Annotated in this window: 112 protein-coding genes, 1 tRNA gene and 3 pseudogenes; 55 read left to right on the forward strand and 61 right to left on the reverse strand. The window is 72.6% G+C overall.

The genetic code is table 11. The annotated features are described in order from the left end of the window. Window position 1: 1 nt before the first annotated feature. Window positions 2-943 carry a 1-phosphofructokinase family hexose kinase gene (locus tag ABZ454_RS22635; RefSeq protein WP_359540251.1) on the forward strand — a complete coding sequence of 314 codons (942 nt, stop codon included), beginning with the start codon at window positions 2-4 and terminating at the stop codon, window positions 941-943. A gap of 56 nt (window positions 944-999) precedes the next feature. Beyond that, window positions 1,000-1,851: a class II fructose-bisphosphate aldolase gene (locus tag ABZ454_RS22640; protein WP_359540253.1), complete on the forward strand. Its 852-nt coding sequence runs from the start codon at window positions 1,000-1,002 to the stop codon at window positions 1,849-1,851. 95 nt (window positions 1,852-1,946) lie between these two features. On the opposite strand, the gene ABZ454_RS22645 is transcribed toward ABZ454_RS22640, so the two are convergent. Further along, entirely contained in the window at window positions 1,947-2,954 is a 1,008-nt protein-coding gene (locus tag ABZ454_RS22645; protein ID WP_359540255.1) for a carbohydrate-binding protein, read from the reverse strand. Between the two features lie 153 nt (window positions 2,955-3,107). After that, the gene (gene cdgB, locus ABZ454_RS22650) at window positions 3,108-4,757 is read right to left on the reverse strand and encodes a diguanylate cyclase CdgB (RefSeq protein ID WP_359540257.1); all 1,650 of its coding nucleotides are present in this window, start codon (window positions 4,755-4,757) and stop codon (window positions 3,108-3,110) included. 374 nt (window positions 4,758-5,131) lie between these two features. Between cdgB and ABZ454_RS22655 the strand changes: the two genes are divergently transcribed. Further along, on the forward strand, window positions 5,132-5,638 hold the full coding sequence (locus tag ABZ454_RS22655) for a flavin reductase family protein (RefSeq protein WP_356319018.1): 507 nt from the start codon (window positions 5,132-5,134) through the stop codon (window positions 5,636-5,638). 196 nt (window positions 5,639-5,834) lie between these two features. On the opposite strand, the gene arfB is transcribed toward ABZ454_RS22655, so the two are convergent. Then, entirely contained in the window at window positions 5,835-6,260 is a 426-nt protein-coding gene (gene arfB, locus ABZ454_RS22660) for an alternative ribosome rescue aminoacyl-tRNA hydrolase ArfB (protein WP_326737765.1), read from the reverse strand. A gap of 202 nt (window positions 6,261-6,462) precedes the next feature. Here arfB and ABZ454_RS22665 point away from each other — a divergent pair, with 202 nt between their 5' ends. Then, window positions 6,463-7,038: a TerD family protein gene (locus tag ABZ454_RS22665; RefSeq protein ID WP_359540261.1), complete on the forward strand. Its 576-nt coding sequence runs from the start codon at window positions 6,463-6,465 to the stop codon at window positions 7,036-7,038. Between the two features lie 276 nt (window positions 7,039-7,314). Then, on the forward strand, window positions 7,315-8,898 hold the full coding sequence (locus tag ABZ454_RS22670; RefSeq protein WP_359540263.1) for a M4 family metallopeptidase: 1,584 nt from the start codon (window positions 7,315-7,317) through the stop codon (window positions 8,896-8,898). Window positions 8,899-9,109: 211 nt separating this feature from the next. Here the strand turns inward: ABZ454_RS22670 and ABZ454_RS22675 are convergent, their stop codons facing one another. From ABZ454_RS22675 to ABZ454_RS22685, 3 genes are all read right to left on the reverse strand, one after another. Continuing rightward, complete coding sequence (locus tag ABZ454_RS22675) at window positions 9,110-10,549, reverse strand: M1 family metallopeptidase (protein WP_359540264.1); 1,440 nt, start codon at window positions 10,547-10,549, stop codon at window positions 9,110-9,112. Between the two features lie 78 nt (window positions 10,550-10,627). After that, window positions 10,628-11,224, reverse strand: coding sequence for an ankyrin repeat domain-containing protein (locus tag ABZ454_RS22680; protein WP_359540265.1), 597 nt, complete (start codon window positions 11,222-11,224; stop codon window positions 10,628-10,630). A gap of 34 nt (window positions 11,225-11,258) precedes the next feature. After that, the gene (locus ABZ454_RS22685; RefSeq protein ID WP_359540267.1) at window positions 11,259-11,813 is read right to left on the reverse strand and encodes a heme-binding protein; all 555 of its coding nucleotides are present in this window, start codon (window positions 11,811-11,813) and stop codon (window positions 11,259-11,261) included. Between the two features lie 235 nt (window positions 11,814-12,048). Here ABZ454_RS22685 and ABZ454_RS22690 point away from each other — a divergent pair, with 235 nt between their 5' ends. From ABZ454_RS22690 to ABZ454_RS22700, 3 genes are all read left to right on the forward strand, one after another. Beyond that, window positions 12,049-13,308, forward strand: coding sequence for a sensor histidine kinase (locus ABZ454_RS22690; RefSeq protein WP_359540503.1), 1,260 nt, complete (start codon window positions 12,049-12,051; stop codon window positions 13,306-13,308). Then, entirely contained in the window at window positions 13,305-13,943 is a 639-nt protein-coding gene (locus ABZ454_RS22695; RefSeq protein WP_359540269.1) for a response regulator transcription factor, read from the forward strand. The genes ABZ454_RS22690 and ABZ454_RS22695 overlap by 4 nt, the downstream gene beginning before the upstream one ends. 69 nt (window positions 13,944-14,012) lie before the next feature. Further along, window positions 14,013-14,510 carry a hypothetical protein gene (locus ABZ454_RS22700; RefSeq protein WP_359540272.1) on the forward strand — a complete coding sequence of 166 codons (498 nt, stop codon included), beginning with the start codon at window positions 14,013-14,015 and terminating at the stop codon, window positions 14,508-14,510. Window positions 14,511-14,534: 24 nt separating this feature from the next. Here the strand turns inward: ABZ454_RS22700 and ABZ454_RS22705 are convergent, their stop codons facing one another. Then, the gene (locus ABZ454_RS22705) at window positions 14,535-15,233 is read right to left on the reverse strand and encodes a pentapeptide repeat-containing protein (protein WP_359540273.1); all 699 of its coding nucleotides are present in this window, start codon (window positions 15,231-15,233) and stop codon (window positions 14,535-14,537) included. A 109-nt stretch (window positions 15,234-15,342) separates the two neighbouring features. Here ABZ454_RS22705 and ABZ454_RS22710 point away from each other — a divergent pair, with 109 nt between their 5' ends. Together ABZ454_RS22710 and ABZ454_RS22715 are read left to right on the forward strand one after the other, a co-directional pair. Next, a complete protein-coding gene (locus tag ABZ454_RS22710; RefSeq protein ID WP_359540275.1) occupies window positions 15,343-16,539 on the forward strand; it encodes an NAD(P)-binding protein in 1,197 nt (398 codons plus the stop codon). Window positions 16,540-16,587: 48 nt separating this feature from the next. Continuing rightward, on the forward strand, window positions 16,588-17,589 hold the full coding sequence (locus ABZ454_RS22715) for a zinc-binding dehydrogenase (protein ID WP_359540276.1): 1,002 nt from the start codon (window positions 16,588-16,590) through the stop codon (window positions 17,587-17,589). Between the two features lie 9 nt (window positions 17,590-17,598). Here the strand turns inward: ABZ454_RS22715 and ABZ454_RS22720 are convergent, their stop codons facing one another. Both ABZ454_RS22720 and ABZ454_RS22725 read right to left on the reverse strand, forming a co-directional pair. Then, on the reverse strand, window positions 17,599-18,072 hold the full coding sequence (locus tag ABZ454_RS22720; RefSeq protein WP_356319006.1) for a GNAT family N-acetyltransferase: 474 nt from the start codon (window positions 18,070-18,072) through the stop codon (window positions 17,599-17,601). Window positions 18,073-18,143: 71 nt separating this feature from the next. After that, on the reverse strand, window positions 18,144-19,046 hold the full coding sequence (locus ABZ454_RS22725) for an aminoglycoside phosphotransferase family protein (RefSeq protein WP_359540279.1): 903 nt from the start codon (window positions 19,044-19,046) through the stop codon (window positions 18,144-18,146). Between the two features lie 33 nt (window positions 19,047-19,079). On the opposite strand from ABZ454_RS22725, the gene ABZ454_RS22730 reads away from it, so the two are divergent. Continuing rightward, window positions 19,080-19,760, forward strand: a complete 681-nt coding sequence (locus ABZ454_RS22730) for a rhomboid-like protein (RefSeq protein WP_359540505.1) — start codon at window positions 19,080-19,082, stop codon at window positions 19,758-19,760. A gap of 53 nt (window positions 19,761-19,813) precedes the next feature. Next, complete coding sequence (locus ABZ454_RS22735) at window positions 19,814-21,214, forward strand: FAD-dependent oxidoreductase (protein WP_359540281.1); 1,401 nt, start codon at window positions 19,814-19,816, stop codon at window positions 21,212-21,214. A gap of 66 nt (window positions 21,215-21,280) precedes the next feature. On the opposite strand, the gene ABZ454_RS22740 is transcribed toward ABZ454_RS22735, so the two are convergent. Then, window positions 21,281-21,357: transfer RNA gene (locus ABZ454_RS22740), tRNA-Thr, on the reverse strand. 264 nt (window positions 21,358-21,621) lie between these two features. Here ABZ454_RS22740 and ugpC point away from each other — a divergent pair. The 3 genes from ugpC to ABZ454_RS22755 all read left to right on the forward strand — a co-directional run bounded on the left by ugpC (window position 21,622) and on the right by ABZ454_RS22755 (window position 24,156). Beyond that, complete coding sequence (gene ugpC, locus ABZ454_RS22745; RefSeq protein ID WP_351392242.1) at window positions 21,622-22,758, forward strand: sn-glycerol-3-phosphate ABC transporter ATP-binding protein UgpC; 1,137 nt, start codon at window positions 21,622-21,624, stop codon at window positions 22,756-22,758. 238 nt (window positions 22,759-22,996) lie between these two features. Continuing rightward, window positions 22,997-23,410 (forward strand): hypothetical protein, encoded by a 414-nt coding sequence (locus tag ABZ454_RS22750; protein ID WP_359540283.1) that lies wholly within the window; start codon window positions 22,997-22,999, stop codon window positions 23,408-23,410. Between the two features lie 35 nt (window positions 23,411-23,445). Continuing rightward, window positions 23,446-24,156, forward strand: a complete 711-nt coding sequence (locus ABZ454_RS22755) for a nucleotidyltransferase family protein (protein WP_356319002.1) — start codon at window positions 23,446-23,448, stop codon at window positions 24,154-24,156. Window positions 24,157-24,254: 98 nt separating this feature from the next. Here the strand turns inward: ABZ454_RS22755 and ABZ454_RS22760 are convergent, their stop codons facing one another. The 10 genes from ABZ454_RS22760 to ABZ454_RS22805 form a co-directional block, all read right to left on the reverse strand. After that, window positions 24,255-25,919 carry a DoxX family membrane protein gene (locus ABZ454_RS22760; RefSeq protein ID WP_359540286.1) on the reverse strand — a complete coding sequence of 555 codons (1,665 nt, stop codon included), beginning with the start codon at window positions 25,917-25,919 and terminating at the stop codon, window positions 24,255-24,257. A gap of 221 nt (window positions 25,920-26,140) precedes the next feature. Further along, entirely contained in the window at window positions 26,141-27,097 is a 957-nt protein-coding gene (gene rlmB, locus ABZ454_RS22765; RefSeq protein ID WP_356319000.1) for a 23S rRNA (guanosine(2251)-2'-O)-methyltransferase RlmB, read from the reverse strand. 82 nt (window positions 27,098-27,179) lie between these two features. After that, complete coding sequence (gene cysS, locus ABZ454_RS22770) at window positions 27,180-28,583, reverse strand: cysteine--tRNA ligase (RefSeq protein WP_359540290.1); 1,404 nt, start codon at window positions 28,581-28,583, stop codon at window positions 27,180-27,182. A 114-nt stretch (window positions 28,584-28,697) separates the two neighbouring features. Next, window positions 28,698-29,102: a PPOX class F420-dependent oxidoreductase gene (locus tag ABZ454_RS22775; RefSeq protein WP_359540291.1), complete on the reverse strand. Its 405-nt coding sequence runs from the start codon at window positions 29,100-29,102 to the stop codon at window positions 28,698-28,700. Window positions 29,103-29,196: 94 nt separating this feature from the next. Continuing rightward, on the reverse strand, window positions 29,197-30,924 hold the full coding sequence (locus ABZ454_RS22780) for an ABC transporter permease subunit (protein ID WP_359540293.1): 1,728 nt from the start codon (window positions 30,922-30,924) through the stop codon (window positions 29,197-29,199). A 4-nt stretch (window positions 30,925-30,928) separates the two neighbouring features. Next, complete coding sequence (locus ABZ454_RS22785; RefSeq protein ID WP_359540294.1) at window positions 30,929-32,452, reverse strand: ABC transporter substrate-binding protein; 1,524 nt, start codon at window positions 32,450-32,452, stop codon at window positions 30,929-30,931. Window positions 32,453-32,482: 30 nt separating this feature from the next. Beyond that, the gene (locus tag ABZ454_RS22790) at window positions 32,483-33,088 is read right to left on the reverse strand and encodes a GNAT family N-acetyltransferase (protein ID WP_359540297.1); all 606 of its coding nucleotides are present in this window, start codon (window positions 33,086-33,088) and stop codon (window positions 32,483-32,485) included. Window positions 33,089-33,355: 267 nt separating this feature from the next. Further along, window positions 33,356-33,868 carry a 2-C-methyl-D-erythritol 2,4-cyclodiphosphate synthase gene (gene ispF, locus ABZ454_RS22795; protein WP_356318994.1) on the reverse strand — a complete coding sequence of 171 codons (513 nt, stop codon included), beginning with the start codon at window positions 33,866-33,868 and terminating at the stop codon, window positions 33,356-33,358. Continuing rightward, the gene (gene ispD / locus ABZ454_RS22800; protein WP_359540300.1) at window positions 33,858-34,604 is read right to left on the reverse strand and encodes a 2-C-methyl-D-erythritol 4-phosphate cytidylyltransferase; all 747 of its coding nucleotides are present in this window, start codon (window positions 34,602-34,604) and stop codon (window positions 33,858-33,860) included. Before ispD ends, ispF begins: the two co-directional genes overlap by 11 nt. 468 nt (window positions 34,605-35,072) lie before the next feature. Then, window positions 35,073-35,555: a CarD family transcriptional regulator gene (locus ABZ454_RS22805; RefSeq protein ID WP_006380568.1), complete on the reverse strand. Its 483-nt coding sequence runs from the start codon at window positions 35,553-35,555 to the stop codon at window positions 35,073-35,075. A gap of 620 nt (window positions 35,556-36,175) precedes the next feature. Between ABZ454_RS22805 and ABZ454_RS22810 the strand changes: the two genes are divergently transcribed. Further along, window positions 36,176-36,853, forward strand: a complete 678-nt coding sequence (locus ABZ454_RS22810; protein WP_359540302.1) for a DUF461 domain-containing protein — start codon at window positions 36,176-36,178, stop codon at window positions 36,851-36,853. 104 nt (window positions 36,854-36,957) lie between these two features. Here the strand turns inward: ABZ454_RS22810 and ABZ454_RS22815 are convergent, their stop codons facing one another. Both ABZ454_RS22815 and ABZ454_RS22820 read right to left on the reverse strand, forming a co-directional pair. Further along, window positions 36,958-37,638, reverse strand: coding sequence for a response regulator transcription factor (locus ABZ454_RS22815; protein ID WP_336673861.1), 681 nt, complete (start codon window positions 37,636-37,638; stop codon window positions 36,958-36,960). After that, window positions 37,635-38,909, reverse strand: coding sequence for an ATP-binding protein (locus tag ABZ454_RS22820; protein WP_356318991.1), 1,275 nt, complete (start codon window positions 38,907-38,909; stop codon window positions 37,635-37,637). Before ABZ454_RS22820 ends, ABZ454_RS22815 begins: the two co-directional genes overlap by 4 nt. Window positions 38,910-39,107: 198 nt before the next feature. Here ABZ454_RS22820 and phoU point away from each other — a divergent pair, with 198 nt between their 5' ends. Both phoU and ABZ454_RS22830 read left to right on the forward strand, forming a co-directional pair. Further along, complete coding sequence (gene phoU, locus ABZ454_RS22825; RefSeq protein ID WP_356318990.1) at window positions 39,108-39,785, forward strand: phosphate signaling complex protein PhoU; 678 nt, start codon at window positions 39,108-39,110, stop codon at window positions 39,783-39,785. A gap of 158 nt (window positions 39,786-39,943) precedes the next feature. Then, window positions 39,944-40,093: a hypothetical protein gene (locus tag ABZ454_RS22830; RefSeq protein ID WP_356318989.1), complete on the forward strand. Its 150-nt coding sequence runs from the start codon at window positions 39,944-39,946 to the stop codon at window positions 40,091-40,093. 73 nt (window positions 40,094-40,166) lie between these two features. On the opposite strand, the gene ABZ454_RS22835 is transcribed toward ABZ454_RS22830, so the two are convergent. Then, window positions 40,167-41,489, reverse strand: coding sequence for an MFS transporter (locus tag ABZ454_RS22835; protein ID WP_356318988.1), 1,323 nt, complete (start codon window positions 41,487-41,489; stop codon window positions 40,167-40,169). A 208-nt stretch (window positions 41,490-41,697) separates the two neighbouring features. Between ABZ454_RS22835 and ABZ454_RS22840 the strand changes: the two genes are divergently transcribed. Further along, complete coding sequence (locus ABZ454_RS22840) at window positions 41,698-42,459, forward strand: phosphoglyceromutase (protein ID WP_359540306.1); 762 nt, start codon at window positions 41,698-41,700, stop codon at window positions 42,457-42,459. A gap of 133 nt (window positions 42,460-42,592) precedes the next feature. Here the strand turns inward: ABZ454_RS22840 and ABZ454_RS22845 are convergent. Then, window positions 42,593-42,747 (reverse strand): annotated as a pseudogene (locus ABZ454_RS22845) (site-specific integrase); the annotation flags it as partial. 123 nt (window positions 42,748-42,870) lie between these two features. Between ABZ454_RS22845 and ABZ454_RS22850 the strand changes: the two are divergent. The 4 genes from ABZ454_RS22850 (at window position 42,871) to ABZ454_RS22865 (ending at window position 45,022) form a co-directional block, all read left to right on the forward strand. Then, the gene (locus tag ABZ454_RS22850; protein ID WP_359540308.1) at window positions 42,871-43,272 is read left to right on the forward strand and encodes a hypothetical protein; all 402 of its coding nucleotides are present in this window, start codon (window positions 42,871-42,873) and stop codon (window positions 43,270-43,272) included. A gap of 434 nt (window positions 43,273-43,706) precedes the next feature. Then, window positions 43,707-43,955: a type II toxin-antitoxin system CcdA family antitoxin gene (locus ABZ454_RS22855; protein WP_359540310.1), complete on the forward strand. Its 249-nt coding sequence runs from the start codon at window positions 43,707-43,709 to the stop codon at window positions 43,953-43,955. Continuing rightward, complete coding sequence (locus ABZ454_RS22860) at window positions 43,952-44,353, forward strand: PIN domain-containing protein (RefSeq protein WP_359540311.1); 402 nt, start codon at window positions 43,952-43,954, stop codon at window positions 44,351-44,353. Before ABZ454_RS22855 ends, ABZ454_RS22860 begins: the two co-directional genes overlap by 4 nt. A gap of 195 nt (window positions 44,354-44,548) precedes the next feature. Further along, window positions 44,549-45,022: a hypothetical protein gene (locus ABZ454_RS22865; protein ID WP_359540314.1), complete on the forward strand. Its 474-nt coding sequence runs from the start codon at window positions 44,549-44,551 to the stop codon at window positions 45,020-45,022. 109 nt (window positions 45,023-45,131) lie between these two features. Here ABZ454_RS22865 and ABZ454_RS22870 read toward each other — a convergent pair whose 3' ends face one another. Together ABZ454_RS22870 and ABZ454_RS22875 are read right to left on the reverse strand one after the other, a co-directional pair. Next, window positions 45,132-45,818, reverse strand: a complete 687-nt coding sequence (locus ABZ454_RS22870; RefSeq protein WP_359540316.1) for a hypothetical protein — start codon at window positions 45,816-45,818, stop codon at window positions 45,132-45,134. A gap of 303 nt (window positions 45,819-46,121) precedes the next feature. After that, entirely contained in the window at window positions 46,122-46,733 is a 612-nt protein-coding gene (locus tag ABZ454_RS22875) for a helix-turn-helix domain-containing protein (RefSeq protein ID WP_359540319.1), read from the reverse strand. Between the two features lie 178 nt (window positions 46,734-46,911). Here ABZ454_RS22875 and ABZ454_RS22880 point away from each other — a divergent pair, with 178 nt between their 5' ends. The 4 genes from ABZ454_RS22880 to ABZ454_RS22895 all read left to right on the forward strand — a co-directional run bounded on the left by ABZ454_RS22880 (window position 46,912) and on the right by ABZ454_RS22895 (window position 49,576). Further along, the gene (locus ABZ454_RS22880) at window positions 46,912-48,111 is read left to right on the forward strand and encodes an NAD(P)/FAD-dependent oxidoreductase (protein WP_359540321.1); all 1,200 of its coding nucleotides are present in this window, start codon (window positions 46,912-46,914) and stop codon (window positions 48,109-48,111) included. Between the two features lie 104 nt (window positions 48,112-48,215). Continuing rightward, window positions 48,216-49,031 carry a hypothetical protein gene (locus ABZ454_RS22885; protein ID WP_359540323.1) on the forward strand — a complete coding sequence of 272 codons (816 nt, stop codon included), beginning with the start codon at window positions 48,216-48,218 and terminating at the stop codon, window positions 49,029-49,031. 57 nt (window positions 49,032-49,088) lie between these two features. Beyond that, entirely contained in the window at window positions 49,089-49,337 is a 249-nt protein-coding gene (locus ABZ454_RS22890; protein WP_356318979.1) for a hypothetical protein, read from the forward strand. After that, entirely contained in the window at window positions 49,334-49,576 is a 243-nt protein-coding gene (locus ABZ454_RS22895; RefSeq protein WP_356318978.1) for a hypothetical protein, read from the forward strand. The genes ABZ454_RS22890 and ABZ454_RS22895 overlap by 4 nt, the downstream gene beginning before the upstream one ends. A gap of 31 nt (window positions 49,577-49,607) precedes the next feature. Here the strand turns inward: ABZ454_RS22895 and ABZ454_RS22900 are convergent, their stop codons facing one another. Further along, complete coding sequence (locus ABZ454_RS22900) at window positions 49,608-50,408, reverse strand: hypothetical protein (protein WP_359540326.1); 801 nt, start codon at window positions 50,406-50,408, stop codon at window positions 49,608-49,610. A gap of 284 nt (window positions 50,409-50,692) precedes the next feature. On the opposite strand from ABZ454_RS22900, the gene ABZ454_RS22905 reads away from it, so the two are divergent. Continuing rightward, window positions 50,693-51,751: an aminoglycoside phosphotransferase family protein gene (locus ABZ454_RS22905; protein ID WP_359540329.1), complete on the forward strand. Its 1,059-nt coding sequence runs from the start codon at window positions 50,693-50,695 to the stop codon at window positions 51,749-51,751. A 46-nt stretch (window positions 51,752-51,797) separates the two neighbouring features. Here ABZ454_RS22905 and ABZ454_RS22910 read toward each other — a convergent pair whose 3' ends face one another. The 3 genes from ABZ454_RS22910 to mshA form a co-directional block, all read right to left on the reverse strand. Beyond that, window positions 51,798-53,591, reverse strand: coding sequence for a glycosyl hydrolase family 28-related protein (locus ABZ454_RS22910; RefSeq protein WP_359540332.1), 1,794 nt, complete (start codon window positions 53,589-53,591; stop codon window positions 51,798-51,800). 218 nt (window positions 53,592-53,809) lie between these two features. After that, entirely contained in the window at window positions 53,810-54,340 is a 531-nt protein-coding gene (locus tag ABZ454_RS22915; RefSeq protein ID WP_359540335.1) for a YbjN domain-containing protein, read from the reverse strand. A 335-nt stretch (window positions 54,341-54,675) separates the two neighbouring features. Further along, on the reverse strand, window positions 54,676-56,040 hold the full coding sequence (gene mshA, locus ABZ454_RS22920; RefSeq protein ID WP_359540337.1) for a D-inositol-3-phosphate glycosyltransferase: 1,365 nt from the start codon (window positions 56,038-56,040) through the stop codon (window positions 54,676-54,678). 206 nt (window positions 56,041-56,246) lie between these two features. Here mshA and ABZ454_RS22925 point away from each other — a divergent pair, with 206 nt between their 5' ends. The 3 genes from ABZ454_RS22925 (at window position 56,247) to ABZ454_RS22935 (ending at window position 60,059) form a co-directional block, all read left to right on the forward strand. Next, entirely contained in the window at window positions 56,247-57,026 is a 780-nt protein-coding gene (locus ABZ454_RS22925) for a class I SAM-dependent methyltransferase (protein ID WP_359540340.1), read from the forward strand. Between the two features lie 347 nt (window positions 57,027-57,373). After that, a complete protein-coding gene (locus ABZ454_RS22930; RefSeq protein WP_359540343.1) occupies window positions 57,374-58,432 on the forward strand; it encodes an NlpC/P60 family protein in 1,059 nt (352 codons plus the stop codon). A gap of 280 nt (window positions 58,433-58,712) precedes the next feature. Continuing rightward, a complete protein-coding gene (locus ABZ454_RS22935) occupies window positions 58,713-60,059 on the forward strand; it encodes a SpoIIE family protein phosphatase (RefSeq protein ID WP_359540345.1) in 1,347 nt (448 codons plus the stop codon). Here the strand turns inward: ABZ454_RS22935 and ABZ454_RS22940 are convergent. The 3 genes from ABZ454_RS22940 to ABZ454_RS22950 all read right to left on the reverse strand — a co-directional run bounded on the left by ABZ454_RS22940 (window position 60,041) and on the right by ABZ454_RS22950 (window position 61,640). After that, complete coding sequence (locus tag ABZ454_RS22940) at window positions 60,041-60,376, reverse strand: DUF2516 family protein (RefSeq protein WP_356318969.1); 336 nt, start codon at window positions 60,374-60,376, stop codon at window positions 60,041-60,043. The two genes, ABZ454_RS22935 and ABZ454_RS22940, sit on opposite strands and share 19 nt — an antisense overlap. A 118-nt stretch (window positions 60,377-60,494) precedes the next feature. Beyond that, the gene (locus ABZ454_RS22945) at window positions 60,495-61,148 is read right to left on the reverse strand and encodes a hypothetical protein (protein ID WP_356318968.1); all 654 of its coding nucleotides are present in this window, start codon (window positions 61,146-61,148) and stop codon (window positions 60,495-60,497) included. 27 nt (window positions 61,149-61,175) lie between these two features. Continuing rightward, a complete protein-coding gene (locus ABZ454_RS22950; protein ID WP_359540349.1) occupies window positions 61,176-61,640 on the reverse strand; it encodes a helix-turn-helix transcriptional regulator in 465 nt (154 codons plus the stop codon). A gap of 221 nt (window positions 61,641-61,861) precedes the next feature. Here ABZ454_RS22950 and ABZ454_RS22955 point away from each other — a divergent pair. Further along, window positions 61,862-62,034 (forward strand): annotated as a pseudogene (locus ABZ454_RS22955) (NTP pyrophosphohydrolase); the annotation flags it as partial. A 27-nt stretch (window positions 62,035-62,061) separates the two neighbouring features. Here ABZ454_RS22955 and ABZ454_RS22960 read toward each other — a convergent pair. Continuing rightward, window positions 62,062-62,847, reverse strand: a complete 786-nt coding sequence (locus tag ABZ454_RS22960; protein WP_359540351.1) for an AraC family transcriptional regulator — start codon at window positions 62,845-62,847, stop codon at window positions 62,062-62,064. Window positions 62,848-62,938: 91 nt separating this feature from the next. On the opposite strand from ABZ454_RS22960, the gene ABZ454_RS22965 reads away from it, so the two are divergent. Further along, window positions 62,939-63,868, forward strand: coding sequence for an NmrA/HSCARG family protein (locus ABZ454_RS22965; RefSeq protein ID WP_359540353.1), 930 nt, complete (start codon window positions 62,939-62,941; stop codon window positions 63,866-63,868). A gap of 115 nt (window positions 63,869-63,983) precedes the next feature. Further along, window positions 63,984-64,883, forward strand: coding sequence for an NADP-dependent oxidoreductase (locus ABZ454_RS22970; protein ID WP_359540354.1), 900 nt, complete (start codon window positions 63,984-63,986; stop codon window positions 64,881-64,883). A 1-nt stretch (window position 64,884) separates the two neighbouring features. On the opposite strand, the gene ABZ454_RS22975 is transcribed toward ABZ454_RS22970, so the two are convergent. Beyond that, window positions 64,885-65,193 (reverse strand): hypothetical protein, encoded by a 309-nt coding sequence (locus ABZ454_RS22975; RefSeq protein WP_359540356.1) that lies wholly within the window; start codon window positions 65,191-65,193, stop codon window positions 64,885-64,887. A 14-nt stretch (window positions 65,194-65,207) separates the two neighbouring features. On the opposite strand from ABZ454_RS22975, the pseudogene ABZ454_RS22980 reads away from it, so the two are divergent. The 3 genes and pseudogenes from ABZ454_RS22980 to ABZ454_RS22990 all read left to right on the forward strand — a co-directional run. Beyond that, a pseudogene (locus ABZ454_RS22980) lies at window positions 65,208-65,594 on the forward strand (TetR/AcrR family transcriptional regulator); the annotation flags it as partial. 191 nt (window positions 65,595-65,785) lie between these two features. Next, entirely contained in the window at window positions 65,786-66,703 is a 918-nt protein-coding gene (locus ABZ454_RS22985; RefSeq protein WP_359540359.1) for an alpha/beta hydrolase, read from the forward strand. A 166-nt stretch (window positions 66,704-66,869) separates the two neighbouring features. Next, window positions 66,870-67,571 carry a class I SAM-dependent methyltransferase gene (locus ABZ454_RS22990; RefSeq protein ID WP_359540361.1) on the forward strand — a complete coding sequence of 234 codons (702 nt, stop codon included), beginning with the start codon at window positions 66,870-66,872 and terminating at the stop codon, window positions 67,569-67,571. A gap of 50 nt (window positions 67,572-67,621) precedes the next feature. Here ABZ454_RS22990 and ABZ454_RS22995 read toward each other — a convergent pair whose 3' ends face one another. Beyond that, complete coding sequence (locus ABZ454_RS22995; protein ID WP_359540363.1) at window positions 67,622-68,569, reverse strand: helix-turn-helix domain-containing protein; 948 nt, start codon at window positions 68,567-68,569, stop codon at window positions 67,622-67,624. Between the two features lie 109 nt (window positions 68,570-68,678). On the opposite strand from ABZ454_RS22995, the gene ABZ454_RS23000 reads away from it, so the two are divergent. Continuing rightward, window positions 68,679-69,710: a saccharopine dehydrogenase NADP-binding domain-containing protein gene (locus ABZ454_RS23000; protein WP_359540364.1), complete on the forward strand. Its 1,032-nt coding sequence runs from the start codon at window positions 68,679-68,681 to the stop codon at window positions 69,708-69,710. A gap of 88 nt (window positions 69,711-69,798) precedes the next feature. Next, window positions 69,799-70,617, forward strand: coding sequence for an aminoglycoside phosphotransferase family protein (locus ABZ454_RS23005; RefSeq protein WP_359540365.1), 819 nt, complete (start codon window positions 69,799-69,801; stop codon window positions 70,615-70,617). A gap of 30 nt (window positions 70,618-70,647) precedes the next feature. Here ABZ454_RS23005 and ABZ454_RS23010 read toward each other — a convergent pair whose 3' ends face one another. Then, entirely contained in the window at window positions 70,648-71,475 is an 828-nt protein-coding gene (locus tag ABZ454_RS23010; RefSeq protein WP_359540367.1) for an alpha/beta hydrolase, read from the reverse strand. Between the two features lie 86 nt (window positions 71,476-71,561). On the opposite strand from ABZ454_RS23010, the gene ABZ454_RS23015 reads away from it, so the two are divergent. The 6 genes from ABZ454_RS23015 (at window position 71,562) to ABZ454_RS23040 (ending at window position 75,983) form a co-directional block, all read left to right on the forward strand. Continuing rightward, window positions 71,562-72,194: a sigma-70 family RNA polymerase sigma factor gene (locus ABZ454_RS23015; protein WP_359540369.1), complete on the forward strand. Its 633-nt coding sequence runs from the start codon at window positions 71,562-71,564 to the stop codon at window positions 72,192-72,194. Window positions 72,195-72,327: 133 nt separating this feature from the next. Continuing rightward, complete coding sequence (locus tag ABZ454_RS23020) at window positions 72,328-72,675, forward strand: hypothetical protein (protein WP_359540371.1); 348 nt, start codon at window positions 72,328-72,330, stop codon at window positions 72,673-72,675. A gap of 97 nt (window positions 72,676-72,772) precedes the next feature. Beyond that, window positions 72,773-73,261 (forward strand): MarR family winged helix-turn-helix transcriptional regulator, encoded by a 489-nt coding sequence (locus ABZ454_RS23025; protein WP_359540374.1) that lies wholly within the window; start codon window positions 72,773-72,775, stop codon window positions 73,259-73,261. Window positions 73,262-73,379: 118 nt separating this feature from the next. Beyond that, window positions 73,380-74,843 carry a DHA2 family efflux MFS transporter permease subunit gene (locus ABZ454_RS23030; RefSeq protein ID WP_359540376.1) on the forward strand — a complete coding sequence of 488 codons (1,464 nt, stop codon included), beginning with the start codon at window positions 73,380-73,382 and terminating at the stop codon, window positions 74,841-74,843. Between the two features lie 49 nt (window positions 74,844-74,892). Next, window positions 74,893-75,402 (forward strand): TIGR03618 family F420-dependent PPOX class oxidoreductase, encoded by a 510-nt coding sequence (locus tag ABZ454_RS23035; RefSeq protein ID WP_359540378.1) that lies wholly within the window; start codon window positions 74,893-74,895, stop codon window positions 75,400-75,402. A gap of 122 nt (window positions 75,403-75,524) precedes the next feature. After that, window positions 75,525-75,983: a DUF2199 domain-containing protein gene (locus tag ABZ454_RS23040; RefSeq protein ID WP_356319043.1), complete on the forward strand. Its 459-nt coding sequence runs from the start codon at window positions 75,525-75,527 to the stop codon at window positions 75,981-75,983. A 48-nt stretch (window positions 75,984-76,031) separates the two neighbouring features. Here ABZ454_RS23040 and ABZ454_RS23045 read toward each other — a convergent pair whose 3' ends face one another. From ABZ454_RS23045 to ABZ454_RS23060, 4 genes are all read right to left on the reverse strand, one after another. After that, complete coding sequence (locus ABZ454_RS23045) at window positions 76,032-76,721, reverse strand: TetR family transcriptional regulator (RefSeq protein ID WP_359540381.1); 690 nt, start codon at window positions 76,719-76,721, stop codon at window positions 76,032-76,034. A gap of 133 nt (window positions 76,722-76,854) precedes the next feature. Then, window positions 76,855-78,108, reverse strand: a complete 1,254-nt coding sequence (locus ABZ454_RS23050; protein ID WP_359540383.1) for a GNAT family N-acetyltransferase — start codon at window positions 78,106-78,108, stop codon at window positions 76,855-76,857. 64 nt (window positions 78,109-78,172) lie between these two features. Beyond that, window positions 78,173-79,156, reverse strand: coding sequence for an asparaginase (locus ABZ454_RS23055; protein WP_359540385.1), 984 nt, complete (start codon window positions 79,154-79,156; stop codon window positions 78,173-78,175). Between the two features lie 46 nt (window positions 79,157-79,202). Then, window positions 79,203-79,835: an ABC transporter substrate-binding protein gene (locus tag ABZ454_RS23060; RefSeq protein WP_359540386.1), complete on the reverse strand. Its 633-nt coding sequence runs from the start codon at window positions 79,833-79,835 to the stop codon at window positions 79,203-79,205. Between the two features lie 116 nt (window positions 79,836-79,951). Between ABZ454_RS23060 and dtd the strand changes: the two genes are divergently transcribed. Then, a complete protein-coding gene (dtd, locus tag ABZ454_RS23065) occupies window positions 79,952-80,401 on the forward strand; it encodes a D-aminoacyl-tRNA deacylase (RefSeq protein WP_356318947.1) in 450 nt (149 codons plus the stop codon). 25 nt (window positions 80,402-80,426) lie between these two features. On the opposite strand, the gene ABZ454_RS23070 is transcribed toward dtd, so the two are convergent. The 6 genes from ABZ454_RS23070 to ABZ454_RS23095 all read right to left on the reverse strand — a co-directional run bounded on the left by ABZ454_RS23070 (window position 80,427) and on the right by ABZ454_RS23095 (window position 85,403). Beyond that, window positions 80,427-81,392, reverse strand: a complete 966-nt coding sequence (locus tag ABZ454_RS23070; protein ID WP_356318946.1) for a folate-binding protein — start codon at window positions 81,390-81,392, stop codon at window positions 80,427-80,429. A gap of 27 nt (window positions 81,393-81,419) precedes the next feature. Then, the gene (locus ABZ454_RS23075; RefSeq protein ID WP_359540390.1) at window positions 81,420-81,884 is read right to left on the reverse strand and encodes a Fur family transcriptional regulator; all 465 of its coding nucleotides are present in this window, start codon (window positions 81,882-81,884) and stop codon (window positions 81,420-81,422) included. A 61-nt stretch (window positions 81,885-81,945) separates the two neighbouring features. Continuing rightward, the gene (locus tag ABZ454_RS23080; RefSeq protein WP_359540392.1) at window positions 81,946-82,518 is read right to left on the reverse strand and encodes an FABP family protein; all 573 of its coding nucleotides are present in this window, start codon (window positions 82,516-82,518) and stop codon (window positions 81,946-81,948) included. Between the two features lie 265 nt (window positions 82,519-82,783). Continuing rightward, the gene (locus tag ABZ454_RS23085) at window positions 82,784-83,728 is read right to left on the reverse strand and encodes a hypothetical protein (protein ID WP_359540394.1); all 945 of its coding nucleotides are present in this window, start codon (window positions 83,726-83,728) and stop codon (window positions 82,784-82,786) included. Continuing rightward, on the reverse strand, window positions 83,725-84,600 hold the full coding sequence (locus tag ABZ454_RS23090) for a hypothetical protein (protein ID WP_359540396.1): 876 nt from the start codon (window positions 84,598-84,600) through the stop codon (window positions 83,725-83,727). Before ABZ454_RS23090 ends, ABZ454_RS23085 begins: the two co-directional genes overlap by 4 nt. Beyond that, on the reverse strand, window positions 84,597-85,403 hold the full coding sequence (locus ABZ454_RS23095) for a hypothetical protein (protein ID WP_359540398.1): 807 nt from the start codon (window positions 85,401-85,403) through the stop codon (window positions 84,597-84,599). Before ABZ454_RS23095 ends, ABZ454_RS23090 begins: the two co-directional genes overlap by 4 nt. 232 nt (window positions 85,404-85,635) lie before the next feature. Here ABZ454_RS23095 and ABZ454_RS23100 point away from each other — a divergent pair, with 232 nt between their 5' ends. Beyond that, window positions 85,636-85,998 carry a DsrE family protein gene (locus ABZ454_RS23100; RefSeq protein WP_359540400.1) on the forward strand — a complete coding sequence of 121 codons (363 nt, stop codon included), beginning with the start codon at window positions 85,636-85,638 and terminating at the stop codon, window positions 85,996-85,998. Between the two features lie 32 nt (window positions 85,999-86,030). On the opposite strand, the gene ABZ454_RS23105 is transcribed toward ABZ454_RS23100, so the two are convergent. The 8 genes from ABZ454_RS23105 to ABZ454_RS23140 form a co-directional block, all read right to left on the reverse strand. Continuing rightward, a complete protein-coding gene (locus ABZ454_RS23105) occupies window positions 86,031-86,363 on the reverse strand; it encodes a DUF3099 domain-containing protein (RefSeq protein WP_359540402.1) in 333 nt (110 codons plus the stop codon). A 155-nt stretch (window positions 86,364-86,518) separates the two neighbouring features. After that, window positions 86,519-86,806 (reverse strand): DUF1416 domain-containing protein, encoded by a 288-nt coding sequence (locus ABZ454_RS23110; protein WP_018490348.1) that lies wholly within the window; start codon window positions 86,804-86,806, stop codon window positions 86,519-86,521. A gap of 66 nt (window positions 86,807-86,872) precedes the next feature. Next, window positions 86,873-87,718, reverse strand: a complete 846-nt coding sequence (locus ABZ454_RS23115; protein WP_356324850.1) for a sulfurtransferase — start codon at window positions 87,716-87,718, stop codon at window positions 86,873-86,875. A gap of 147 nt (window positions 87,719-87,865) precedes the next feature. Continuing rightward, window positions 87,866-87,973, reverse strand: a complete 108-nt coding sequence (locus ABZ454_RS23120; protein WP_351392369.1) for a putative leader peptide — start codon at window positions 87,971-87,973, stop codon at window positions 87,866-87,868. Between the two features lie 252 nt (window positions 87,974-88,225). Continuing rightward, entirely contained in the window at window positions 88,226-88,915 is a 690-nt protein-coding gene (locus ABZ454_RS23125; RefSeq protein ID WP_356324848.1) for a DUF2993 domain-containing protein, read from the reverse strand. Window positions 88,916-89,065: 150 nt separating this feature from the next. Continuing rightward, the gene (locus ABZ454_RS23130) at window positions 89,066-90,556 is read right to left on the reverse strand and encodes a hypothetical protein (protein ID WP_359540405.1); all 1,491 of its coding nucleotides are present in this window, start codon (window positions 90,554-90,556) and stop codon (window positions 89,066-89,068) included. Window positions 90,557-90,566: 10 nt separating this feature from the next. Next, a complete protein-coding gene (locus tag ABZ454_RS23135; RefSeq protein WP_352125639.1) occupies window positions 90,567-90,821 on the reverse strand; it encodes a MoaD/ThiS family protein in 255 nt (84 codons plus the stop codon). 53 nt (window positions 90,822-90,874) lie between these two features. Next, window positions 90,875-91,759, reverse strand: coding sequence for an alpha/beta fold hydrolase (locus ABZ454_RS23140; protein ID WP_359540406.1), 885 nt, complete (start codon window positions 91,757-91,759; stop codon window positions 90,875-90,877). 292 nt (window positions 91,760-92,051) lie between these two features. Between ABZ454_RS23140 and ABZ454_RS23145 the strand changes: the two genes are divergently transcribed. The 6 genes from ABZ454_RS23145 to ABZ454_RS23170 all read left to right on the forward strand — a co-directional run bounded on the left by ABZ454_RS23145 (window position 92,052) and on the right by ABZ454_RS23170 (window position 97,609). Further along, window positions 92,052-92,855 carry a response regulator transcription factor gene (locus ABZ454_RS23145; protein ID WP_359540407.1) on the forward strand — a complete coding sequence of 268 codons (804 nt, stop codon included), beginning with the start codon at window positions 92,052-92,054 and terminating at the stop codon, window positions 92,853-92,855. A gap of 24 nt (window positions 92,856-92,879) precedes the next feature. Further along, window positions 92,880-93,929: a LacI family DNA-binding transcriptional regulator gene (locus ABZ454_RS23150; protein WP_356324838.1), complete on the forward strand. Its 1,050-nt coding sequence runs from the start codon at window positions 92,880-92,882 to the stop codon at window positions 93,927-93,929. Between the two features lie 130 nt (window positions 93,930-94,059). Beyond that, on the forward strand, window positions 94,060-95,193 hold the full coding sequence (locus tag ABZ454_RS23155; RefSeq protein WP_359540409.1) for a trypsin-like peptidase domain-containing protein: 1,134 nt from the start codon (window positions 94,060-94,062) through the stop codon (window positions 95,191-95,193). A gap of 25 nt (window positions 95,194-95,218) precedes the next feature. Then, entirely contained in the window at window positions 95,219-95,395 is a 177-nt protein-coding gene (locus ABZ454_RS23160) for a hypothetical protein (protein ID WP_359540410.1), read from the forward strand. A 79-nt stretch (window positions 95,396-95,474) separates the two neighbouring features. Next, a complete protein-coding gene (locus tag ABZ454_RS23165; RefSeq protein WP_356324832.1) occupies window positions 95,475-96,206 on the forward strand; it encodes a response regulator transcription factor in 732 nt (243 codons plus the stop codon). Continuing rightward, window positions 96,203-97,609, forward strand: coding sequence for a HAMP domain-containing sensor histidine kinase (locus tag ABZ454_RS23170; RefSeq protein WP_359540412.1), 1,407 nt, complete (start codon window positions 96,203-96,205; stop codon window positions 97,607-97,609). Before ABZ454_RS23165 ends, ABZ454_RS23170 begins: the two co-directional genes overlap by 4 nt. Before the next feature lie 8 nt (window positions 97,610-97,617). Here ABZ454_RS23170 and ABZ454_RS23175 read toward each other — a convergent pair whose 3' ends face one another. After that, window positions 97,618-98,205 (reverse strand): helix-turn-helix domain-containing protein, encoded by a 588-nt coding sequence (locus ABZ454_RS23175; RefSeq protein WP_359540414.1) that lies wholly within the window; start codon window positions 98,203-98,205, stop codon window positions 97,618-97,620. Between the two features lie 87 nt (window positions 98,206-98,292). Here ABZ454_RS23175 and ABZ454_RS23180 point away from each other — a divergent pair, with 87 nt between their 5' ends. Next, a complete protein-coding gene (locus ABZ454_RS23180; protein ID WP_359540415.1) occupies window positions 98,293-99,090 on the forward strand; it encodes an alpha/beta hydrolase in 798 nt (265 codons plus the stop codon). Window positions 99,091-99,274: 184 nt separating this feature from the next. After that, a complete protein-coding gene (locus ABZ454_RS23185; protein WP_356324824.1) occupies window positions 99,275-99,880 on the forward strand; it encodes a response regulator transcription factor in 606 nt (201 codons plus the stop codon). A 97-nt stretch (window positions 99,881-99,977) separates the two neighbouring features. On the opposite strand, the gene ABZ454_RS23190 is transcribed toward ABZ454_RS23185, so the two are convergent. The 5 genes from ABZ454_RS23190 to ABZ454_RS23210 form a co-directional block, all read right to left on the reverse strand. Further along, on the reverse strand, window positions 99,978-101,960 hold the full coding sequence (locus ABZ454_RS23190) for an ABC transporter ATP-binding protein (protein WP_359540416.1): 1,983 nt from the start codon (window positions 101,958-101,960) through the stop codon (window positions 99,978-99,980). Next, window positions 101,957-103,720 (reverse strand): ABC transporter ATP-binding protein, encoded by a 1,764-nt coding sequence (locus ABZ454_RS23195; RefSeq protein WP_359540508.1) that lies wholly within the window; start codon window positions 103,718-103,720, stop codon window positions 101,957-101,959. The genes ABZ454_RS23190 and ABZ454_RS23195 overlap by 4 nt, the downstream gene beginning before the upstream one ends. A 225-nt stretch (window positions 103,721-103,945) precedes the next feature. Beyond that, window positions 103,946-104,077 (reverse strand): SapB/AmfS family lanthipeptide, encoded by a 132-nt coding sequence (locus tag ABZ454_RS23200; RefSeq protein ID WP_356324820.1) that lies wholly within the window; start codon window positions 104,075-104,077, stop codon window positions 103,946-103,948. A 30-nt stretch (window positions 104,078-104,107) separates the two neighbouring features. Beyond that, entirely contained in the window at window positions 104,108-106,777 is a 2,670-nt protein-coding gene (lanKC, locus tag ABZ454_RS23205) for a class III lanthionine synthetase LanKC (protein WP_359540417.1), read from the reverse strand. Between the two features lie 256 nt (window positions 106,778-107,033). Next, window positions 107,034-108,893 (reverse strand): 5'-nucleotidase C-terminal domain-containing protein, encoded by a 1,860-nt coding sequence (locus tag ABZ454_RS23210; RefSeq protein WP_359540419.1) that lies wholly within the window; start codon window positions 108,891-108,893, stop codon window positions 107,034-107,036. Window positions 108,894-109,277 lie beyond the last annotated feature (384 nt).

The raw sequence follows: 109,277 nt of genomic DNA on the forward strand, positions 1-109,277 counted from the left end.
GGTGATCCTCACGGTCACGCTGAACACGGCACTCGACCTGACGTACGGCGTACCGGCACTCGTCCCGCACTCCAGCCACCGCGTCACCGACCTGACCGAGCGCCCCGGCGGCAAAGGCGTCAACGTCGCCCGGGTCCTCGCCGCCCTCGGCCACGACACCGTCGTCACCGGCTTCGCCGGAGGCGCCAACGGAGCCGTACTGCGCCGGCTGCTCTCTGCCCTGCCCAGCGGTCCCGCCTCCGTCACCGACGCGCTCGTGCCCGTGGCCGGCGACACCCGGCGCACCCTGGCCGTCGTCGACCGGGCCACCGGGGACACCACCCAGTTCAACGAACCCGGACCGCACGTCACCGCCGGCGAGTGGACCGCGTTCCTCGGCTCGTACGGCGAACTCCTCGGCGCCGCCGACGCGGTCGCCCTGTGCGGCAGCCTGCCGCCCGGCATCCACGTGGGCGCCTACGCCGACCTGGTGCGGCTCGCCCGCACCGCCGGCGTCCCCGTCCTCCTGGACACCAGCGGCGAACCGCTGCGCCGCGGCATCGCCGCCCGCCCCGACCTGATCAAGCCGAACGCCGACGAGCTCGCCCAGCTCACCGGCTCCCGCGAACCCCGGCGCGGCGCCCGCGACGCCCGCCGCCGCGGGGCCCACGGGGTGATCGCCTCGCTGGGCCCGGACGGCATGCTGGCGGTCACGTCCGAGGGCAGCTGGCAAGCGTCCCCGCCCGCGCCCGTGAAGGGCAACCCGACCGGGGCCGGCGACTCCGCGGTGGCCGGGCTGCTCTCCGCGCACGTGGAGGGCCTGGACTGGCCGGACCGGCTGCGGCGGGCGGTGGCACTGTCGACGGCGACCGTGCTCTCCCCCACGGCCGGCGACTTCGACCGTGCGGCGTACGAGGAGCTGCTGCCGCGCGTCGCCATCGAGGAACACGCAGACGCGGCCTGAACGCCGCGCCCCCACCGGGCCCGTCCGCCGGGCCCGAGGAAACCACAGAGGTCAGCATGCCGCTCGTCAGCACCGGTGAACTCGTCTCCGCCGCCCAGGCCCGGGGACGCGGGATCGCCGCCTTCAACGTCATCACGCTGGAGCACGCCGAGGCCATCGCCGCCGGGGCCGAACGCGCCGGCGCGCCCGCCATCCTCCAGATCTCCGAGAACGCCGTGAAGTTCCACGGCGGCCGGCTCGCCCCGGTCGCGGCAGCGGCGGCGGCCGTCGCCCGCACCTCCTCCGCCCCGCTCGCCCTGCACCTCGACCACGTCGAGTCCGTCGCACTGCTGCACCAGGCCCACGACGCGGGCTTCGGCTCGGTGATGTTCGACGCCTCGAAGCTCTCCTACGAGGAGAACGTGCGGGCCACCGCCGAAGCGGTCGCCTGGGGCCACGAGCGCGGCATCTGGATCGAGGCCGAGCTCGGCAAGGTGGGCGGCAAGGAGGGCGAGGCACCGCTCGACGCCCACGCCCCCGGCGTCCGCACCGACCCGGCCGAGGCGGCCGCGTACGTCCGCGCCACCGGCGTCGACGCGCTGGCCGTCGCCGTCGGCTCCTCGCACGCCATGACCGAGCGCACCGCCGCCCTGGACCACGAGCTGATCGGCCGGCTGCGCGACGCCGTCCCCGTCCCGCTCGTGCTGCACGGCTCCAGCGGCGTCCCCGACGAGGAGATCCGCCAGGCCGTCGCCGCCTCCGGCATGGTCAAGATCAACGTGGGGACGGCGCTGAACACCGCGTTCACCGGGGCCGTGCGCGCCTACCTGGCCGAGCACACCACGGGCGTGGACCCGCGCAAGTACATCGCCCCCGGCCGGGAGGCGATGGCCGCGACGGTCGCCGGCTTCCTGGCCCTCATGGGCTGAGCGCCGGGACGCCACCCCGGGGAACGGGCCGGCCCCCCTCGCCCGGAGGCGAGGGGGGCCGGAACACTCGGGCGCGGGCCGGAAGGCCGGGCGGATCAGCGCGTCTGGTGACCGGCCTTCAGCGACAGCTGGTCCAGATTGGCATCGCACTGGTCGCCGTCGTTGCAGGAGATCATCAGGGTGTTCGCACCCTTGGTGAGGTTGACGTAGGCGTACGTCGTCGTCCAGCCCTTCTCCAGGTCGCCCTCGGGGGCGTTGGCGAAGTTCTTCATGTTGATGGAGCGCGGCGCCTCGGCGTTGACCGTGAGGGACGTCTTGGCGTCCTTGCCCGGCACGCCGTACGTCACGAACAGCGTGTACTCACCGGCCTCCGGCACCTCGACGGACCAGGTCGCGGACCTGCCGACCGCGTTGAGGTTGATGTACTGCCCGTTGTTGCTCTTGGCGCCCTTGACGGTGTTGTCGAGACCCGCGTCACCGCCGAGCTTCAGCGACGCCGCGTCCTGCTTCGGGAGCTCGGCGGCCGCCTCGGAGCTCTGGGACTGCTCCGGCGTCGGTGACTGCTCGACCTCTCCGGCCGGGCCGGCCGAGGACGTCGCCTCGTCCTTCTTCTCGTCCTTGTCGCCGTCGCCCGTCATCAGCGCGGCGCCGATGCCGATGAGCACGACCGCGACCACCGCGACCGCACCGATCAGCAGGCCCTTGGTGTTCGGACCACCCCGGCCGGACCCGCCGCTGCCGCTGCCGCGCCCGCCCTGGCGCGGCACCTGCGTGGTGCCACCGGGGTACGTCTCCGGGGCGGCGTACTGGGCGTTCGGCTGCCCGTACTGCGCGGTCGGCTGGCCGTACTGGGCGGTCGGCTGGCCGTAGGGCGCCTGGGGCTGCCCGTACGCCTGCTGCGGCGGCACCTGCCCGTACTTGCGCTCGCCGACGGTCCGCACCTGGTTGTACGAGGTGCGGGGCACGCCCGGCTGCGCGGCGGGGCCCGGGTAGCCGTAGCCGCCCTGTCCCGGCGGCTGCGCACCGGCTGCCTGCCCGTCCTCGTAGAGGTAGCCGAACGGATCGTCGTCCTCGGGTGTGCTCGCGCCGTTGTTCCCGGCCATCCCTGGGTCACTCCTCACCATGTCGCCAGCCGTCGCCGAATTTCGCCAGCCGTCGCCGACCGGCCGAGCCTACCCCGAACGGACCACACCAAGAATTGCCGCAGGCGCGGCGGGAACCGGGGTGGGGTAAGGGGGACGACGCGCCGACGAACGTCATCCGGCCCTTCGGTGAACCTTCGAACGCGACCGCTTCTCGACGTACATCCGCTGGTCGGCGGAGCGCAGCACCTCTTCGGCGGTCATGCCGCAGGCCGCCCAGCCGATGCCGAAACTCGCCCCGACCCGCACCGCGCGTCCGTCGACCCGAATGGGCGGAATGATGGCGTTTCGCAGGCGTACGGCCAGGTCCGCGGCGTCCGCGGCCCCCAGGCCGTCCGCGAGAACGACGAATTCGTCACCCCCGAGCCGGGCGACGGTGTCGCCGTCACGGACACACGTGGTCAGCCGCCGGGCGACCTCGATGAGAACCGCGTCACCCGTGTGATGGCCGAACCGGTCGTTGATCGACTTGAAGCCGTCCAGGTCGCAGAAGAGGACGGCGAGCCCCTTGGACCCGTCGTCGTTCACCGCGTCCGGTGCGACGGAATGCACATGGTGGTCGTACGGGCCGACGGCCCGCCCGGCGTCGAACCCGTCGGAGGGGAAGCCGTGCGCCAGGGCCCCGTCGCCATCGCCGTACGCCGCGTCCAGCGCCTGCACGTCACTGGACGCCACCGAGTGCGGGCGCTCGCACAGCCGGGCGCTGAGCCGGGCGCGCAGCTCCGCGCTGTTGGGCAGCCCGGTCAGGGCGTCGTGCGACGCCCGGTGCGCGAGGTTCAGCTCATGGCGCTTGCGCTCCTCGATGTCCTCGACGTGCGTGAGGAGGAAGCGCGGCCCGTCCGCGGTGTCCGCGACGACGGAGTTGCGCAGCGAGACCCACAGATAGGTGCCGTCCCGGCGGCCCAGCCGCAGCTCGGCACGGCCGCCCTCGGCGGAGGTGCGGAGCAGGGTGCCGATGTCCTCGGGGTGGACCAGGTCGGCGAAGGAGTACCGGCGCAGCACCGAGGCCGGGCGGCCCAGGAGCCGGCACAGGGCGTCGTTGGTGCGCAGCAGCCTGCCGTGCTGGTCCCCGCCCATCTCGGCGATGGCCATGCCGCTGGGGGCGTACTCGAAGGCCTGGCGGAAGGATTCCTCGCTGGCCCGCAGCGCCTGCTGCTCACGCTCCAGGCGGACCAGGGCGCGCTGCATGTTTGCTCGGAGCCTGGCGTTGCTGATCGCAATGGCCGACTGCGACGCGTACATCTGGAGTGCCTCACGGCCCCAGGCGCCGGGCCGGCGGCCGTTGCGGGGCCGGTCGACGGATATGACGCCGAGGAGGTCCTGGCCGCCGCCCGAGGCGTACATCGGCGCGTAGAGCCGGTCCTGCGGGTGCCACTCGTCCTCGAAGCGGGGCTCGGGGCCCTCGGTGTGCCACTGCGGGACGTCGTCGTCGAGGAGGACCCAGCCGTCGGTGTGGGGTATGAAGCGCAGCTCGTCCCACGCCTCCCCCATGGCCAGCCGGCGGTCCCAGGAGGTGCGGGAGCCGACGCGGCCGGTGATCAGGGCCTCGGCGGCACTGTTGCCCGCGAAGGCGGCGACGACGAGATCACCGTCGGGGCGGACCAGGTTGACGCACGCGAGCTCGTAGCCGAGACCGGCGACGATGCCGTCGGCGACGGTCTGCAGGGTGTCCGCCAGGCTCCGCGCCGTGTTGAGATCGGCCACGGCCTGATGCAGCTGCCGCATCGTCGCAAGACGGACGTACGGCTCCGACTCGGCCTCCATCGCTCGCACTCCCCGAGACCTCGACAGCACTCCAGATTTCATATCGACGCACTTGACGTACTTACTGCAGTGTCACGGCCACTGAATCACAGTGAGCTGTGCACCCGGTACACAGGGTCAACAAATACCCACCTCTGTGACTCAAGTCACAACAGATGGTGAAGAGTCCCGAGTGCCCCCCATACGCGGTCCGTCCTTTTCTTGAACGCAAAACGCAAAGCCCTTACTCCTGCGGGTCCGGACCGGACGAGGTCCTAGGACTCGGCTGGTCCCCTGGCCCGATGCGGGGCCCACCGTACGCGGCTAGCGTTCCCGGTGTGTTGCAGACGAAGCCCCCCACCCCGCGTACCGAAGCCGTCCCCCATGCTGAGGGGGTGAGCAACGACGAGTTCCGCGGCGCCCTCGCCCGGCTGGCAGCCGGAGTGGTCCTGATCACCGCGCAGGAACCCCCGCTCGACGCGCACGGACGCGGCGAGGACGTGGGGATGACGGCGACCGCCTTCATGTCGGTGTCGCTCGACCCGCCGCTGGTCATGGTGAGCCTGCGCAACGACTCCCGGATGGACGACCTGCTGGCGGAACAGCCGCTGTGGGCCGTCTCCGTGCTGTCGGAGAGCCAGCGGCACATCGCGGGGCGGTTCGCCATGAAGGGCCGGATCAGCGACCGGCTGCTCTTCGAGGACATCCCCTACGTACGGGGCGAGGTCACCGGCGCGCCCCTGGTCGGAGGCGCGCTCGCGACGCTGGAGTGCCGCACCGAGCAGCGGATCACGGCGGGCGACCACACGCTGGTGATCGGGCGGGTGCTCGGCGCGCAGCTGCCGAGCGGGGACGGCGGCCCGCTGACGTACTTCCGCGGGCGCTACCGCCAGCTGAGCTGACGGGGGCGGCGGTACGGCGGCGGCGGTACGAGGGCGGCGCGGCGGTCCGGAAGCGCCGTGGTCACCGGTCGTTTCGTGGGGGCCGCCCGGGTTGCCGGTCGTTTCGTATGGGTCCGGCGCTGGTGCCGGTCGTTTCGTATGGGTCCGGCGCTGGTGCCGGTCGCGGCCCGAGCGGCCTCGCCCGGTGGCGCCGTGACTACCAGTCGCGGCCCGAGCGGCCGCGCTTGGTGTCGCCGCGCTGCTTCTTCTCGCGCAGCCGGCGCTCGTTGATCCCGCGTGGGATCTTGCGCTTCACGCGCGGCTTGGGGGGCGGCGCCGTGGCCTCGGCCAGCAGGGCCGTGAGCCGCACCGCGGCCGTCTCCCGGTTGCGCCACTGCGAGCGGTGCTCCGAGGAGCGGACCGACACGACGCCGTTGACCAGCCGGCTCGCCAGCCGTTCCAGCGCGCGCTCCTTCCACACCTCGGGCAGCGACTCGGTCGCCGCGAGGTCGAAGCGCAGCTCCACCTGGGAGTCGCTGGTGTTGACGTGCTGCCCGCCGGGCCCGGAGGACCGCGAGAAACGCCACATGAGCTCGGCCTCCGGCAGGGAGACCGCACCGCGGATGACATAGGGCCCGGACATGACACCCATGTTCCCCGCCCCACGGGGGGTACGTCACCTCCTTTTGGCGCACGCCCTCCTCCGTCTGCCCGCACTCCGTCATCAGTTCGGTAAAGAAAGTAAAGGCGGAAGGAACCTCACGGTCCCCTGCCTGCGTTATGACCTGTGACGGTAGCTTCGTGATGGCACGAAGCCCGCAGACGACAGATGAAAGGGACTTCCCATGGCAGTAAGCCTGTCCAAGGGCGGCAACGTCTCCCTCACCAAGGAGGCCCCCGGCCTCACCGCCGTCACGGTCGGCCTCGGCTGGGACGTCCGTACCACCACCGGCACCGACTTCGACCTCGACGCCTCGGCGATCGCGGTCAACGCCGCGGGGAAGGTCTTCTCCGACGGCCACTTCGTCTTCTTCAACAACAAGTCGACGCCGGACCAGACCATCGTGCACACCGGTGACAACGTCACGGGTGAGGGCGAGGGTGACGACGAGCAGATCAACGTCAACCTGGCGGGCCTGCCGGCCGACATCGACAAGATCGTCTTCCCGGTGTCGATCTACGACGCCGAGACCCGCAGCCAGAACTTCGGCCAGGTGCGCAACGCCTACATCCGCATCCTCAACCAGGCCGGCGGCGCCGAGATCGCGCGTTACGACCTGAGCGAGGACGCCGCCACCGAGACCGCCATGGTCTTCGGCGAGCTGTACCGCAACGGCGCCGAGTGGAAGTTCCGCGCCGTGGGCCAGGGCTACGCCTCGGGCCTGCGTGGCATCGCCCAGGACTTCGGCGTCTCCCTCTGACGCTCCGTACGCCCGCTTCACGGGAGCCCCCGGCCGAACGTCCTGCGGCCGGGGGCTCCCGCGTGTCCGCACCCCGTGAGCGCCTCCAACGGGACGGCTGAGGCTCGGGGTTACGCATGTGACCGAAGTCCGCCGGATAGCGGACACGGACCTCTCCCAGTCGGACAAGAACTGGTCAAAGAATTGTGAGGTAATTGTTGGTACACCGTCAAAATTGGTCATCCGGTGGCACGCTCTCCGCTCGTAACCCCCCACGGAACGAGCAACGGAGAACGCATGACCCCCCACATGAACACCCGTCGCGCCGCAGCCCTGGCCGCCGTGGCCGCGATGGTCGTCGTCGGAGTGCAGACCGGTGCGGCGAACGCCGACCCGCGCACCCCCGGCGCCGGTTCCTCCGCCTCCCCCCGCACCGCCGCCCCCGCCTTCCACAGCGCCTCCGCACGCACCACCGCCATCAAGTCGGCGCAGACCGAAGCCGCTTCGGCCGCCGGCTCGCTGGGGCTCGGGGCCCAGGAGAAACTGATCGTCCGTGACGTGATCGAGGACGCCGACGGAACCGTCCACACCCGTTACGAGCGCACCTACGCCGGGCTGCCCGTCCTCGGCGGCGACCTCGTCACCCACACCGCGAGCAGCGGCAAGCTCAAGGGCGTCACCAAGGCGACCACGGCACGGATATCCGTGCCGTCCACGACACCGAGGACCAAGACGGCGGCGAGCGCCCGCAAGGTGATCTGGGCGCGGGGCGGCACGCCCGTCCTCGCCTTCGAGACCGTGAGGACCGGTGTCCAGAAGGACGGCACCCCGAGCCGGACGCACATCATCACGGACGCCACCACCGGCGAGAAGCTGCACAGCTACGAGGCGATCGAGACGGCCGGCACCGGCAACAGCCAGTACAGCGGCAAGGTCGCCCTCTCCACCACCGCTTCCGGTTCGGGCTTCGAGCTGACCGACGGCGACCGCGGCGGCCACAAGACGTACGACCTCGACCAGGGCGAGAGCGGTACCGGCGCCCTCGTCACCGACGACGACGACACCTGGGGCGACGGCACCGGCGACGACCGTCAGACCGCCGCGGTCGACGCCCACTACGGCGCCGCGATGACCTGGGACTTCTACAAGTCGGCCCTCGGCCGCGACGGCATCGCCGGTGACGGCAAAGCCGCCTACTCCCGGGTCCACTACGGCGACGCGTACGTCAACGCGTTCTGGGACGACAGCTGCTTCTGCATGACCTACGGCGACGGCGCCGACAACAAGAGCGCCCTCACCGGCCTCGACGTCGCCGGACACGAGATGAGCCACGGTCTGACCGCCGCCACCGCCAACCTCGACTACGCCGGGGAGTCCGGCGGCCTCAACGAGGCGACCAGCGACATCTTCGGCACCTCCGTCGAGTTCTTCGCCGACAACGCCACCGATGTCGGCGACTACCTCATCGGCGAGAAGATCGACATCAACGGGGACGGCACACCGCTGCGTTACATGGACAAGCCCAGCAAGGACGGCGGCTCGGCCGACTACTGGGACAGCGGCGTCGGCAACCAGGACGTGCACTACTCGTCCGGCGTCGCCAACCACTTCTTCTACCTGCTGGCCGAGGGCAGCGGCGCCAAGACCATCAACGGCGTGGACTACGACTCCCCGACCGCCGACGGCTCCACCGTCACCGGCATCGGCCGGGACAAGGCCGTCCAGATCTGGTACAAGGCCCTCTCCACGTACATGACGTCCACCACCGACTACGCGGCCGCACGCGTCGCCACCGAGAAGGCGGCGACCGACCTGTACGGGGCGGACAGCGCCGAACTCAAGGCCGTCGACGCGGCCTGGAGCGGCGTCAACGTGAAGTAACACCCGCCGCACGGCAAGCGGAGCCGGTCGGCCGCCCATGGCGGCGGGCCGGCTCCCGCCGTACGAGGTCAGCGTGCGCGGGCCGGCTCCCGCCCGTACGAGGGCAGCGTGCGCGGCGGGCCCGTCTCCCGCCGAGCCACGTCAGCCGTCCGCTGCGGGCCGGCTCCCCCACCCCGTCAGCCGTCCGCGCCCGAACGGATCCCCCACCCCGTCAGCCGTCCGCGGCCGGCCGGCTCTCGCCGTACAGCCAGTCCTTCCACAGCTCCGACAGGTCCTCCCCCGTCGCCTTCTCCACGTAGGCGGTGAAGTCGGCCGTCGTCGCGTTGCCGTGCCGGTGGGCCTTCGCCCAGCCCGCGAGCAGCGCGAAGAACTCCTCGTCGTCGTCGACCGCCTCGCGGATCTTGTGGATCACCATGGCCCCGCGCCCGTACACGGGCTGCTCCGAGATGTCCGCGGCGCTCGGCGGATCGGCGGGCGGGAACGCCCAGTTGTCCTCGTCCTCGTAGGCCTCGTCGAACGACTCCTGGGCCGGGGTGTCCTCCTTCTCCTCCGCCCACAGCCACTCCGTGTACGTCGCCAGGCCCTCGTTGAGCCACATGTCCCGCCAGGTCGCGGGCGTGACCGAGTCGCCGAACCACTGGTGCGCCATCTCGTGGACGAGGAGCTCCATGCTCGGCGGCCCGGGGAAGAACGGCCGGTTCTGCGTCTCCAGCGCATAACCGGAATCCCCGGTGCGCTCGACTATCGCGCCGGTGGCGGAGAACGGGTACGGGCCGAAGTGCCCGGCCTCCCACTCCACCACTTCGGGGACCCGGGCCACGGTCCGCGCGCTCGCCTTCGCCGACTCCGGGTCCACGGCGGTGAACACCGTGATGCCGCCCGCCATCGTCGACGTCGTGGTGGTGAACCGGCCGACGGCCAGGGTCGCGACATAGCTCGCCATCGGTTCGGCGGTGTGCCAGCGGTAGGTGGTGCGGTCCCCCGCCGTCACCGGCGGTCCGGCCGGCACCCCGTTGGAGACCGCCGTCAGCCCCTTCGGAACGGTGACCGTGAGGTCGTACGAGGCCTTGTCGCCCGGGTGGTGATTGCCCGGGAACCAGGCCATGGAACCGGTCGGCTCGCCGAGGGCGACCGCGCCGTCGTCGGTCGGCAGCCAGCCCTCCTCGGAGTCGTCCGCGTCGGTGAGGGTCTTCGGGGAGCCGGAGTAACGGACGACGGTGCGGAACGTCTCGCCCTTGTGGAGCCGGTCCTCGACCTTCGCGTCCGTGCGCAGCGTGAGCTCGTTGCCCGCCCGGTTGACGGCGGCCGGACGCCCTTCCACCGTCGCCGACTCGACGGTCAGCCCGGCGAGGTCGAGATTGAAGGAGCTGAGGTCCTGGGTGGCCCGTGCGGTGATCTCGGCGGTGCCGCGCAGCGTCTGCTCGTCCGGGTCCACGTCGAGCGTGAGGTCGTAGTGCGTCACGTCGTACCCGCCGTTGCCGAGCCGGGGGAAGTACGGGTCGCGCACTCCGGCCGCTCCGGGCTTGCCCTCCACCCCGCCGGTCCCGGCGGTGCAGCCGGCGGCGAGGACGACGAGGGCGAGCAGCAGGGCGGCGGCCCCGGCGCCGCGAGGACCCCGTGCCGTGCCGCGTACCGGGAGTCGTTGATCCACACCGGTGATCCTATGTGCGGAATGTCGGAGTCCGGGTACGCGGTGACCGCCTCTCGCGGCACCGCTCAAGGCACCGCCCTACCGGGTGTCCCGCAGCAGCGCGGCGATCTCCGCGAAGCCGCGGCGTTCCGCGTGTGCCAGTGCCGTGACGCCGTCGGCGTCCGGCAGCCCGGGTGTCGCGCCGGCGGCCAGCAGCAGTTCCACGATCTCCTGGTGCGCCCGGCCGCCGTCACCGAGGATCACCGCCTCCAGCAGGGCCGTCCAGCCGAGCCGGTTGACGTGGTCGACGTCGATGTCGGTGACCCGGAGGAGCTCCCGTACGTATGCGACGTGGCCCCGCTCGCTCGCCGGGATGAGTGCGATGCCGCCGAACCGGTTGCGCAGTTCCAGGTCCGGGCCGGCCGGCAGCAGGACATGCAGCATGTCGACGCTGCCGGTGACACCCGTGGCAAGCCAGGGGCTCTCCTCGCGGTCGTCCTGAGCGTCGGGGTCCGCGCCGGCCGCGACGAGCAGCCGGGCGGCCTCGACGTGGCCCCCGTGGACGGCCAGCAGCAAGGGGGTGCGCCGTTCCTCGTCGCGGACGTCCACCCGGGCGCCGCCCTCGATCGCGGTCCGCACGGCGGCGGTGTCGCCGGTGCGTGCGGCGTCGAGCAGGTGCTGATCGCGGGCGTTCATGTGCGTCTCCCGAAGGCGGTGGCGGTGGTGCCGGCTACTTGGCGAGGGCGGCGACGCCCGCCCGGGCGTACTTCTCGTCGAGGTCGCCGCTGGGCGCTCCGGCCACCCCGATGCCCGCCACCGGGGCGCCCTTGACCTGCACCGGGGCGCCGCCCGCGAGGAACAGGGTGCCAGGGATGTCCTTCAGGTTCGGGGCCTGGGCGAGGCGCTCGGCCAGCGCGGACGTCGGGGCGTTCCAGGACACGGCGGTGTACGCCTTCTTCTCGGCCGACTCGTACGCCTGCGGGCCGGAACCGTCGCCGCGCAGCGTCAGGATCGTGTTGCCGTTGCGGTCGACGACGGAGACGGCGATGCGCTGGTTCTCCTTCTCCGCGGCGTCGAGGGCGGCACGCGCTGCCTTCGTGGCGGCGTCCACCGTCAGGTGCGTGGACTGCTGGAGGTTGCGGTTCGCGGTGTCCGCCCTGACGGTGGTGGCGGGCGCGGCGGCCGGGGCGGAGGCGTTCGCGGACATGGCGCCGAAGGTACCGGCCCCGAGGGCGGCGGCGACGGCACCGGTCAGCACTCGGGTGCGCAGCGACATCTTCTTCATGGTGGGCTCCTCGGGAGGGGTGGTGGGTGGTGCGTTCGGTTCCGGGTTCCATCCTTGGGCCGGTTCCGGGGCCGTACGGTCGTCGTACCGGCTCGACGCGGCGTGCGGGACGGCTGACGGCCCCATCGGCCGATCGGTTGATGCGGGGGCGTCCTTCCGGGGTGACGATGGAGTGTCCGCGCAGGTCAGCAGCGGTCCCGTGGAGCGGGGCCACGGTCGGAACCAGGGGTACGAGGTGGAGCGGCGAAGCCGGTCGGTACACGGCGCCGGACAGGACCCAGGCCCCGGCACGCGCGGTCTGGCCCTGCTCCTGCACGCCGCGTTCTTCCTGCTGCTGGGCGCCTCGCTGACCCGGTTCCTGCTGCGGCACCCCGGTGAGGCGCGCACCCCGTGGATCATCGGCCTGTCCGTCGCCCTCGCCGCCCTGTACGTGCTGGGCCCGGTCCTCGGCTCACGGCCGACCCCGCGCAGCCTCGTCTGGCTCGGGGTCCTCGTCGCCGTGTGGACGGTGCTGGTCGTCCTCGCGCCGAGCTTCGCCTGGTGCGCGGTCCCGCTCTTCTACACGGGGCTGCGCATTCTGCCGCCGCGTGCCGCCCTGGCCCTGGTCGTGCTGCTGACCCTGTTCGTCGTCGCCGCGCAACTGCGGCTGGCCGACGGCTTCGACCCGAACCTCGTCCTCGCCCCGCCCGCCGTCGCGGCGGTCGCGACCGCCGTCTTCGTCCACATGCGGCGCCAGGCCGTCACCCAGGACGAACTCATCGACGACCTGCTGCGCACCCGCCGCGAACTCGCCGCCACCGAGCGGCGCGAAGGCACCCTCGCCGAACGCCAGCGGCTCTCCATGGAGATCCACGACACCCTGGCCCAGGGCCTGTCCAGCCAGCAGATGCTGCTCCAGGCGGCCGACCGCACCTGGGACGCCGACCCCGCGACGGCCCGCCGCCACGTCCGTACCGCCACCGGCATCGCGGAACGCAACCTCGCCGAGGCCCGCCGCTTCGTCCACGACCTGGCCCCCGCCGACCTCGCCGAGGGCGGCGGCCTGGAGGCGGCGCTGCACGCCCTCGCCGCCCGCGAGACCGCGCAGGCGCAGGGCCGGCTCACCGTCCGCTGCCATGTCGAGGGCACCCCGCACACCGCCCTGCCCGACCGCGTGCAGTCCGCGCTGCTGCGGATCGCCCAGGGAGCCCTGGCCAACGTCACCGAGCACGCGGGCGCCACCGAGGCCGCGCTGACCCTCACCCACCTCGGCGACCGGACCGTCCTCGACATCGCCGACGACGGCCACGGCTTCACCCCCGCCCCGGACGCCGGAGCGCCGGGCGGGGTGCGCGGACACGGGCTGCCCGCGATGCGCGCCCGGCTCCAGCAGCTCGGCGGCACCCTGACCATCGAGTCCGCACCCGGCGAAGGCACCGTGGTGAGCGCCGCCGTACCGCTCACCGACGCGCCCGCCCGCCCCACCGGCCCCCTCACCCCCCAGGACCCCGCATGACCGTCGCGCACCCGCCCGTCCGGATCCTGCTCTGCGACGACCACGCGGTCGTACGGGCCGGGCTCCTCGCCCTGCTCGGGAGCGAGCCCGCCATCGACGTCGTCGGCGAGGCCGGCAGCGGGGAGGAGGCCGTCGCCCTGACCGCCCGGCTCACCCCCGACGTCGTCCTGATGGACCTCCAGCTGGGCGAGGGCATCGACGGCGTCGAAGCGACCCGTCGCATCGTGGCCGGCGCCCACAACGCCCACGTCCTCGTCCTGACCACGTACGACACCGACGCCGACATCACCCGCGCCATCGAGGCGGGCGCCACCGGTTATCTGCTGAAGGCGGAGCGCCCGGAGGAACTCTTCGCCGCGATCCGCTCGGCCGCGCAGGGCCGCACCACCCTGTCCCCGCCCGTCGCCAGCCGCGTCATGGCCCGCCTGCGCACACCGCCGCCCACCCTCACCGACCGGGAACGCGACATCCTGGGCCAGCTCTCCCGGGGGCTGGGCAACCGCGACATCGCCCGCGCCCTGTTCATCAGCGAGGCCACCGTCAAGACGCACCTGGGCCGCATCTACGACAAGCTCGGCGTCGACACCCGCGCCGGTGCGGTCGCCGTGGCCAAGGAGCAGCGCCTGCTGCCCTGAAGGCCCGCTCACCCCACCCCCTCATCCGCTGGTGCGGGACCGGCACGCCGGGCATGACACCATCGAACCGTGCTCGACATCGGCTACTCCCTCTCCCGACGCTTCCCCGATCCCCCGCAGACCGACTACCGCCGAGCGGACGTCCACGCCCTGCGCCACGATCTGTTCTCCGGGGACGTCTACCTCGCGGACACCAAGGAGGACCGCGAAGTATCCACAGCCTGGGGATGGGTGCCGGTGCTCGACTTCGCCTGGGCGCTGTGCGACATCGTCGAGCAGATCGACCAGGACCCGCGCGGCAACCGCTCGCACCGCCGCCAGTTCGCCGAACTCGACTTCACCGAGTCGTCCGACCGGATGCTCTTCGAACGCCGCTTCGGCTGGGTCGACGTCGAGGCCGACTGGATGCCCGCCGAGGAAGCCCCGCTCACCTTCAGCCACTCCCTGCTGCGCCGCGAGGCCCGCGACTTCCTGCACGACCTGATCGCCGACCTCGCCGACATGCACGAGGGCCTCGCCGACAACCCCGTGGTCTGGGACCTCCAGGCCCGCTTCCCCCGCCTCTGACCGGCAGCCCTCAGGGCGCCCCCGTCACGCCTCCACCCGCACCCCGATCTGCGCCGCGAACGCCGGAGCCAGCTCCATCAGCTGCGCCGGGCTGATCACCGCGCCCGCCAGCCGCTCCACGCCCCGGGCGATGTCCAGCTCCGCGACCGTCCGCAGGTCCACCGACTCCATCCGCACCGCACTGAAATCGGCCCGCTTCAGCACACAGTCCCGGAACTCCACCCGGGACAGCTGCGCACCCCCGAAATCCGGCTCGGCCAGCACGCACCCCTCGAACACGACGTCCTTCAGCCGGGCCTTCCGCAGGTTCAGGTAGTCGATCTTCCCGCCCCGGAACAGCACCCGCTCCAGGACCGCACCGTGCATCTGCACCCCGCCGAGGCGCGCGTCCACGATCTCCACGTCCCGCAGGGACACCCCCGCCAGGTCGGTGCCCACCCCCCTCACCCCCGTCAGCACCGAGTCGATGAACCGGGCCCTGACCAGCTCCGTACGGTCCAGGGAGCACCCCTCCAGCGCGCAGTCCATGAAGCGGGCGCCCGGACCCGACGCGTCCGCCAGGTCGACCGCGTCGAACCGCACCCCGTCATAGTCCCCGTCCGGCTCCAGCCCACCGCCCTCGTACGCCGCCAGCGGTGGCAGCCGCACCTCCGGCCGCCGCGCCTCGGCGACACCGCCCCTGCCGGCCCTGCCCGTCCCGCCACCACCACCGTTGCGCACCATGCCCCCATCGTGACGCACGCCACTGACAACGCCCCGTCACCGATGTCACATCCCGGCCCCGCCCCACGTCCTGTCAGCAGGAACACCTCCAGCGAAGGAGACCGGGATCATGCAGCGCATCCATGTCGTCGGCGGCGGCCTCGCCGGCTTCACCGCGGCCATCACCGCAGCCGAATCCGGTGCCCTGGTGACCGTCCACGAGGCCCACCACACCCTGGGCGGGCGGGCCAGGACCGCCGAGGGCCCCTACCGCACCAACGACGGCCCGCACGCCCTCTACCGCCACGGCCCCCACTGGACCTGGCTGGAGCGGCGCGAGCTCCTCGGCCCCACCGTCACCGTGCCGCCCCTCCAAGCCCCCCGGCTCCGCTTCCGCCACCGCGGCGCCCTGCGCCGGACCCCGCCCCTCGCCGTCCTGCGCCTCAGCCGCCGCGACGCCGCCCACGCGCCGGTCGACACCGACTTCCGCACCTGGGCCACCGCACAGGCCGGCGAGGAGGCGGCCCGCGCCGCCGCGCACTACGCCGCCGTCGCGCTCTACCACCACGACCCCGGCAGCCTCTCCGCCGCCTTCGTCCAGGAACGGCTCCGCCGCGCGGCCGCCCTGCCCCCCGAAGCCCGCTACCCCGTCGGCGGCTGGGACCGGATCATCGACCGGATGGCCTCCCGCGCCTGGAACCTCAGCGTCCGCATCGAGACCGCCTCCCGTATCGACCAGGCCGCCCTCGACACCCTCGCCCGCACCGGCCCCGTCGTCGTCGCCACCTCCCTCGACGCCGCCCGCACCCTCCTCGGCGACCCCTCACTGACCTGGCCCTCCGGCCGCACCGCCCTCATCGACCTCGCCGTACGCACCCGCCGCGGCGACGCGTTCGCCGTCTCCGACCTCGACGCACCCGGCTGGATCGAACGCTTCACCGCCCAGGACCGCACGCTCGCCCCCGCGGGCCGGCAGCTCGTCCAGGGACAGATCCCCGTCGCCCCCGACGAGAGCAGGGCCACCGGCACCGCCCGCGCCGAAACCCTCCTCGACCTCGGCTTCCCCGGCTGGCGCGAACGCACCGAGTGGCGTCGTGACGCGCTGGCCTCCGGCCGCACCGGCGCCGTCGACCACCCGGGCACCACCTGGCGCGACCGGCCCGCCATCGACCGGGGCGACGGCATCTACCTCGCAGGCGACCAGGTAGCGGCCCCCGGCCTCCTCAGCGAGGTCTCCTTCACCAGCGGCATCGAAGCGGCCCTCCTCGCCCTCGGGGCCACCGACCGCCCCGCCCCCTCCACACCCCTTGACCTCAAGCGCACCTGAGGAAAGAGGGTGGCGGGGTCACCGAGACCCACCACCGGGGAGCCCGCCATGCACGCCGTCCGCCTCCACGCCTTCGGCCCCGCCGAGAACCTCACCTACGAGCACACCGACGACCCCACCCCCGGCCCCGGCCAGGTCCGCATCACCGTCCGCGCCGCCGGCGTCCACCTCCTCGACACCGCCCTGCGCCAAGGAATGGCCGGCCCCTTCCCCACTCCCCCCGCACTGCCCACCGTGCCGGGCCGCGAAGTCGCCGGCACCGTCGAATCCCTCGGCGAGGGCACCGACCCCCACTGGCTCGGCCGCCGTGTCGTCGCCCACCTGGGCAACGCGCCCGGCGGCTACGCCGAACTCGCCGTCACCGACGCGGAGAAGCTCCACACCGTCCCGGAGGGGCTCGACGACGCAGCGGCCGTCGCCATGATCGGAACCGGCCGCACCACCCTCGGCATCCTCGGCTTCACCCCGCTCGGCCCGGACTCCGTCGTCCTCGTCACCGCGGCCGCCGGAGGCATCGGCACCCTGCTCGTGCAGGCGGCCAAGAACGCCGGAGCCACCGTCGTCGGACTCGCCGGAGGGGCCGGGAAAGCCGCCCTCGTCCACGCCAACGGGGCCGACCTCGCCGTCGACTACACCCGCCCGGACTGGCCCCGCCACGTCCGCACCCACCTCGACGCCCTCGGCCGGCGCGCCACCGTCGTGTACGACTCCGTCGGCTCCACCACCGCCCGCGCCGCCGTCGACCTCCTCGGCAAGGGCGGACAGCACGTCGTCTACGGCTGGTCCGGCAGCGGACTCCACGACGGCCGCCCGCTCACCTTCACCGACGACGAACTCGCCGCCCGCGCCATCACCTCACAGAACGTCCTCGGCCCCGCCATGATCCGGCGGGGCGGCGGCCTGCGCGCCCTCGAAACCCGCGCGCTCGCCGAAACCGCGGCCGGCCGGCTGCGCCCGGCCGTCCAGCGCTACCCGCTGGCCGAGGCGGCGACCGCCCATCGCGCCCTCGAAACCCGCGGCACCACCGGCAAGGTCGTCCTCGTCCCCTGACCCCGCGCCTCAGCCCCCGAGCGCCGCCAACGCCCCGTCCGTCAGGCGGTACACCGTCCACTCCTCCTGCGGCCGCGCGCCCAGCGACTCGTAGAACGCGATGGACGGGGCGTTCCAGTTCAGCACCGACCACTCCAGGCGCTCGTAACCCCGCTCCCCGCAGATCCGCGCCAACTCCGTCAGCAGCGCCTTCCCGTGCCCGCCGCCGCGCCGCTCGGGACGCACGTACAGATCCTCCAGGTAGATGCCGTGCACCCCGCGCCAGGTCGAGAAGTTCAGGAACCACAGGGCGAAACCGACGATCTCTCCGTCCTCGTCCGACTCGGCGACGTGCGCGTACGCGGCCGGACGCTCGCCGAACAGCGCCTCGCGCAACTGCTCCTCGGTGGCCTTCGCCTCGTGCAGCGCCTTCTCGTAATCGGCGAGCTCACGGACCATCGCGTGAATCGCGGGGACATCGGCTGCGGTAGCGGTACGAATCATGGGGGCAGCGTAGACAGCGACGCGCCCGCCGCCTGCCCCAGGTCCGCGCCGGCCGCGTCCCCCTGCCCCGCCTATCCCCGCCCCAGCAGCCACCTGGCGAGTTCCGCCTGCTCCGGCACCAGCCGCCGCCCACCCCCCGCGACACCCCAGCACGCGTTCTGCAGCACCCGCCCCAGCGTCCACGCCCGCGCCCGCCCCCGGTCCAGCCCCAGCGCCCCCGTCAGCAGGTCGAAACGCCACCCGACATCAGCCGCGTCGAACCGGTCCACCAGCGCCGGGAACAGCTCGAACCCCGCGTCACCCACCAGCGGCTTCGGGTCGATGGCCACCCACCGCCCGCCGCGCCCCGCCAGCACATTGCCGAAATGCAGATCCCAGTGCAGCAGCCGGTCCCCGGGCTCCCCCGCGACCTCCCGCACCGCCGCCGCACAGTCCGCCACCAGCCGCCGCTCGGCCTCGTCCGCCAATCGCTCCGCCGCCCCCGGCGCAGCCCCCAGCATCCGCGCCGCCGCCTCCCCCAGCCCCCGCAGACCCGCTCCCCCGGCGACCCGCACCGACGTCAGCCCCGCCAGCAGCTCCGCGACGACCCGCACCGCCTCCCGCGCGTCCGCCACCCCCGACAACGCACGCTCCCCGTCCAACCGCTCCAGCAGCATCGTCCCCGTCGCCGCGTCGTGCTCCAGCAACTCCACCGCACCCGCCGACGCCGCGCCCCACAACCGCAGCGCGACCGGCTCCCCCACCGTCTCGTCGTCCACCGGCTGCAACTTCAACGCCGCCCGGCGCCCGTCACCCGCCCGCACCACCGGAAGAACCAGCGCACACACCCCGTACAGCGCCTCGCCGTCCGGCCGCAGCCCCCACCGCTCCAGGAAATCCTCGGCCATCCCCGGCAGCGCGGCGATGAAAGCCCGCCCCGCCTCGCCGTTGTACGTGGACTGTGTGGCGATCAGCGCATCCGGAATGTCAATCACGCCGCCGATCCTAGGAGCGTGCGTCAATCGGCTATGACCCCGAGCCATCCCGCCCCGCCCACACGGCCCCGCCCCGCACCCGCCGCGTGGCTCCGCAGCGCCGGCTCCTGGATCCGCAGCGCCCCCGGCACCTACGTCTGGCTGGGCGTCCTCTTCGTCACCACCGTCATCGTCCACCAGATGTCACCCGACTTCGAGGAGGACTTCCTCCGCCAGCGCTCCACCAACATCCACGAGCTCTCCCAGAACCCCGTCCGCGTCCTCATCAGCAGCGCCTTCTGGATCGACGGCGGCACCTGGCTCCCCTACGCCGTCCTCTACACCGTCTTCCACGCCCCCGCCGAACGTCGCCTCGGCACCCTGCGCTGGCTCACCGTCGCCGCCACCGCCCACGTACTCGCCACCCTCGTCAGCGAAGGCGTCCTCGCCTGGGCCATCCGGGCCGGCCACGCCCCCGAGACCGCCGTCAACACGCTGGACGTCGGCGTCAGTTACGCACTCGCCGGCGTCGTCGCCGTCCTCACCTACTACGTCGCCCGCCCCTGGCGGTACGTCTACCTCTTCGCCGTCCTCGTCATCTACGCCGTCCCCCTCGTCACCGGCGCCACCTTCACCGACGTCGGCCACTTCACCGCCGCCCTCATCGGCCTCGCCTGCTACCCCCTCACCCGCCCCCGCCCCCGCCCCGAGACGAAACCCACCCCCGCCCAGTAACGTCCCGCCCCACAGCACACAAGCACCCGGCCACACGGACAAGCAGGGGCAACATGAGCACCGTCAGCACCGTCAACGGCGGCATATCCTTCTGGTACGCGCACCAGGGCACCCCCGCCCCCCGCGAACCCCTGCCCGGCGACAGCACCGCCGACGTCTGCATCGTCGGCGGCGGATACACCGGACTCTGGACGGCGTACTACCTCAAGAAGGCCGTCCCCTTCCTCAACATCACCGTCCTGGAAGCCAAGTTCTGCGGATACGGCGCCTCCGGACGCAACGGCGGCTGGCTCTACAACGGCGTCGCCGGCCGCGACCGCTACGCGAAACTCCACGGCCACGACGCCGCCGTCCGCCTCCAGCGGGCCATGAACGACACCGTCGCCGAAGTCATCCGCGTCGCGGCGGACGAGAAGATCGAGGCCGACATCCACCAGGGCGGCGTCCTCGAAGTGGCCCGCACCCCCGCCCAACTCGCCCGCCTCAAGGACTTCCACACCGTCGAGATCGCCTTCGGCGAGACCGACCGCACCCTGCACGGCGCACGCGAGACCGCCGAGCGCGTCCGCGTCAACGGAGCCGTCGGCTCCACCTGGACCCCGCACGGCGCCCGCCTGCACCCCGCCAAACTGGTCACCGGCCTCGCCGACGCCGTGGAAGCCCTCGGCGTCACCCTGCACGAGTCGACCCCCGTCACCGAGATCCGGCCCAAGCACGCCGTCACCCCCTACGGCACCGTCCGCGCCCCCTACGTACTGCGCTGCACCGAAGGCTTCACCGCAGCCCTCAAGGGCCAGAAGCGCACCTGGCTGCCGATGAACTCCTCCATGATCGTCACGGAGCCCCTTCCCGCCTCCGTCTGGGACACCCTCGGCTGGGACGGCCGCGAAACCCTCGGCGACATGGCCCACGCCTACATGTACGCCCAGCGCACCGCCGACGACCGCATCGCCCTCGGCGGCCGCGGCGTCCCCTACCGCTACGGCTCCGCCACCGACAACGACGGCCGCACCCAGCCCGCCACCATCGAGGCCCTGCGCACCCTCCTGACCGGCCTCTTCCCCACCACCGCCGGCTCCCGCATCGACCACGCCTGGTCCGGCGTCCTCGGCGTCCCCCGCGACTGGTGCGCCACCGTCACCCTCGACCGCTCCACCGGCCTCGGCTGGGCGGGCGGCTACGTCGGCTCGGGCGTCGCCACCACCAACCTCGCCGCCCGCACCCTGCGCGACCTCATCCAGCAGGACTCCGGCCAGTCCGGCCCCACGGAGCTCACCGCGCTCCCCTGGGTCAACCACCGCGTCCGCCGCTGGGAGCCCGAACCCTTCCGCTGGCTCGGCGTCCACGGCATGTACGCCGCCTACCGCGCGGCCGACCGCCGCGAAAGCACCTCGCCGCGCCCCGGCACCGACCCGATCGCCAAGATCGCGGACCGCCTTTCGGGGCGGCACTGAGCCGCGAGCGGACCACGAAGGCGCCGCATAAAAAAATCCCAGGTCAGCGGACGCCGACCTGGGGTTTGGAGCCCCCTATCGGATTCGAACCGATGACCTACGCATTACAAGTGCGTTGCTCTGGCCAGCTGAGCTAAGGAGGCAGCGCGCACGCCGACAACACGCGCGCGAGCCCTCACTCTACACAGCACGCCACTCACCCCTCCACGAACTTTCCGCCCCGCCGCGACCGGCCCGGCGCCGACGGACATGCACCGGACCGACCAGCAGATTTTGCTCCCCGGAGAACTACTGACAGATCCGAAATCGCCAGGTAGCGTCACTGAAGGTTCACCCAGGTGGACCAGACCACTCCCTTTACAACGGATCGTCCGGCACGTTCCTGCCGGTTGAGGAGAAGATTCAGCATGGCCAGTGTCACGTTCGACAAGGCGTCCCGCGTCTACCCCGGCTCCACGAAGCCGGCCGTCGACCAGCTCGAGATCGACATCGCGGACGGTGAGTTCCTCGTCCTCGTCGGTCCCTCCGGTTGTGGCAAGTCGACCTCCCTGCGCATGCTCGCGGGTCTCGAGGACGTCAACGGCGGCGCCATCCGCATCGGTGACCGCGACGTCACGCACCTGCCGCCGAAGGACCGGGACATCGCCATGGTGTTCCAGAACTACGCGCTCTACCCGCACATGTCCGTCGCGGACAACATGGGCTTCGCGCTGAAGATCGCCGGTATCAACAAGACCGAGATCCGGGCGAAGGTCGAAGAGGCCGCCAAGATGCTGGACCTCACCGACTACCTGGACCGCAAGCCGAAGGCGCTCTCCGGTGGTCAGCGCCAGCGTGTGGCGATGGGCCGCGCCATCGTGCGTGAGCCGCAGGTCTTCCTCATGGACGAGCCGCTGTCGAACCTCGACGCCAAGCTCCGTGTCTCCACCCGTACGCAGATCGCCTCGCTCCAGCGCCGTCTGGGCATCACGACCGTGTACGTCACGCACGACCAGGTCGAGGCCCTCACCATGGGCGACCGCGTCGCGGTCCTCAAGGACGGCCTCCTCCAGCAGGTCGACTCGCCGCGCAACATGTACGACCGCCCGGCGAACCTCTTCGTGGCCGGCTTCATCGGCTCCCCGGCCATGAACCTGGTCGAGGTCCCGATCACCGACGGTGGCGTGAAGTTCGGCAACAGCGTCGTCCCGGTCTCGCGTGAGGCGCTCACCGCCGCCGCGAACCGCGGCGACCGCACCGTCACGGTCGGCATCCGTCCCGAGCACTTCGACATCGTCGAGCACGGCGGCGCCGCCGCGAAGACCCTCACCAAGGACTCCGCCGACGCCCCGGCCGGTCTGGCCGTCTCGGTCAACGTGGTCGAGGAGCTCGGCGCCGACGGCTTCGTCTACGGGGCCGCCGAGGTCGGTGGCGAGCACAAGGACCTGGTCGTCCGCGTCGGCGGCCGTGCCGTCCCGGAGAAGGGCACCAAGCTCCACGTCGTGCCGCGCCCGGACGAGCTGCACGTCTTCGCGACGTCGACGGGTGAGCGTCTCACCGACTGATCCCGCACCCGCTGTACGGTGGCCCCGCACGTTCCGCGTGCGGGGCCACCGCGCGTCCGGGCCGGCGGCCCGAGGGTTCGGCGGGCCTCGTGGTGGGCAGGGAGCGGGGGCAAATTCCCCGGCACACCGGTCATTTCACTCCGCGACGTCAACACGGGATTCGAAAAGCGCACTCGAACCATCCCTCGCGAGGGTGACGTAATGTCGCTCCTTCATCACGGGCCGCTACGCTCGCTGCGTGACCCACACCGCGCGCCGTATCGGCCGAACTCTCGCTTTCGTCCTGCCTGTCGTCATGGTCCTGTCCGGGACCCTCGCGGTCACCGCCGTGCCGTGGGCAGCTGGCAACTCCGACTCGACGATGCTCACCGCGTCGGCCCGGACCGTCTCCAAGCGCGCCGAGTCGCGCGCTCCGCAGGACATCCTGCGCGACAAGCTCCTGCTGGAGCTCCAGGAGAAGGACCCGGGCGCCGCGCTGACGGATCTCCAGCGTGCCGTGGAGGGGCGTCCGTCGCTCGCGCGGCACTGCATGTCGATCGCGAAGGCGCTGGGCAAGGCGGCGGTCGAGCAGTACGGTCCGACGCGCGCCCACCGCTTCTCGCGGCCCGTCTGTGACACGTCCTTCGCCTCGGGTGTCGCACAGTTCAGCTGACCGTTCCCGGCCGGGCACGGCATATCGTGCCTGGCATGCATACGTTTCCGACGCAGGCCGTGATCCTGGCGGGTGGCCAGGGGTCGCGGCTGCGCCCGTACACCGACGACCGCCCCAAGCCGATGGTCGAGATCCCGGGCACCGGGACCCCGATCATCGGCCATCAGCTTGCCTGGCTGGCCGCCGAGGGCGTGACCGATGCCGTGGTGTCGTGCGGGCACCTCGCCGAGGTGCTGCAGGAGTGGCTCGCCGAGGCCGTACTGCCGCTGCGGGTCACGACGGTGGTGGAGTCCGAGCCGCTGGGCCGTGGTGGCGGGCTGAGGTACGCGGCGGCCCGGCTGCCCGAACCCGGGGAGCCGTGGTACGCGACCAACGGCGACATCTGGACGCGCTTCTCGTTGCGTGAGATGGCCGCGTTCCATGCGGAGCGTGATGCGACCGCGACGCTGGCGCTGGCCCGTCCGCGCATTCCCTGGGGTGCGGTGGAGACGGACGCGTTCGGGCACATCACGGACTTCATCGAGTCTCCGCCCTCGCCGTATCTGATCAACGCGGGCGTGTACGTGTTCTCTCCGGCTTTCACGGCGATGCTGCCGGAGCGGGGCGACCATGAGCGGACGACGTTCCCCCGGCTGGCGCGCGAGCGCAGGCTGGCCGGGTACCCGCTGCCGCACGGCGCGTACTGGCGGGCCATCGACACCGCGAAGGACCTGACGGAGGCGGCCAAGGAGCTGGACGGGCGGTAGGCCCGGCCCGCACCCGCGCCACCGTGCTCATGCCGAGAGGGGCGGGCCCCGGATCACGTTCCGGGGCCCGCCCCTCTCGGTGCGGTCGGCGGGGAGGGTCAGCCGAGGAGGCCGCCGATGGGGTTCCGCCCGCCTCCGCCGTCGCCGCCGGTGGAGCCACCGCCCGTGGAGTCGGTGCTGGGCTCCGTGCCACCGGAGCTGGACCCGCCGCCGGCCGGCCCGGAGGAACTGGGGCCGGAGCTGACGGAGGGCGGCTGCCGGGGAGTCGTCCGCTGGGGGGTGCTACTCCGGCCGGTGCCCTGGGTCTGGCTGGGCTGTCCGGCGCCGGCTGCCTGGCCGGACTCGCGGACGCTCTCGGCGGAGGGGGTGGAGGCCTTGGCGGACGGAGTGCGGGACGCGGTGCTGTGGGTGGGGGTGGGGCGCTGCCCGGTGGGGGTGTGGGAGGCCTTGCCCCGGCGGGACTCCTCGGGGAGCGGGGAGCCGGGGAGCTGGTTGGTGGGGACGCCGTTGGGGCCGGGGACGGTGACGACTCCGGAGGAGCGGACCGCGCCGCCGAGCATGGAGCCGATGAGGAGGGTGAGGCCGACGACGACGGTGGCGACGACGGCTCCGCGGCGCAGGACACGGCGGCGCAGGTCCCAGATCTCGGTGCGGGGGCCCAGCTTGCGCCAGGCTTCGCCGGCGAGGCGTCCGTCGACGGAGTAGACGGGTGCGCCCGCGATGATCAGCGGGCTCCAGGCGGCGAGGTAGATGATGTCGGGCGCGTCGTAGACGGCGACGGTACGCCAGCTGACGGTGACCAGCAGGGCGGCGGACAGGAGGGCGCCGAAGGAGGCGGCGACGCGCTGCCAGAGGCCGAGGACGGTGAGGACGCCGACGACGACCTGGAGGAACGCGATCGTGAGGCCGGCGCCGACGGGGTGGGAGAGCGCGAAGTCGCGGAGGGGCTCGGCGAGCGCCCAGGGGTGGAGCGAGGTCAGCCACTTGACCATGGAGCCGCGGTCGCCGCCGTCGAAGTAGACGGGGTCGCAGAGCTTGCCCATGCCGGCGTAGATGGAGATGAAGCCGAGGAAGACGCGCATGGGCAGGAGCACGACGCCGAGGTTCATGCGGCGGCCGGGGTAGTACGCGTGACGGACGGTGTCGGCGTTCTGGCGTCGGTCGCGGGCGGGGGTGATGTCGTCGTGGTCGTCGCCGTCGTAGGCGTCACGGTCGTAGGCGTCGCGGTCGTATCCGTCCCGGTCGTACGGGGCGGGCTCGACGGGGTCGTAGGCGCCGACGGCCTGGCGCATGGGGGGCAGCAGCGGGCCGCCGGGGCGGCCCGTGCGGGGCGGTGCGGTGATGACGGGGTTGGGCTGGGTCTCGTCGAGGCGCGGGACGACCTGGGTGCCGGGGCCGCCGCGTCCGTGGTCGAACGCGTAGGAGGCATAGGGGTCGTAGGGGTCGTAGGCGGTGTCGGGCCGGCCCGCGGTGGAGTCCCGTACGGCCCGCAGGAGCCCGCCGGCGGCGGGGTCGCCGGGGGCGGACCTCCCGCTCCACACGACGGGGGCGCGTCGGGCGCGTCCGGCTCCGGGGCCGCTCATGGCGGGGATCCTGGGTACTCCGGCCGGGGCCACACCGCGCAGCCGTGCGCGCTGGCCGGGGGCGAGCTGCACCCGGAAGCTGGCGTGGTTGACGATGACCTGCGCAGGGTCGCTGTCCACCTTGGTCATGCTCAGGGCGGGTTGTTCGTCGAACCGAGGCGTTCTGGTGTCCACACTCATCTAACCGAGTGATGTGTGGTTAGGACACTGCCTTGACGGGGGCGAAGTGTCCGAGACCCGTCAACAGGTGGTGACGGGGTGCGCCGGGGCGCGCGTACGTCCGGACGCGCCCCCGCCGGAGACCGCACACGGGGCGGTGTCCGGCGAAGGATTCCTCCGTCGGACACCGCCCCGTGCGGATGCCTCGCGGCCCGGGTGCGCGGCCGGGGGGCGGGTGCGGATCAGGCGCGGCGGCGCGCGACCTCGTACATGACGATGCCGGCGGCGACGCCGGCGTTGAGGGACTCGGCGCCGCCCGGCATGGAGATGCGGACCCGGTAGTCGCAGGTCTCGCCGACGAGGCGGCCGAGGCCCTTGCCCTCGCTGCCGATGACGATGACGACGGGGCCGCCGAGGGCTTCGAGGTCCTCGACGGTGTGCTCGCCGTCGGCGGCGAGGCCGACGACGGTGATGCCCTCCTTCTTGTACGCCTCGAGCGCCCGGGTGAGGTTGGTGACCCGGGAGACGGGCGTACGGGCGGCGGTGCCGGCGGAGGACTTCCAGGCTCCGGCGGTCATGCCGGCGGCACGGCGTTCGGGCACGACGACGCCGTGGCCGCCGAAGGCGGAGACGGAGCGGACGATGGCGCCGAGGTTGCGGGGGTCGGTGACGCCGTCGAGGGCGACGATGAGGGGGTCCTCGCCGTTGTCGTAGGCGGCGGCGGTGAGGTCCTGCGGGTCCGCGTACTCGTAGGGCGGGACCTGGAGGACGAGGCCCTGGTGGTTGAGGCCGTTCGTCATCCGGTCGAGTTCGGGACGCGGGGCTTCCATCAGGTTGATGTTGCCGCGCTCGCCGGCGAGCTGGAGGGCTTCGCGGACGCGCTCGTCGTTGTCGATGTACTGCTGGACGTACAGGGTGGTGGCGGGCACGCCGTCGCGCAGGGCCTCGAAGACGGGGTTGCGGCCGACGACCATCTCGGAGGTGCCCTTGACGCCGCCGCGCCGGGGCGCGGGACGGCGGTTGGCGGCCTGCTTGGCCTTCGCGGTCGCGATGCGGTTCTTCTTGTGCTTCTTGCGGGCCTCGGCGGGCGGCGTCGGTCCCTTGCCTTCGAGACCACGGCGACGCTGGCCACCGCTGCCGACCTGCATGCCCTTCTTGTTGGACGTGCGGCGGTTCCTGCGCTGGCTGTTCCCGGCCATGACCTACCTGTTTCGTTGCTTCAGACGTGCGTACGTATAAGTGAAGTGTGCCGCCCGGCGGACCGGGCGGCACGTGGGCGGACTACTGGCGCGGGCCGAGTGTCCACCGTGGTCCGTCGGGGCTGTCCTCGATGACGAGTCCGGACTGGTTGAGCTGGTCGCGGATGGCGTCGGCGGACGCCCAGTCCTTGCGCTCGCGTGCGGACTGGCGCTGGTCGAGGACGAGGCGTACGAGGGTGTCGACGACTCCGTGGAGGTCGTCGCCGCGGTCGCTCTCGCCGGCCCAGTGGTCGTCGAGCGGGTCGAGGCCGAGGACGCCGAGCATGGCACGGACCTCGGCGAGGCGTGCGACGGCGGCTTCCTTGTCGTCCGCGGCGAGGGCGGAGTTCCCCTGGCGGACGGTGGTGTGGATGATCGCGAGGGCCTGCGGGACGCCCAGGTCGTCGTCCATCGCCTCGGCGAACGCGGGCGGCACCTCGGCGGCCGGCTCGACGGTCTCGCCGGCCTTCTCGGTGACGCGCTGGACGAAGCCCTCGATGCGCGCGAACGCGGACTCCGCCTCGCGCAGGGCCTCCTCGCTGTACTCGATCATGGACCGGTAGTGCGGGGTGCCGAGGTAGTAGCGCAGCACGATGGGGCGCCAGTTCTTGACCATCTCGCTGACGAGGACGGAGTTGCCGAGCGACTTCGACATCTTCTCGCCGGACATGGTGACCCAGGCGTTGTGCACCCAGTACTTCGCGAACGCGTCGCCGTAGGCCTTGGCCTGGGCGATCTCGTTCTCGTGGTGCGGGAAGATCAGGTCGATGCCGCCGCCGTGGATGTCGAAGGCGGTGCCGAGGTACTTGTGCGCCATCGCGGAGCACTCGAGGTGCCAGCCGGGGCGGCCGCGTCCCCAGGGGGTCTCCCAGCTGGGCTCGCCGGGCTTGGACGCCTTCCACATCGCGAAGTCGCGCTGGTCGCGCTTGCCGGTCTCGTTGTCGCCGGAGGGCTGGCGCAGGTCGTCGAGGTCCTGGTTGGAGAGCTCCAGGTACCCGGGGAACGAGCGGACGTCGAAGTAGACGTTGCCGTCGGCCGCGTAGGCGTGCCCGCGCTCGATGAGGCCGCGCATCATCTCGATCATCTCGGTGACGTGGCCGGTGGCGCGGGGCTCGTAGGTGGGCGGCAGGCAGCCCAGCGCGTCGTAGCCGTCGTTGAAGGCGCGCTCGTTCTCGTAGCCGATGGACCACCAGGGGCGGTCCTGTTCGGCCGACTTCTTGATGATCTTGTCGTCGATGTCGGTGACGTTCCGGACGAACGTCACGTCGTAGCCGCGGTAGGCGAACCAGCGGCGCATGATGTCGAAGTTCAGTCCGGACCTGATGTGCCCGATGTGCGGGGCGGCCTGGACGGTCGCGCCACAGAGGTAGATCGAGACACAGCCCGCTGTGAGCGGGACGAAGTCACGGATCTGCCGGGCGCTGGTGTCGTACAGGCGAATAGTCACGCCTCAAGGGTAGTGGGCGCGCACCAGTGCCCCGCGACCCCTTGGGGGATTTGCGTGGCCAGTTGTTACGGCTCCGGTGGGGCCGGAGCCGTGACCGGTGATCGTCGGAGGCACTCAGATGCGTCCGACGACCTTGCGCGGGGTGATCCGGACGACGACGCGGGTGTCGTCGTCACCGGAGTCGGGGTTGAAGTCGGCGTACTTCTGGCCGGTGTACTTCTGGGACAGCTCGTCGATGAGTTCCTGGCCGCCCTCGGTGGTGAGGGTGGCGGTGCCGCGGATCTCGGCGTAGGTGTACGGGGCGTCGAAGGGCTGGACGACGACGGAGACGCGGGGGTCGCGTGCGAGGTTGCGTTCCTTGCGGCGGCCGGCGGTGGTGGAGATGAGGACGTCGTCGCCGTCCCGCTTCACCCAGACCGGTGACACCTGGGGGCTGCCGTCGGGCTGGATGGTGGCGACGGTGACGAAGACCGGGGTGTCGAGCAGCGCCTTGAGTCCGGCGGAGAGTGCGGCGGTCATGGGGTACGTCCTCCTGAGCGGGTGGGTAGTGCCTCTACACCTACCCCGGTCGTGTCCTTCCCTCTCCCCTTCCGGTCCGCGCCCACCGGAAGGGTCAGTGCCGGGCGGACGACGGGAGGCGTCTGCCCCGCACCGCCGCCGTGGTGAGGGCGGCGAGCGCGCCGAGGACGGCGAGGGCGGCGGCGGGGGCGAGGACGGACCAGGGGGCGCGTTCGGCGTAGGGGAGGTTCTCGGAGAGCATCCGCCCCCATTCGGGTGAGGGTGGTTCGGCGCCGAGGCCGAGGAAACCGAGCGAGGCGAGGGCCAGGGCGATGGCGGGGACGCGCAGGGCGGCGTGGCGGGCGACGGGGGGCAGGACGCCGGGCAGGAGGTGACGGCGCCACAGGTGGAGTCGTCCGGCGCCGAGTGCGCGGGCGGCGGCGAGGTGCGGTGCGGCGCGCTCCTGGGCATACAGGGCACAGGTGTGGGCGGCGAGGGGGGCCCAGGCGACCGCGGTGACGGCTGCCGCGGCGCTCCAGGGTCCGGGGCCCGCCACGCCGGTGACGACGAGGCCGGTGAGGATCGCGGGCAGGGCGTTGACGGTCTCGGTGAGGGCGCCGGCGCGTACGGCTCCGAGGGCGAGGCCGAGCAGCAGGGTGGCGGCGGAGACGGCGACGGCGGTCAGGACGGTGCGGGCGGCTCCGTGTCCCAGGCGGGCGAGGACGTCGCGGCCGAGGGAGTCCGCGCCGAGGGGGTGGGCGAGGGAGGGTCCGGCGAGGCGGGCGGCGGCGTCGACGTGGAGCGGGTCGCGCAGGAGCCCGGCGAGAACCACGGCGGCGAAGAGGGCGGCCAGGAGGAGTGCGCCGGTGATCAGCGAGCGCCGTGCGCGGGCGGGGGGCGGGACGAGGGCGGGCAGGGCGCTGTCGTCGAGGGCCGGGCCGAGCAGGGCCCGGGAGGCGAGGCGGGCGGCGACTTGGGCGGCGGTGCCGAGGAGCAACAGGAGGAGGACGCAGGCCTGGAGGACGGGGAGGTCCTGCGCGAGGGCGGCGGCCAGGGCGGTGGACCCGAGGCCGGGGATCGCGTACAGGGTCTCGACGGCGACGGCTCCGCCGGTGAGTCCGACGACGATCAGGCCGAGCTGGGGCAGCAGGCCGGGCAGGGTGCGGCGCAGGGCGTGGCGGGCGGTGCGGTGTCCGGGCAGGCCGGCCGCGGTCGCGGCGCGGGCCCAGGGTTCGGCGAACGCGGCGGGCAGGGCGTCGTCGAGGAGCCTGCCGAGGAGGGCGCCGGCGGGGATTCCCATGGCGAGGGCGGGCAGCACGGCCTGCTGGGGGGCGCCCCAGCCGAGCGCGGGGAGCCAGTCCAGCCGTACGGCGACGACCGCGGCGAGGACGGCGGCGATGAGGAATTCGGGGAGGGCGGCGAGGACGGCGCCGCCGGTGCCGGCCCCGGCGGCGACGATCCGGTGCCGCGCCCCGCGTCGCAGGGTGCGGGCGGTGAGGGCCGCGGCCGTCAGGAGGGCGACGGCGAGGGAGGCGCCCATCAGGGTCAGCGAGACCCCGAGGGCGGATATCGCGTCGGGGGTGACGGGCTGTCCGGAGACCCAGGAGGCGCCGAGGTCGCCGCGCAGGAGTCCGGCCGCCCGGTCGCCGAGGAGAGAGAAGGGGGAGCTGTCGAGGCCGGTCTCGGCGCGGATGGCGTCGAGCGTCTCGGCGGTGGGGGGCCGGTCGGCGTAGCGGGCGTGCAGGATCGTGAGGGCGGGGTCGGTGCGGGTGAGCCGGGGCAGCAGTCCGATGACGGCGACGACCGCGAGAAGCGCGGCGAGCCGGCCGGCGAGGTGCTTCACCCGTTCACCCGGCGTGGGTGTCTGCGGTGATGAGGGTGCGTTCCATCGGGTCGAGCGACACGCCGTGGACGCGGCTGTCGTCGTAGCCCTGGACGAAGCGTTCGTGGAGCAGCGGTACGAGGGCGTCGGTGCCGAGCACGGCGGCCTCGGCGGTGGCGGCCGCGGTGTGGCGGGCGTCGGTGCCGGCGGTGCCCGCGGCCTCGTTCACGACGGCGTCGACGTGCTCGTCGCAGAGCTGGGAGATGTTGAAGCTGCCGTCGCAGGTGAAGTCGGAGGCGAGGTAGGAGACCGGGTCGGCGGTGTCCAGGAGGGTGTTGCGGGCCTGGATGAAGGCGTCGTACGCGCCGGCGAGGGCGTCGGCCTCCAGCTGGGCGTAGTCGCGGACGACCTGCTTGACGGTGAAGCCGCGCTTCTGGAGCTGCTGTTGGACGACGGTGGCGACCTCGGGGAGTTCGGGCCGGTTGGTGTACGTGGCGAGGACGATCTCCTTCGTCCGCGCGACCTGGGCCCGGTCAGCGGCCTTCGCCCGGCCGGCGGGGTCGGTGCGCGCGGCGGCGGCCCAGGGGACGCCGGGGCCGAGGAGGCCCTGCCCGGTGTCGGCGCGGCCTTCGTAGACGGCCTTGACGAGGGCCTCGGAGTCGATGGCCTCGCGGGCGGCGGCACGCATCGCCGGGTCGGCGAAGACGCCGTGGGCGGTGTTGAGGGAGAGGCCGTTGGTGCGGGCGGAGGGGAACGCGTGGACGAGCCCGTCACCGAGGAGGGAGGCCTGGGAGACCGGTACGTATTCGGCGACGTCGACGGCCTCGGTGCGCAGGGCGTTGGCGCGTGCGGTGCCGTCGGCGACGAAGGTGACGTCGACGCCCGGGGCCTTGGCCTTGCCACCCCAGTAGGTGTCGTTGCGTTCGAGCGTGGCGCTGACGGCTCCCTTGACGGCGGCGAGGGTGAAGGGGCCGGTGGCGTGTCCGGCCGGGTCGGCCTTGCCGCCGGTGTAGGCGGCGGCGGACAGGATGGCGAGGGAGGGGTTGGCGAGGCGCTGGGGCAGCAGCGGGTCGGCCTCGTCGGTGACGATCCGTACGGTGTCGGCGCCCTGGGCGGTGACGGTGAGGTCGGTGTCGGACAGGACGCGGGGCTTGGGCGATGCCTTCTCGGCGGCGGTCAGCGACCGTACGACGGCGGCCGGGTCGACCTTCGTGCCGTCCTGGAAGGCGGCCTCGCGCAGGGTGAAGGTCCACACCTTGGCGCTGTCACGCTTCCAGGAGGCGGCGAGCGCGGGCTTGGCCGCGCCGTCGCGGCCGAGGGTGGTGAGGCCCTCGATGACCGCGAGCCGGCTGAGGGTGACGGCGTCGTCGCCGTAGGGGGACATCGCCTGGGCGGGCGGGAAGGCCATGACGACCCGGAGGCGTGGTCCGCCCTCGGCCCCGCCCTCGCTGTCAAACGTGCCACCGGAGCAGGCGGCGAGCGGGACGAGGAGGGCGGTCGCGGACAGGGTCAGCGGCAGCACGGAGCGACGGCGTCGGGGCGTGGGCATGGCAACGACCTTATATGAAAACGATTATCATTAGATAGAGGGGGTGGGGGCGGCGCCTTCACGGCGTCCGGACCCCGGCAGCGGCAGCTCGAAGTGCACGATCCCCTGCCCCCCGCCCGGCAACGCGCGCTCGTCGCACACCTCCCGCGCCAGCGACCGCCAGAACGGTTCGGCGCCCGGCACGGCGGGGTCGGTGTGCAGGTAGACCGCGTCGTAGCCGCCGGCCCGCGCGACGAAGTCGCGGAGCTCGCGGACCATCCGGCGGGCGAGCCCGTGCCTGCGGTGCTGCGGCGCGACGTAGATCCGGCAGAGCTGGGCGGTGGTGCCGGACGGGAAGCGGTCCGCGACCCACCGGGGATTGGGCGGCGCCTGCGGCCCCCGGTCGCGCACCGCGCCGGTGGCGACGATTTCGCCGTCACGCTCGGCCACCAGCAGCGTGCAGCGTGCGGGCCGCAGATAGGCGGCCTCGGGGTCGATGATGTCGGCGTGCCAGCGCGGTACGTAACCGGAGCGAAGGTCGCGGTAGACGGTGTCGAGCATCACGGCGCGCGCCCCGTCGATGTCCGAGGGCGCCGCGGTGCGCAGGACGTACCCGTCGGCGTCGGCCCCTCCCGGAGCGATCGTCGTCGCACTCATCCCGGAGCTCCACCCGTCCCTCGCCGCGTCATCTCATTGCCACATCAGCGTATGTGCAACTGATGTGCAATAAGCACGCGGGGTCCTCCGCGGGCCCTGCGCGGACCCTTCGGGGCGCTCCGTGCCACCGGGCCAGCCGGTCCGGCCTCGAAGCCGGACCGGCTGGCGCGTCCGCGGGCCCGGGACCGGCGGCGACGCGGCCGCGGGCTCGGGACCGGCGGCGGCGCGGCCGCGGGACCGGGACAGGCGGGGCGGGCCCGGGGCGGCTCAGCCGGTGCGGTAGACCAGGGCCGTCGCGATGCCGGCGATACCCTCACCCCGGCCGGTGAAGCCGAGCCCGTCCGAGGTCGCGGCGGAGAGCGAGACCGGTGCGCCCACCGCGGCGGAAAGGACCTTCTGCGCCTCGTCCCGCCGCTTGCCGATCTTCGGGCGCAGGCCGACGACCTGGACGGCCACGTTGCCGATCTCGAAGCCCTCGGACCGGACGATCCGGGCCGCCTCGGTCAGCAGCGTGACGCCCGCAGCACCGGACCACTCGGGGCGTCCCGTGCCGAAGTGCTGCCCGAGGTCGCCGAGACCGGCGGCCGAGAAGAGCGCGTTGCACGCGGCGTGCGCGACGACGTCGGCGTCGGAGTGGCCGGCGAGACCGGGACCCTCGCCCTCCCACAGCAGACCCGCGCACCACAACGCGCGGCCCTCCTCGAAGGCGTGGATGTCGGTGCCGATCCCCACGAGCGGGATCACGGGCGCGCCGTGCCCGCCGGATACCTCAGAAGCCATCGTTCGCCCTCCTGCGTGCGAGAACCGCCTCGGCCAGGACCAGGTCCAGCGGCCGGGTCACCTTGAACGCCTCCTCGTGGCCGGGGACGACCACGACGGGCGCCCCGAGCCGCTCGACCATGCCGGCGTCGTCGGTCGCACCCTCCCCGTCGACGGCGACCTCCTCATGGGCGCGCACCAGCGTGTCCCGGTCGAAGCCCTGCGGGGTCTGCACCGCGCGCAGCCTGGCCCGTTCCGGCGTGGAGAGCACCGGCTCGGCCTCCCCCGGCGCCCCGGGCTCGACCTCCTTGACGGTGTCGGCGAGCGGCAGCGCGGGGACGACCGCGGGCGCTCCGTCGCGTACGGCCTCGATCACCGCGTCCACCGTCTCGACGGGCACGAGCGGGCGGGCCGCGTCGTGGACGAGGACGGCGCGGACATCGGCCGGCAGCACGTCGAGTCCGAGCTTCACCGACTCCTGCCGGGTCTCGCCGCCGGGCACGACGAGGAAGTCGGTGCGCTCGGGCAGGGCGTGCTCGTCGAGCAGGTTCCTCACCTCGGGTGCGCCGTCCGGGGGCGCGACGACCACGACCAGGGACACGTGGCGGGAGGCTGCCATGGCCCGTACGGCGTGGATGAGCATGGGCGTTCCGCCCAGCGCGCGGAGCGCCTTGGGGGCGCCCGGGCCCAGCCGTACGCCGCGGCCGGCCGCGGGAATCACGGCGGCGGTGCGGTAAGGACGCGATTGATCAGACATCGGTTGCACTCCGAAGCATCGGCATGTTTGTCTCCACGGCCGACGTGGGTATGGCCACAAGCGAGCCGGGCGCTGCGCCATGACTCGACCGGGACCCTTTCCGTGACCCCGGGCGAGACGGGTACCGCCCCGGCCGCTCGGGATCGGCCTCACACGTCGACTTCACAAGATCGCGAGCAAAGTACCGGGGGATCGTCGATGAGGCCAACGCATCGGCGCATCGGGGAGAACATCGGGGTTCGTCGTCGGGCCGCGCCGCGCACCGGCGACCGCCGGGCGAGACCCTCGTCCCGGGTTCCACGTCAAAACGTGGCGCGGCCGTGCGCGTCACGGCGGCGACGCTTGGGCCACCCGACGTCACGGCCGGGCGTGTCACATCCGGACATGCCGCAGCGCCCGACGACACACCGTGTATACGGCTGGTCAGCGGGCACCGCGGCACATTATTTACGACCGGTGCGATCCGGTTCAGGACGCGAGGACCTCGTCGAGAAGAGCCTCGGCCTTGTCCTCGTTCGTGTTCTCCGCGAGAGCGAGCTCACTCACCAGGATCTGGCGAGCCTTGGCGAGCATGCGCTTCTCACCTGCGGAGAGTCCGCGCTCGCGCTCCCGGCGCCACAGGTCGCGAACGACTTCCGCGACCTTGATGACATCGCCGGATGCGAGCTTCTCGAGATTTGCCTTGTAGCGTCGGGACCAGTTCGTCGGCTCCTCGGCATACGGTGCGCGCAGCACCTCGAAGACCCGGTCCAGCCCTTCCTGCCCGACCACGTCGCGCACGCCCACGAACTCCGCATTGTCCGCGGGTACACGCACCGTCAAGTCGCCCTGAGCGACCTTGAGCACCAAGTAGGTCTTGTCCACGCCTTTGATCTGGCGAGTTTCGATAGCCTCGATCAGCGCGGCCCCGTGATGGGGATAGACCACGGTGTCGCCAACCTTGAACGTCATGTGACAGGTACCCCTTCCGTGGCTATCAAGAGTAACACGAGAACAGCTTCTCCTGAATGGTGTTTTCGCAGGTCAGGGCATATCTCGGGGCTTGACAACTGCAACAGGGACGTGCTGCGGAAGGCCTGCGGAGGACGGTATTCGCAGGTCGGAGCGGCTGTGCGGGCGAGGAGAAACGCGGACGTTACACCCACCGGAACCCGCTCGGAAGTGACGAGACGTCCCGTTTTGCCGGGTTCCGGATGATGAACATTCCGTACTCCGTTCGGAGATCGATCACCCGTACGGCGGTAAGGGCCCGTGGCCAATGAAATTGATCAACGCCGTCCGGCGCGGTGATTATGCGCGCGGAATGCGCCGCGACCCTGTGAACAGCGGCTGAACGGCGGAGCGAAGCACGAGGCGAACGGGGCGGGGAATTGATCAAGCGTGTTATGTGAACGGCCCGCGAATGATCTCGCGCACGGCGGCCGGCGATCCGCGCCGCCGTCAGGGGCGGGTCGGGTGCGGGGCGGGCACGGCGGCTCGGTAACCTGGCCGCTGACACACCCTTAGGGCGGCTTTACACCGCTGGCCCGACCCTGTCCGTAAGTCCGCTCGTTCAAGGAGTTGCCGCCGCCGTGAGCCGCAGCCTTCGACACGGCGCCCTCGCCGCCACTGCCCTCGTGTTCTCGATCGCCGCGCTCTCCGCATGCGGAGCCGGCAAGAACGCGCAGACGCTCGAAGTCAGGCCTGACAACGCCGCCACCTCGTCCGGCGACATCAAGATCCAGAACGCGAACGTCATCACCCAGCCGGAGCAGGACGCCAAGGGCCCGGCGGTGGTCACCGCCACGCTGTTCAACTCGGGCACCGAGGCGGAGACGCTCGACGCCATCACCCTGACGGGCAGCAGCGGCTCCGTGCAGCTGCACCCCGCCAAGGGCTCCGGACCGCTCGTCGTACCGGCCGGCGGCCGGGTGATCCTCGGCGGCAAGGGCAATGCCGCGGCCGTGATCGAGAACGGCAGCGAGGCCACGAAGAACGGCGACGTGCAGCCGCTGGTCTTCAAGTTCAGCCGGACCGGCGACATCACGCTCGGCGCGTCCGTCGTGCCCGCCACGAACTACTTCCAGGGCTTCGGCCCCAGCTCGCTGCCGAAGACGCCGAAGACGCCGGAGAAGTCGCCCGGGGCGTCGCCCTCCGGTTCCGCGTCCGAGACCCCGGGCGCCGCCTCCGGCAGCCCCTCCGGCCCGGCCTCGGAAGAGGACATCACGACCCCCGGCGACGCGGCGTCCGACTCGCAGCAGCCGGGCTGAGCGCACCCCGCACACGCAGGTGTGGCTGAGGCGCCCCCCGGTCCGGGGGGCGCCTCAGCCACATCTGCTGTCGGTACCGCCCCCTGCCAGGGGCGAGCGCCTCTTTACGGCTCGAACTTGTACCCCAGGCCCCGCACCGTCACGAGGTACCGCGGGGCGCCCGGGTCCGGCTCGATCTTGGCGCGCAGGCGCTTCACGTGGACGTCGAGCGTCTTGGTGTCGCCCACGTAGTCCGCGCCCCAGACCCGGTCGATCAGCTGCATCCGGGTCAGGACGCGCCCGGCGTTGCGCAGCAGCATCTCCAGCAGGTCGAACTCCTTCAGCGGCAGGTCGACCTTGCCGCCGGAGACCGTGACGACGTGACGGTCCACGTCCATCCGCACCGGGCCGGCCTCCAGGGCGGCCGGAGTGACCTCCTCCGGCTCCCCGCGACGGCGCAGCACCGCGCGGATGCGGGCGACGAGCTCGCGCGAGGAGAAGGGCTTGGTCACATAGTCGTCGGCTCCTATCTCCAGGCCGACGACCTTGTCGATCTCGCTGTCCTTGGCGGTGACCATGATCACCGGCACGTTGGACCTGCTGCGCAGCTGCCGGCAGACCTCCGTGCCGGGCAGGCCGGGCAGCATCAGGTCGAGGAGCACGAGGTCGGCGCCGTTGCGCTCGAACTCGTCCAGGCCGTCGGGACCGGTGGCCGCGATGGCCACCTCGAAGCCTTCCTTGCGGAGCATGTAGGACAGGACGTCGCTGAAGGATTCCTCATCCTCGACGACAAGCACTCGGGTCACGGAAGAGCCTCCGGGGCAGGAAACGAATCAAGAGTGTCAGGGGCGGCCCGGTGGGCCGCCTCGTCGCCGTTGACGATGTGGTGCGGGCCGCCCGATGCGCGGTCCCGGTCCCGTACGGAGCCCGCTTCGGGCAGCCGCAGGGTGAAGGTGGAGCCCTGTCCCTCCGAGCTCCAGACGGTGACCTCCCCGCCGTGCGAGGCGGCCACGTGCTTGACGATGGCGAGGCCGAGGCCGGTGCCACCCGTGGCGCGCGAACGGGCCGGGTCGACGCGGTAGAAGCGTTCGAAGACCCGCTCGCGGTCCTTCTCCGAGATGCCGATGCCCTGGTCGGTCACGGCGATCTCGATCTCGTCCCCGCCCGGCACGACCACCCGGCGGGCGGCGATCCCGACGCGGGTGCGGGCGGGGCTGTAGTTGACGGCGTTCTCGACGAGGTTGCCGAGGGCCGCGGCGAGCTGCCCGCGGTTGCCCCATATGCGGAGCTCGGCGGTGCCGCCCGCGGCCATGGTGATCTGCTTGGAGCCGGCCTGCTGCCGGCAGCGGTCGATGGCCTCGGCGACCAGCTCGTCGACCCGGACCGGTTCGGCGTCCTCCAGCGGGTCGTCGTTCTGCACCCGGGAGAGGTCGATGAGCTCCTGTACGAGGTTGGTGAGCCGGGTCGCCTCGATCTGCATCCGGCCGGCGAACCGCTCCACCGCCTCCGGATCGTCGGAGGCGTCCATGACGGCCTCCGAGAGCAGGGACAGGGCGCCGGTCGGGGTCTTCAGCTCATGGCTGACGTTGGCGACGAAGTCGCGCCGGACCGCTTCGATGCGGCGGGCCTCGGTGAGGTCCTCGACCAGCAGCAGCACCAGCCGGGAGCCGAGCGGGGCGACCCGGGCGGAGACCGCGAGGGCCTCGCCCCGGCCCGTGCCGCGCCGGGGCAGGTCCAGTTCGACCTGGCGTATCTCCCCGTCGCGGCGGGTGTCCCTGGCCATGTTCAGCATCGCCTCGACGGCGAGGCGCCCTCCCCTGACCAGACCCAGCGCGTACGCGGCGGAGCTGGCCTTGACGACGCTGTCGCTCTCGTCGAGCACGACCGCGGAGGAGCTGAGCACGGACAGGACCGTGTCGACCCCGGGGGGCAGGGGGGCGCCGCTGTCGGGCCGCAGGGAGGTACGCGTGGGTTTCTTCTGGTCGCGCTCGCTCCAGCGGAACGCCAGCATGGCGATCACGCCGGTGCACACACCGGCGATCGCTGCAGCTGCGGCGACCGCCGCGTTCACGTCCATGGCTCCAGGTTATGCGGCACGACGGACACTCTCCCAGCCGTCCGGGTGCCTCCTCGAACACTCGTCGCCCAGAGTTCACCGAGGGGCAAGGACCGGTTCACTTGGCCGGTCGGAACCCGACGCGTACGGCCGTCACGGTGGCACCGTGGGGTTCAGAGCTGGCCCCGGCCTCGGTTAAGGACTGGAGAGGGACATCCCATGCGTGACGCGTACCACGAGGAACTCGACTCGATCGGCGAGGGACTGGTCGAGATGGCCCGGCTCGTCGGATCGGCGATCGGCCGGGCGACGACGTCCATGCTCGACGCCGACCTCAAGCTCGCGGAGACGGTGATCGCCGCGGACCAGAAGGTCGACGACCTCCAGCATGACCTGGAGGCCAGGGCCATCGCGCTGCTGGCCCGCCAGCAGCCGGTGGCGACCGATCTGCGGATCGTGGTCACCTCGCTGCGGATGAGCGCGGACCTGGAGCGCTCGGGCGACCTCGCCCAGCACGTCGCGAAGCTGGCCCGGCTGCGCTTCCCGCAGTCGGCGGTCCCGAACGACCTGCACGCCACCATCCTGGAGATGGGCCAGCTCGCACAGCGCCTGATGGCCAAGGCCGCCGAGGTGATCATCACCAAGGACGTCGACCTGGCGCTCCAGCTGGAGCAGGACGACGACGAGATGGACCTGCTGCACCGGACGCTGTTCCAGCACCTGATGGACGACCGCTGGAAGCACGGCATCGAGACGGCCGTCGACGTGACCCTGCTCGGCCGCTACTACGAGCGCTTCGCCGACCACGCCGTCTCGGTCGCCAAGCGGGTCGTCTACCTGGTGACGGGTGAGCACGCGGACGAGATCCAGCAGTCGAACGCGGTGGAGGGCGCGTAGCGACGCACGGATGCGCACAGGTGTTCCTGCGCGTGTGCGCCGTTGATGCGCCCGCCCGGCTGGGCATGCAATGGGGTGGGGCGGCACGACTTTTCCGTACGCCCCGGTCGTGGGCCTGTGCGGGCGCACGACCCTGTCGTACGCCTTGAGGAGGAACCATGGCCGATTCCCCCACGACCGACCCCCAGCAGGAGGCACCCGTCGAAGCGGTGCACCTGCCCCTGCTCGGCGCCTGCGGTTGCGGCTCGGGCTGCGGGTGCGGCTGCCAGTCCGGCGCCCCGTGCCAGTGCGGCGGCTGCTCCGGCTGACGGGCGCGCGCACGACGGAGGGCGCCCCGCGCGGAACCGTCCGCGCGGGGCGCCCTCCTCGCCGTTGCCCACGTCAGCCCATCCGCTCCACCACGGGCTCCGGGCCGGCGCCGGCCTCGGCTCCGGCCGGTCCGCTCCTCACGACCGCGGGGGCCGCAGCCGCGCCGTCCTGCGGCAGGGTCCGCATCAGCAGCCAGTACCCGAACGCCGCCGCGGTGCCCAGGACCGCGCACGTCCCCCACAGCCAGCCGGCCCCGAAGTGGTCGATCACCACCCCCGACATCAGCGGGGCGACGAGCGCCGCGGCCGACCACGACAGGGTGTACATGCCCTGGTAGCGGCCCCGGCCGTGGGCCGGTGAGAGCTGGACGACCAGACCGTTCTGCACGGGCGCGTTGACGATCTCGGCGACGGTCCAGACGCAGATGGTCAGCGCGTACACCCCGACCGAGCCGGCGAAGGCGGTCAGCCCGAATCCGTACCCCGCCAGCAGCGACGACAGGACGAGGAGCCGGCGCGGGTCGCGGTTCTGGATGAACCGGGTGACCGGGATCTGCAGCACCACGATGAGGACGCCGTTGACGGCGACCGCCGTACCGAAGTCGGAGCTGCTGAACCCGTCGGCCCCCATGGCCACCGGCAGCCCCACGTACCCCTGCTGGAAGATCAGGGCGATCACGAAGGACAGCCCCACGACGCCCATGAACCGTCCGTCGCGCACCACGGTGGACAGCCGTACGTCGTCGGCGGCCAGGGCGGTGGCGGAGTCCGGCACCGCGGGCGTGGCGGACGTGTCGTTTCGCGGCCGGGATTCGGGCACCTTCATGAAGACGACGACCGCGCAGAACAAGGTCATCACCGCCTCGCCCACGAAGCCCGCGAGATAGCTGTACTCGGCGATGAACCCGGCCCCGGCGGACGAGACCGCGAACCCGAGGTTGATGGCCCAGTAGTTGAGCGAGAACGCCCGCACCCGGTCCTTCGCGGGCACGATGTCGGCGATCATCGCCTGCACCGCGGGGCGGGAGGCGTTGCTGGCCATGCCGACGACGAAGGCGACGGCGGCGATCGCCACCGGATGGACCATGAAGCCCAGCACCGCCACCGAGACGGCCGTCGAGAGCTGCGCGACGAGCATCGTGGGCCGCCGGCCGAAACGGTCCGTCATCACCCCGGCCCCCAGCGAGGAGACGACCCCGCCGAGTCCGTGCAGGGCCGCGACCAGACCGGCGTACGACGCCGAGTAGCCCCGGTCCAGGGTCAGGTACAGGGCCATGAAGGTGGCGACGAACGCCCCGAGACGGTTGACCAGGGTGCTGGTCCACAGCCACCAGAACTCCCTGGGGAGACCGGAGACCGTTTCACGGGCGGCCCGTCTGAGACCGGCGACAGACATGCGGGTTCCCCCCGGGAACGTAACGGTGGCGTACGCCGGCGGTAAGCGGCCCGCCAACGGTCCGAACATTACGAATCCGAGGCTCGGCCCTGCCACTCAATTGACGGCAGCCGTCAATCGGCCCCGCCCCTCCCCGCCGCGCCCACCGCCCTGTCCGCCCTGTGGCCGGGCGCGCGCGGCTCGTACGGGTTCGATTACGCTCGGACCCATGGCCGACGCACCGTACAAGCTGATCCTCCTCCGCCACGGCGAGAGCGAATGGAACGCGAAGAACCTGTTCACCGGATGGGTGGACGTCAACCTCACCGAGAAGGGCGAGAAGGAGGCGGTCCGCGGCGGTGAGCTGCTCAAGGACGCCGGCCTGCTCCCCGATGTACTGCACACCTCCCTCCAGAAGCGCGCCATCCGCACCGCCCAGCTCGCGCTGGAGTCCGCGGACCGCCACTGGATCCCCGTCCACCGCACCTGGCGGCTGAACGAGCGCCACTACGGCGCCCTGCAGGGCAAGGACAAGGCGCAGACCCTCGCCGAGTTCGGCGAGGAGCAGTTCATGCTCTGGCGCCGCTCGTACGACACCCCGCCGCCGGCCCTCGAGGACGGCACCGAGTTCTCGCAGAGCGACGACGCGCGCTACGCGACGATCCCGCCGGAGCTGCGCCCGCGCACGGAGTGCCTGAAGGACGTCGTCGTCCGCATGCTGCCGTACTGGTACGACGGCATCGTCCCGGACCTGCTGACCGGCCGCACGGTCCTGGTCGCCGCACACGGCAACAGCCTCCGGGCCCTGGTCAAGCACCTCGACGGCGTCTCGGACGCCGACATCGCGGGCCTGAACATCCCGACGGGCATCCCGCTCGTGTACGAACTGGACGAGAACTTCCGCCCGTTGAACCCGGGCGGCACCTACCTCGACCCGGACGCGGCGAAGGCGGCCATCGAGGCTGTGAAGAACCAGGGCAAGAAGAAGTAAGCAGAGCTGAACAAGCCCCCCACCTGCGGGTTTTCCGCGAGGCGGGGGGCTTTTCGGTGCGCTGGGCGCCTGTGGGCCGTGCGGTGTTGTTCCGGCTCCTTGACTCACCGTGGCCCACCCCGGGAATCGTCGGCCGCTCCTGGCTCGACGGCATCAGGTGCGCGTCCACCCGCAGCCTCAGGCCGGGGTCGGAAGCCCCGAGGTCTCGGCGAGCGCCTCGACTTACTCCCCGGCGTCCAGCAACACCGGGGCGTAGAAGTGCCGCATCGCGTGCATACCGTCCTCGCGCATGGGTTGCCGCCTCGTGGCCGGCCGCTAGCATCTGGTTCATGACGACACATCAGGCGGATGCCGCGTAGGTCCCGGCGCGAGGTGAGGGCCACCGTGCCCCCTGTGCAAAGCGATGGAGCGGTGAGCACGCTGCTCATCAGCGCGTGTCCGGGACCACCCACGTGTGCTGCCGTCCACACGCACCTCTTCGTCGATGGCCTCGACGTAGTCGCGCGCAGCGACAGCAGACTGGTCGGCCTGTGCCCGAGCCGGCTACTCCGCCCAGGGGGACCGCTCTATCCGACCGACACGCCGTGCACGGTGGAGGTGGCAACCCAGGAACCATCCGGGCCGGCGCCGGACGGGTTGACCGTCCGGATCCATGTCCAGGGCGAGACGGTCATCTGGTCCGGTCTGATGTACCCGGGCCCCGATGGCAGGGTGATCGAGGAGGTTCGCTTCCGCCTGGAGCAGTACCTGGGCGAGGTCGAGCGAGCGTACGCGGCGTTGAGGGGCTCCTCTTCAGTCAGCGGTCCCGGATGAAGAGGTCGTGTCAGACGCGTGCCAGCTCGTCGGGGAATCAGGGGGAACAGCGGGGAACCAGTCGAACGCCTTCTGCGCTTCTGCGCCCCTCCCCCGCAGGTCGGACCTGCGACAAGCCCTAGACGCCCTGCGTTTCCCAAGCTCAGAGCGCGAGTTCGATTCTCGTCACCCGCTCCACGACTGAGGCCCAGGTCAATGAACGGGGCCTTTCTTGTTGTCTAGATCTCTTAGTGGGTGACCTGCCGGCCTCAGCCAGCACCCTCGGCGCCACCCAGCAACTCTCCTGGGGGGGCGGAACAGGTCAACGAATCCCGCCCCACCGGTGCGCCGAAGAAGGCCGCCCCCATGTATCCACCCGGAGCACGCGACCGCGGGTGTCCTCTGGGGACCGGAGACCCGAGCGAGCATGTGCATACTCCAGTATGCTTGGACTTATGTCCTCAACGACTCGCATCACCGTCACGCTCCCCAGTGACCAGGTGGCGGAGCTCCGCAAACTCACGGACAACGTCTCCGGCTATGTAGCGGAAGCCGTGGCCCGCCAGATTAGGCACCAGCTTCTGGGCGACGACCTCCGTCGCCACGAGGAAGAGCATGGAGACTTCAGCGACGAGGAGCTCGCGGAAGCCCGCTCGAAAATCTTCGGCGCCGCCGGCTCCTCCAAGGACGCGACCGCCGCGTGAGCGAGCGCATCGAGACCGTCGTCCTGGACTCGGAAGGGCTCTCCGCCTGGATCGCGCAGGACCGCAAGCTCCTCGCGATGCTGCAGGTCTTTTATGACATGGGAGCCGACCTGGTGATCGGGGCGAACACGATCGTGGAAGTCATCCACTCCCGCACCAACATGCCCCGTCTGAACTGGGTCTTGTCCCGTGTCAAGGTTGAGCCGGTCACCGAGCGGGCAGCGAAGGCGGCGGCAGAACTACTCAAAGACGCCGGGCTGCACGGGCACAAGTACGCCATTGACGCCACAGTCGCCGAGGTCGCGCTCCGTCAGCCGAAACCCGTCGCCCTGCTGACGTCCGACAGCGATGACATGACCAAGCTCTGCGGCAACCAAGTCCGCATCATCCCCCTCTGACCAGTCAGCCCGCCCGGAGCACTGCCTGCTCTCGTGCCCCATCCGTGCCCAGCAGAGCGGTCAACAGCGGTCAGATACGGCTCCCAGAGACCGGGAGCCCACCTGCCCATTCCGAAATCGCAGGTCAGAGCACCTTCGGCAACTGAAGGCGGTGCCCGCAGTCGCCGCGTCCTCGGGCGTGCGAGGATCCCCACTGTGAAGGGCAGAGGTGCGTGGAGTGCCGGGCCGGCGGGCGGGGCGGGGGCCGAGGCTGGCGGGCTGGTGTCGCTGCTGCGGCGCGCTGTCCTACGGAAGGCGCGCGGGCGGATCGTGGTCACGCCGCTCGTCTGCCGGTGGTGCGGCGGGGATCAGTTCGAGGTCGTCGCGGACGAGTGCTTCTGTGAGGGCTGCTGCCTGCCGCTCGGGATCGCGGACGGGGAGGTCCACGCGGGCGGCTCCACCTGGGGGCTCGCGGCATCCGGTCCTTCGCTCCCCTGGCCGGGCAGGCGCTTTCGCGAGGCGGCCGACATCAGGTGCCCGGCCGGGCACGACGTGTTCCAGGCGGCGGTCGCGTACGCCCTCGCCGCGGACGGCCAGGTCCACCGCCTGTCGGTCGGACTGCGGTGCCCGGCCGACGGCGCGCTGCGCATCCACCTCGACAACGTGCGCGTCGTGCCGAGCGGGGCCTGACACCGGCCTCGTCCGACGGGCCGGCCGGGACGAGTGGTGCCGGAGCGCGGCAGGCGCGTGTCCCCGGATCGTTCCTGCGGGTTCGGGGCTGTGCGCTCAGGCTGTGCGCTCAGTACGACAAGTAGCCGGAGGCGGAGGCGGTACCGAAGAGGACCGCGCTCGGATCCTCGTACTGGCGGCGGTGACGGCCGTTCCTGCCCACCTCGGTGATCGGTGTGGCAAGGGTGAGCATGCCGTCGTCGGCCAGCGCCTGCACGCGGATCAGCAGCGCCCGTACGGTCACGCCCAGTTCAGCGGCCACCGTCTGCAGGTCGACGCCGGACTCCCAGCTCCACAGCAGCACGGAGTCCATGCTCGGCGTCCAGACGGCGCTCTCCACCTGCTCCTGCGGAACGGGTGGCGGCACCGAAGGCGGCATCGGGGCCTGGTGAAACGGTTCGGCCGTAGGAAGGGGCATCTCCTCCCTCGGGTGCGGCAGCATCTCCGACACGGGGGAAGGACCGCCCACCGGTTCCGGATGCGGAGGCGGAGCCGTGCCCAGAAGGCCCTCCGCAACCGACCGGGCGTCGCCGCGCCCCACGGTGCGGCGCGCCAGGCGCACTTCCCGCTCGTTCAGGCCCAGCAACTCGGCGATGGCACCGTCGTCGCCCACGGTGACGGCGAAGGCCGCGAGCGTCCTGCTCCGCGCCGCCTGCGCCTCGTCGAGTACTTCCTGCGCCCGGCGCATGTCCTCGTCGTTGGCGAGGAAGGCTTCGGCCAGGACGGTGTTCCGATCCCAGAATTCACGTGGTTCCACGCCTGTCACAACGCCTTGACGCGTGCGGGGAACGGGATACGGGGTGGAAAAGGGCCCGAGCGGCCTAATCGGCGGTTCTGCAGATCTCACGATCGTCTGCCAGGGCGCCTCTCACGATCGCCTGCCGTGCGCCTCTCACGACCGTCCGCCATGCGCCTCTCACGACCGTCCGCCAGGCGCCTCTCACGACCGTCCGCCAGGCGCCTCTCACGACCGTCCGCCAGGCGCCTCTCGCGACCGTCCGCCAGGCGCCTCTCGCGACCGTCGGCCATGCGCCTCTCAGGACCCTCCGCCGGGCGCCTCTCACGACCGCCTGCCATGCGCCTCTCGGACGGGTCGCGACGACGGCCAACCATGGATCAGCAGATCGAACACCGTCTCCACGGCGGCGCGGGGGTCAGGGCGGGCCGTGGCCAGGGCCGGGACTTCCAGGACGAACCGTGCGAGCGCCGCACAGGCGACATCGTCGGCGTCCCGGCCGAGTTCCTCCGCGATCGCGGCACCCAGGGCGCCCGCGTGCCGCATCCACATGCGCTCCGCGTACTCGCGCAGCGCCGGCGTCCCGTTCACCAGCGCGGTGAACGGATCCCGGCGGGGGTCAGCCGCGAGCCGCCCCCAGGACCTCAGCGCGTGGGCGCGGAGCGCTTCGACCACGTCCTGTCCCGCCGGGCGTTCGCGGACGGCGGCGGTCAACTCGGCCTCGACCTCCGCTTCGCGGTCGAAGACCAGTGCCTCTTTGCTCGGGAAGTGTGCGAACAGGGTCGTCGTCGACACGTCAGCTCTCTCGGCGACGTCCCGGACGCTCACCCGCTCGAAGCCGTGCTCCAGGAAGAGCTCCAGGGCGGCGTCGGCGATGGCTTGTCTGGTCGCGGCCTTCTTGCGCTCACGGCGGCCCACGGGCGGGTTGTCGGGCATGACCTCACCGTACCGCATAACTGGAACCAAGCAGAAACTGGAATGGTTGCAGTTTCTTACTCACTTCTGCTTTGCTGAATCGGCAGGGGTCCCCGCCCATCGGGTCGGCGCCGGGCATCGCCGCGTCGCGGCGTCTCCGGAACGGAACCCCGTACGCCACCGCCGAAAGGAATCGATCATGGACAGGCCGACACATACGCAGACACGGACAACGGGCCCGGAGCCAGGTCCGACACCGACAACCGCACCTCCTCACCCCCGCATCAGCATCATCGGGGCCGGCCCGGGAGGGCTCACCTGCGCACGCATCCTGCAGCAGCACGGCATCGCGGTGACCGTGTACGACCGCGACCCCGATGCGAACTCCCGTGACCAAGGCGGCTCGCTCGATCTGCACGAGGACGACGGCCAGCTCGCACTCCGTGACGCCGGCCTGCTGGACGCGTTCTTCGCGCTCGCCAGGGTCGAGGGGCAGGAGATGCGCGGCCTGGACCGGGCAGGGAACGTCCTCGCCCATCACCTGCCGGACGAGGGCGAAACGGCCCGTCCCGAGATCGACCGCGGGCAGTTGCGCGACCTGCTGCTGCGGTCGCTCGCCGCGGGGACGGTTCAGTGGGCGCACACGCTCGAGTCGGTGAGCGGACCGGCCGACGGACCGCGCACGCTGACGTTCACCGACGGGACATGCGTGGAGGCCGATCTCGTGATCGGCGCGGACGGGGCCTTCTCCCGGGTGCGCGCCGCGGTATCACCCGCGACACCGCAGTACACGGGGGTCAGTTTCCTCGAAGCATGGTTCGACGACATGGAGACCGCGCACCCCGAGCTCTGCGAACTGGTCGGCAAGGGCAGCGCCCACGCGGCCGACGGAGAGCGCGGCCTCTTCGCCCAGCGGAACAGCGGCGGCCACATGCGCGTCTACCTCATGCAACACGTCCCCGCCGACTGGATCGCGGCGAACGGGCTCCGCCCCGAGGACACCGAGGGCATCCGCGCCCATCTGCTGAGCGCGTACGCGGCCTGGTCGCCCGGGATGCTCCGGCTGATCACCGACAACGACGGCCCCTACGTCGACCGCCCCCTCCTGGCCCTGCCGGTGCCGCACACGTGGGAGCACTCGCCGAGCGTGACGCTCCTCGGAGACGCCGCCCACCTCATGCCGCCGCTGGGAGTGGGCGTCAACCTCGCCATGCTCGACGCCCGTGAACTCGCGCGCGCACTCGTGCACTCCCCCACCCTCGGCGACGCCGTGCGCGATTACGAGCAGACGATGCTCCCCCGCTCGGCCGAGATGGCCCGGCGGCTCGAAGGCGGCGCCCGGTCCATGCTGGACGTGCCCGGCCCCGGCGACGAGCGGCACGGTCCGGCTCGGTCCTGACCGACCGCGCGTCCGCGCTTCCTCCAGCGCAGGATGCCGCGCGGTTCGCGTGCCAGGGCCGCCACGACGCCGCGCCGCGCCGCGCTCCGCTACATTCAGCCCTCGTGCCCGAACAGACGGCCGATCACGGCTCCCTCATCGACGCCCTCGTCAGCAGCAGCGGCCGTGCCACGCTGCCGTACCAACAGGCCCATCGCGGGGAGGCCTTCGGGACGGCGTTCTGGTTCAACGACCTTCTGACCGAGGAGGCCGACGGGACCGAGACGTACCGGCAGTACCTCGTGACCGCAGGGGCGTCGACCCGCTACGACCTTGCCGAGATACGGCTGCGGGCCGGCCTGTCCGACTCCGCCATGAGTGCCAACGCCCTGATGATGACGCGGTTCCAGGAGGGCTGGATCCCCCTCGGCGACTCCGGTGTCTCCGTGCTGCCCACCGGCGTGCTGCACGCCCTCGCCCGCCGTAAGGGGTGGGCCTGGGCGACCGACGAGATCACCGACGGGGTGGCCGCGCGGGCCGAGGACGTCTCCCGGCTGGGTGACGCCCCGGTGCCGGCGTACGTGCTGGGCCACGACGTGGGACCGGATCGCACCCAGAGGGAACAGGTCGTGGTCGTCGGGGAGGTGGTGCGGAGCGGCGACGGCCGCGGGACGGTGTGGACCGGCTCCGTGCCGCGGGGCTGCGTGGGGTCGCCGGTCTTCGTCGGGATCCGGCTGGAGGGGCTGCGGTTCAAGCTGGTCTGCCTCGGCGTGCTGCTGCCGGGGGAAGGAGCGGGAGAGGGGGAAGGAGCGGGAGAGGGAGAGGGGGCTTGGCATCCGGTCGCCACCTTCGACCGGATCCGGTCCGCCGTACGGAACCTGCCCGAGGAGCCCGCCGCCGCACCGCCGCCCCCGTCCCGGTGGTGGCGCGGGCGGAAGTGACGCGCCTCACTCCTCGCCGTACTCTGTGGCGCATGCGGGGAGATCGGGAGAGCAGACATGGGTGAGCCCCTGAAGACCTTTGTCGGTGGCGCGGAGGTCGAGGTGCCCAACAGCATCCCCGCCATCCGCGACGCCCTGCCCGAGGCGAGGCGCGAGGAGTTCGACCGCGCCATCAACGACGCCGGGGTGCACGAGATCCAGGCCGTGATGCGGCACTGGATGCTGGAGGCCGTGCCCGATCCGGAGGCCGAGCGGATCCTGGACCGGCTGGCGCGGGACGAGGCCGAGAGGCGGAACGTCGCTTGAGCTTCCGTATCTCCTACGCGCCGCCCGCCGACGACACCCTGGCCAAGATGCGGGACGGCGACACCTTCCGGGACGGGATGGCGCGCACGCTGGGGCGCGACCCGTACGGACACGGTTCGTCCGCCGTCAAGGACGAGCACGACCGCCGTGAGGCGACGGTCGCCGGGGCGATCGTGCTCTATTACGTCTCCGGGTCGGTTCTGACCGTCACCGTGGTGCGGCTCGTCCCGTTGCCCTGACCGAGGTTCACCCACCCGCCCCCGTAGGGCATCAGGCGAGCTTGGCCGCCTGGGCGTCGATCACCGCGGTCGGCAGCTCGAAGTCGCCGCCCGCGCCGGACGCGCCCAGGTTGAGCGAGGTCAACGAGGCGACCGTGGCGCCCTGGCGCAGCTGGATGAGCTTCATCGCGCTCTTCTCACCGTCCGCCTCGACCGTCACCGTCCAGGCGACGGCCTCCTCGCCGCCCTTGACCGGCACCTCGGCGATCTTGGTGATCTTCTGCTTCGATCCGGCCGCCGTCAGCGTGAAGCCGGAGGCGCACTCGGTCGCGGCGGTGCGCACACCGGCCAGCGCCTCCTCGGCGCCCTTGCCGTCGTACGAGGCGAGGGTGGCGAGCGTCGTGGTGATGTCGAAGGCCGCCTTGAAGGCCTCCGCCGGGTCGTCGCTCTCCTTGTCGCCGCCCTTCTTCGGCTCGCTGACCACCTTGCGCTGCGTGGAGGCGGCGGGCGTACCGGCCTTGGCGCCCATCAGGGCGTCGGCGAAGGCGTCACAGGCGGCCTTGTCCGCGGTGACGGCGTCGCCGGTGACCGCGTCGGCGGGACCGGCCTTGGCGATCTTGTGGCCCTTGACGTCGCCCTGGGCCAGCGAGGCCTTCTCCAGCTCGGCCGCGGTCAGCGCCTTGGCGGCGGAGGTGTCCGCGCCCTTGTCGGTGGCCCCGGCGGAGGCGGAGGCGGCATCGGCCGCCTTGCCGTTGCCCTTGTCCGCCGCGTCCGAACCGCAGGCCGCGGTGAGCAGGGCCAGGGACATCACGGTGGCGGCAACGGCGGTACGGCGTATGGCAGTGGGTCGCATGGCCCGTCCTTCTGTGTCAAGGTGTTTCGCCCGCACGAGAGCGGCCGGCACCGGGTTCGGCGCGCGGCGGTGAGGAGTCGCGGCGGTGATGGGGCGTGGGGGGGGTGAGGAGTCGTGGGGGTGCGCCAACTCTATGAGCCCGCTGTGGTTTGGCGGTCCGTCAAAGCGGGCATCGCCCGTGATCGTGACGACGTCGTGATCACCCCCTCCGCGCTCTGGACTGGGCATTCGTCGCAGAGAGCAGCAACACGGCCGGGGGACGACCGCTCGAAGGGGGTTCGCTGATGCCGACGGATACCGCAGGGGATGCGCCGACGCCGATGGACGGCGCCCTGTCCGCCGTGCTCGGTTCCGTGGGTGTGCCGCCGGAGCTGGTCGCCTTCTGTACTCCGCTGTCCGGGGGCACGTACAACACCGTCACCCGCGTCGGTCTCACCGACGGCCGGCGGTGGGTGGTGAAGACACCGCCGCCGGCGGCCGCGGACTGTCTGGGCTACGAGCGCGATCTGCTGGTCAACGAGGTCGCCTTCTACTCCGCGGCGGCCGGTCTCGCGGGGCGCGAGGCCGGGCCAGACGCCGTCCCCGCCCTCGTGCACAGCGCACTCGACCCGGCCGCCCCCGGCGGCGCGTACGTGATCATGACGGAGTGTCCCGGGCAGCCCTGGTTCGAGGTCGCCGACGCCCTGGCCGACAGTGAGGCGAGACGGTTGCGCGCGGAGTTGGGGCGGATCGTCGGCGGGCTGCACACCGTGCCGGGCCCGGGCGGTTTCGGCTACCCGTCCGCGGCCCTCGGGCCGTTGGCCCCCACGTGGCGGGGCGCGTTCACCGCGATGACCGATGCGGTGCTGGACGATGCGCTGCGGTACGGGGCGCGGCTGCCGCGTGCGCCTGCGGACATCCGCCGCCGGTTCGGCGCCGCTTCCTCCGTCCTGGACGACGTCACCCGCCCCGCCCTGGTCCACTTCGACCTGTGGCAGGGCAACGTCCTGGTCGCCGGGGAGCCGGGGGCGCGGCGGATCGGCGGGATCGTGGACGGGGAGCGGATGTTCTGGGGCGATCCGGCCGCCGACTTCGTGTCGCTCGCGCTGTTCGGGGACATGGAGAAGGACGAGGACTTCCTCGCCGGTTACGGGGAGTCGGCGCCGGGAGGACCGGTGGTGTTCGACGGGTCGCTGCGGTTGCGGCTCGCGCTGTACCGCGCCTACCTCTACCTGATCATGCTGGTGGAGACCGTGCCCCGGCAGACGTCCGGGGAGCGGTGGGAGTGGACGTGGAACGAGGTGGGGCCGCGACTCGAAGCGGCGCTCGACGACGTGGAGGCGGCGCTGCGGGCACGGGGGTGACCGCAGCGCCGCGGGCCCGGCACGGCGCGCCGCGTCGCGTCAGCGGTCAGCGCAGCAGGGCCCGTTGGGCGTCGTGGAGGTTGCGCGGGTGCACCGCCTCCGGGGTTCCGTACGCCTCCAGGCGGGTGTGCAGGTCGCCGGTGAAGTCGGGGACGTCGGTCTGGTCGAACTCCCTCACCTCGCTCACCCCGACGGTCGCGCTGTACGGCGCGAGGCCGTCGATCCGCATCAGGCCCGCCCGGCCGTTGGTGACGCGGATGTTCCAGTGCGTGAAGCGGGCGCCGAACAGCGGTCCGGCGCTCGCGTCGCCGCCGTGGCGCCCGTTGTTGTTCACGGTGATGTCGGTGCGCACGTTGGCGAACGGCATGCCGCGGTGCGAGTCGAAGGTGCCCATCTCCATCACGCCGCGCGACCATACGTTGTGGCTGGACAGGCCTTCGACGTTGATGCCGTGCAGCTGGGTCCCGGCGGGCGCGGGCACGGTGCGCTGCTCGATGGTGAAGTCCTCGATCAGGTTGTCGTGGCTGCCCTCGCGGCAGTAGTACGGGTGGTGCGAGCCCCGGCCCGCGACCTTGGTGCGGCGCAGGGTGCAGGCGGACGCGCCGATGAGCCCGAAGCCGTTGTCGACGTGGCGGACGGTGACGTCGTCGGCCCAGCAGTCGTACGCGCACTGGAACGCGACGCCGTTGTAGCCCTTGTCGAGCAGGTGCGGCGACTGCGGGGTCTCGACCGCTTCGAGGGTGAGCCCTTCGACGCCCGAGCCGGTGAGCGGGGTGACCGGCGTGACGAGGCGCGGGTCCCATGCGGGGCGGACGTCGAGCGGGAGGGGCCGCTCCAGGGTGACCCGGCGGCCGTGCACGGCGGTGATGCGGACCGGCCACTCGTAGGGGACGTAGGAGGTCAGCTTCGTCTTGTCGTCCCAGTAGTACGCCTCGGGCCCGGGGCCGCCGCCCGCCATGTGCTCCAGGAGGGTGTGGGCGGAGTCGTCGGCGAGGCGGAGCAGGACGAGTGCGCCGCGCTTCAGCTCGCGGGCGTCGTCGACGGTGATCGTACGGTCGCCGAGGCGGGCGGGGGCGATGGTGGCCAGGGTCTGCCACGCGTCGCGCCTGTTGCCGGTCCAGCCCTCGAAGGGCCAGGCCTTCGCCTTGATGGCGTCGGTGAGCGAGGTCCAACGAGCCTCGGGGCAGAGCCAGATGAGGCCGCCCGCCCAGGACCAGCTGGACTTGTCACCGCCGTAGCGGCTGCCGTACGCGCCGATGATCTCGGTGAGGTTCCTCGTCGCGTACAGCGTGGTGCGGCCGCTGCCCGCGCCCCGCACCACGACGTTGCTGTGGCCGATGCGGATGATGTCGTCGATGCGGTACGTGCCTTCGGGGATGAGCACCGTGCCACCCCCGCGTCGCCCGGCGGCGGCGATGGCCCGGTTGATCGCGGGGGCGGCGTCGGCGGAGCCGTCCGGCTCGGCGCCGTAGCGCAGGACGTCGGCGGTGAAGCCGTGTCCGGTGCGGGGGCGGGGCAGGTCGGAGCCGCCGCGGTAGCCGGCCCGGCCGATGAACGGGATCTGCGGGTGCGTGAGGGGCGCTGCGGCGAACTCCCGCCAGATCGGGGTGGGTCCGGGACGGCCGTCGGCGAGGGTGGTGGCGGTGACACCGGTGACCGTGTCGCCGCTCGCGGCGAAGGCCGTCCCGCCGGTGGCCGTCCCCGTCGCCGCGGCGGCGGCGACGGCCACCGCGCCGCCGAGCAGTCCCCGCCTGCTGATGCGCCTCGTGGTCGCTTCGGCCGTCCCGGCCGCCTCGGCCGTCTCGACTCCCGCGCCGGACTTGATCGCCTTCGTCGCCATGAGCTCGATCCGCCTTCCATGATTTTCACGGATGTGAACGACGTTCATATCTGCGTTGGCGGTGAGCATGCCACGGGCCCCGGGCACGCCGGAAGGGTCGTGCACCGGGGAAATCGACAAGGCGAACCGGCCAGACGGGCCAGCAGGCGAACTGCCAGGAGGACCGGCAGGAGGACCGGCAGGAGGACCGGCAGGAGGTGCGGGTCAGTGGGCGGGCGTCAGGGAGTGGGACGCTGGGTCAGGTGGGTGAACGCGTCCAGATTCCGCGTGGACTCGCCCCGCGAGACCCGCCACGCGTACTCCTTGCGGATCGCGCTCGCGAAACCGAGTTCGAGGAGGGGGTTGAACGCCCCGTCCGCGGCCTCCAGGACCACCCCGAGCAGCCGGTCCAGCTCCCCGGGCGTCACCACGGAGAGCGGCAGCTTGCCGACGAGGTAGACGTCTCCGAGCGAGTCGATCGCGTAACTCACCCCGAAGAGGCGGAGGTTGCGCTCCAGCAGCCAGCGGTGCACCGCCGCGTCGTTCTCGTCGGGGTGGCGGATGACGAAGGCGTTGAGGGACAGCGAGTGCGCGCCGACGAGGAGCGAGCAGGTGGTGGCGAGCTTGCGGGTGCCGGGCAGCTGGACGACGTAACTGCCGGGTCCCGGGCTCTCCCAGTCGAGTCCGGCGTCCTTGAGCGTCGCCTCGATAACCTGCGCGACCTGCGCGGCCTGCGGCGTCGCTGCTTCCTCGGGTGCGTCGTCAGCCATGAGGCGAGCGTACGTCAGGCTCGGGGTACGGGTCGGGCGGGAGGCGGTCCGGGTGCGGCGGTCCGGCCGTGTCGGGCAATCGGTGCGGCGACCGGTGCGGCGGTGTCTGCCGATCGGTGCGGCGGTGTCGGCAATCGGTCCGGCACCCGGTCCGGCCGTGTCGGGCAATCGGTGCGGCGACCGGTCCGGCGGTGTCCGCCGCCCGGTCCGGCCGTGTCGGGCAAACGATGCGGCGATCGGTCCGGCGGCGTGAACCGGCGGGCCGTGGGCTTCGGTGCCGCGCCGGTACGTCCCCGCCCCGGGCCCCGGTCACGCTCCCCCGGGCCCACCCGCCGTCACGCCTGGTGCGAGCGCACCCGGCGCCGGTGTTCCTGCATGGCCGCGGTGTAGACGTCCGCGGTCGCCGCCGCCGCCGTGTCCCACCCGAAGCGCCGGGCGTGCGCGGCGGCCGCGGCGCCCATCCGGTCGACGAGCTCCGGCGCGACCGCGAAGCGCTGGAGCGCGCGGGCGTACGCCTCCGGGTCGTGCCCGGGGATCAGGAATCCGCTGACCTCGTCCCGGACGGCCACCGGCAGGCCGCCCACCGCCGCCGCGACGACCGGGGTGCCGGCCGCCTGGGCCTCGATGGCGACCAGGCCGAACGACTCGTTGTACGAGGGCATGACCAGGACCGACGCGGCCCGGAACCAGTCGGCGAGCTGGTCCTGCCCGACCGGCGGGTGGAACCGCACGACGTCCGCGATGCCGAGCCGGGCCGCCAGCTTCTGCAGCCCCTCCGGCTTGGCGAGCCCGCTGCCGCTGGGTCCGCCGACCACCGGCACGACGATCCGGGCACGCAGCGAGGGGTCCCGGTCCAGCAGGGCGGCGACGGCGCGCAGCAGCACGTCCGGGGCCTTCAGCGGCTGGATGCGGCCCGCGAAGAGCGGGATCAGGGCGTCCTGCGGCAGCCCGAGGCGGGCGCGGGCCGCGGCGCGGCCGTCGGCGGGGCGGAAGCGCTCCAGGTTGACGCCGGGGTGGACGACGGCGACCGCGTCCGGGTCCGCCTCGTAGAAGCGGACGAGTTCGCCGGCCTCCTCGGCGGTGTTCGCGATCAGCCGGTCGGCCGCGCTGACGATCTGGGTCTCGCCGATGACACGGGCGGCCGGTTCGGGGGTGTCGCCCTCGGCGAGCGCCGCGTTCTTCACCTTGGCCATGGTGTGCATGGCGTGGACGAGCGGGACGCCCCAGCGCTGCGCGGCGAGCCAGCCGACGTGGCCGGAGAGCCAGTAGTGGGAGTGCACCAGGTCGTAGTAACCGGGGCGCTGACCGGCCCACGCCTGCATCACTCCGTGCGTGAAGGCGCAGAGCTGGGCGGGCAGCTCTTCCTTGGCCAGGCCCTCGTACGGCCCCGCGTCGACGTGCCGGACCAGGACGCCGGGTGCCAGCTCGACGGCGGGCGGCAGTCCGCCGGTGGTGGAGCGGGTGAAGATCTCGACTTCGATGTTGATCGCGGCCAGGCGCTTGGCGAGCTCCACGATGTACACGTTCATGCCGCCCGCGTCGCCCGTTCCCGGCTGGTGCAGCGGGGAGGTGTGCACGGAGAGCATCGCGATGCGGCGCGGCTTGCGGTGGCCGCCGGGGAAGGAGCCGGTGAGGCCCGTCGGGAACCTGAGACGCGGTGCGACCCGGCTGCTGCCGAGCCGGGAGACGTACTGGCTCACGTCGTCCGGTCCTCCTCGCTCAGGGCACTGGCACCGACTTCGTTCACGGCATGGCACCGAAGGGGCGCGCGGTCCCTTCGAAGGGCTGGAACAGCGGAACCCCTCCTTTCATTTCCGCTTTGCCAAATCATTACGGTGCGTCTCCGGCGCGTCGCCGCGACGGCCGCCGCCGTCGCGTTTCCGCCGGGGTCGTTACGCTCTGTGTCATGCGCCCGATCGGCACCGCGACCCGCGGGACCACCAACCCGAACCGGCTGCGTCGCATGGACCGCTGGATCGCCGCCACGCACGGCCCCGCCCTGCGCCGCTCCGACGCCCCCGTGGCGGTCGACCTCGGGTACGGCGCGGCCCCCTGGACCGCCGTGGAACTGCTGGAGCGCCTGCGCACCGCCGAACCGCGCACCCGGGTCGTGGGTGTCGAGATCGCCCCGGAGCGCGTCGAAGCGGCACGGCCGTACGAGCGCGAGGGCCTCACCTTCCGGCACGGCGGATTCGAGATCCCGCTGCCCGAGCGGCCCGCGCTGATCCGCGCGGCGAACGTGCTGCGCCAGTACGACGAGGGCGAGGTCGCCGCCGTCTGGCAGCGGCTGTGCGACCGGCTCGCGCCGGGCGGACTGCTGGTGGAGGGCACCTGCGACGAGATCGGACGCCGCCACGTCTGGGTGGCGCTGGGTCCGGAGGGCCCCCGCACCGTCACCTTCGCGACCCGGCTCGGCTCCCTCGGCCGGCCCTCCGACCTGGCCGAGCGGCTGCCCAAGGCGCTGATCCACCGCAACGTGCCGGGCGAGCCCGTCCACGCGTTCCTGCGCGACTTCGACCGGGCGTGGGCGGCGGCCGCGCCGTACGCCTCGCTGGGCGCCCGGCAGCGCTGGATCGCGGCCGTGCGGTCGCTGTCCGGGGAGTGGCCGCTGACGGACGGCGTACGGCGCTGGCGCCAGGGCGAAGTGACGGTGACGTGGGCGGCGCTGCGGCCGCTCGAGCGCTAGCCCCGGCGGCGCGTGGACGAAGCCGTTCGGCGGCCCCCGCGCACGAAACAAGCCGACCAGCAGGCCAACACGCGGAGAAGAGGGTGAACTCTCCCGGCATCGGGAACGCCGGCCCGGCATCGTTCGTCCAGAACAAGGGGCCTGTCCTGCCGGACGGACCCCGGGGCCGGGCCGTGGGGGCGGCCGGGGTGGGGAGCGCCGCGGCGGTCCGTGGGCCCGCGGATGTGTATGCCTCTGTTGCTTTTCGGTAGGGCATGGCACGATCTCGTCGGCGCCATAAGTTACTGACGGTAAATCAGGTTTGCGGATAAGATCAGCGCGACCTGATCCGCCCGGAGGGGGAGTTCGTGTACCGACGCCACTGTGCCGCTGCCGCCATCACCCTGGTCTGCGCGATGGCCGTACTGGCCTCGCCGGTCCAGGCCTTCGCGGCGCCCGCTCCCCCCTCTCCCGCTCCGGCCCAGCCGGAGAAGAAGAGCCTCGAAGAGGTGCGCCAGGAGATCGACGGCCTCTACCGGGCCGCCGGGGCGGCCACGGACGCGTACAACCTCGCCGAGGAGAAGGCCAAGAAGCAGTCGGGTGAGATCGTCAAGCTGGCCCAGGCCATAGTCGAGGGCCAGGCGAAGATCTCCGAGCTCAAGAGCAGGGCGGGCGCCCAGGCCCGCGAGGAGTACCGCAACGCCGGGCTGCCGCCGGGCGCCCGGCTCATGCTCAGCGGCGACCCGCAGCTCTTCCTGGACGGGGTCAGCCGGGCCCGCCAGGGCCAGCAGGCCACCAAGGGGCTCCTGGGGGAACTGAACAGGACCCAGGAGGACTTGCAGACGTACACGCAGGACGCGAGCACCAACTGGACGAAGCTCGAAGCCAATCGCGTCAAGCAGGCCAAGGCCAAGAAGAAGATCGACGCGCAGATCGCGGCGGCGAAGAAGCTGGAGTCCCAGCTGGAGGAGAAGGAGCGCGCCCGGCTCCTCCAGCTGGAGCAGGAGGCGGAGTACCGATCGCAGACCGCCTGGCTGAGCTCCGGCGCACTGAAGGAGATCAACCGCGAGGCGAGCGCGAGCGGCAAGGAGGCGGTGGCCTTCGCGACCGCCCAGATCGGCAAGCCGTACGTATGGGGGGCCGAGGGCCCCAAGTCGTACGACTGCTCCGGACTGACCTCCCAGGCCTGGGCGGCGGCCGGCCGGCCGATCCCGCGCACCTCGCAGGAACAGTGGCGGCAGCTGCCGCACATCGCGATCAAGGACATGCGCCCCGGCGACCTGATCATCTACCACGCCGACGCCACGCACGTCGGGATGTACATCGGCGACGGCGCGATCGTGCACGCCCCGCGCCCCGGCCGCAACGTCACGCTCGCCGGGGCGGGCTCGATGGAGATCCTCGGGGTCGTCCGCCCGGACGCGTAGGGCTCCCCCGCCCGTGACACGGCCCCGCGGTCACCGGCGTGAGCGGTGCCACGCCGGCCCGCACGGCGGGCGTGACCTTTGTCATGCCTCTCCGGGCGTCCACGGAAGGCCCATCGCGCCGGATCCGTGACCTGACGCGGCTTATGGCGGTGCATATGCCTGAGGCCGCGTGCGGTGCGCCATTCCGTTCCCGCGTCCCGTACCGCTATCGTCCCCGTCTGGCGGGTCGTCGATCGTCGATCCGCCGTGCCCTCGGGGGGAGGGAAGGAAACCCGAACCGATGCCCGTACCCGTACCGCAGCAGCAGAGTGCCGCTCCCGCTGCGGAGGCCAGCAACGGCGCCGACCTCACCCTCCTGGTGATCGAGGACGACCCGGCGCGCACCTTCAGCGCCCCGGAGCTCTCCGCCGCGGCCGGTGCCCGGGTCCGCATCCGGTCCGCCCGCAACCTGACCGAGGCGGACCGGCTCCTCACCGACGACGTGGACTGCATCCTGCTCGACCTGGCGCTGCCGTCCGGCGCCGAGACCCGTGCCGAGCGGGGCGCGGAGGCCGACGAACTCGCCACCCTCAAGCACGTGCTGCGGATCGCGCCCCGGCACGCCGTGCTCGCCCTCACGGCCGAGGACGACGCCGAACTGGCCGCCGAGGCGGTACGGGTGGGGGCGCAGGACTACCTCTTCCGCGACGAACTCGACGGCAGGCTCCTCAGCCGCGCCATCCGCTACGCCGTCGAGCGCAAACGCGCCGACGTGGCCCAGCACCAGCTCACCGAGTCCCGGCTGCGCGCCCAGGAGAACGCCCGCCTGGAGCGCGGCCTGCTCCCCACCCCGCTGCTGGACGGCTCCGATCTGCGCTTCGCGGCCCGCTACCGCCCCGGCCGCAGCCGCGCGCTCCTGGGCGGCGACTTCTACGACACGGTCCGCACACCGGACGGCACGGTCCACGTGATGATCGGCGACGTCTGCGGCCACGGCCCGGACGAGGCCGCCCTCGGCGTGGAACTGCGCATAGCCTGGCGGGCGTTGACCTTGGCCGGGCTCTGCGGCGACGAACTGCTCTCCACGCTCCAGCAGGTCCTGGAGCACGAACGGGAGAGCGAGGAGATCTTCGCGACGCTCTGCACCGTCGACATCGCCCCGGACGGCCGCCGTGCGGGCCTGTGTCTGGCGGGCCACCCCGCCCCGCTGATCGCCCGCCAGGGACGGGCCGCGCACCTGCTTCCGTACGAGGACGGCGGCCCGGCACTCGGTCTGCTGCCCCGGGCCCGCTGGCCGCGCCGGCAGGTGGAACTGGGCGGCTCCTGGAGCCTGATGATGTACACGGACGGCCTGATCGAGGGCCGTGTCGGCAACGGCACGCAGCGCCTCGGCCAGGACGGCATGGTCGCGATGATCAACCGTCAGCTGTCCGAGGGCCTCACCGGTGAGGATCTCCTGGAGGCGGCGGTCACGCACGTCCGCGAGCTGAACGGCGGCGAACTGACCGACGATGTCGCGGTCCTGCTGCTCGACCGCGACCAGGACAGCGTCCGCCGCCAGGGACGGAACGGCGACCGGGGCCGGAGCATCCCGCGCCCCCGCCCCGGACAGGTGTCACCCGCAGGCGCTCAGCGCCCGCCGTTGTAGGGCCCGTACGGCCCGTCGCTGCTGGAGCCGCCACTGCGGCGCCCACCGCCCGAGACGGCCTTGAGGGCGGGCCGCACGTCCACGAAGAACACGATGGACGCGATCAGCCCGGCGAGCTGCACGAACAGCATGGGCACCCAGAGGTTCACCACCACCGCGATGCCGAGAATGATCAGCCAGAAGGACTTCTTCTGCTTGTCCGCGGCGCGGTAGGCGTCCTCACGGGCGATCGCGGCCATGACGAAGGCCACCACGGCCATGACGAGCATGGCCGTGAAGATCAGCCCGAGGATGGAGTTGAAGCCTTCGAGCAACATGGGGTGCACCGCCTAGTGAGTGGATGAGCGCTCGCGGCCAAGGTACCGGGACAACGACCGGAACACCCGGAAAGGTGCCCGCCCGCCGCCCCGGCATGCCCGCCCCCGCACCGAACCGCTACTTGCCGGCGGGCGGCGTGGTCTTCTTGGCGACGGGCTTGCGCACGGGCGCCTTCTTGGCGGGCGCGGCCTCGGCCTTGACGGTCTTGGGCGCGGGTGCGGGCGCGGGCTTGGCCGCCACCGGCTTGGGGGCGGGCTTCGGCCCGGCCTTGGCCTCCGGCTTCGGCTCGGCCTTCGCGGCCTGCGGCTTCGACTCCTTGCGCGGCTCGACGACGACGGCGATCTCGACGATCTCGTCGGCCGTCTCACCACGCCACGTCCGCACGGTCTGCTCGCCGCGCTCGGCGACCTTCTCGTACGTCTCCCGCGCCTTGACCGCGTACTCCGCGGCCACGCCGACACCGCGCAGCGCCAGGTCCTGCGCGCTCTCGCCCAGCTTCTTCAGATCGGTGTCGAACGCCCCGATCACCTCGGTGACCTTGGCCTGGAGGGTTGCCTGCGCCTCCTTGGCCTGCCCGGCCACCTTCTCCTGCACGGCCTTGGGGTCGGTGTTGCGCACCGCCTCGATGCGCTCCGGCGCCTCGGCCCGCAGCTGCTCGATCAGGGCCGGAACCTTCCGGGCCTGCTGCACGGCCAGGTCGGCCGTGCCGGCGGCGAAGTAGAGGGGGGTCGGGTCGGTGAGGGTCTTGCGCAGGTCATCGGTGATGGCCATGACTGTGGTCCTCCCGGATCATCAGAATCAGTGTGAGGGTTTTGAAGGCTTCGCATCTGTATCGGCAGCAGGGCCGCCGGCACTGAAGGGCGCATCCGCACCGGGCGCGCGCCCCTCCTCGTCCGCGGCGTCCCCGGGCTCGTCCTCGAACCCGTTCTCCTTGCGGAAGGAGGCGTAGATCTGCAGCAGCACGCTCTTCTGCCGCTCGTTGATCGACGGATCGGCCAGAATCACCGCCCGCGTCTCCAGCTCCTCCCGCTCCCGCTCGTCCAGGATCCCGGCCCGTACGTACAGGGTCTCGGCGGAGATCCGCAGCGCCTTGGCGACCTGCTGGAGGACCTCGGCGCTGGGCTTGCGCAGCCCGCGCTCGATCTGGCTGAGATAGGGATTGGACACCCCGGCGGCCTCGGCGAGCTGCCGCAGCGAGAGCTGCGCGCTACGGCGCTGCTCGCGCAGGTACTCGCCGAGGTTGCCGACGTTGAGTGAGGCCATGTCCCGATAGTGGACCCACCTTGCTAACTTTTGCAAGCAGTCGCTTGCAAAAGTGTTCCGCGCCACTCGGACGGGTCAGTTGAGCCTGAGCACGACAGGTGTCGTATGTGCACGACAACTGTCGCCCTCCGCGTCCGGCCTCCTGGTGCAGGTGCTCTTGGGTCGGCCTCCGCGAGTCGCCGGGAAACGGCGTTGTCGGTGGGCTCTGCCAGGTGTGTGCCGTGGATGAACTGGTGGAGCGGGTCGACGGTCAAGATCGCGTGCTGGGGTGGTCAGCCGTCGGGAGGCCATCCGGGAGGGTTGGCCGCATCGGGTCGCCGTGACGGTGTGCCGTGATGGGCGTGGCCGGATTCTCATCCACCGGCGGTCGGAGCAGGTGTCGTGCTTCCCGGGCAGGAACTACGGCTACCCCGCCAACCTCTCACCCAAGGGAGCTGCGGGAAGACCGGGCCGACGAGCGATAGCGGCCGGGTGTCTGACCGATCAGCTCGGTGAAGGCGTCGATGAAGCTGCCGGGGTTCGACCAGCCCAGCCGGATCGCCGTGTCGGTGACCGAGGCACCGTCGCCGAGCTCGATCAGCGCCCGTTGGATGCGCAGCAGGGTGCGCCACTGGTGGAAGCTCATCGACAGCTCGCTGCCGAACAGCCGGCTCAGGGTGCGTTCGCCGGCACCGGTGCGGTGGCCTAGCTCGGCCAGAGTCGCCGAGCTTGCTGGGTCCACGTGGAGCAGGTCGGTGACCGCCTTGAGACGCCGGTCGCTCGGCTCCGGGAGGCGCATCGGCTCCTGTGCGGCGCGGGCGAGCTCGGCGAGTACGACGTCGATCAGCAGCCGCGCACGGGGGCTCTCCAGCGGCTCGCCCTCGCTCATCAGCGCCAGATAGGCCTCGCGCAGCAACGCGCTCGCCACGAAGACCGACGGCTCGGCCGGCAGCTGTCCGGTCAGCGTCACGGGCAGCGACAGCACCCGGATGTCCGTCTCGCCGTACGCCTTGCTGCCGTGCACCGCGAAAGGCGGCACCCACATGATCCGACTGGCCGGCGCCACCCAGGTGCCCACCTGGGTCACTGTGACCAGGGCCCCACGCGCGGCGTAGCGGAGCTGGCCGTAGTCGTGGAAGTGCGCAGCCACGTCGGCGCCATGGGCCAGCGGCGCCGACAACGGCGCATCGTCGGTGCAGAAGGTCGGCTCGCCGCCGGGGTCGGACACGGATCGAGGCTACCCGCCACTGGCGGGTTATCGGAAGAACCTGGCGGGATACCGGTGGTGCGCCTGGCGCCGCAGACCACATCGTGGAGACATGTCACAACAGATCAAGCTCGAGGACGCCGCGCCCGCGTCGTCCTCCCCCACCGGCACACAGACGACCGGCACGATCGCAGTCTTCGGCGCGACGGGGCAACAGGGCGGGGCGGTGGTCGACGCGCTGCTGGACCGCAGGGCGCGGGTGCGGGCTTTGGTCCGCAACCCGCAGTCCGACCGGGCTCAGGCGCTGGCCGCCCGCGGCGTCGAGCTGGCGGCCATCCGGACCGACGACCCGGCGTCGCTGGCCACCGCGCTGACGGCGGTCGAGGCGTTCTCCTTCATGACCCCGGAGGCGAACAGCCTCGAAGAGGTCGAGGCGGAGATCCGCGTCGGTACCGCGCTCGTCGACGCGGCGGTCGCGGCACGCGTCCCGCACGTCGTGTTCAACTCGGTCATCGGAGCGGACCGGGAGAGGGGTGTGCCGCACCACGACTCCAAGCACTGGATCGAGGAGCACCTGAGGAAGTCCGGCCTGCGGGCCGCGATGGTTCGCCCGGCCCCCTTCATGGAAGTGATGGCACCGAGCCTGGAGCACGGAGAGATCGTGCTGCGGCTGCCGATGCCGGAGGACGCCGCCCTGAAGATGATCTCGATCAGGGATATCGGCCGGGTCGCCGCCGCGCTCCTGCTCGACACCGCGGAGGCGCCCGGCGGAGCCGTCGAGCTCGTCGGCGACGAGCTGACAGGCCCCCAGATCGCCGCGGCGTTCGGCGCGCACGCCGGACTCCCGGCACGGTACGAGGCCCTGCCGTTGAGCGTGCTTCCCAGCGACCTCGACAAGGCGATGTTCCGCCAGTTCGCGGAGGCGGCGGAATACCCGTCGGACCTCGCGGTGGTGCGCTCGATCGAGCCGGCCACCCTGGACCTGGTCGAGTGGATCCGATCCACCGGCTGGACCGCGCCCACGCACATGGCTGGTTCCTGAGCCTCCAGCCGCGATGAACGGCCCCGCCGGAACTGGTCGAAGTGCCGGTGCGGCCGCCGCAGGTCCAGGCCAAGGTTGATCTTTCACCTAGAGCGACGAGAAGTTGGAGTCGGACATGAAGGCGATCACCTACACCGAGTTCGGCGGCCCGGAAGTCCTCCGCCTCGCAGAGGTCGACGAGCCGCACGCCGGACCCGGACAGGTGCGGCTGAAGGTCATGGCGGCAGCGGTCAACCCGCTCGACCTCAAGATCCAAAAGGGAAGGAGGCCGCAGATGACGCCGCCGTTCCCGGCGATCCCCGGCCTGGAGGCGGCCGGCGTCGTCGACGAGGTCGGCGAAGGCGTGACCGGCGTCGCGGTGGGTGACGAGGTCCTGGGCTGGACCGTCACCGGCGCGTACGCCGAGCACGCGCTGGCCGTCGACTTCGGCCCGAAGCCCGCGGACCTCGACTGGGACCTCGCCGCGGCACTGCCCGTCGCCGTCGAGACCTCGGTCCGCGTGCTCGACGCCCTCGGCGTCGGGGAAGGCGACACGCTCCTGCTGCACGGCGCCGCGGGTGTGTCCGGCACCGTCGGTGTTCAGTTCGCGGTCGCCCGCGGCGCCACGGTCATCGGCACCGCCTCCCCCGGCAACCACGACTACCTGCGCTCGCTGGGCGCGATCCCGGTCGCCTACGGCGCCGGCCTCGCCGACCGGGTCCGCGAGGCCGCGCCGCAGGGCATCGACGCCGTGTACGACACCGCGGGGGCGGGCGACCTGGAGGTGTCGATCGACCTGCGCGGCGGCACCGACCGGATCATCACCATCGCCGATCCGAAGGCCGCCGAGCTGGCTATCCCCTACTCCGGCCCCGGCGCCCCTTTCGGTTCCCGCCTCGGCGAGTACGCCCGCCTCGCAGCCGACGGCAAGCTCACGGTGCGCCTCGCGCAGAGCCTTCCGCTGGAGGACGCCGCGAAGGCGCAGGAACTGAGCGCGAGCGGTCACGCCGCCGGGAAGCTCATCCTGCGGCCGTAGCTCAGTCACCGGCCGGCTGGGGAGGCACGACGGCAGCCCACCGGCCGGTCGTCACGGTCCTTGCGAACCCGGCCAGCTCGTCCGCCTCCACCGGTCCCGCCTGCCGCAGGTGACCGAGACCGCGGGCGAGCAGCAGTTCCGCCTGCTGCTCGCACCACGTCCGCCCGTCCCCGGCTGCCGCGGCCACGAGGGGAAGGCCGCGGCAGCCGTCCACTAAGTCGTCGTGCAGCGCCAGCACGTCGTCCGGGGTGCTCGGGCCGATACGCATCGCATTGTTCTGGATCCGCGAACGCATCAGCGTGGTGACCACCTCGCTCATCGTCGGGCCGGCAGCCGCAGCTCGCCGCGGTCCGGGGACGTTACGCGTCGAATGGCGACGGTTCCCGGCTGGTGAGGGAACAGGTGCTGCAGGCGCTGCGCGCGTCGGGACTGCCCGACGAGGACATCCCCGCGCGCTACCACCACATCGCGGTCCTGATCGCCGCGCTGATCGCCTCCGAGGCCGGCGTCAGCACGGTCGCGCCGGAAGAGCAGGCGCAGGGCATGGAGCTGTTCCGCGTGGCGGTCCTGGGCGCCGACCCCGCGCGCTTCCCGGCCCTCGCCCACTTCGCGCGCGACATCCGCCCCCTCGGGGCGGACCGCCGCGCGGCGTTCGAGGAGATCCTCGCCGCCCGACTCGACCGGATCGAAGCCGAGACCCCCGCACGCTAGCGCCCCTCCCGGCCGCGCGTGCCCGCGGCGACGCGCCGCGCCCCCATGCGCGTGCTGCGCCACGCGGGCGCGAGGCTGCGCTCCAGCCGGTCACCTGGGCCTCGCGGAGGACAAAGCGGGTGTGACCGCACGGATGGAGGCCGGTGATCCGGGGCAGGCGCACCCCAACTACCCGAGCCGCAGGGGGTCGCATGTTCGAAGGCTTTGCTCTGGAGCGACGTGAGGGAGCAGGGGCCCAGTTGCACGTGCGGTACGGCGGCAGCGGCCCGGCCGTGCTGCTCCTGCACGGTCATCCACGGACGCACGCGACGTGGCACCGCGTCGCCCCCCGCCTGGTCGCCGCCGGTCACACGGTCGTCTGCCCCGACCTGCGGGGTTACGGCCGGTCCTCGAAACCGCCGACCGACGCGGAGCACCGGCCGTACGCCAAGCGCGCCATGGCCGAGGACTGTGTGGCGGTGATGCGGGGTCTGGGGCACCGGCGTTTCGCCGTTGTCGGCCACGACCGGGGGGCGTACGTGGCCAGCCGGCTCGCCCTGGACCATCCGGAGGCGGTTTCCGCTCTCACCGTGCTCGACGCCGTCCCCATCGGCGAGGCGTTGCGACGCTGCGACGCGAAGTTCGCCGCGAGCTGGTGGCACTGGTTCTTCCTCGGGCAGACCGACAAGCGAGCCGAACGGATCATCAACGCCGACCCCGACGCCTGGTACAGGGCCACTCCCGCACACATGGGCGCCGAAGCGTACGCGGACTACCAGCGCGCCATCCACGACCCGGCCACCGTGCACGCCATGTGCGAGGACTACCGGGCCGGCCTGGGCGTCGACCGGGATCACGACGACGCCGACCAGCAGGCCGGCCGGCGTATCCGCTGCCCGCTCCAGGTGGTGTGGGCCACCCTCGACGACCTGCCCGACCTGTACGGCGACGTGCCGGCCGTGTGGCGCGACTGGGCGGGCGACCGGCTGGAAGGCCGCCCGATCGAGTCCGGCCACCACATCGCCGAGGAAGCGCCCGAAGCGCTCGTACGCGCGGTGCGTGCCTTCTGGCGGACAACCGCCGGGCAGGGCACTCGTACGGAACGGCCGACCGGCCCACTCGACCACTGACCGGCCGTTCCGGCGCGGACAGCGGCGCGGGGCTATCGCTCCCTGCGGGTGGCGGTACGCGTGCGGGCCGGGGCGCTGACAGCTTCGCCGGGCGATCGCTCCCAGCGGTACGCGTACGGGTCCGTGGGAGCGATGCCCGGTCCGGCACCGGATAGCGTGGCCGGCCATGACCGAAGCCCCGTACCTGAGCGCCACGCGGACGGCGTACGACACCGTCGCCGTGGACTACGAGAAGCTCCTGCGCGACGAGCTGCACGGCAAGCCGCTGGACCGGGCGATGCTCGCCGCCTTCTCCGAGCTCGTACGGACTCCGGCCGCCGGGCCGGTCGCCGACCTCGGCTGCGGGCCCGGACGCGTCACGGCGCATCTCCACGCGCTCGGCGTCGACGCGTTCGGCGTCGACCTGTCGCCCGGGATGATCGAGGTCGCCCGCCGCACGCACCCCGGGCTGCGGTTCGAGGAGGGCTCGATGACCGGGCTGGACCTGGCGGACGACGGCCTCGCCGGCGTCGTCGCCTGGTACTCCACCGTCCACACCCCACCCGAGCTGCTCCCGGCCGTCTTCGCGGAGTGCCACCGTGTGCTGGCGCCGGGCGGCCACATGCTCCTGGCGTTCAAGGCCGGGGCCCGGCACCGGCGCCTGGAGCAGGCGTACGGGCACGAACTCTCCCTCGACGTCTACTGGATGCCGGTCGAGCGCGTCGTGGACCTCCTGGTCGCGGCCGGGTTCGTCCTGACCGCCGAGCTGGTCCGCGAACCGTACGAGAGCGAGAAGCCGCACCAGGGCCGGCAGGCCTTCCTCCTCGTCCGCACACCCGAGGCGCCCCGGCCGGCGGGACCGGAGGCCGGACCGGGGCGCTGCCCCTGACCGCCGCCCGGCCGGGACAGCGGGCCACCGAACCGGTCGTCGAGCGGCCCTCAGGCCGGCCGTGCGCTGCGGAACGCGCGCCGGTAGCTGTCCGGCGGGACACCGACGATCCGCTTGAACTGGCGCCGCAACGTCGTGGCGGTCCCCATGCCGGTGGCCACGGCGACCGCATCGATGCTCTCGTCGGTGGCCTCCAGCAACTCCTGGGCCCGGCGCACCCGCTGGATCAGCAGCCACTGGATCGGCGTCTGCCCGATCACCGACCGGAACTGCCGCCCCAGGTGCCGCGGGCTCGTGTTCGCCTTCCGCGCCAGGTCGGTCACGGACAGCGGCTGGTCCAGTCGCTGCTGGGCCCAGGCGAGCAGCTGGGCGAGTGCGTGGTCGCCCGAGGCCTGCACCGGTGTGGAGGCGAACTGGGCCTGGCCGCCCGGCCGGTGCGGCTGCATGACGAGGCGCCGGGCGACCGAGTTCGCGACGGCCGCGCCGTGGTCGAGGTGGACCAGGTGCAGGCAGAGGTCCACGGCGGCGGCCTTGCCCGCGGAGGTGAGGACGCTGCCGTTGTCGGTGTACAGGACGTCCGGGTCGACCTCGGCCAGCGGATGCCGGGCGCTGAGCTCGGCGGCGTGGGCCCAGTGGGTGGTGGCCCGCCGCCCGTCCAGCAGACCCGCGGCACCGAGCACGAACGCCCCGGTGCACAGGGAGGCGACCCGCGCGCCCGCCTCGTGTGCCGCGCGCACCGCCTCGATCAGCTCCGCCGGCGGCGGTACGTCGATGTCGACGCACGCCGGCACGATCACGGTGTCGGCGGCCGCCACCCGGTCCAGCCCGTGGTCGGGCTCGACCGTGAACGGGCCGACCCGCACCGGCCCGGGCCCGCAGAGCAGGACGTCGTACCAGCTCTCGGTCGCCTCGCGCGGGGGGTTGCCGAAGATCTCGTACGCCACCCCGAGTTCGAAGTGCAGCAGGTCACCGGCGGCCAGCAGCGCGACAGTTGGCATGTCCGAAAGTGTACGCATGCTGTCGGTCCGGACCCTCACGGTCAGGTACCGCCCGCGCCGAGACTGGAGCCCTCACCACGTCGGAGCACCACGTCGAGAGCGGGGAACCATGGGTACAGCGGCTGAGGTAGTGGTCTACGGGGCGACCGGGCACACGGGCCGCTTCATCGTCGCCGAGCTCCGGCGGCGCGGCTTCACCCCGGTCGTCTCCGGCCGGAACGCGGACCGGCTGAAGGCGCTGGCGGCCGAGTGGGGCGATGTGGAGGTGCGGCCGGCCGGCGTGGACGACGCGGACGCGCTTGACCGGGCCCTCGCCGGCGCGGCGGCGGTCATCAACTGCGCCGGGCCGTTCGCGGTGACGGGCGGCCCGGTCGTCGAGGCGGCCCTGCGGGCGGGGATCCCGTACGTCGACGTCGCGGCGGAGATCGAGGCGAACGCCGCGATGTTCGCCGACCACGCGGAGGCGGCCCGGCGGTCGGGCACCGCCGTGGTGCCGGCGATGGCCTTCTACGGCGGGCTGGGCGACCTGCTGGTCACCGCGGCGATGGGCGGGCGCACGGCCGCGGACTCGGTGGATGTCGCGTACGGGCTGAGCAGTTGGCGGCCGACGGCGGGCACCCGGGAGGCGGGGCGGGTGTCCCACGACCGGCGGGCGGGCCGCCGGGTGCGGTTCGCGGACGGCGCGCTGCGGTACCACGACGACAAGGCGGCGCAGGCGGAGTGGATCTTCCCCGAGCCGTGGGGGCGGCGCACGGTGGTCACGGAGTTCACGATGGCCGATGTCGTCACCGTCCCCAGCCATGTGGAGGTGCCCACCGTCCGCACCCACATGTCCGTCGAGGCGGCGGGTGACCTGGCCGGGGAGGACACGCCGGCGCCGGAGGCGGTCGACGCGCTGGGGCGCTCGGACCAGACGTTCGTCGTCGACGTCCTGATCCGCGCGGACGGAGCCGTGCGCCGTGCCACGGCGCACGGCCAGGACATCTACGCGGTCACCGCGCCCCTGGCGGTGGAGGCCGTCGCGCGCATCCTGACCGGCCGCACGCGGACGACGGGTGTCGCCTCGGCCGGTGCCATGTTCGACGCGGCGGACTTCCTCCGCGCCCTGGCCCCGTACGTGACGGTCGAGCTTCCCGCCTGACCGGCCGAGGCATCCGCAAGGCCCGCGTCGCGGCAGCGGCCGGGCAACTCGGCCGGGGCGTGGCGGAGTCGTGGTGTTGGATTCCCGGATGACCGCAGATTCCTGGAGCACGCACACGCTCGGCCTCGGGCCCGGCACGGTGACCAAGAGGTTCCGGCCCGGCTCGGACGCGCAGAGCGAGCGCGAATGGCGGGCGCTCACCCTCCTCGACGTCCACGCGCCCGGGCTCGCTCCCGCACCCCGGCACGCGGATCTCGCGGCCGACGAGCCGACCGTCGTGATGTCCCGGCTGCCGGGCGGGCCGCTCAGGGGGCAGCGGCTCGACGAGCGCCGGCTCGACGCCCTGGCGTCGGCGGTCAGCGAGGTGTACGAGGCGGTGCCCGCGCACGTACTGGACGAGGTGCCCGTGCGGCCGGGCCACCGGCGGTACCTGACGGACCGGATCCGGGCCTGGGCCCCGCGGGCCCGGCCCCGGGTGGGCCCCGAGGTCGGCCGGGCCATGGACGGCGGCCTGGAATGGCTGGCGGGGGCGGGCCTGGAGGGGGCGGTGCCGCCGGCCGTGCGTCCGGTGTTCGGCCCCGGTGACGGCAATCTCGCCAACTACCTCTGGGACGGCTCGCGGGTGCGGATCGTCGACTTCGAGGAGTCCGGCCGCAGCGACCGGCCGCTCGAACTGGCGGAGATCACCGAGCATGTGGCCGCCTGGGTCGATGAACCCCTCGACGTCGAGGGGTTCCTGGGCCGGTTCGACCTGGACGCGGCCGAGCGGCCCCTGCTGCTGGAGACGCGGCGGCTGCTGGCGCTCGTGTGGCTATTCCTCCTCTCCTTCGACGACCCCGGCCACCCGCGCAACCCGCCGGGAACCGTCGAACGGCAGGCCGCGCGACTGACCCGCCTGCTGGCCTGAGGCGAGCCGTCGGGTGCCCGTCCCGACGGGTCACCCCAGGAACGCCGACACCGTCTCCGTGAACCGGGCGGCGTCGTCGACCCACGGGTAGTGGCCCGCCCCCTCCTGGACGACGAGCGTGGCGTCGGGGAACAGTCCGGCGAAGGCGGCCGCCGAGCGGGGCGGGCTGTTCAGGTCGACCTGCCCGGCCAGCAGCAGGACCGGCGCGCCGAAGACTGCCAGCGCCGCGCGGGTGGCCGCCGGGTCGAAGGCTCCCGCGGCCCCGAAGTGCGCGACGGCGTCCGGGTTGTCCGGCCGGCTCGCCGCGTGGTGCTCCCGTGCCGCCTCGTCCCACCGGCCGTAGAAGAACGGGTCCACGGCCGCCCAGTCCGCGCCCGTCCCCCGGGTGATCGCCTCCAGCGCGGCGAACGCCGCCGGGAACCACGGCTCACCGCTCCTCAGCGCCGCGAGCTCACGGCGCTCCGCGCCGGTGACGTCGATGCCGACGGCGCGGGCGCTGGGGGTGATCAGGGCCATCCTGCTCACGCTCTCCGGGTGGCGGGCCGCGTACCGCACCGCGATGTTCGCTCCCGCGGAGTGGCCGAGCAGGTCCGTACGGGAAAGGCCGAGGTGGCGGCGCAGGGCCTCGACGTCGTCCACGAGGCGGTCGCAGCGGTAGGTGGCGGCGTCCTCGGGAACGGCTGAACGCCCGGTGCCGCGCAGGTCGAGGACGATCAGGCGGCGGTGGGCGGACAGGCCGCCGAGGTCGCCCAGGTAGCGGGAGTCCGCCGGGCCGCCGGGGATGCAGAGGAGCGGGTCGCCGTCTCCGTACGTGCGGTAGGCGAGCCGGGTTCCGTCGGGTGCGCTGAAGGTGGGCATGCCGGGATCCTGTCAGTCATAACCAGGTTGTACAACCTGGTTATGTTCGGGGGTACGGTGTGCCGGTCGCGGTATATAACTGGGGTGTGGCAGCCGGAGAGAACACCGAGAGCACCCAGCGGAACGCGGGGTCGCCGCCCCCTGCGGCGCTGACGGAGGCGCAGGCCGAGCGCATGCTCGCCGGGATGAACGACGTCATCCGGGCCGGCGAGGAGATGCGGAAGCTCCGCGCCGAGATGATCAAGGTGTTCGTGGGGTTCGGCTGGACCCAGGACCGCATCGCCCGGCTCACGGACATGAGTCAGCCCGCCGTGTCCAAGCAGGTGACGAAGTACCGGAACACCGCTCCCGCGCCCCCGATGGACCTTTCCCTCGACCAGCACGACGTCCCGTGGCTCGAAGGGCGCCTGTGGGGCCTCGCCGAGGACCTCTCGGAGACGTACGCCGGCACCGCCCGCTGCACCCGGTGCGTCGGCGCGCTCGCACGGGGCAAGAAGCCGTTCACCCCCGAGAACGTCGACGAGCTGCGCCGGCTCGTCGAGGAGGACCTGCGCCTGCTCGCCCCGGAGCTGCCCGGCGTGCACCGGCGCGCGTACGACGAGATAAGCCGCGCACTCGACGTACCGCCCCGGCCGGCCTCCGCCCCGCCCGGCCCCGCCTCCGTGCGCCGCGCCCTCGCCCACCGCATCCAGCGCGACCGGCTGAGGGGCGAGGCCTGAGGCCCCGGGCCTCGGGCCCCGGAGCGAGGGCGCGGCGCGGGGTTTCCCGCCCCCGGTCTCCGGGCCGGGCGGCCCGCACGACGTCCCGTCACGGAGCTCGTTCCGCCCGCCGCGCGGACGTACCCTCGGCCGCATGGATGAGCTGCTGCCGCTCCTGGTGTGCGCCGGCGCCCTCGCCGCGGTCATGGGCTGTTTCGCCTGGCTGGCCGCGCGGGTCCGCAGGCGCGGTCTCGCCGGTTCGGCGATGCGTGCCGCGATGGCGTCGTACGACGAGGCGTTCCGCGTGACGGCCCACGACTCGTACCACGAGCTCCAGGCGCAGGTGGAACGGCAGGCGCCGATGGCCTCGCCCGACGACCCGTGGCGGCCGGTGCGCGACCGGGCAGCCGGCCGGCCGGGGACGGGAAGCGCGCGGACGCGGACCCGTGGGTCCCGGCGCCCGGCGCACGGCCTTCGGCGGTGGTGGGCGCGCGGGCGCTGAGACGCCGCCCGCGGAGGCGTCCGGCCGGAGGCCGCGACGGCGAGACAAGTTCGCTTGCGGACGATCCGCCACAGACTCAATTGTTACGCTGGCAGGCATGACCGCCATGGCGCCCACCCGCATCGCACCCGACCTCTCATACCTCCTGGACCACACCAGTCACGTCCTGCGGACCCAGATGGCGGCGGCCCTCGCCGAGATCGGGCTCACCGCGCGCATGCACTGCGTCCTGGTCCACGCCCTGGAGGAGGAGCGAACCCAGGCCCAGCTCGCCGAGATCGGCGACATGGACAAGACCACGATGGTGGTGACGGTGGACGCCCTGGAGAGCGCGGGGCTCGCCGAGCGCCGGCCCTCCAGCCGGGACCGCCGGGCCCGGATCATCGCCGTCACCGAGCAGGGCGCCGCCCTCGCCGCGCAGAGCCAGGAGATCGCCGACCGGGTGCACGAGGAAGCACTGAGCAGCCTGCCCCGGACCGACCGGGAGACCCTCCTGCGCGCCCTGAACCAGCTGGCCGACGAGCACCTGGCCACCCCCGCCGAGAATCCGGGGACGGTACGCCGGGCGCGCCAGAGCCAGAAGTAGCCCCCGGAGGCTCCACGTCCGGCTGCGGGATCCGCTGAAAATAGAACCGAAAGAAATAGTCCGCAACAAAACCATCTGCTACCTTCTCTCTTGTCGAACCCACCGACAGGAGAGCCCGATGTCTGCCACTGCGCACACCGTTCCCGCCCCCGCCCCCGCGCCTCCCGCGACCCGCTCACGCGGCCTCGCCCTCGGCGTGATCGCCACCGGGCTGCTGATGACCGTGCTCGACGGCTCGATCGTGACGGTGGCGATGCCCGCCATCCAGAACGACCTCGGGTTCACCCCCGCCGGCCTCAGCTGGGTCGTCAACGCCTACCTGATCGCCTTCGGCGGTCTGCTGCTGCTCTCCGGCCGGCTCGGCGACCTCCTCGGACGCCGGCGGATGTTCCTGGCCGGCACGGCCGTCTTCACCGCCGCCTCCGTCCTGGCCGGGGCGGCGGGCTCGCCCGCCCTCCTCATCACCGCCCGCTTCCTCCAGGGCGCCGGGAGCGCCATGGCCTCCGCGGTCGGCCTCGGCATCCTCGTCACCCTCTTCACCGAGAGCCGCGAACGGGCCCGCGCCATCGCCCTGTTCAGCTTCACCGGCGCGGCGGGGGCCTCGATCGGCCAGGTGCTCGGCGGGGTCCTCACCGACGCCCTCGGCTGGCACTGGATCTTCGTCATCAACCTGCCGATCGGCCTCGCGGTGCTCCTCGTCGCGGTGCGCGTCCTGCCCTCCGACCGCGGGCCCGGCCTCACGGCCGGGGCCGACGCCCTCGGCGCGCTCCTGGTCACCGCGGGCGTGATGCTGGGCATCTACTCCGTGGTCGAGGTCGAGTCGTACGGGTGGCTGTCGGCGCACACGCTCGGCCTGGGCGCCCTCGCGCTGGCCCTGCTCGCCCTGTTCGTCGTCCGGCAGGCCACGGCCGCCGCCCCGCTCCTGCCGCTGCGGATCCTCCGGTCGCGCAGTGTCGCGGGCGCCAACCTGGTCCAGATCCTCATGGTGGCCGCGCTGTTCTCCTTCCAGATCCTGGTCGCGCTGTACATGCAGCGGGTCCTCGGTTACGGCGCCACCGCCACCGGGCTCGCCATGCTGCCCGCGGCCGCGGTCATCGGCACGGTGTCGCTGGGGGTGTCGGCCCGGCTGAGCGCACGGTTCGGGGACCGTAACGTCCTGCTCCTGGGGCTGGTCCTGCTGATCGGGGTGCTCGGCCTCCTCACCCGGCTGCCCGTCCACGCGCACTACGCCACCGATCTGCTTCCGGTGATGTTCCTCGCCGCCGGATTCGGCCTCGCCCTCCCGGCGTTGACCACGCTCGGCATGTCGGTGGCGGGCGCGGAGGACGCCGGGCTCGCCTCCGGGCTGTTCAACACCACGCAGCAGATCGGCATGGCCATGGGCGTCGCCGTCCTGTCCACGCTGGCGGCCTCCCGTACGGACGCGCTGCGCGCCGCGGGCGGCAGCCGGGCCGAGGCGCTGACCGGCGGCTACCACCTGGCCTTCGCCGTCGGCGCCGGACTGCTCGTCGCCGCCTTCCTCGTCGCACTCGCGGTGCTCAGGCGGCCGGACCGCCGGACCGCGGCCACCCCCTCCGCCTGACCGCACCCCTCACCGGCCCCACCCCATCAAACAGCCGAAGGACGGACCCATGGCCACGCACCCCACTCCCACTCCCCCCGAGGACCAGCCCGGCCCCGGCGCCGGCCCCGCCCCTCGTGTCCTCACCGAAGCGGAACTGTCCCGGCTCCTCGGGGAGCAGCAGTTCGGCGTCCTCGCGAGTGTGCGACGCACCGGGCACCCCCACCTGACGACGGTGCTCTACTCCTGGGACGCCGAGGAACGCGTGGTGCGCGTCTCCAGCACCGCCGACCGGCTCAAGCCCCGCCAGCTGCGCACCGATCCGCACGCCGCACTGCACGTCCAGGGGCCGGACATGTTCTCGTTCGCGGTCGCCGAGGGCGCGGCGGAGGTGTCCGCCCCGGCCGCCGCGCCCGGTGACGCGGTCAGTCGCGAACTGCTCTCCCTGACGCCGGGTTTCGAGGACCCGGCCGAGGAAGCCGCCTTCCTGGCCCAGGTGGTCGCGGACCGGCGCGTGGTGATCCGGATCCGGGTGTCCCGGCTGTACGGGACGGCTCTGGACGTCCCCGCCCCGGACTGAGCGCGGGCAGGGGCCCCGCCGGGGCCGGGTGGGCGACCGGCGGAGGCTCTAGGATCCCGCCCATGGCTACCGACCCCGGTTACACCTGCTCCCGCTGCGGCGACCACCACACGGAACTCCCGATGGGGTACTCGACGATGGCGCCCGACGTCTGGGACGCGAGCCTGGAGAGCGACCCCGACAGCATGCTCTCGACGGACCAGTGCATCGTCAGACACGAGCACTACTTCATCAAGGGCCTGATCGAGATACCCGTGATCGGCAGCCCGGAGCCGTTCTCCTGGGGCGTCTGGGTGTCCTTGAGCCGGGAGAACTTCGCCCGCGCCCTCGATGTGTGGGAGACCCCGGGGCGGGAGTCCGAGAAGCCGTACTTCGGCTGGCTCACGACCGAGTTGGGGCTCTACTCCCCCCGGACGACCCACCTCAAGACCAACGCGCACACCCGCCCGATCGGCCGGCGCCCGCTCATCGAACTGGAGCCCACGGATCACCCGCTGGCCGTGGAGCAGCGCACCGGCATCACGCTCGACCGGGTCCGCGAGATCGCCGAGGCGGTGCAGCACGCCGAGGAAGGCCGTTAGGGCCGCCGAGGAGGGCCGGGAGCCGGCCCGAACCGGCGCGGCGGGGGCCTACCGCCCCTTCCCCAGTCCCGACCTCAGTTGCGCGAAGCCCTGCTCCGCCGCCTCGACCGCGTCCCCGTACACCTGCTCCGCCGTCCGGCCCCCGCTGATCCGCTGCCAGTTCTCCAGCGACAGGATGCGCAGGACCGCGATGATCTGGCCTGCGGCCAGCCGGTCCGTCACGCTCCCTCCCAGGGCCTCGGCGAGGGCGGCCTCGGAGCGGCTCTGGTACGCGTGGAGCCGGGCCACCAGGGACGGCGTCCCGTAGAGCAGCCGGAGGAACGCCAGCACCTGCGGCACGTCGCACAGACCCGTGACCGGGTCCTGCCGCTCCAGACCGTCCAGGTAGTGGCGCCGCAGCGCGTCCAGCGGGGACTCGCCCTCCGCACGGCCCGCGACCACCCGCGCGGACTCGTCCACGTGGTCGGCGAACCGGTGGAGGACCAGGTCCTCCTTGGCCGGGAAGTAGCGGAACAGCGTCGGCTTGGAGATGTCCGCGGCGGCCGCGATCTCCGCCACCGAGACCTTGTCGAAGCCGCGCTCCAGGAACAGGGCGATCGCGGCGTCGGAGACCGCCTGGTACGTCAGCTGCTTCTTCCGCTCCCGCAGGCTCATCGGCGCACGGGGGGAGGCCGGCGCTTCCGCTTCCGCCGCGTCGGCTGCCGTCCGGGTACCGGGCTTCTCTCCGCTCATGACCATGAAGCGTAACGCCTCCGACCTCAAGCGGACTTGACGTCCGAAGCCGCCCGGACCCCTTACGGAGGGCTCCGTTCCGCGCCTCTCCGCCCGGGACCCGGTCAGCACGCCGGCCCCGTCCTTGACTGACGCGGCACTAGAACACGTCCGGGCACCAGGCCCGCCGCCCCGCCCGCAGCATCCCGTCCGCCCGGGCCGCCGCGCCCGGGGACAGTTCCTCGACGCGGCCCAGTGCCGCCAGCCGCAGGGCCGACTCGTCGCCGAGGTACAGCGTCCCCAACTCGGTCACGTCCATGGCCAGATCGGCCGGCCGTGTCGTCGGGACGCACGTGGCGCCGTCCGGTGAGGCCTCCAGGTGGAAGCGGCCGGCGGTGAGGCCCGCCGCGTCGTGGACGTCCAGGACGAGCGAGCCGGGCACCGCGTAGGTGCGGGCCTCCAGGGCGCGGGCGACGTCCAGGAGGCGCACCCACAGGAAGTCCGCGTGCGTCACCACGCGGGCCGCGCGCGGGTCGGGGAGGAGGAGCGGCAGCAGGTCGTCGGGGGCCCGGTGACCGGTGCGGATCGTGGCGATCCAGTCGACCGAGCAGAGGAAGTGCCACAGCGCCCGCTCCGCCGCCGGGGTCACCGCGATCATGCTGCGCACCGTCGCTCGGTTCAGCGGCTGCTTGGCAGCGCCCCAGTGGCCGTCGGACCGGTAGACCAGCAGTCCGTCGACGCTGCCGTCGGGCCCCCGGTGGACGGCGTAGAACGGCTCGGTCCAGGGATCACCGGGGAAGAGCACCTGCCCAGTGACGAGGTCCCACCAGCGTTCGCCGCGGCTCACCGCCCCGTGCTGCCGGCCCCGCAGCCGGTCGTGCAGGGCGGGGCCCAGCTTGCGCACCTCCGCGCCGTCCACCAGGTCGATCCGGCCGCCGTCCTCGGCCGAAGGGACCCGGCGGTGCGGGTCGAGGCCCGTGCGGGGGACGTCGACCTCCCACTCGGTGGTCCAGGTCGCGGGACCGAATCCGTACCGCCCGTAGATCGGGTACTCGGCCGCGATCAGCGTGGCGGCCACGTCGCCGCGCTCCTTCGCCGCCGCCAGGTCCGTGGCCATCATCCGTGAGAGCAGCCCGCGACGCCGGTGGGTGGGCGACACCGTGACGTTGGTGACCGCGTCCGTCGGCACCGTGGCGCCGCCGACGACCGTCAGCTCCTGCGCGAACGAACGGAACGTCGCCACGCACCGCCCCTCGTCGAAGACCCCCTGCGTGCGCGTCAGGTCCAGGAACGGCAACCGCCCGGCCACCTCCTCGTCCGACGGGGTCGGCGCGCGCAGGAAGCCGGTGTTCAGGGCGCGCAGCCAGTCAGGGAGCTCGGAAGCGGAGATGGGGCGGGTGTCGAGGGTGCTCATCCGCCTCACGCTAGGCGGGGGGACCACCGGTGTCACCGGCTTTTCGGGCGGCCCGCCCGCCCCGTCAGAACGTCGCCCGGATCTCCCCGACCTCCGCGCTGCCGCCCATCAGCGGAGCCCGGCCGATCCGGGACACCACCGGGGCGTCGACGCCGAGCAGACCCAGCGCACGGGCCAGCACCGGACCCAGGGCCCGGGTCGAACCGTCGTCGATCTTGAAGGCCAGTGCCCGGCCGTCCGCCAGCGCCACCGCCTGGACCGCCTCCGCGCCCATCTTGGACAGCGTGCCCGGCACCTCCCGCATCAGCCAGGTGTCGGGCCTGCGGGTGCCGGCCACGTACTCCGGGTGGGCGCGCATCGCGTCCGCCACCCGGCGCTCCGCCGTGTCCTGCTCCGCCGTGACGAACGTGCGGAACGCCCGGGCGAGGCCCACCAGGGACAGCGCCATCAGCGGGGCCCCGCAGCCGTCCGTGCCGACCGCGGCGACCGGCTCGCCCGCCGCCTCCTCGACGACCCGGTGGACCAGCTGCTGGAGCGGGTGGGCCGGGTCGAGATACGTGGCGGTGTCCCAGCCGTTGCGCACGCACACCGCGAGCATCGCCGCGTGCTTGCCCGAGCAGTTCATCGTGATCCGCTCCCGGACGTGGCCCGCCGCGAGATACGTCTCCGCCTCCGCCGGGTCCAGCGGCAGATCGGGCGGGGTCTGCAGATCGTCGGGCGACAGCCCGTGCTCGGTGAGCATCTTGCGTACGAGATCGAGGTGGAAGCCCTCGCCCGAATGGCTCGCGGCCGCCAGCGCCAGCCGCTCCCCGGAGAGGTCGAGACCGGCCCGCAGCACCGCCGCGGCCTGCATCGGCTTGTTGGAGGAGCGCGGGAACACCGGGGCCGACGGATCGCCCAGGGACACGTCCACGCTGCCGTCCGCGGCCAGCAGGACGAGCGAGCCCCGATGGTGCCCCTCGACGAAGCCGGACCGGACGACCTCGGCCAGCACGGGGAGGCCGGATACCGGGTCGGATATGGCGGACGGAGCTGCGCTGGAGGTCATGGTGGCCTTCCGGGGGCGGGCGGGACCCGCCCCCGGAAGGATCGCTTCAGGCGAGCAGGTCGTCTACTTGTGCTTCCCCGTCACGGTACCTGCGGGCGATCTCCGCGCTGCAATCGTCCGTGGTGCGCTGGAGCCGGTGCCGGCGCCGGGAGACCTGCTGTTCGTAGCGGACCAGGCGTCCCATCGCGGTGTGCAGCTCTTCGTCCGTCCGGGCGTCGAGGTCGGAGAGTTCGACCTCGGCGAGCGTCTCCGCCGCCAGCCGCCGGTACTCGTCGCTGCGCGGCGTGCTCAGAGTGACGTGCCGGGCGGAGGAGCGGTGGAGCGACGGGGCGTCCGCCAGGATCTCCGAGAGCCGGTCCACCACCGGGGACTCGGGGTCCCGCCGCCGCGCCAGCTCGGCCCGCAGGATGTCGATCCGCCCCTGGACGAGCCGCCGCACATAGCTGAGGTCGGCCTCGTCACGCTGTGCGTCCCGCCGCAGCGCGCGCAGCTCCGGGAGCCGCAGGGCGACCAGGTCGGGCGTGGACGGGCCCGCCGGTCCGTCCTCGGCGCCGTGGCCGGTCCGCTGCACGGGTGGGCGCATGGTGCTCGCGCTCGTGCTCGTACCGGTGTTGCTGTTGACGCCGGGGCGCGCGACCGGCACCGTGCCCGGGGACTGCCCGGTTCCCTGCATGCTCATGCTTGTGTCCATCCCCTCGACCGGTGCGTCGGCACACCGCCTCCGTGCATGGTGCCACTCCGAGGGGTCCCGTGGAGGTGCTCTGTACCCGTTCAGCCCAAGATAGGTTGGTCTGTATGCGTGCAGTGGTACAGAGGGTGGATGGTGCGAGCGTCACGGTGGCCGACGCCGGGGGCGAGGGCGGCGGTCCGGCCGTCGTCGGTGAAATCGTCGGCGAAGGCCTGTGTGTGCTGGTGGGAGTCACCCACGGCGACACCGTGGAGAAGGCGGCCCAGCTCGCCCGCAAGTTGTGGTCGGTCCGCATCCTGGAGGGTGAGAAGTCCTGCTCCGACGTGAATGCACCACTTCTGGTGATTTCGCAGTTCACTCTCTACGGGGACGCCCGGAAGGGCCGCCGGCCCACGTGGAACGCCGCGGCGCCCGGGGAGACCGCCGAGCCGCTGGTCGACGAGGTCGTGGCGCAGCTGCGGGCGCTGGGGGCGCAGGTGGAGACGGGCCGGTTCGGGGCGGACATGCGCGTCTCGCTCACCAACCACGGCCCGTTCACCCTCATCGTCGAGGTCTGATCCCGCGGGTACGGAGCAGCGCGCCCTACGGCTCGACGACCGTCTCCTGGGCCGCGGCGGTGTCCCCCGCCAGCAGTTCCGCGTCCACCGCCACGTTCCGCTTCACCAGGGCCAGGGCGATCGGCCCCAGCTCGTGGTGGCGGGCCGACGTGGTGATGAAGCCGAGCTGACGGCCCTCGGCCCCGTCCGCGGCGAGCCGCACCGGGGTGCCGTGCCCGGGGAGCAGCACCTCGCTGCCGTCCAGGTGCAGGAACACCAGGCGCCGCGGCGGCTTGCCGAGGTTCTGCACCCGGGCCACGGTCTCCTGGCCCCGGTAGCAGCCCTTCTGAAGGTGGACGGCGGACGGGATCCAGCCCAGCTCGTGCGGGATGGTGCGGTGGTCGGTCTCGAAACCGAGCCGTGGCCGGTGGCTCTCCACGCGCAGCGCCTCGTAGGCCAGCACCCCGGCGGCCGGGCCGTGCGCCGCCGCGTACGCCTCCAGGTCCGCGCGGGGGAGGAACAGGTCGCGGCCGTACGGCGTCTCGCGGACGGCGGCGCCGTCCGGGACCTCGGCGATGGAACCGGCCGGCAGGTACACGAGCGCGAAGTCCTCGGTGCGGTCGGCGACCTCGACCCGGTAGAAGAACTTCATCGACTCCAGATAGGCGATCAGCTCGCCCTGGGTGCCCGGTTCGACGTGCATCCACACCGTCTCGCCGTCGTCGACGAGGTACAGCGCGTGCTCGATGTGCCCGTTCGCCGTGAGGACCAGGGCCTCGGTGGCCTGGCCCGGGGCGAGTTCGCTGACGTGCTGGGTGAGCAGGAGGTGCAGCCAGGCCAGCCGGTCGCTCCCGGTGACGGTCACGACCCCGCGGTGCGACAGGTCGACGAGACCGGAGCCGTCGGCGAGGGCGCGCTGCTCACGGAACAGGTCGCCGTAGTGCGCGGCGACGCCTTCGTCGCGGCCCTCGGCGGGGACGGCGCCGGGCAGGGACAGCAGGGGGCTCTTCATGCGACCAGCGTACGACTCGGCCCGGTGCTACGGACCGGGAGCCGGCTCCTGCACGGCCCCGCCCGTCCCGGCCGCCTTCGCCGTGCAGTCGGCGCAGCGGCCGAAGATCGCGAAGTGCTTCATGTCCGTCTCGAAGCCGAACGTGCCGCGCAGCTTCTCGGTGAACTCGGCGACGACGTCGACATCGGCCTCGATGACGTCCGTACAGTCCCGGCAGACCAGGTGGATGTGGTGGTGGCGGTCCGCCAGGTGGTACGTCGGGGCGCCGTGGCCCAGATGGGCGTGGCTGACCAGATCCAGCTCCTCCAGGAGCTCCAGGGTCCGGTACACGGTGGAGATGTTCACGCCGGACGCGGTCCGGCGCACCTCGGACAGGATGTCGTCGGGCGTCGCGTGTTCCAGCCTGTCGACAGCTTCCAGGACAAGCTGCCGCTGAGGCGTCAGCCGGTAGCCGCGCTGCCGAAGATCGGTCTTCCAGTCGGTGCTCACCACAGGCCCAGTGTAGGTCCGGGCGGGCCGACGGCCCCGGCTGTCCGTGGATCAGGCCCGTGGACTACTTGAAGAAGGCGATCCCGTCGTCCGGCAGGTCGCCGAGGCTCTTCGCCATCGCCTCGACCTCTTCCGGCGTGACGACCTTCTTCAGGTGCGCCGACATGTACGGCCGCAGCTCGACCTCGGGGGTGGCCTTCTCGCCCACCCACATGAGGTCGCTCTTCACATAGCCGTAGAGCCGCTTGCCACCGCTGTACGGGCCGGAGGCCGCCGTCCGGGCCACCGCGTCGGTGACCAGGTCGATCTGCGGCTTCTTGTCGGCCAGCTCGCCGTACCAGATCTCGATGACGCCCTGGTCGCGGACCATGACGACCTCGACCTTGCGGTCCTTGTCGATGCGCCAGTAGCCGGACTCGGACTCCAGCGGCCGGACCTTGTTGCCCTCGCCGTCGAGCACCCAGGAGTGCGAGACGTACTCCAGGAAGTCCCGGCCGTCGTGGCGGAAGGAGACCTCCTGGCCGAAGTTGCACTTCTCGGCGCCGGGGAAGTCGGACACACCCGCGCCCGTCCAGTTGCCCAGCAGGAAGGCCAGCGGGACGAGGTCCGGGTGGAGGTCGGACGGGATCTCGATCATGAACGGCTCAATCGATCGGTGAGGCGGAGGGCGGAGGCGGGGGCGCTGGGGGTGCGGAAGGGCTAGCGCTGGCCCTGGTACAGCTTCTTCACGGTCACGCCGGCGAAGGCGAGAACGCCGACGCAGACCAGGACCAGCAGGGTGGAGAAGAATGCCTCAAGCACGGGGGCTCCTTGAACGAGCGGTATGGCGGCAGTACAGGGCCGGGCCCCAGCCTAATGGGTGGGGCCCGGCCCTGCCGGTTCGGGGCGTGCGGCGGGGCGGTTCAGCCCAGCAGCTGGTTCTGCAGGATCAGTGTCTGGTGGAAGGGGACGCGCGGCGTTCCCCCGCCGCCCTGACGGGACTGGACGACCAGGGCGACGGTGTCACCGGCGACCAGATACGCCTGCCGGACCTGGGCCGGGCCGTAGGGCTTCGGCTCGCTGAACACGTAGGAGACGGTGTCGGCCACCGCCCCGCCCCCCTTCCACGTCTCGTCCAGGTCCATGTGCTCCGCACCGGGCACCGGGTCTCCCGACGTGGAGCCGATGTAGCGGGAGTCGCGGAACGCCTCGGCGAAGGCCGTCGAGTTGAACTGGAGCAGATAGATCCGGCTCGACGTGCCGTCCCGCATGGTCCAGCCGCGCGCCGCGATGTGCCGCAGGGCGGACTCCCTGAGCTGCTGAGTGACATCGGCGCGCGAGCTCTTCTGGTACTCGGAGACGAACTGCTCCGTGCTGACCCAGCCCCCCGTCAGCTTCTTGTCCACCGTTGCTCCGGCCGGGGCCGGGAGCAGCAGCGCGCGGAGGTCGGCGTGGTGGACCTCGGCGGTGTTGCCCTCGCTGAACGGGCGGGGCGCGCCGGCCGGGAGGGCGGGCAGGCTCAGCCGGGGGTAGTCCCAGCGGCCGTCGCTCTCGGTGGCCAGACCCGGTACGTCGGTGCGCTCCGCCGAGGTGATGGCGTACGCCGTACCGGCGCCGAACCCGCCGAGCACCAGCACCGCGACGGTCCAGCGCGCCACGGCCCGCAGCACCCGGCGGGGCGGCCGGGGAGACGGGGCCGGGGGCGGCAGGAGCGGCATGGGCGGGAGCCCGGGCGGCAGCACCGCCTCCGGGGTCACCGCGGGCGGGGCAGGCGGGGCCGGGGCATGGGGGGCAGGAGCCGGGGCGGGAGTGGTGTCGGCGGGCTGCGGCGCGGATTCGGCGGCCGGTGCGGCCGTCTGCTCGGTCATACGTACTCCCCCGGGGACGTGATGTGGTCGAGCTGGTCCTTCACCAGCTCGACGACGGCCGACGCGGCGAAGGGCTTGATGCCGGACGCCGTGAAACTGAGGCTCGTCCCGCCGTCGTACGCCATGCAGTACATGCTCTCGATCTTGTGCTTGCTGTCCTTGGGCTGAAGGAAGCACCTGGCGTTCTTCTTGTGGCCGCCGACCGCCGGCCCGTCCCTGAACGGGCCGATGGCGTCGAAGAGACCCGTCCGGAAGTCGTAGAGGTCACGGACGGCCTTGGTGTCCTTCATCCGCACGAGCTCGGTCCTGATGGTCAGGTCGTTCGCCATCGAGGTGTACGACCGGATGGCGAGGCCCTGGACGTGGAGCTTGTCGATCCTCTTCTCCAGCTCCCGCCGCTGTTTGCCGGCCAGCCCCCGGCTGCCTTCCTTCATCTCGGCCGTGGCCACGCTGCCGCTGAGCTCGCTGTCGTTGCCGTGCGCGCCGACGTCCGGGCCGAGCCGGTATCCGTGCGGCACCGGCAGGAGCAGCTTGCTGAGCTCGGTGGAGGCCCTGCCCCGGGCCACCTCACCGGCCGGATCCCTGCCCGGCCCCTGGGAGGGGTTGTGCCAGAGACTCGTCGTGACCGTGCGGTCGGCGTCGTCGACGGTGATCTTCGTGTACGCGGCCGCGCCGGCGACGGCGGCGAGCACGAGCACGAAGGGGACCGCCGCGAGGACCACCCGGCGGGCCCCGCCCCTCCCGGCACGCGGCACGGGATCAGAAGCAGCAGCGGGCGGCAGGCCCGGGGCGCCCCCGGGAGCGGACGCGGGCACCGGCTCGGACGGGGGTACGGGCTGCGGTGCGGGCGTGAGAGCGCCGTCGTCGTTCACAGGCGCTCCAACTGCTGCTCGGCCAGCGTCCGGATGTCCTTCTTGCTGATCGGTTCGGTGTCGGAGATGTCGATCTCGGCCATGACATCACCGCGGTCGAACACCGCCCTGGCCCGGTAGAGCGGCATGAAACCGGCCTTTCGCTGGACCTTGTACACGTAATAGCGGCCGTTGAGGCTGCCCTTGATCGCGTCACCCTCGTTGCCCGCGCCGTGCTCCTCGTCGGGCATGTACGCACGCTGATCCTCGGCGTGGAGGGCGGCTGCCGCGGTGACGCCGGAGCGGTACTGCACGAGCAGGACGTCGGCCGTGCGGTACTCCCCCTTCTTCCAGGCGGCCGCCGCGACCCGGCGGACGTCGGCCTCCAGGAGCCGGGTGAACATGAAGCCCTCGTCCTCGAAGTCGAGCGCGTAGTTCTCCACCCCCACCCAGCCGTCCTGGACGAACAGCATGTCCTTGTTGTCGCTCCAGCCCTTCGGCCGGGGAATGAGCAGCTTGCGCAGGTCGCCGTCCGTGCGGACCTGGCGGTCCTGTGACGCCGGCAGCGGGTCCGGCACCTGACCGGCCGGCAGCGCCTTCGCCGGGTAACCGAGCCCCGGCTGCGAGAGCGCGGCCAGCGGGGTCGGGGCGCGCCCGGCCTGCACGCCGTAGCCGACGGCGGTGCCGGCCGCGATGCCGAGCACCGCGGCGGCGGCGATGATCAGAGTCGTACGGCCACGCGGCCGCCGCTTCGCAGGGCGCGCCTGCGGCTGGTGCGGTTCCTCGGCGGACGCCGCCGGGAGCGGTGTCGCGGACGCGGGCACTTCCGCGACCGGCGTGACCGGCGCGGGCTCTTCCGGGGAAGTTAGTTCAGGAAGCGCCTGATCAGCCGGCTCCACCTGCGCAGACGGCTCGGCCGGCCCGTCAGGAACAGTGTCTTTCGGGTTCAAAAGGGGTCCCCCCACGAGACCTGAGGCGCAGATTCCGTTATCTGCGCACCCCACTGACCCGCCAGCCCCCAACGAGGTTGTGCGGCCGGGGATTACAGTTCGGCATATGCCGAAGAAGCTCGTGATCAAGGTGACCGCAGGTGCCGACTCCGCCGAGCGCTGTTCGCAGGCGTTCACCGTCGCGGCGGTCGCCGTGGCCAGCGGGGTGGAGGTCTCGCTCTGGCTGACCGGGGAGTCCGCCTGGTTCGCGCTGCCGGGGCGCGCCGCTGAGTTCGAACTTCCGCACGCGGCTCCGCTGCCGGATCTGATCGAGTCGATCCAGGCGGGCGGGCGGATCACTCTCTGCACCCAGTGCGCGGCCCGCCGCGACATCACCGAGCAGGACGTCCTGGAGGGCGTGCGCATCGCCGGCGCGCAGGTCTTCGTCAGCGAGATCATGGCCGAGGACGTCCAGGCCCTCGTCTACTGAGCGCAGCGGCGACCGGAATGGGGGCCCGCCCGTCACCGGCGGCGCTTCTTCCCGTCGAGCTCGTCCCACCACGCGTCGGACTCCGGATCCCCCGTGGGGCCGGTGGGGCCGGTGGGCCCTGCGAGTCCGTCCTTGCCCGGCCGGGACCGGGGTCTGGACTCTGCGGTGGGGTCGTCCCACCAGCGGTCCTCCGGGCCCTTCCGGTTCGCGACCATCGCCGCGACGGGCGGGATCACCATCGCGACCACGCACATCGCGATGGCGGCGGGCATCGACCAGAGCCTCACGAAGGCCCAGGCCGAGACGAAGAGGACGAGGCAGGCCCCCATCATCACGAAGTAGGCGCGCCGGCGTCGGCGGTACATGAGTCCAGCGTAGGCCCGATCCGCCCGACCGGCCGGTCCTGGGACGAACGGGCCGGCCGCCCGGACGGCGCGAAGGGCCGCACCCCGCTACAGGAAGCGTCCAACCCCCTGGGGTGCGGCCCTTCGGCCGGTCATCGGCAGAGCCGTGAGAGCGCCTAGACGGCGATGGCCACCTCGGAGAGGCCGCCCGTCTGGGCCACGACCGTGCGGTCGGCGCTGCCGCCCGGGACGAGGGCGCGCAGCGTCCACGTGCCCTCGGCCGCGTAGAAGCGGAACTGTCCGGTCGCCGAGGTCGGGACCTCGGCGGTGAACTCGCCGGTCGAGTCCAGGAGGCGGACGTAGCCGGTGACGGGCTCGCCGTCACGGGTCACGCTGCCCTGGATGGTGGTCTCACCGGGCTTGATCGTCGAAGCGTCGGGGCCGCCGGCCTTTGCTCCACACATGGTGTTCTGTCCTTCTGGTCGGGGGTCGTGCTGGTCGGAGTCCGCGTACGGAGCCGCGCGGAAGGGCTACTTGTTGGCGCCGAGCTCGATCGGCACGCCCACGAGGGAGCCGTACTCGGTCCACGAACCGTCGTAGTTCCTGACGTTCTCCTGGCCGAGCAGCTGGTGCAGCACGAACCAGGTGAGCGCGGAGCGCTCACCGATGCGGCAGTACGCGATGGTGTCCTTCGACAGGTCGACCTGCTCGGCCTCGTAGAGGGCCTTGAGCTCGTCGTCCGACTTGAAGGTGCCGTCGTCGTTGGCGTTCTTCGACCACGGGATGTTGCGGGCGCTCGGCACGTGGCCGGGGCGCTGCGACTGCTCCTGCGGGAGGTGGGCCGGGGCGAGCAGCTTGCCGCTGAACTCGTCGGGCGACCGCACGTCGACCAGGTTCTGGGTGCCGATGGCCTTCACGACGTCGTCGCGGTAGGCGCGGATCGACTCGTCCTGCGGCTGGGCCTTGTACTGGGTGGCCGGGCGGGACGGGATCTGGTCGCCGTCGACCAGGTCGCGGGAGTCGAGCTCCCACTTCTTGCGGCCGCCGTCGAGGAGGCGGACGTCCTGGTGGCCGTAGAGCTTGAAGTACCAGAACGCGTAGGACGCGAACCAGTTGTTGTTGCCGCCGTACAGGACGACCGTGGTGTCGTTGCCGATGCCCTTCTTCGACAGCAGCTCCTCGAAGCCGGCCTGGTCGATGAAGTCGCGGCGGACCGGGTCCTGGAGGTCCTTGGTCCAGTCGATCCGGATCGCGTTCTTGATGTGGTTCTTCTCGTACGCGGAGGTGTCCTCGTCGACCTCGACGATGGCGACCTTCGGGTCGTCGATGTGGGCCTCGACCCAGTCGGCGTCTACCAGGACGTCACTGCGGCTCATGCTGTTCTCCTCCGGGGCAGTCTGCGGCGAGATGATGCGGATGGTGCGTGATGCGGATGGACGCGGCGCGGGTCCGGCGCGTGCACGGGCCTCAGGCGCGATGGCCCCGACGAGCGGTCGGAGGGCCGGGAAGGCGGGAGATCCCGCTCAGACAGTGCGACAGAGCATGGCGGCGACGCGGCACAGGTCCACTGCCCGCCGCTTCGTGAGATCCGCCTGTCCCCGCTGCCGGAGACCGCTAATAGAGCACTGCATGGGACCGATCGTAGGGACGTACGGGCGGGCATGTCACCGTTGTGTCGCATAATGAGACGCGATCGTCCGGGATGTGGGACGCCGAGGAGGATGCGGGTGCCGCGGCAGCCGTGACCTGGGCGCGGAGCCCGTCAGGCATCTGCGGAACGGACTCCGCCGTCTCACCATGTGAATGATCGGGCCTCAGGGGTGCCCGGCTGTGGCGGGTGGTGCGGGAGGACGCGGTCGGTGTCTACCCGGCCGCGGCGGTGCTCATCCGGCGAGGCGGACGTCGGTGCCCGTCACGGAGATCTCCAGCCCCTCGGCGGTCGGCTGGATCTTCTCCAGCTTCAGGCCGTTCGGCAGGGTGCCGACCTCGCGCTCGAAGTCGGTCTTCTCGCGTACGAGCCCTTCGAGGCCGGGAATCCCCTCGCCCGGCACCTCGTCCGCGTGGACCCGCACGGTGTGGCCGTCGACCAGGGTGACGGTGGACAGGACGCTGCGCGAGAGGGTCCGGCCGAGGATGTTGACCGTGCCGGTCACCTTCACCTTGCCGTTGCCGCCGTACTCGACGGCGATGTCCTCGTCGGCCGCCTTGGTCAGGTCCTGGTACGAGACGAGGGCCGTCCCGGAGGCACGGGCGGCGGTGGCGCCGGAGAAGCCGTCGGTCAGCCGCACCTGGCGCAGCACCGCGTCCATGCTGCTGATCCGGAGGGTGCGGCCGGCGGCGGTGGCCTCGATGCCGGTGATCTTCACGTCGACCTCGTCGAGTTCCGACCCGGCGACCTGGGTCAGGAACGGGAAGCCCTTGATGGAGACGTCCGTGGACCCGGTCCGCGCCCCGGAGACCACGACCCGGTCCGCCGCCTCCGACTCGGCGAAGTACACCGCCGCACGGTCCACCGCGATGAACACCCCTGCCAGAACCACCACGACGACCAGCAGTATTCGCAGTGCACGCATGCCTGTCCTCCCCCGCGCTTCGTCCGTCCGGACCCCTGACGTGCGTGAGCCTACTGCGGCAGCACGTCACACCCCGGGTGATCGACGAGCGGAAGCCCCCCGGCGGTTCCCCGTCGGAGGGCTTCGGCATACCGGGTGACGCGGTACGGGTCAGGCGACCATGCGCCCGACCAGGTAGACGGCCGGGGCGGCGGCGGTGAGCGGCAGCGCCACTCCTGCGGTCATGTGCACGAAGCGTGACGGGTAGTCATAGCTCGCCACGCGCAGCCCGATCAGCGCACAGCCGCCGGCGGCCAGGCCGAGCAGCGCGCCCTTGGCGCCCAGGTCGGTGACGGCTCCCGCCACCGCGCCCGCGCCCGCGGCGACGACGAGCGCCGCCACCACGGAGGCCGGTCCGGGCAGCGGCAGCGCCCGGACGAGCACGGCGGCGGCGACGGCCACGCCGCCGACCGTCACGGCGTCCGGGACCGCCGCGAGGTGCCCGGCGGCGAGGACCGCGAGCGCGGCCGAGGCGACCGTGGCCATCAGCCCCTGCATCCGCTCGTCGGCGCCGGCCCGGCTGCGCAGCTGGAGCACGACGGTGAGCAGCACCCACACACCGAGGGTGCCCAGGATCGCGGCGGGGCCGTTCTCCCGGCCGGCCACGAGCAGCGCCACATCGGCGACGAGGCCGCCGGCGAAGGCGAGCGCGATGCCCTGCCGGGCGGGCCACATGCCGTTGAGCCGGAACCATCCCGCCGCGGTCACGGCCTGGAGCAGCACCAGCGGGACGACCAGGGCGTACTGCCCGACGGCCGCCCCGAGCGCGAGCAGCAGCCCGAGCCCCGCGGTGATCGCGGCCGGCTGCATACCGGGCGCGATGATGGGCGAACGGCCCTCGGCGCGGGCGCGCTGGGCGTCGGTGATGCGGCTGTTGCCCAGGGTGGTCGGCGCGCTGTAACCGTCCTCGCCCTGCACGGCGGCCACGGGAGCGGCGGCCGGGGCGGGAGCGGCGGGGGCACTCCGGGTCTCGGGCGGCAGCGGGTAGGAGCCGGACGCGACCGGCGGCGTCAGGTACGCGGTGTCGTCGGCGGCGGCCTGGGCGGGCGCCTCGGGCCGGGCGGGCTGGATCGTCGGCTGGTACTGGGTGTCCCAGGTCTGGCCCTCCCAGGTCTGGGCGACCCCCTGTTCGCCGGACGGCCAGTCGTCCCCGGGCCGCGCCTGCGCGGCGGGGGAACCCTGCTGCGGGTACGGGGCGGCCTGCTGGGGCGCGTGCGGGTCGTACGCGCCCTGCAACACCCCGTACGGCGCCGGAGCGCCCCCGTGGGACGACTGCTGCCCGTACGAGGGGTCCGCGTGCCCCTGGACCGCGTTCCCCTGGTCCGCGTAGCCCTGCTGCCCGGGGTAGGCCTGCGCCGGGTACGCCTGACCGCCGTACGACGGATCACCGTAGGACTGCTGCCGGCCGTGCGACGGGTCGCCGTATGCCTGCTGCTGCCCGTACGACGGGTCGCCGTAGGGCGTCTCCTGCCCGTACGGCTGCTGCTGCGGCTCCTGCCCGTACTGCTGCTGCTGCTGCGGCTCCTGCCCGTACGGCTGCTGCGCGTACTGCGGATGCTGTGGCTGCTGCGGGTACGGCTGCTGCTGATCGCTGCTGCTCATGTTCTGCGGTTCACCCTCCTGCGAACGGCGGGAGCACCTCGACCGTGCCGCCCTCGGCAAGGCGTACGGTCTCATGGCTCCGGGTCCCGACGGGGTCACCGTCGATGAGGAACGAACACCTTTGCAGTACGCGGCTCAGCTCGCCGGGGTGCCGTTCCCGCACCGCGTCGAGCGCCTCTTCGAGCGTCGCAGCGGTGTACGGCTCCTCCGCGGTTCCGGCCGCGGCCTTGGCGGCGGCCCAGTAGCGGATGGTTCCCGCAGGCATGGCGGCGCTCCTCTCGTCTCGCGTCGGCTCACGCGTCAGCTGTCCATCATCGTTCACCGCGTCATCGCCCAGTCGGCGATGCGGGTGAGCAAGGTCTCGTCCGCCGCGTTCTCCGCGTGGCCCATGCCGGGCTCCAGCCACAGATCGGCGGCCCCGCCCGCCGCGTCGGCGAGCATCCGCGGGTGGTCGAGCGGGAAGTACGGGTCCCGGTCGCCGTGCACGATCAGCAGCGGGGCCGGGGCGATCAGCCCGGCGGCCTCGACCGGGGAGAGGGGGACCGGGTCCCAGCCGTCGCGGTCGATCCGGGTCCGGAAGCCGTAGCGCCCGACGAGCCGGCCGGTGGGGCGGGTGACCATCCAGTGCAGGCGGCGCATCGGGGCCGTCCCCCGGTAGTACCAGCGCGCCGGGGCGCTCACCGACACCACCGCGTCCGCGTGCGCCCCACTGTGCGCTTCTGTGCGCCCCTCGACCTCCTGCGCCTCCCCCTCCGCCCCTGGCGCCGTATACAGCGCCCCGTGCCGGAGCACCACGGAACCGCCCATGGAGAACCCGGCCGTAACGACCCGGGTGTGCCCGAGCGACCGCGCCCACGCCACCGCGGCCGCCAGATCCAGCACCTCGCGGTCGCCCACCGTGGACCGTCCGCCGGACCGCCCGTGCCCCCGGAAGGAGAAGGTGACGACCGCCGCACGCTGCGAGAACACCTGAGCGGCGCGACGCACCGCGGGGCGGTCCGCCGAACCGGTGAATCCGTGCGCGACGACGATCGCCGTCCCGGCGCCGTCCGCCTCCGCGCCCGGGCCGGCACCCGCCGTACACGGCTCGTACACCGCCTCGATCGGGACCCCGTCACCGGCCGGCAATGTGGTCCGCAGCGGGCAGCGCGTGATCAAGGGAACAGAGGAACTCCGAAATCGCCCCTCGGACACAGAAGTCATGTGGGCTATTCTGCTGGGAAGAGGATCCGGGCAAAGCAGCCCCCGGGTCCTTTTGTGCTTTCCGCGCGTTGTTACGACGACGTTTCGACAAGCTCAGCACGGGCTGCACCCGTAAGGCCCGTATGACGAAACGTCGTACGACCACCGCACGAACAAGCGTACGAAGCAGTGCCGCATACTCCCCCGGGTCCGACCCGGGAGTGCCCCTCTCGCAGGGAACGAGGAGGACCGACGTAATGGGCGAGCCAACCGTGCACGATCACCGACCGACGACCCAGGCAGGTGAGCGGCGATGAGTTCACTGCTGCTCCTGACGAACGCCCTCCAGCCGTCCACGGAGGTGCTTCCCGCCCTCGGCCTCCTGCTGCACAGCGTGCGGGTGGCCCCTGCCGAAGGCCCGGCCCTCGTCGACACCCCCGGTGCCGACGTCATCCTCGTCGACGGACGGCGCGACCTGCCCCAGGTCCGCTCGCTCTGTCAGCTGCTGCGGTCCACCGGACCCGGCTGTCCGCTGATCCTCGTCGTCACGGAGGGCGGCCTGGCGGCCGTCACCGCGGACTGGGGCATCGACGACGTGCTGCTGGACACGGCGGGCCCCGCCGAGGTCGAGGCGCGGCTGCGGCTGGCCACCGGCCGGCAGCAGATCACCGCCGACGACTCCCCGATGGAAATCCGCAACGGTGACCTCTCGGTGGACGAGGCGACGTACAGCGCCAAGCTCAAGGGCCGGGTCCTGGACCTGACCTTCAAGGAATTCGAACTGCTCAAGTACCTGGCGCAGCACCCGGGCCGGGTCTTCACCCGCGCCCAGCTGCTCCAGGAGGTCTGGGGGTACGACTACTTCGGCGGTACGCGGACGGTCGACGTCCACGTGCGGCGGCTGCGCGCCAAGCTCGGACCCGAGCACGAGTCGCTCATCGGCACCGTCCGCAACGTGGGCTACCGCTTCGTCGCACCGGAGAAGGTGGAGCGGGCCGCCGCCGAGGAGGCCAAGGCCGCCGCGGCGAAGGAGGCCCCGGAAACCCTCACCCGTCCGGAGCAGCCGGAGGCTACCGAGGTCACGGAAGAAGCCCCGGTCCGGCCTGCCGGAAGGTAGTTCCATCCGCGTAGACTGCCGCGCGTGGCCAAGGTGACGCGGGACGATGTGGCGAGACTGGCGGGGACGTCGACCGCGGTGGTCAGTTACGTCATCAACAACGGACCCCGGCCGGTCGCCCCGGCCACGCGCGAGCGGGTGCTCGCCGCGATCAAGGAGCTGGGCTACCGGCCCGACCGGGTCGCCCAGGCCATGGCCTCACGGCGGACCGATCTCATAGGGATGATCGTGCCGGACGCGCGGCAGCCGTTCTTCGCGGAGATGGCGCACGCCGTCGAACAGGCCGCGGCCGAGCGCGGGAAGATGGTGCTGGTCGGCAACTCCGACTACCGCGACGAGCGCGAGGTCCACTATCTGCGGGCCTTCCTCGGCATGCGGGTCTCCGGCCTGATCCTCGTCAGCCAGGGCCCCAGCGAGCGCGCGGCCGCGGAGATAGAGGCGTGGGACGCCCGGGTCGTGCTGCTGCACGAGCGGCCCGAGGCGATCGACGACGTCGCGGTCGTGACGGACGACGTCGGCGGCGCCCAGCTCGCCACCCGCCACCTGCTGGAACACGGCAACGCGTACGTGGCGTGCCTCGGCGGCATGGAGTCGACCCCGGCGGTCGGCGACCCGGTCGCCGACCACGTCGAGGGCTGGCGCCGGGCGATGCACGAGTCGGGCCGGTCGACCGAGGGCCGGCTCTTCCAGGCCCCGTACAACCGTTACGACGCCTACCAGGTGGCGCTCGGGCTCCTCGCGGGCCCCGACCGCCCCCCGGCGATCTTCTGCACGACGGACGACCAGGCCATCGGGGTGCTGCGGGCCGCGCGCGAGCTGCGGATCGACGTGCCCGGCGAGCTCGCGGTGGCGGGCTTCGACGACGTGAAGGAAGCCGGCCTGACGGACCCGCCGCTGACGACGGTCTTCTCCGACCGCCCGGCGATGGCGCGGGCCGCGGTCGACCTGGTGCTCGACGACGCGCTGCGGGTGTCGGGCTCGCGGCGGGAGCGGCTGAAGCAGTTCCCCTCGGCGCTGGTGGTCCGGCGCTCCTGCGGCTGCGGGGAGCCTCCGGCGGCCCGGGTGCTGTCCTGAGAGCTGTCCCGCGCGCTCCGGCGCGCACACCCCGTCCTCCCGGGGCCTTTATATCGGGCATACGAGGTTCTGCCGGGCTTCTCAGGGCGTACTCACGCTCCTCTCATGTTCGCCGGACACTCTCGTAGACATGACAGAGAGCCAGCGCCCGAGCGGCGAGTACCCGATGTACCCCTCGTACGGCAACGGCGACGCGGCCTACCCGCCGCCGCCGTCATACGCGCCCGTCCAGCCGGTCGCCATGGGCCCCGGAACCACCGTGTGGCCCGCACCCGGCGCCGCCGGCGGGCACGCCGGCGGCGCGGGCCACGGCGGTGAGGGCCCCCACGGGCTGCCGCAGGCCGCACCCGAGCCGCCCGCCTCCCGCCGCCGGGTCCGCCGGCCGGTCGCGCTCCTCGCGGCGGTGGCCATCGCGGCCGCGATCGTCGGCGGCGGCACCGCCACCGTGATCGGGCAGCTCACCGACCACGGCACCGACAGCACGGCCGGCGGCATCATCCCGGGCACCACCGTCTCGCAGAGCAACAAGGGCACCGTCTCCGGCGTCGCCGCGGCGCTGGCGCCGACGATCGTCGAGATCGGCGCGACCTCGACCGCGGGCGAGTCCACCGGATCCGGAGTGGTCATCACGTCCGACGGCGAGATCGTCACCAACAACCACGTCATCGCGGGCGCGACGTCCATCAAGGTCACGCTGAGCACCGGCAGGACGTACACCGCCGACGTCCTCGGCACCGATGCCGACAAGGACCTCGCACTGATCAAGCTCCAGGGCGCGAGCGGGCTGAAGACGGCCACCCTCGGCGACTCCTCCAAGGTCGCCGTCGGCGACGAGGTCGTCGCCATCGGCTCGCCGGAGGGCCTCACCGGCACGGTCACCAGCGGCATCGTGTCCGCGCTCGACCGCGACGTCACGGTCGCCAAGGACAGCGACAGCGGCCAGGGGCAGAGCCAGGACGGACAGGGCGGCGGGCAGCAGTGGCCGTTCGAGTTCGGCGGCCGCCAGTTCAACGGCGACACCGGCGACTCCACCACCACGTACAAGGCCATCCAGACCGACGCCTCGCTCAACCCCGGCAACTCCGGTGGCGCGCTCATCAACTTGAACGGCGAGATCATCGGCATCAACTCGGCCATGTACTCGGCGAGTTCGGCGAGCGCGTCCGGCGGCTCCAGCGCGGGCAGCGTCGGCCTCGGCTTCGCGATCCCGGTGAACACCCTGAAGGCGGACCTCGACACCCTGCGGGCCGGCGACAGCTCCTGAGGCGACGGAACGAAGGAGACCCCCCATGCACCACCCGGCCGGCACCCCCGCAGGACCCGCCGATCTGGCCCTGCCGCTCGCCCTCCTCACCGCACAGGCGCCCGCCGCCGGGCGACGGCCCCGCGCCACGGAGCTCAGCGCCACCCCCGGCGGCCGCGGCCACCGGGCCGCGCGACGCCGTGCCACGGCCGTGCGAGGCTGAGAAACTCGAGGCCGTGGGAGCGCCGCGCCCCCACGGCCCCGCCCGGCCCCGCCCGGAACGAGAAGAGGACGAAGCAGCGATGAGCCCCGCCGAAGACGATCCGCAGCGCATCCTGATCGTCGACGACGAGCCCGCCGTGCGCGAGGCCCTGCAGCGCAGCCTCGCCTTCGAGGGGTACGGCACCGAGGTCGCCGTCGACGGCCTCGACGCCCTCACCAAGGCCGAGTCGTACGCCCCCGATCTCATCGTCCTCGACATCCAGATGCCGCGGATGGACGGACTGACCGCGGCCCGCCGCATCCGTTCCACGGGCGCCACCACACCCATCCTGATGCTCACCGCCCGCGACACCGTCGGCGACCGCGTCACCGGGCTCGACGCGGGCGCCGACGACTACCTGGTCAAGCCGTTCGAGCTGGACGAGCTCTTCGCCCGCATCCGCGCCCTGCTGCGCCGCAGTTCGTACGCGGTCGCCGCGGGCGGCCCCGTCCCCGACGACAACGTGCTGGCCTTCGCGGACCTGCGCATGGACCTCGCGACCCGCGAGGTCACGCGCGGCACGCGCCGGGTGGAGCTCACCCGTACCGAGTTCACCCTGCTGGAGATGTTCCTGGCGCACCCGCGCCAGGTGCTGACCCGTGAGCAGATCCTCAAGGCGGTCTGGGGATTCGACTTCGAACCGAGCTCCAACTCCCTGGACGTGTACGTGATGTACCTGCGCCGCAAGACCGAGGCGGGCGGCGAACCGCGCCTGGTCCACACCGTCCGGGGTGTCGGGTACGCCCTGCGGTCGGGCGGGGGCGAGGGATGACCGGCCCGCTCCGGCGGATCCGCGCCCTGCCGCTGCGCTCCCGCCTGGCGCTGCTGGTCGCGACCGCGGTGGCGGTGGCGGTGGCGGCGGTGGCGGCCGCGTGCTGGTTCGTGACGAGGGCGCAGCTGGAGCACCAGCTGAACACGACGCTGCGCAGTTCCAACGTGGACGACCGCTACCTGACCAGCCTGTACGCCTACTGCCGGGGTACGACCCCGGTGCCGCCCCGCCCCTACTCCGGTCTCACCGTCCAGCTCATCGACGCCCAGGGCACGGTCTGCCTGGCTCCCGATTCGTCGGAACTGCCGGTGAGCAGGGCCGACCTCGCGGTGGTCAATCACGAGCGCCTGAACGCGCTGCACTCGGCGACCGACGCGGACGGCGTGAAGATGCGCGTCTACACCGAGGCGGTGAAGGGGCCCACCGACCTCGCCGTCTCCATCGCCCGCCCCCTGAGCGAGATCGACAAGCCCCTCTCCACCCTCGCCTGGGTCCTCCTCGTCGTCTCCGGCATCGGCGTCATCGGCGCCGGCGCCGCCGGGCTCTGGGTGGCCCGCTCCGGCCTGCGCCCCGTCGACGAGCTCACCGAGGCCGTCGAGCACGTCGCCCGCACCGAGGACCTGACGGTCCGCATCCCGGTCGAGGGCGAGGACGAGATCGCGCGGCTGTCCCGCTCCTTCAACTCGATGACCGCCTCGCTGGCCTCGTCCCGCGACCGCCAGGCCCAGCTCATCGCGGACGCCGGCCATGAACTGCGCACCCCCCTGACCTCCCTGCGCACCAACGTGGAACTCCTCGCCCGCAGTGACGAGACCGGCCGGGCCATCCCGCCGGACGACCGCAAGGCGCTGATGACGTCGGTCAAGGCGCAGATGACGGAGCTGGCCTCGCTCATCGGCGACCTCCAGGAACTCGCCCGCCCGGACGCGGCGCACCCCGGCCCGCTCCAGGTGGTCGCGCTCCACGAGATCGCCCGCACCGCACTGGCCCGCGCCCGACTGCGCGGCCCGGAACTGACCGTCACGGCGGAGCTGGCCCCCTGGTACGTACGCGCGGAACCGGCGGCCCTGGAACGGGCGGTCGTCAACGTGCTGGACAACGCGGTGAAGTTCAGCCCGCCCGGCGGTACGGTCGACGTCGTCCTGCACCGGGGCGAGCTCACGGTCCGGGACCACGGCCCCGGCATCCCCGCCGAGGAACTCCCCCACGTCTTCGAACGCTTCTGGCGCTCCCCGTCCGCCCGCCAGCTCCCCGGATCGGGGCTGGGCCTGTCGATCGTGGCGCGTACGGTCCAGCAGGCCGGCGGCGCGATCGACCTGCGCCCCGCGCCGGGCGGCGGCACGGAAGCCGTGATCCAGCTCCCGGGAGCGCCGACGCCACCGCCGGACCCGCCGCGGGGGTGAGCGGGCCGCTACGCCCCCTCCAGCCGCCCCGCCAGCGCCCGCAGCCCCGCCGCGATCTCGCGGGCGTCCGGGGCCTGGTCCGGGTCGGTCAGCCACTGGATCATCACGCCGCTCATCAGCGCGAGCTGCACCGAACCGAGCCCCCGCACCTCCTCCTCGGCGACCTCCGCCTCGGGCGCTCCGGTCAGCTGGGCCGCGACCCCCCGGCGGCCCACGCGCTGGCCGGCCGCCAGGAGGGCCAGCAGCTCCGGGGAGCTCTGGGCGTGGACGAAGGCCTCCACCGAGGCGATCCAGAGCCAGCGGTCGGTGCGATACGAGTCGATCTCCCGCGTCCACATGTCCGCGTACCGCTCGGCGGCCGTGCCGCCCCCCGCCGCGAGGTCCGTAGCCGTATCCGCCGCGACCCGGTGGCCCCACTCGTCGATGGCCGCGAACAGCGCCTGGTTGAGCAGGGCCTCGCGGGAGCCGAAGTGGTACCCGATCGCCGCCATCGAGACCCGCGAGGCGGTGGCGATGTCCCGCACGGTGGTGCGGAGATATCCCTTCTCCTCCAGGCAGCGCCGCGCCCCGGCCAGCAAGTCCTCGCGATTTCCCATGCCCGGGATCGTACGTCCACCCACTTGGGCAAGCGCGCTATACAAACGTATTGCGCGCACGATCTATACACGCATACAGTCGCTGTCATGACGCATCCCATCGCGCTCCGACGCGAACTGACCATCGACGGCCGCCGCCTCTCCTACCTCGACCACGGCCCCGCCACCGGCCGTCCGCTCCTCGCCCTGCACGGCCATCTCTCCGAGGGCGCCTCCTTCGGCCACCTGGCCGCCGAGCTCGGCCCCGAGTGGCGGGTCATCGCCCCCGACCAGCGCGGTCACGGCGACTCCGACCGGGCGGCCGACTACGGCCGGGAGGGTTACGTCTCCGATCTGACCGCCCTGCTCGACCACCTGGACCCCGGCCCGGTCGTCGCCCTCGGCCATTCCCTGGGAGGGGTCAACGCGCTGCACCTCGCCGCCGTCCGGCCGGCCGCGGTCGCCGCGCTCGTCAACACCGACGCACCGGTCGACCTGCCGCACCAGGACCCCGGCCCGCTGGCCTTCCTCGCGGGCTTCCCCTACACCGCCCCCACCCGGGAGGAACTGATCGCCGCCTGCGGCCCGGTGGGCCCGATGGTGGGGCCCCTGCTGCGCCCCCTGGCGGCCGGCGACGGATGGCGGCTGCCGTTCCACCCGCAGGACACCCTCGACTCCGAACGCCAGGTGCACGGAGACCACTGGGCGCAGTGGCTGGCGAGCGACTGCCCGGCGCTGGTGATCAACGGCAGGAAGAGCCAGGCCCTCCCCGCCGAGCAGGCCGCCGCCATGGCGTCACTGCGCCCGCGCACCTCGCTCGTCACCCTGGAGACGGATCACTTCGTGCAGCTCCAGGACCCGAAGGGCTTCGCGCGGGCGGTACGGGAGTTCCTCGCGACCCTGTGACGCGCAAGGGAAGGCACATAAGGGCGCATTGACCATCGCGCTCGTGCTCTCGCACGCCCCCATCGCTTCCATCGAATGCGGGAATGAGCCAGTTCGTGAGCAGCCCGGCACACCCTGCGGAGAACTGGGCACAGTTCACACACTGTTGCTCCACACGCCGACACAGGAACTGAGGGCCCCGCTCATGACGACGCTTCTGTTGGTACACGCCGTGCCCCTGTGGCGGGCTTCCCTGGCCAGCCTGCTCAGCGCCGACGCCGAGCTTCGCGTACGGACCGCGGACAAGGGCGGCGTGCGCGCCGCTGTGGAAGAGTCGCTCCCCGACATATTCATGACCGATCTCGACTGTCCGGACTCCGTCGAAGTGCTGAGCGAGGTGGACTCCGTCCGGAAGTCCGCCGACAACGGCGGGGCGCTGGTCGTCCTGGCCAGGGGCGACCGGCCCGGCGGGCTCCGCAGAGCGTTCAACGCGGGCGCTCGCGGCTACATCGACAAGTACGGACCACCGAAGAACCTGGCCGAGGTCATGCACAAAGTGGCCGACGGGGGGCGGCACATCGACGAGTCCCTCGCCTTCGGCCTGTTACAGGCGGCGGAGGTGCCCTTATCGTCGCGGGAGCTGAGCGTGCTGTCGCTCGCCGCGGAAGGCGAGTCCGTGACCTCGATAGCGGGTGCCCTCCACCTGACCCGCGGAACCGTACGCAACTACCTGGCCGCCGCCATCCGGAAGACGGGGGCGCGCAACCGGCAGGACGCCATACGGCTCTCGAGCCAGTTCGGCTGGCTCTAGCACCGGCCCGCCGCCGGGCGCGTCGGACCGTCGGCGCCCCGGCTGCTCAGGCACCGGGGCCTCGCGGTGTAGCACCTGGCGGGGCGGGAACAGCGCCTCAGCCCGGATCCGGGGCCCACAAGCCCGTCAGGTCGCGGTAGAGGGCGGAGCTCCTGAGCAGCTCCGCCGAGGTGCCGAGCACGGTCCGGGAACCGTCCACCACCAGGATCCGGTCCGCGCGCCGGGCCGAGGACAGGCGGTGGGCGATGACGACCAGGGTCTCGGCACGGGCGGCGAGCGCCGTCTCCGCCCGTGCCTCCGCCGCCGGATCGAGGTGGCTGGTCGCCTCGTCCAGGACGAGCAGCGGGGCGGTGGCCACGTACGCCCGCCCCAGAGCCACCAGTTGGCGCTCGCCCAGGGTGAGCCGGGTGGGCTCGACCCGCGCGTCGAGCCCGCCGAGCCGTGCGCACAAGGGCTCAAGACCGAGTGCGGCCACGGCGTCGGTGATGTCGTGCCCGGGCGCGTCGGGGCGCAGGTAGCGCAGGTTGTCGCGCAGTGACGCGCTGAACACGTACGCCTGTTGCGGGAGGAGCGTGCGCACGCCCCTGGGGTCCACGGCGGACGGGGGGCGGCCGTGCCACCGGACCTCGCCCCGCGTGGGGGTGACGACCCCGGCGAGGACCGCCGCGAGGGTCGACTTCCCGCTGCCGCTCGGTCCCACCACCGCGAGGCGGTCCCCCGCCCTGATCTCGAGGTCCAGCCGGTCCAGCACGGGGCGGGCCGACGGGCCGTAGGCGAAGCTCACGGCGCGCAGTTCGACGACGGCGGTGGCCGGACGAGGAAGCGGCGCGGGCGCCCGGGTCGGCGAGGCAGGGGCGGCAGCCGCGGAACCTGTCGGGCCGGTCGGTGGGCCGACGACCGCGCCAGCCGGTGGACGGGGTCCGCCCTGGCCGGCCACGGCGGCGGGAGACGGCCCCGACGCTCCGGTCCGTGCGTCCCCCGCGGCGGGCGCGGACGCGGGCTCGGCGGGCGGCCTCACGGGGTCGGTGAAGCGGTCGAGCACCACCACCAGCCTGCCTCCGGCCGTGCCCAGCATGCTCATGAGCGCGTGCACCGCCGGGGCGAGGGCCTGGGTCAGATACGTCAGTGCGCCCACCAGCGCTCCCCCGGTGAGCCCCCGGTGCAGGAGCCAGGGCGCCGCGAGCAGCAGGAGGAGCGGAGGGACCCGGCCGCAGACGGCGAGCGCGAGGACGCGCACCGCGGCCCAACGGGCCAGCGAGCGGGCGGCCCCGGCCTGCTGTTCCGCGAGCATCCGGGTCTCGGCGGCGACCCGGTCCGCCGCCCCGGCCGCCGCGATGTCACGGAGCGCGGACGCGGTCTGTCCCGCGTGCGCGGCGAAGGCCTCGTCGGCGCCGAGGTAGGCGCGTTGGGCCGCCGCCATCGGGACGAGCGTGGCCACGAACAGCGCCAGTCCGAGGATGAGCGGAGGGAGCACGATCAGGAGCAGCGCGGGCGCCAGCGCCGCGAGCCCGGCCAGCGCCCCGGCCGCGGTGAACACGAAGGAGCGCAGGGTCAGCACGAGCCCGGCCCAGCTGTCGCGGGCGATCTCGCTCTGATGGGTGACCTGGGAGACGGAAGTGGCCGTGGCGTCCGCCGGACGGTCCAGGGCGGTGGTCAGGGCGCGGGCGACCGCGCGACGCACCAGCCCGTCGCGGAACGGTTCGACCAGGTCGGCCAGTCGGGCGAACACCCTCCGTGTCGCGACTCCGGCCGGCAGGAGGGCGAGGGCCGCCGCCGCCAGCCACAGCAACCCGGTGGACGGGTGACCGGCCAGGAATCCCTGGTCGAGCGCGCGGGCCACCCCGTAGCCGCTCAGGAACGTCTGGCCGAACTCCAGCAACGACCAGCCGCCCAGCCGCACCAGGACGGGGACGCGGGCACGCAGGAACGGCACGCCTTCGCGGACGACCCGGCCGAGGGCCCCGTCCCGCGCGGAGCGGTCCGGCGCGGCGCGCCCGGACCGGGACCGCGAGGACGTCACCCCAGGGGGCCGGGGACGGCCGGCGCGGCGCGCGGCGGCCCGGGGCGGCTCCACCGTCATCGGGTGTCCTCCCGTGGACAGGGCGGCGGTGCGCCGGGGCGTGCGGGCTCGGCCACGTCTCCCGCGCCGGCCGACGTGCCGTCCTGCGACCGCTCCGGCGCGGCGAAGACCGCACGGTAGGAGGGGTCGGCCCACAGGTCGCTGTGCCGGCCCACCGCGCGCACCGCGCCGTCCTCGATCCAGACGACCTGGTCGGCGTCCACGGCCGAGGACAGCCGGTGCGCGACGATCACTCGCGTACGGGATCCGGCGCGGTCGGCCAGGGCCCGCTGCACCTCGCGTTCGGTCACGGTGTCGAGGCTGGAGGTCGCGTCGTCCAGCACGAGGAGACGGCCGGGGTGAGCGAAAGCCCGGGCGAGGCCCAGGCGTTGGCGTTCTCCGCCCGACAACGGCGCCTCGCTCAGCGGGGTGTCGTAGCCGAGCGGCAGCAGACTGATGAAGCCGTGCGCCGACGCGGACCGTGCCGACGAACGGATCTGCTCGGCGGAGGGGCGGCTCACGCCGAACGCGATCGTGTCCTGGACGGTCGTGCCCAGGAGGGCGGGCCGCGCGAAGGCGTAGGCGATGTCCCGCCGCAGCGCGGTGGTGTCGACTGCCGTCAGCACGGTCCCGTCCAGGGTGACGGTGCCCGCGTCGGGGTCCGTGAGGCGGCCCGCCACGGCGGCTAGCACGGACTTGCCCGAACCGGAGCGGCCGACCACCGCCGTCGACGACCCGCCCGGCAGCGTGAGGCTCACCTTGCGCAGCAGGTGCTCGCCGTCGCGGATCACCTCCACGTCCCGCAGTTCCAGTGTTCCCGGTCCGCCGGGGGGCAGTTCGCCCGAACGGTGCGGCATCGCGGGAAGAGCGAGGAGCGGATCGATCCGGCGGGCGGCGGCGTGGCTGCGCGACAGCGCGCCCAGTGCGCCGGTCAGGGATCCGACGCCGACGGTGAGCACCGCGTACCGGGACACGGCCACGAGGTCTCCGACGCTGAGGGCGCCTGCGGCGAGGCGCAGACCGGCCACGGCGAGCACGAGGAAGGTGAGCAGCGGAAGGAGTACGGCGCTGTGGCCGGTGGCCCGCCCGAAGACCTGCCAGGTGCGCCGGCCGTGGACGTCCAGGGCGGTGAGCGGTTCGAGGATCCTGGTGTATTCACGGGCTCCGGTGTGGGCCGCCCGGATGGTCGCGGCGCCCTCCAGCGCCTCGGTGAGCCGCGTGGCCAGGTCGGCCTGGGCCCGTTGGTATCCGGCGGTGGTGTCGGCGGTGTGCCGGGCGAACGTCCGCAGGAGGACGACGAGGGCGGGAGCGCCGACGAGGAGCGCGGCCGCGGTCCACGGGTCGACGAGGACGAGGCCGGTCAGGCCGCCCGCGGGGAGCAGCACGCCGGCGACGGAGCCGGCCGCGGTGACCGGTGCGGTGGCGGCGTCGGCGGCGTTGGCGGTGAGCCGGGTGGTGAGGTCTCCCGGTGCGAAGGCCTGTCCGTGCCGGGGTTCGGCCCGCAGGAGCCGGTCGACGGTGGCGCCGCGCAGCCACGCGGTCAACCCGGCGGTCGTGGTCCCGCCGAGGAGCGCGACGGCCGCGTCCAGGAGGACTTCGGCGACGGTGAGCGCCATGGCCAGCCTCAGCGCGGGCCAGGGCACGGCCGCGTCCGCGGTGACGCGGTCCACGGCGCTGCCCAGCACGGCGGGCAGTGCGACGGCGGCCAGGGCCGCGCCGACGGAACACAGCAGGAGCGCGGTGAGAGCGAGGGGGCGGCGCCGGGCCAGTGCGCGCGGCAGCGCGCCGGAGGCGGCCGGGCCGTCGTTCGGTGGGCCGCCCGTCGGCGACCGGTCGGCGCTGGTGTCCACGCCTGGATCCCTTCCGTGGGGCCGTATCCGCCCCGGGCCCGTCGTACCTGCGGATGTGCGTGGGGCCGGCCCCGGGCGGACGTGCCGCCCGGGGCCGGCCTGCGACGTACTCGCCGGTCGGTGCGGGTACTCACCGGCCGGTTCGGCTACACGTCGTCACGGGGTGCAGAGCACGACGCTCAGCGAGCTGTACTCACAGACGAGCAGGCTGACCTGGCTGCCCGTGGCCACGTCGCCGTACGCCTCGTCGGCGGGGGTGTCCATCGTCTGAAGGTCGAGAAGCGCCATGATGGTGTCCTTTCCTGGGGACGGTTGTTTTCATTCACTGACGACCCCGGACGGGGCCGGTTCGAGGGCCGCGGAACGCGGCGGGGTGTGCCGCAGGGGCGGCAGGAACGGCAGCGACGCGCCGGTGTCCGCGTACGCGCTGCCGAGAGCGAGGAGGCAGCCGGCCGTGCCGGTCGCCAGGTCCATCGAGAGCCGCATCAACTGCTCACCGGGGAAGGCGAGCTCTCCCTCGTACGGCATCGCGTGACAGCCCAGGAGCTCGGCGTGCCGGTGGATGACGCGTCGCCGGTCGCTCAGGTCGCCGGCCGGGGTGCGGGCCAGCTGGAGGACGAGTCCGGCCACGCCCCGGAACAGGCCGGGCTGCACGTAGAAGGCGGACCGGGAGGCGGGCATCAGGCAGGCCCGTGCCTTCTCCAGTTCCGCGTCCGGGCGAAGGGCGAGGTAGTCGTCGATGACCGTCGCGAGGCCGGCACTGCCCGCTCCCAGATACGGCATCGTGCGGGTGCCCTCCACCACCAGCAGCGTCCCGTCGGCGCCTTCCTGGCAGCGGGCCAGGTCACGGCGCAGGGCGGTGCCGGCCAGGTCGAGGAGGCGCCGTTCCCCGGTCGCCCCGTACCTGCGCAGGAGCAGCAGCGCCACGCCCGCCGCGCCGTACAGCAGTCCCGTGCGGTGGGCGGGTGCGCCGTCGGTGAGGGCCTGGACGGCGAGCGCGGCGCAGTGGTCGGCGGCGCGGGAGAGGGCGGGGCCGTCGGCGGCGGCCGCGCCGCGGGCGAGGTCGTCGAGAGCGAGCGCGATGCCCGCGTATCCGCTGTGCAGGTCGGCGGTGAGGCCTTGCAGGGGCTGGCGCACGATGAGCCGGGCGAGCTCCGCGGCCTGCTCCCGGTGGCCCAGTCGGTCCAGGGTCCAGGCGATGCCGGTCAGTCCGTCGTAGAAGCCGAGGGGGGTGCCGGGAGCCGGGTCCTTGGCCTTCGCGAGCAGCCACTGCACCGCCTGCGGACAGGACGGGGCGCCGGTCTCGTGGAGCGCGTAGAGCACCCCGGCGGCCCCGTAGCCGAAGGACTGCCCGCCGGCCGGTGACGCGAACTGGGCGATGTCGCCGGGGAAGCAGCGGTCCTCGCGCTCCGGTGTGCAGGACGCAATAATCGCCCGGGCCATCGAGTCGCGGCTGCGCGGCCAGTCCCCGGGCGCCGGCAGCGACGGCGCGTCCGGTGCGAGTCGTGTGCCCGCCCCGTGCGCGGGGACCGCCCGGCGTCGCGCGTCGCCGTCCTCGTCGGCGGCCTCGCGGAGTATCTCCGCGACGGCCGGGCGCAGTTCGGCGTCGGTCACCGGGAAGACGCGCGTGATCTCCTGGGCGAGCCGTACGGCCTTGCGCCGGTCGATGGCGAAGTGCGTGGTCAGCGGGAGGTACAGGGAAAGGCGCAGGCAGGCGAGCGCGTACCGGTCGATGTCCGCGCCGCGCCGGTCGGAGGGGGCCACGAACGCCGGGTTGGCCACGATCTGCCGGGCCCGGTCCCGTGTTCTCGACGCGGCCTCGAAGTCCAGCAGCACGACGCGGGACTCGTCCTCGGAGACCATGATGTTGCTCATGTGGAGGTCACTGATGACCACGCCCCGCTCGTGGACGGCGTGGACGGCGTCCTCGACGAGGGCGTACATCCTCTGTGCCCAGGCCGCGTGTTCGGCGATCGCTTCCGGTGACGGCTCCGCGTGGGACAGGGGGAAGCGGCGGGCGAAGACGGAGTTGAGGGTGGCGCCGGCCACGTGCTGGAGCACGAGGAAGCGGTGCTCCCCCACGTCGATCACGTCCCGGACGTCCGGGACGCACTCCAGGCCCGCCAGCATGTCCAGCGCGGCCCGTTCCCGCTCCAGCCGCGCCACCGCGTCGGCCCCGTCCGCCGCCAGCCCGGCGTACGGTCGCGCTTCCTTGAGCACGACGCGCTCGTCGGTCCGGGTGTCCCGGCCCACGTAGACGCCTCCGCCGTTGGAGAAGTGCAGGGCGCCCTCGACCTGGTAGGGCACGTCGGCCAGCCCGACGGCCTTGCGCGCCTCCAGGTGCGGCAGGAGGAAGGGCGGCGGCGTCACCCAGGCGGGGATGCTCAGGGCCGGACCGCGTGCGTCGGGGACGAGCCTGCCCTCCGGATCGGCGACGGCGGGCACGAGGCGCCCGTCGGGGCCGGGACAGAAGCGCGGCGCGAAGGCTCCGTACCGTACGTGCACCGGCCCGGCGCCCAAGCGCAGATCACTGAGGACGTACGGGCCGTGCTCCCCCTCCAGGAGGTCCATCAGGCCCTGGCAGACCTCGGGGAACTGCTCCTCGGAGTGCGGGTAGACCGTGATGAACTTCCCGCTGCCCGCCCGGTCCGCGTACTTCGCGTTGCGCAGGAGCAGCAGGGCCGGCCCGGGGACGCACTTGAAGGGCAGCTGACGCGCCACGCAGAAGGCGAAAACCCGGCCGAGCACGGATTCCGCGTTGTCGAGTGCGGCCGACACGTGGATCTTCCAGCCCTGGGCCGGCACCCGCACACCGGGCGGGCTGAACGAGAGCCAGTCCCCGCGCCGCGAACGCTCCCATCCGTCGGGGCCGGCACCGCGGGCGGGGCCGTAGAGGGCTTCCTCGGCCCGGGGCCCGGCGGCGGAGCGGTGCGGCGCGTCGTAGAAGACACGGTCCGCTTCGCAGTACGCGGCGTACTCCGGATTCACGCACAACTCCCTGTCCAGGCGATGTCGTCGGCCTGGAAAAAGGTGCCACGCCGGCCCGGGGCGCGACAGTCACCGCTGTCATGACTCGTTCATGCGGATCGACCGTGCACCTTGCATCTGCGCTTCGCACGGGGGGCGGGTGCGGGTGGGGGGGGGCACCGCATGGGTGCGGCGCCCTCCGCCGGGACCCGCCGGCCCATGGAAAAGGGGCGGTGGGCCCGCCGGCCCACCGCCCCGTCCAGCCCTCGCGTAGGGGTTACTGCACGACCGTGATCCGGTCCGCCACCGGCGGTGCCAGCGGCGCCGCGGCCGTGGAGTGCGCGGCCAGGTAGGCGTTGAACAGGTCCAGGTCGGAGGGACCGACCAGCTTGTTCGTGCCGGCGCCGAGGGCCGCGAAGCCGTCGCCGCCGCCCGCCAGGAACTCGTTCATCGCGACCCGGTAGGACGTGGCCGGATCGATCGGCTCACCGTTCAGCCGGATCGTGTCGGTGACCACGCGGGCCGCACCGGCCTTCGTCATGTCCAGGGTGTACGTGAGGCCCTTCGAGATCTGGAGGATCTTCGGGCTGGCCTCGTTCGAACCGCTGACCTGCTGCTGCAGCGCGGACACCAGCTGCGCACCGGTCAGGTCGACGACGTTCATCATGTTGGTGAACGGCTGCACGGTGAACGACTCGCCGTACGTCACGACACCGTCGCCCTCACCGCCCGTCGCCTTGTAGACCAGGTCGGCGCGGATACCGCCCGGGTTCATGAACGCGACGACCGCGCCGCCCTTGTCCGCCGGGGCCAGACCCTCCAGCTGCGCGTCGGCGATCAGGTCGCCGAGCGGCTTCTCGGGGGCCGTGGAGCCGCGGCCGTTGATGTCGGCGGAGATGAAGCCCTGCGGCCGGTTGGCGATCGGCGCCGCGAGGGTGTTCCAGCGGGCGATCAGGTCGGTCATGTCGGTGGCCTTGGCCTGGTCCCGGGTGACGATGTGGTTCGCCGAGACCGGGTTCGCGGGCGCGGGGTGCTTCGACGACGCCTTCGCCGAGCCCTTCACCGCGGTGCGCACGATGTCCTGGGTGCGCCGGTCGTACGTGAGCGTCGTGTCCGTGTACAGCTTGCCGAACGACGAGGCCGAGGTGACCAGGCGCGGGTTGCCCGCCGGGTCCGGGATCGTGCACACGTAGGCCTGGTGGGTGTGGCCCGTGACCAGCGCGTCGACCTTCGGCGAGATGCCCTTGGCGATGTCGGTGATCGGCCCGGAGATCCCGTCACCGGCGCCGGGGCTGTCGCAGTCGTAGTTGTACGAGGACGAGGCCGGGGCGCCGCCCTCGTGGATCAGCGCGACGATGGACTTCACGCCCTGCCGGTCCAGCTCCTTGGCGTACTTGTTGACCGTCTCGATCTCGTCGTGGAACTTCAGGCCCTTGACGCCGTTGGCCGTCACGATGTTCGGCGTGCCCTCCAGGGTCACCCCGATGAAGCCGATCTTGACGCCGTTCTTCTTCCACACCGTGTACGGCTTGAGGATCGGCTTGCCGGTCTTCTCGTCCGTCACATTGGCGGCCAGGTACGGGAAGTCGGCGCCCTGGAACTTCTTGCCCTGCTCGTAGCACCCCTCGACCGGGTGGCAGCCGCCGTTCTGGAGGCGGGCCAGCTCGGTGGCGCCCTCGTCGAACTCGTGGTTGCCGACGGTCGTCACATCGAGGTCGATCTTGTTGAGCGCCTCGATGGTCGGCTCGTCGTGGAAGAGACCCGACAGCAGCGGGCTCGCCCCGACCATGTCGCCGCCGGCCGCGGTGATGGAGTACGGGTGGCCCTTGCGCGCGGCACGCAGCGAGGAGGCGAGGTACTCCACGCCGCCGGCCGGGACGGCCTTCGTCGTGCCGTCGGCCTGCTTCTCGGCGACCGTGCCGGCCGAGCCGGCCGGCGGCTCCAGGTTGCCGTGCAGGTCGTTGAAGGACAGCAGTTGCACGTCGACGGTGCGGGCCGGCGTGTGATGGCCGTGGCCCTTGCCGTGCCCGTGGGCGCCGGCCGGCATGGCGGCGACCAGCGCGCCGACGGTGGCCAGACCGGCTGCGGCGGCGAGCACCCGCCGGGACGCGCGGTTCTTCTGCGGTGTCGCTGACATCGGTCCCCTTGTGAGTTCAGCGGGAGGTGTGAGGGTGGTGACAAGTCTGGAGACTGCGTGCCGCAGCCTAGAGTCAACGCGCGTAGCGCGACAGGTGTCCGGGGTTACGAATAGGTTGCCGACCGCTCGGAACGGGGCGATTCGCCCTCATCACGCACCTGTACGAGCAGAGACGTCACGGCTCGGGTTCCGGGGCGGGTCGCTCCGCGGGGTGCGGCCGTTGCTTGGTGCGGGGCCCCTGCGGGGTGCGGGGTGCTGTGGTGCGGGGTTCCGTCCTCAATCGCCGGACGGGCTTGTGTGCGGGTTCCCCGCGGGGTCCCCTGCGGGGCGCGTCTGCGTGGGGGGGGGGGGTGGGGGCCCGGCCGGCAGACACCGCAAAAAATG

The organism is Streptomyces sp. NPDC005803 (assembly GCF_040630435.1).
GTDB lineage: Bacteria > Actinomycetota > Actinomycetes > Streptomycetales > Streptomycetaceae > Streptomyces.

Excerpts from the sequence above, each read along its gene's own strand:
- ABZ454_RS23030 (WP_359540376.1), top strand. The coding sequence starts at position 73,380 with ATGTCTGCCACTGCGCACACCGTTCCCGCCCCCGCCCCCGCGCCTCCC.
- ABZ454_RS22985 (WP_359540359.1), top strand. The coding sequence starts at position 65,786 with ATGTTCGAAGGCTTTGCTCTGGAGCGACGTGAGGGAGCAGGGGCCCAG.
- ABZ454_RS23210 (WP_359540419.1), bottom strand. The coding sequence starts at position 108,893 with ATGTCAGCGACACCGCAGAAGAACCGCGCGTCCCGGCGGGTGCTCGCC.
- ABZ454_RS23000 (WP_359540364.1), top strand. The coding sequence starts at position 68,679 with ATGGGTACAGCGGCTGAGGTAGTGGTCTACGGGGCGACCGGGCACACG.
- ABZ454_RS22645 (WP_359540255.1), bottom strand. The coding sequence starts at position 2,954 with ATGGCCGGGAACAACGGCGCGAGCACACCCGAGGACGACGATCCGTTC.
- ABZ454_RS22880 (WP_359540321.1), top strand. The coding sequence starts at position 46,912 with ATGGACAGGCCGACACATACGCAGACACGGACAACGGGCCCGGAGCCA.
- ABZ454_RS23180 (WP_359540415.1), top strand. The coding sequence starts at position 98,293 with ATGACGCATCCCATCGCGCTCCGACGCGAACTGACCATCGACGGCCGC.
- ABZ454_RS22940 (WP_356318969.1), bottom strand. The coding sequence starts at position 60,376 with ATGTTGCTCGAAGGCTTCAACTCCATCCTCGGGCTGATCTTCACGGCC.
- ABZ454_RS23060 (WP_359540386.1), bottom strand. The coding sequence starts at position 79,835 with ATGAGCATGCAGGGAACCGGGCAGTCCCCGGGCACGGTGCCGGTCGCG.
- ABZ454_RS22710 (WP_359540275.1), top strand. The coding sequence starts at position 15,343 with ATGCAGCGCATCCATGTCGTCGGCGGCGGCCTCGCCGGCTTCACCGCG.
- ABZ454_RS23100 (WP_359540400.1), top strand. The coding sequence starts at position 85,636 with ATGCCGAAGAAGCTCGTGATCAAGGTGACCGCAGGTGCCGACTCCGCC.
- ABZ454_RS22835 (WP_356318988.1), bottom strand. The coding sequence starts at position 41,489 with ATGTCTGTCGCCGGTCTCAGACGGGCCGCCCGTGAAACGGTCTCCGGT.
- ABZ454_RS22995 (WP_359540363.1), bottom strand. The coding sequence starts at position 68,569 with ATGCCAACTGTCGCGCTGCTGGCCGCCGGTGACCTGCTGCACTTCGAA.
- ABZ454_RS22875 (WP_359540319.1), bottom strand. The coding sequence starts at position 46,733 with ATGCCCGACAACCCGCCCGTGGGCCGCCGTGAGCGCAAGAAGGCCGCG.
- ABZ454_RS22890 (WP_356318979.1), top strand. The coding sequence starts at position 49,089 with ATGGGTGAGCCCCTGAAGACCTTTGTCGGTGGCGCGGAGGTCGAGGTG.
- ABZ454_RS22910 (WP_359540332.1), bottom strand. The coding sequence starts at position 53,591 with ATGGCGACGAAGGCGATCAAGTCCGGCGCGGGAGTCGAGACGGCCGAG.
- ABZ454_RS23110 (WP_018490348.1), bottom strand. The coding sequence starts at position 86,806 with ATGTGTGGAGCAAAGGCCGGCGGCCCCGACGCTTCGACGATCAAGCCC.
- ABZ454_RS23135 (WP_352125639.1), bottom strand. The coding sequence starts at position 90,821 with ATGCCTGCGGGAACCATCCGCTACTGGGCCGCCGCCAAGGCCGCGGCC.
- ABZ454_RS22720 (WP_356319006.1), bottom strand. The coding sequence starts at position 18,072 with ATGATTCGTACCGCTACCGCAGCCGATGTCCCCGCGATTCACGCGATG.
- ABZ454_RS22935 (WP_359540345.1), top strand. The coding sequence starts at position 58,713 with ATGCCCGTACCCGTACCGCAGCAGCAGAGTGCCGCTCCCGCTGCGGAG.
- ABZ454_RS22900 (WP_359540326.1), bottom strand. The coding sequence starts at position 50,408 with ATGCGACCCACTGCCATACGCCGTACCGCCGTTGCCGCCACCGTGATG.
- ABZ454_RS23085 (WP_359540394.1), bottom strand. The coding sequence starts at position 83,728 with ATGACCGAGCAGACGGCCGCACCGGCCGCCGAATCCGCGCCGCAGCCC.
- ABZ454_RS23080 (WP_359540392.1), bottom strand. The coding sequence starts at position 82,518 with ATGATCGAGATCCCGTCCGACCTCCACCCGGACCTCGTCCCGCTGGCC.
- ispD (WP_359540300.1), bottom strand. The coding sequence starts at position 34,604 with ATGTCTGATCAATCGCGTCCTTACCGCACCGCCGCCGTGATTCCCGCG.
- ABZ454_RS23165 (WP_356324832.1), top strand. The coding sequence starts at position 95,475 with ATGAGCCCCGCCGAAGACGATCCGCAGCGCATCCTGATCGTCGACGAC.
- cdgB (WP_359540257.1), bottom strand. The coding sequence starts at position 4,757 with ATGGAGGCCGAGTCGGAGCCGTACGTCCGTCTTGCGACGATGCGGCAG.
- ABZ454_RS22755 (WP_356319002.1), top strand. The coding sequence starts at position 23,446 with ATGCATACGTTTCCGACGCAGGCCGTGATCCTGGCGGGTGGCCAGGGG.
- ABZ454_RS22990 (WP_359540361.1), top strand. The coding sequence starts at position 66,870 with ATGACCGAAGCCCCGTACCTGAGCGCCACGCGGACGGCGTACGACACC.
- ABZ454_RS23020 (WP_359540371.1), top strand. The coding sequence starts at position 72,328 with ATGGATGAGCTGCTGCCGCTCCTGGTGTGCGCCGGCGCCCTCGCCGCG.
- ABZ454_RS23170 (WP_359540412.1), top strand. The coding sequence starts at position 96,203 with ATGACCGGCCCGCTCCGGCGGATCCGCGCCCTGCCGCTGCGCTCCCGC.
- ABZ454_RS22905 (WP_359540329.1), top strand. The coding sequence starts at position 50,693 with ATGCCGACGGATACCGCAGGGGATGCGCCGACGCCGATGGACGGCGCC.
- ABZ454_RS23190 (WP_359540416.1), bottom strand. The coding sequence starts at position 101,960 with ATGACGGTGGAGCCGCCCCGGGCCGCCGCGCGCCGCGCCGGCCGTCCC.
- ABZ454_RS22805 (WP_006380568.1), bottom strand. The coding sequence starts at position 35,555 with ATGACGTTCAAGGTTGGCGACACCGTGGTCTATCCCCATCACGGGGCC.
- ABZ454_RS23010 (WP_359540367.1), bottom strand. The coding sequence starts at position 71,475 with ATGCCCACCTTCAGCGCACCCGACGGAACCCGGCTCGCCTACCGCACG.
- arfB (WP_326737765.1), bottom strand. The coding sequence starts at position 6,260 with ATGTCCGGGCCCTATGTCATCCGCGGTGCGGTCTCCCTGCCGGAGGCC.
- ABZ454_RS22760 (WP_359540286.1), bottom strand. The coding sequence starts at position 25,919 with ATGAGTGTGGACACCAGAACGCCTCGGTTCGACGAACAACCCGCCCTG.
- ABZ454_RS23140 (WP_359540406.1), bottom strand. The coding sequence starts at position 91,759 with ATGACTTCTGTGTCCGAGGGGCGATTTCGGAGTTCCTCTGTTCCCTTG.
- ABZ454_RS23175 (WP_359540414.1), bottom strand. The coding sequence starts at position 98,205 with ATGGGAAATCGCGAGGACTTGCTGGCCGGGGCGCGGCGCTGCCTGGAG.
- ABZ454_RS22665 (WP_359540261.1), top strand. The coding sequence starts at position 6,463 with ATGGCAGTAAGCCTGTCCAAGGGCGGCAACGTCTCCCTCACCAAGGAG.
- ABZ454_RS23050 (WP_359540383.1), bottom strand. The coding sequence starts at position 78,108 with ATGAGCACCCTCGACACCCGCCCCATCTCCGCTTCCGAGCTCCCTGAC.
- ABZ454_RS23005 (WP_359540365.1), top strand. The coding sequence starts at position 69,799 with ATGACCGCAGATTCCTGGAGCACGCACACGCTCGGCCTCGGGCCCGGC.
- ABZ454_RS23130 (WP_359540405.1), bottom strand. The coding sequence starts at position 90,556 with ATGAGCAGCAGCGATCAGCAGCAGCCGTACCCGCAGCAGCCACAGCAT.
- ABZ454_RS22915 (WP_359540335.1), bottom strand. The coding sequence starts at position 54,340 with ATGGCTGACGACGCACCCGAGGAAGCAGCGACGCCGCAGGCCGCGCAG.
- ABZ454_RS23145 (WP_359540407.1), top strand. The coding sequence starts at position 92,052 with ATGAGTTCACTGCTGCTCCTGACGAACGCCCTCCAGCCGTCCACGGAG.
- ugpC (WP_351392242.1), top strand. The coding sequence starts at position 21,622 with ATGGCCAGTGTCACGTTCGACAAGGCGTCCCGCGTCTACCCCGGCTCC.
- ABZ454_RS22925 (WP_359540340.1), top strand. The coding sequence starts at position 56,247 with ATGCGCCCGATCGGCACCGCGACCCGCGGGACCACCAACCCGAACCGG.
- ABZ454_RS22965 (WP_359540353.1), top strand. The coding sequence starts at position 62,939 with ATGTCACAACAGATCAAGCTCGAGGACGCCGCGCCCGCGTCGTCCTCC.
- ABZ454_RS22775 (WP_359540291.1), bottom strand. The coding sequence starts at position 29,102 with ATGACCGCCGCACTCTCCGCCGGACTCAAGGCGCTGCTCGACACCCCG.
- ABZ454_RS22785 (WP_359540294.1), bottom strand. The coding sequence starts at position 32,452 with ATGCCCACGCCCCGACGCCGTCGCTCCGTGCTGCCGCTGACCCTGTCC.
- ABZ454_RS22970 (WP_359540354.1), top strand. The coding sequence starts at position 63,984 with ATGAAGGCGATCACCTACACCGAGTTCGGCGGCCCGGAAGTCCTCCGC.
- ABZ454_RS22735 (WP_359540281.1), top strand. The coding sequence starts at position 19,814 with ATGAGCACCGTCAGCACCGTCAACGGCGGCATATCCTTCTGGTACGCG.
- ABZ454_RS22840 (WP_359540306.1), top strand. The coding sequence starts at position 41,698 with ATGGCCGACGCACCGTACAAGCTGATCCTCCTCCGCCACGGCGAGAGC.
- ABZ454_RS22950 (WP_359540349.1), bottom strand. The coding sequence starts at position 61,640 with ATGGCCTCACTCAACGTCGGCAACCTCGGCGAGTACCTGCGCGAGCAG.
- ABZ454_RS23155 (WP_359540409.1), top strand. The coding sequence starts at position 94,060 with ATGACAGAGAGCCAGCGCCCGAGCGGCGAGTACCCGATGTACCCCTCG.
- ABZ454_RS22730 (WP_359540505.1), top strand. The coding sequence starts at position 19,080 with ATGACCCCGAGCCATCCCGCCCCGCCCACACGGCCCCGCCCCGCACCC.
- ABZ454_RS23120 (WP_351392369.1), bottom strand. The coding sequence starts at position 87,973 with ATGCAGTGCTCTATTAGCGGTCTCCGGCAGCGGGGACAGGCGGATCTC.
- ABZ454_RS22790 (WP_359540297.1), bottom strand. The coding sequence starts at position 33,088 with ATGAGTGCGACGACGATCGCTCCGGGAGGGGCCGACGCCGACGGGTAC.
- ABZ454_RS22670 (WP_359540263.1), top strand. The coding sequence starts at position 7,315 with ATGACCCCCCACATGAACACCCGTCGCGCCGCAGCCCTGGCCGCCGTG.
- ABZ454_RS23105 (WP_359540402.1), bottom strand. The coding sequence starts at position 86,363 with ATGTACCGCCGACGCCGGCGCGCCTACTTCGTGATGATGGGGGCCTGC.
- ABZ454_RS22640 (WP_359540253.1), top strand. The coding sequence starts at position 1,000 with ATGCCGCTCGTCAGCACCGGTGAACTCGTCTCCGCCGCCCAGGCCCGG.
- dtd (WP_356318947.1), top strand. The coding sequence starts at position 79,952 with ATGCGTGCAGTGGTACAGAGGGTGGATGGTGCGAGCGTCACGGTGGCC.
- ABZ454_RS23040 (WP_356319043.1), top strand. The coding sequence starts at position 75,525 with ATGGGGTACTCGACGATGGCGCCCGACGTCTGGGACGCGAGCCTGGAG.
- ABZ454_RS23045 (WP_359540381.1), bottom strand. The coding sequence starts at position 76,721 with ATGGTCATGAGCGGAGAGAAGCCCGGTACCCGGACGGCAGCCGACGCG.
- ABZ454_RS23160 (WP_359540410.1), top strand. The coding sequence starts at position 95,219 with ATGCACCACCCGGCCGGCACCCCCGCAGGACCCGCCGATCTGGCCCTG.
- ABZ454_RS23055 (WP_359540385.1), bottom strand. The coding sequence starts at position 79,156 with ATGACCTCCAGCGCAGCTCCGTCCGCCATATCCGACCCGGTATCCGGC.
- ABZ454_RS23070 (WP_356318946.1), bottom strand. The coding sequence starts at position 81,392 with ATGAAGAGCCCCCTGCTGTCCCTGCCCGGCGCCGTCCCCGCCGAGGGC.
- ABZ454_RS23035 (WP_359540378.1), top strand. The coding sequence starts at position 74,893 with ATGGCCACGCACCCCACTCCCACTCCCCCCGAGGACCAGCCCGGCCCC.
- ABZ454_RS22855 (WP_359540310.1), top strand. The coding sequence starts at position 43,707 with ATGTCCTCAACGACTCGCATCACCGTCACGCTCCCCAGTGACCAGGTG.
- ABZ454_RS23200 (WP_356324820.1), bottom strand. The coding sequence starts at position 104,077 with ATGGCGCTTCTCGACCTTCAGACGATGGACACCCCCGCCGACGAGGCG.
- ABZ454_RS22685 (WP_359540267.1), bottom strand. The coding sequence starts at position 11,813 with ATGAAGAAGATGTCGCTGCGCACCCGAGTGCTGACCGGTGCCGTCGCC.
- ABZ454_RS23125 (WP_356324848.1), bottom strand. The coding sequence starts at position 88,915 with ATGCGTGCACTGCGAATACTGCTGGTCGTCGTGGTGGTTCTGGCAGGG.
- ABZ454_RS22705 (WP_359540273.1), bottom strand. The coding sequence starts at position 15,233 with ATGGTGCGCAACGGTGGTGGTGGCGGGACGGGCAGGGCCGGCAGGGGC.
- ABZ454_RS23185 (WP_356324824.1), top strand. The coding sequence starts at position 99,275 with ATGACGACGCTTCTGTTGGTACACGCCGTGCCCCTGTGGCGGGCTTCC.
- ABZ454_RS22945 (WP_356318968.1), bottom strand. The coding sequence starts at position 61,148 with ATGGCCATCACCGATGACCTGCGCAAGACCCTCACCGACCCGACCCCC.
- rlmB (WP_356319000.1), bottom strand. The coding sequence starts at position 27,097 with ATGGCCGGGAACAGCCAGCGCAGGAACCGCCGCACGTCCAACAAGAAG.
- ABZ454_RS22715 (WP_359540276.1), top strand. The coding sequence starts at position 16,588 with ATGCACGCCGTCCGCCTCCACGCCTTCGGCCCCGCCGAGAACCTCACC.
- ABZ454_RS22695 (WP_359540269.1), top strand. The coding sequence starts at position 13,305 with ATGACCGTCGCGCACCCGCCCGTCCGGATCCTGCTCTGCGACGACCAC.
- ispF (WP_356318994.1), bottom strand. The coding sequence starts at position 33,868 with ATGGCTTCTGAGGTATCCGGCGGGCACGGCGCGCCCGTGATCCCGCTC.
- ABZ454_RS22820 (WP_356318991.1), bottom strand. The coding sequence starts at position 38,909 with ATGGACGTGAACGCGGCGGTCGCCGCAGCTGCAGCGATCGCCGGTGTG.
- ABZ454_RS23115 (WP_356324850.1), bottom strand. The coding sequence starts at position 87,718 with ATGAGCCGCAGTGACGTCCTGGTAGACGCCGACTGGGTCGAGGCCCAC.
- phoU (WP_356318990.1), top strand. The coding sequence starts at position 39,108 with ATGCGTGACGCGTACCACGAGGAACTCGACTCGATCGGCGAGGGACTG.
- ABZ454_RS23025 (WP_359540374.1), top strand. The coding sequence starts at position 72,773 with ATGACCGCCATGGCGCCCACCCGCATCGCACCCGACCTCTCATACCTC.
- ABZ454_RS22830 (WP_356318989.1), top strand. The coding sequence starts at position 39,944 with ATGGCCGATTCCCCCACGACCGACCCCCAGCAGGAGGCACCCGTCGAA.
- ABZ454_RS22680 (WP_359540265.1), bottom strand. The coding sequence starts at position 11,224 with ATGAACGCCCGCGATCAGCACCTGCTCGACGCCGCACGCACCGGCGAC.